An 82,379-nucleotide genomic window follows, 5' to 3' on the forward strand; every position below is an offset into this window, starting at 1 on the left:
GGCCGCGGTCGTCTGTGTGCGGGGCCGAATCCGCTACCGCCCGGCGCCCGCACCCGCGCGCACGACCTTCGTCCGCGCGCGTTCGATCGAGGCGTGCACGACCGGCTCGAACGCGGGCCCCAGCAACCTGGTGCCCAGGTCCATGACCTTCGCGTCGAGGCCGATGCACAGGCGGGTGCGACCCTTGCGCACGCCGGTGAGGATCACCCGCGCCGCGTCCTGGGCCGTGGTCTTGGACAACGAGTCGTGCACCGCGGCGACCTCGGCGCGGTCGGTTCCCTCCGCCGCCCGCGAGTTGTGCACGATCGAGGTCTTGATCCCGCCGGGATACGCGGTGGTCACCCCGATCGGGCTGCCCTCACGGCGCAGTTCGTTGCGCAGCGACTCGGAGAAGCCCCGGACGGCGTACTTCGTCGCCGAATAGGCGCTGCGCATGGGCATGCCGAACAGGCCGAACGAGGAGGAGACGTTGACGACGTGCGCCCCGTGGGCCGGATCGGCCCGGCGCAGGTGCGGCAGGAAGGCCTTGGTGCCGTGTGCCACGCCCCAGAAGTTGACGCCCATGATCCATTCGAAGTCGGCCCACTCCATCTCGTCCACGCTCGCGGTCAACGCCACTCCGGCGTTGTTGATCACCAGGTTGACCTGGCCGAAGCGCGCCGCGGTGGTGTCCGCCCAGTCCTGCACCATGGTGCGCTGCGCGACGTCGACCACGTCGGCGTGCACCTGTTCCGCACCCGCCTGCCGGGCCTGCTCCGCGGTCGCGGTCAGCCCCTCCGCGTCGACGTCGGACAGGGCCAACCGCGCGCCGTGTTCGGCCAGGGCCAACGCGAGTGCCCGGCCGATTCCGGAAGCGGCTCCCGTCACCGTGCACACGCGTCCTGCGTAGTCTCGAATCACGGATTCACTCCAAACACTCGACACACTCGACAACTTCGAACGACGGGCCCGGCCCCGCAACTCAGGAGAAGGCGCCGACGGTGGTGCGCAGATCGGTGGAGAGGTCCGTCAGCAGACTCGGCAACGCCTCGTGGACGTACAGGTGGCCGCCGGGGTAGGTGCGCAGTCGGATGGGCCGGGTGGTCTGCTCCTGCCAATTCGACAGGGATTCCACGGCGACCAGGGTGTCGTCGCGGGCACCGAAGACACTCAACGCACAATCCAACGGCGCCTCGTGGACGTATCGGTGCTGAAGGGCCAACAGCAGATCGGCCATCATCGGCGGCCCGAAGGCCGTCATCGCGCCCTGGTCCCGAAACACCTCGGGCGGCAGCAGGTCGGTGAGTCCCAATTGCCGCCAGGGCTGGTCGGACACCAGGATCGGTCGGCAGGCCCGCGCGAACGCGCCTCCCTGCGGCGGCGGAACGGCGGACACGGCCAGCAACGACGGCATCGGGTGGCCGCAACGGCGCAGCTCGCGCACGGTGTCGAAGGCGATCATCGCGCCGATGCTGTGGCCGAAGAAGACGTAGGGGCGGCCGTCGTCCGCTTCCAGGACGAGTTCCGCCACCATCGCGCTGAGTTGCGCGGGATCGGTGAGGGAGACCTCGCCCGTCCGGGCCCCACGACCGGGAAGTCGTACGGCCGTCAGTTCGACCGAATCCGGCAGGTAATCGACCCACGGCGCGAACATCATGGCGTCCGCGCCCGCATAGGGGATGGTGAACATCCGCATCGGGGCGAGCGGCCGGGTGGTGAAAGTGACAAGGTCCGGACGTGGAGAGCGAGTTCCGAGGGGGCGGCAGATGGATTCCACAGGCGATTCTCGATTCTCGATTCGTCGTACGGGAAAAGGCTTGGGGATCGGGCGTGTTCGGCGAAATCCCGCCGATCGCGCAGACTCTATGCCCTTGTGGGAGTCGAGTCGGAAACAATCCCCCGAACGGGGCAATGCCGCCGGCGTGAATTCGAAATACCGGAACAGCCTTGCGAATCCGGTGATTTGCCATTCGTGCCGGAGAACGCGACCGGCCGCTCAGGACTGCGGTCGGTCCGCCGTGTCGTGGCCGGCGTCCGCCGCCCGACCGACGAGTTCGGGTTGGGCCTCGGTGCGCGCGTCGGGCAGTTTCGGGCCCGCTTCGCGGGGGCGGCGTCGGGGCAACGACCAGGACGGCGCCCACCAGTTGGCCCGGCCGGTGAGTTGCATCAGGGCCGGGACCAGGACGCCGCGTACGACGGTGGCGTCCACGACCACCGCGACCGCGAGGCCGACCCCGACCGTCTTGAGCAGCGTGACGTGCGACATGGTCAGCGCGACCATGGAGGCGGCGACGATCAGGGCCGCGGCGGTGAACAACCGGCCGGTGTGCTCGATCCCGAAGACGATCGACCGGGTGTTGTCCCCGGTGCGCACGAACTCCTCCTTGATCCGGGCGAGCAGGAAGACCTCGTAGTCCACCGAGATGCCGAAGGCGACCGCCAGGGTGAGCAGCGGCATCGTCGTCTCCAAGGAGCCGCCGGTGACGAAGTCGCCCACCAGTCGGCGCAGATGACCGTCCTGGAAGACGTAGACGATGGCCCCCAGGCTCGCGGTCATGCTGAGCAGGCCCATCACGACCGCCTTGATCGGCACCAGGACGCTGCGGGTGAACAGGAAGAGCATCACCAGGGTGCCGACCAGCATGATCGCCGCGCCGTAGGGGAGTGCCTCGCGCAGCGTGTGTTTGGTGTCGGTCAGCTCCGCCGCCTTGCCCGCGACCAGGTGTGGCCCCGGAGCGGGCAGGGTGCGCAACCGGTGCACCAGTGCGACCGTTTCCGGTGCCTGGCTGTCGGCGGTGCCGACCACGCGCAACACGCTGCCCGGCACGGCGGGGCGGGCCGGGTCCGGTGGTACCACCGGACGCACGGCCACTCGGGTGCTGTCGTCGGGGGTGGGCTCGTTCGTCGTCGTGTCCGGCAACTCCGGGCCGGGCACCGGCAGTCCGGCGCGATAGTCGCCGGTGTCGGCGACCACGTGCGCGACATGGGGCAAAGCCGACAATCGTCGGGCGTACGCGTCGATCTCGGCTGCGTCGGTCACCGCGTTCGCCCGGGGCAGGATCACCGGGATGATCCGCTCGGGCGGGTCGGCGAAGTCGTCGCGCAACAGGTTTGCGGTGCGGTGTGGTTCGGAGGCGGTCGGCAGGATCTTCTCGTCGATGGTGGTGAATCGCGCGTGCAGGAAGGGCACGGCCAGGAGCAGCAGGAGCGCGGCGGCGGCGCCCCCGCACAGCACCGCCCGGCCGGTGGCCAGGGTGGCGATCCGACGCCAGAGGGGACTGCCGCCACCCACGCGGGCGGTCTTGCCGCGAAAGCGGCGGAACGGGTCCAGCCGATCCAGGCGTGGCCCCAATACGGCCAGCAGCGCGGGCAGTACGAGCAGCGAGGTCAGCGCCGAGATGATCACCACCAGGATCGACGCCCACGCCAACGAGCGCAGCAGTTCCAGCGGGAAGACGAACAGCGCGGACAGACACAGGGCCACGGTCGCGGCGGAGAACAGCACGGCACGACCGGCGGTGGCCATGCTGCGTGCGATGGCCCGGCTCGATGCGACGCCCTGGGAGAGTTCCTCGCGATAGCGGGTCACGATGAACAGGGCGTAGTCGACGGAGAGTGCGAAGCCCAGTGCCGCGCAGATGTTGATCGCGAACACGGTGATCGGCATGGTCAGCGTCAAGGTGGCCAGGACCGCCAGGGCGCCGGCCACCGAGACGGCGCCGACGGCGAGCGGGATCGCCGCCGCCGTCAGTGATCCGAAGGCCAACAGCAGGATGATCATGGTCAGCGGTGCCGCCAGCAATTCCCCGCGCTTGAGGTCGCGTTCGGATTCGTCGGTGGCCTGCGCGTTCAGCCACGCGGGCCCGGTGGCATCGACCCGCAGCCCGCCGGCGGCCTTGCGCACGGCGGGGACCAGGGCGCGCGAGGCGACGGCCGAGTCGCGTTCGGTGCCCGCCAGGTCGACCCGGATCAGTGCGCCCTTGCCGTCCCGGGAGCGCAACAGGGGGGAGCCGGTGCTCCAGTAGGACTGCGCCCGGGTCACGCCCGGTCGTCCCCCGACCAGTGCGGTGAGCCGGCGGCCCGTCTCGGCGACCTCGGCGTCGTCCACGGACGTGCCGGCGCGGACGTAGAAGACCAGGTCCGCGGCTTTCGCCCCGTAGCGGGCGGCGACCCGTTCGGCCTCGGCGGCCCGGGTCCCGGTCGCGGTGAATCCGCCGTTGGACCAGCGGTCCCGGGCGCCGGCGACCACCGTGGCGGCCAGTACCAGCACGATCATCGCGCCGACCAGGAGCAGTCGGCGATGTCGCACGCACAGCCCGGCGAGGCGGCTCAGCGGGTCGCCGGCCGGGTCCGGTGTCTCGTGCTCGGGAGGTGGTGCCGGGATGGTGTCGAGCATTGCGTGTCCTCCCAGGACGACGTCGTCTGTGCGATGGGCTGAGGACGTCCGTGAACCGGGATCGGGTGCGGACGTGGCGAACCCCCGGCCGCCATCGCATCGGGGCGGCCGGCGAGGGGCGAATCCTGGTGCCGATGATCCGCCGGGTCCACGGATATTCGGAGGAATTGTTCGTGCCGCAAACGAGGGTACCGCCCGCGCGGACCGCAACTCGTGATTGCCCACCCCGGCTGCCCGATACGAATAAATCGTATGTATAAGAATCGGATATACGCGTCCGATCGGCGGGATGGGGATGTGGATATTTGACCGTTATGCCGGTCTGGACAATGATGAATTATGCCCACCGGTCGGCATGCACGGAACTAGGCCATACCGGTGAATCTGACTTCCCGGGCCGTGGCCTGGACTATTGCACCGTCCCGCCATGGATAGGATCGACGCGCAATACCGGCCATCGGTTCCCCCGGAGAAGAGGAATGAGACCGTGCAGGTTACATTGACTGGCGGCACCGGTTTCCTGGGTCTGCGGCTCGTTCGTGAACTCGTGAATCGGAATTGCTCAGTCTCGCTGCTCTCGCGCCGCGGCAGTACGAGTGCGATCGACCGAATCTCCCAGGCCCTCGGGCGCCTGGGCGAGACGCCGGATTTCATTCAGAAATTTCGCCGCCGCGCCGACGAGGTGGACATCGATATCGAGCGCCCCCTGTTCGGCCTCCCGGACGACCGGGTGGAAAAGCTCGTCCGGCGGACCGACATGTTCCTCCACAGCGCCGGAAACATCGACCTCAATACGGGCGCCCGGGCGATCCGACCGGTGAACGTCAACGGAACGCAAAATTTCCTCGACATCGCCGCGCGCAGCCCGCACGGCGCGCCGTTCTGCCATGTCAGCACCGCGTTCGTGGCGGGCGCCCGCCGGTCGGGCACCGTCACCGAGGCCGACCTGATCGACACGTACGGCTTCGAGAACGAATACGAGCGGTCCAAGTGCGACGCCGAATCCCTGGTGCGCCAGTGGTCTCGGGAAAACGGAATGCCGGCGTTGATCATGAGGCCGAGCATTCTGCTGACCGACCGCGCGCCGGCCCCGGGACTCCCGGCCCACCCCTTTCAGACCATCAGCGCCCTGTTGCGCGCGTCGACGATCGAAAGAGGGATCGCCGGACTCTCCATTCCGCGCGGCCTGCGCCCGGTCATTCACATGCAGGGACGGGCCGACGCGCGGCTGAACTGCCTCCCCGTCGAGGACGCCGCGCGGGCCATCGTGAGCATCGCCGCGGAACGCCGGTCCAAGGATCCGGAGACATACCACATCGTGCACCCGGACGACGTGTCCGCCGCGACGCTCATCGATCTTTTCGAGAAATTTGCACCCATCCGCATCGTGCTCAAGCCCGAACTGCCCGAGAATCTCTCCCCGGCCGAGCAGCGCTTTCACAGCTACGCCGGGTTCGCCGCGTATTTCCGGCACACCAGGGTCTTCGACGACCGCAACGCGCGCCGTGTCCTGGGTGGGTCCTGTTCGCGGACGACCGTCGACATGGCCTATCTCCTGGCCGGGACGCACGGGATTCTTTGACGGGTCGACACAGGATTCTTTGACGGTCGGCGAAGTCCGACAACCTTTCCGAAAGGCCACAGGAGAAACCGTTCATGACCATCGGACTGCAGGCAGCACCCCGTCGTGACGTGTCGGATCCCACCGCCGACGGTCTCCTGGCCGTGCTTCGCCAACCGCGAAGCATGGCCACGATCGTTCGGCGCCTGTCCGACTCCGTGACCGGCGCCGTCCTGGGTGACGCGCCCGTCGACGGCTGCGAAGTCGTCGGCACCCTCTCTCCGTTGTATCCCGAATGGCTCGGCGATCGTTCCTTCACCACCGACCACGGCGTGCGATTCCCGTACGTGGCAGGTGAGATGGCGCAGGGAATCGCGGGCGTGGCGATGGTCAAGGCGATGGCCCGGGCCGACCTGCTGGGCATCTTCGGCGCGGCCGGACTGCCGATCGAGGCGGTTCGCCGCGCCATCGAGGAACTGCGCCGCGAACTGCCCGAACACGCCCCGTGGGGGGTGAACATCATCCACAACCCGCACTCGCCCGCCTGGGAGAACGAGGTGGCCGCCCTGGCCATCGCCCACGGCGTGCGCTGCGTGTCGGTGTCGGCCTTCAGCAACGTCACCCGCGCGCTCGTGCACTGTTGCGCCGCCGGGCTGCAGGTGCGCGCGGACGGTCGGGTGGTCCGCCCGCGGATGATGATGGCCAAGGTCTCGCGCCCCGAGGTCGCCGAACAGTTCCTCGCACCGGCGCCCCCCGAGCTGCTGCGCGAACTGGTCGCCGAGGGGCTGCTGACCGCCGACGAGGCGGCGCTGGCGGCCGGTGTGCCGATGGTCGACGACCTCACCGTGGAGTCCGACAGCGGCGGGCACACCGACGGCAGGCCGTTGTCCACCGCCCTCCCGCAGATCCTGGCCCTGCGGGACGCGGTCGCCCACCGGCACGGCATCGCACCGCGTACCAGGATCGGTGCGGCCGGCGGCCTGGGCACCCCGCACGCGGTTGCCGCCGCGTTCGCGATGGGCGCCGCGTACGTGGTGACCGGATCGGTCAACCAGCTCAGCCTGGAGGCCGACACCTCGGACCGGGCCCGCACCATGCTCCAGGCCGCGGACACCATGGACGTGGCCATGGCGCCGTCCGCGGACATGTTCGAGATGGGCTCGAAGGTACAAGTCCTCAGTCGCGGCACGATGTTCGCCGCCCGGGCCTCCAAGCTCTTCCAGCTCTACCGCGACCACGAGTCGCTGGAGGACATCCCGCCGGCCCAGATCGCCCGACTGGAACGCGAGATGTTCCGCCAGTCGGTCGACCAAGTGTGGGCACAGACCGAGGAGTTCTGGCGCACCAGGGAGCCGGCGCAGGCCGACCGGGCGGCGGTGGACGGCAAGCACCGGATGGCGCTGGTGTTCCGCTGGTACCTGGGCATGTCCAGCACCTGGGCGACCACCGGAGCCGCCGACCGCAGTGTGGACTACCAGATCTGGTGCGGCCCCGCGGTGGGCGCGTTCAACGACTGGCGCAGGGACGGCTTCCTCGCCGATCCGGCGAACCTGTCCGTCGTGCAGATCGCCCGCAACCTCATGGAGGGCGCGACGGTCCTGACCCGCGCCCAACAACTGCGCAGCCACGGTGTCGACCTGCCCGCCCAGGCGTTCACCTTCCCCGCCCACGAACTGCTCTGAATCGCACATCGCAAGGAGTCCCGTGCCCGAGAGCTCCCGTCCCTCCCAACCGCCCATCGCCGTCGTCGGTCTGAGCACCCTGCTGCCCGGTTCCTCGGACGTCGGCGGGTTCTGGCGCGACGTGGTCAACGCCCGTGACCTCATCCGAGACGTGCCGGAAACCCACTGGCTCGTGAGCGATCACTATTCGAGCGACCCCACCGCCCCCGACAAGACCTACGGCAAGCGCGGCGCGTTCATGTCGCCGGTGGCCTTCGACCCGCTGGCCTTCGGCACCCCGCCGTCCACCATCGACGCCACCGACACGGCGCAACTGCTGAGCCTGATCGCGGCCGAACACGTTCTCCGGGACGCCTGCGGCGACCAGGGCCCGTCCGAGACGCTGCGCGAACGCACCGGCATCATCCTGGGAGCCAGCCCCACCGAGCTGGCCTTTCGCATGTCGTTCCGGTCCCAACGGCCCACCTGGCGCCGGGTCATGCTCGCCCGCGGAGTGGCCGAGCCCAAGGCCGACGAGCTGTGCGACGCCATCGCCGCCTCGTATCCGGTGTGGAAGGAAAGCTCCTTCCCGGGCATGCTCACCAACGTCATCGCCGGCCGCGTGGCAAGGCACTTCGACCTGCACGGCAGCAACTACACCACCGACGCGGCCTGCGCCAGCTCGCTGTCCGCGATGAGCGCGGCCATCGACGAACTCACGCTCGGCCGCGCCGACATGATGATCACCGGTGGCGTGGACCCGCTGTGCGACGCGTTCGGCTTCACCTGCTTCAGCAAGACCCCGGCGCTGTCCCCGTCGGGCGAGTGCCGCCCCTTCTCCGCCGACGCCGACGGCACCCTCCTGGGTGAGGCGGTGGCCATGGTGATGCTCAAGCGCCTGGCCGACGCCGAGCGGGACGGCGACCGCATCTACGCGGTCATTCGCGGTGTCGGCACCTCCTCCGACGGACGCGGCTCCTCGATCTACGCCCCCGCCGTCGCCGGCCAGGTCCGCGCGTTGCGCCGGGCCTACGCCAGCGCGGGCTACAGCCACGCCACGGTGGAACTGATCGAGGCGCACGGCACCGGCACCAAGGCCGGCGACACCGCCGAAGTGACGGCCCTGCAAGAGGTGTTCGGCTCGGGCGACCCCGCCGACATCGCCCGCTGCGCGCTCGGTTCGGTGAAGTCGCAGATCGGCCACACCCGCACCGCCGCGGGCGCCGTCGGCCTGGCCAAGGCCGCCCTCGCCCTGCACCACAAGATCCTGCCGCCCACCCTCAAGGCGGACCGGACCGACCCCGCCCTGGAACTGGAAAAGGGTCCCTTCTACCTGAGCACCCGGACCCGGCCCTGGATCCGCGACACCGACCACCCGCGCCGGGCCTCGGTATCCAGCTTCGGGTTCGGCGGTACCAACTTCCACGTCACGCTGGAGGAGCACCGCACGGCCGAACCCGCCGCGGCGGGCCGGGAGTACACCCGCAGCGCGCCGAGCGAACTGGTGCTGTTGAGCGCCGAGTCCGGCCCCGCACTGGTCACCGCACTGGACGCGCTGAGCGCCGACACCGCGCCGCCGGCCGACCTGGCGCGCCGGACCCAACTCGCCTTCGACGCGGCGGCGGCCCACCGGTTGTGCCTGGTCGTGCGCGACGAGGACGACCTGCGGGCCCAGGCGGCCGACGCCCGGGAGCGGATCTCGGCCGAACCGCAGACCGCGTTCCACACGCCCACCGGCGTGCGCTACGCGTGCGGCCCCGCCGCGGCCGACAAGATCGCGCTGCTGTTCCCGGGACAGGGCAGCCAATACCCCGACATGGGGTCGGACGTCGTGCTGCACCAGCCGCACGCGCTCGCCGCGTGGGACCGGCTGGCCGGCTTCGAGGTCGACGGATACCCCCTGTACCGCACCGTCTTCCCGCCGCCGGTCGTGGACCAGGCGCAGGAACGCGCGCAGACCGAACGGCTCAAGGCCACCGAGTGCGCGCAACCGGCGCTCGCCGCCCACGCGTTGATGATCGGTTCGATCCTGGGAGCGGTCGGCTTCGAGCCCGACTGCGTGGCGGGCCACAGCTTCGGCGAACTCGCCGCGCTGCACGCGGCCGGCGTCTACGACGACGACACCCTGATGGCCCTGGCCCGCGCGCGCGGCGAACTCCTGCGCGACGCGAGCAAGGTGTCCGGTGCGATGCTCGCCGTCACCGCCACCGCCAAGGAAGCCGACGACCTGGTCCGCGGCATCCGCCGAGCCTGGGTCGCCAACTACAACTCCCCGACGCAACACGTCGTCTCGGGCGCGGAATCCGCGATCGTCAAGGTGGAGAAGCGCGCGGCCGAGCAACAGCTCACCACGCAACGGCTCGCCGTCTCCTGCGCCTTCCACAGCCCGCTGCTGCAGTCCGCGACCACCGGATGGCGCCCCACGCTGGAACAGCACGAGTTCGCGGCGCCGAAGCTGCCCGTGTACGGCAACGCGGATGCCAAGCCGTACCCCGGCACGGCGCCCGAGATCCGCACCGTGCTGCACGATCACGTCACCTCCTCCGTGCGGTTCGCCGAAATGATCCTGGCCATGTACCAGGACGGCGTCCGCACGTTCGTCGAGGCCGGACCGGGCACGGTACTCACCGGCCTGGTCGGCAGGATCCTCGCGGACCGGCCCCACGTCGCGCTGAGCGCCGACCACACCCGGGGCTCCGGACTCACCGCACTGCACCGCGTCCTGGGCGCGCTGGCCGTCGCCGGACGCCCCCTGGACTTCGCCCCGCTGTGGGCCTCGTTCACCTCGAGCACTCCTTCGCCATCATCGACAAGGACGGGTATGACCATCCCCATCTCCGGTCCGAACCCCGACGTGGGCCACCGCGAGAGCACCCCCGCCGCCCCCGCCATGCGCGAGCCGGGCACCGGGTTCGTGCCGGCCGCCCCGACCCCGCCGGTCGCCGCGGCGCTCCCGCCGGCACCGGCGCTCGCCGTGACCCAGGCGGCGCCGCCCGCCCGCGTCCAGGCCGCTCCGCCCGCGCCGGCCCCGGCCGCCGCGGTGGCACAGTTCGCCCAGCCCGCACCGGCACCCGCGCCCGTTCCCGCACCGATGGCCGCACCCGTGCCGGCGCCCGTTCCGGTACAGGCGGCCCCCGCCGTGCCGATGCGGACCCACGAGGCACCGGTCGCGCAGTCGCCGGCGCACGACGTCACCTCCTCCGGGTCCACCTGGACGCCGGTGACCGCGTCCGGCGCCTGGTTGCACGCCTTCCTGGAGGTGCAGCGACAGGCGGGCGACGCACACAACGCGTACCAGACCACCACCTCGGCCAGCCACGCGTCCTATCTGGACCTGGCCAAGACCTCGCTCGACGCGCTGATGGCCTGGCGGCCCGGAGCCGAGCCCCGAGCCGCGGCCGCGCCCGCTCCCGTCGAGATGCCGGTCGCCGGCGAGCCGACCGCGCAACTCGCGCCGAGCCCACGCGTGTTGGAGGGCCAGCCGCGAACCACCCGGGAGATCAGCCCCGCGCCGCCCGCGGTGACGCAATACCAACCGGCCCCGGTGACGCAGTATCAGCCGACCCCGGTCACCGAGTACCAGCCGGCCCCGGTCACGCAGTACCAGGCGACCCCGGTCGCCCAGGCCCGCCCGCCCATGCCCGCGGCGCCGCACAGCCTCCAGGCGTCGCCGACGCTCGCGCAGATCCCGGCACCGGCCGTGGCCCCCGCCCTCGCCGCCGCGCCGGCTCCCGTTTCGGTTCCGGCTCCCGCCCCGGCTCCGGCTCCCGCTGCGGCTCAGGAGAGCGGCGCCGAGGTGGCGTTGGCGATCGTGGCGGAGTTGACGGGTTATCCGGTGGAGATGCTCACGCCGGAGATGGACCTGGAGGTGGACCTGGGGGTCGACTCGATCAAGCGGGTGCAGATCCTGACCCGTCTGCGCGATCACTTCCCGGGTGAGGCCAATGTGGACCCGGCCGACCTGGCCCGGTTGCGCACCATCGCCGCCATCGCCGAGAAGATCACCTCGATGCGCACCCCCCAGGGCGCCCCCGCGCCGGCCCCGGCCGCCGCCCCCGCCGCGCCGGTGGTCCGGACGCAGGAGCAGATCCCCGCGCAGGCCAAGCACGTGGCACCGCAGTTCACGGTGCTGCGCACCGGCACCGCCCTGGTACCCGTCGAGCCCGCCACCGGCGCCCCGCTCAAGGGCCTGCGCGAACAACCGCTGCTGATCACCGACGACGGCACCGGCGTCGCCGAATGCCTCGCGGAGACCCTGCGCCGCGAAGGCATCAAGGCCACCGTCGCGGACCGGGTCACCGCCGACTCCACCGCCGTGATCGCCCTCGCCGGCCTGCGCGAGATCGACCCGGAGCAGGACCCGGACGCCCCCACCCGCGAGGTCTTCACGACCCTGCACACCATCGCCGAGGCGATGGACCGCCGAGGCGGCGTCCTGGTCGTCGTCCAGGACACCGGCGGCGCGTTCGGCACCTCCGGCAACCGCGGCCGGGAAGGCTGCGCGGGCATCGCCGCGCTCGCCCGCACCGCCGCGAACGAGTGGGCGCACGCCTCGATCAAGACGATCGACATCGACCGGGCCGCGCGCGCCCCGCAGGACATCGCCCAGGCCATCGCCACCGAGCTCCTGCACGGCGACGACACCACCGACGTCGCGCTCGCGGCGGACGGCTCGCGCGCACTCCTGCGCGGCACCACCGAACCGGTCGCGGCACCGCGAGCGCTCGACCTCGGGGCCGACCCCGTGGTCGTGGTCACCGGCGGGGCCCGCGGCATCACCGCGTCCTGCCTGCTGGCCCTGGCCCGCACCCACCGGCCCAAGTTCCTGCTCCTGGGCCGCACCCGCCCCGTGGACGAGGACGACGAGCTGCGCGGCGCCGCGGACGAGAGCGCCATCCGGCAGATCCTGGGCAGCCGTCGCGACGAGCGCACCGGCGCGACCCCGACCCTGGCCGAACTCGCCCACGCCTCCGGCCGAGTACTCGCCTCCCGCGAGATCCGCGGCACCCTGGAGCAGTTGGCCGTGGCCGGCGCGGAGACCCGATACGTCACCGCCGACGCGACCGACCGTGAGCGGGTCTTCGACGCGCTGGCCGAGGTACGCCGCGACTGGGGCCCGATCACCGGCATCATCCACGCCGCCGGGGTGATCGCCGACAGCAACATCTCGGCCAAGACCCAGGCCCAGTTCACCGCCGTCTACGACACGAAGGTGCGCGGATTCCGCACCCTGCTCGAACTGACCGCCGCCGACCCGGTGCGCCTGGTGTGCGCCTTCTCCTCGGTCAGCGCGCGACTGGGCACCGCAGGGCAATGCGACTACGCGGCGGCCAACCAGGCGATGGAGCAGATCACCGCGACCGAGGCGGCACACCGTCCCGGATCCATGGTCAAGGCCGTGGCCTGGGGCCCCTGGGCCGCCGGCATGGTTTCCCCCGCCCACGCCGAACACTTCCGCCGACTCGGCGTACCGCTCCTCGAAGAAACCGCCGGCGTCAAGGCGTTCATGACCGAACTCGAACAGCCGGGCCCGGCCTGCGTCTCGATCGCCGCCGGCACGGCCGGCCCCGCCGGCGACGCGGGCGACGCCACGAACGTCACGGACATCGTCGTCGGCGCCGACACCCACCCCTACCTGGTCGACCACACCATCGCCGGACGCCCCGTGGTGCCGGTGGCACTGGTCCTGGAATGGTTCGCCCGAGCGGCCCGGACCGCGCTGCCCGACCACGGTTCGGTCCTGGTGCGCGACCTGCGCGTGCTGCGCACCATCGCGCTGGACAGATTCGGGACGGAGGAGACCCGCCTCCGGGTGCATGTGCGCCCCGACGGCGGCCACGCCGACGCGCCGCTGCGCCTGGAACTCAAGAGCCTCGACGGCGCCCTGCACTACGCGGCCCTCGCGGGTCCGGGCGAGGGAGCGGTGCCGACCGCCCCGACCGCGGAACCCGCCGACGAGAGCTTCGAGGTACACCCGGGCAGCGCCGTCTACGACGGGGCGATGCTCTTCCACGGCCCGCGCTTTCACGCCATCCACACGATCACCGGGCTGAGTTCCACCGGAGCGGCCTCGGACCTGGTCGGAGTACGAAAGCTCGACTGGCCGCAGGACACCTGGCAGACCGACCCCGCGGTGATGGACGGCGCGCTCCAGATGGCCTGCCTGTGGGTGCTGTCCTCGGCCAGCGTGCAGTCGCTGCCGATGGGCATCCGTGAGGTGCTCGTGTTGTCGACCGGTGCCGTGGAGGGGCCGGTGAAGTGCACCGTGCACAGCGTTGTGCAGGGCACCGACAACGCGATGTGCGACATCTGGCTCACCGTCGAACAGGACGGCGCGGAGCGGGTCCTGGCCGTACTCCGCGGCGTCGAGATGGTCTACCGGCCGGACCTGTCCACCTCCAACCGAGCCGCCGCGCTGATCTCGACGGACGCGTGAGGGGCATGGACTTCCCCGCCATCGCCATCGTGGGACGCGGCTGCGTCCTGCCCGGGGCACACAATCCCGCCGAACTGTGGGACACCGTGGTCTCCGGCGCGGTCCGGCTGACCCCGTTCTCCATCGACCGCCCGACCGCCGGGCCGCAGTGGAGCGGGGCCGACCCCGCGAGCACCGTATTCGGCCACGTCACCGGGTTCGAGGAGCGCTTCGACCCGTCCGGCCTGGCCATCGACGCCGAGCAGCTCAACGGCCTCGACCCGACCGTGCGCTGGGTCGTGCACGCGACCCGGCAGGCGCTCGCCGAGGTCGATCGGCTCGGCCTGCACCGACGCACCGGCCTGGTGCTGGGCAACATCTCCTGTCCGACCACGTCGATGGTCGCCTACGCCGAGGACGTCTGGCTGCGCTCCCAGCCTGCCGAGGTCGGGGCCGGTTGGCCCCGGCACGGCCGGCACGCGCCGATCCCGATGAGCCGGTTCTGCTTCGGGCTCCCGGCACAACTCGTGGCCCGCGCCTTCGCCCTGGGCGCGGGCGCGGTGGTCCTGGAAGCGGCCTGCGCCTCGGTGTTGTACGCGATCGAACTCGCCTGCCGGAAGCTGCATTTCCGGCAGGCGGACCTGATGGTCGCCGGGGCGCTCAACGGCGGCGCGCCCGAGATCATCAGCCACGGCATGGGCCGGCTGGGGGCATTGAGCCCCAGCGCCCGCTCGCGGCCCTTCCACCGGGAGGCCGACGGCCTGGTCCCCGCCGAGGGGACCGCGATGGTCGCGCTGATGCGGTTGGAGGACGCGTTGAGCGCGGACGTGCCCGTACTGGGCGTGATCCGCGGCATCGGCGCCACCAACGACGGCGGCCGGGGCGGCATGCTCGTCCCGGACGGAGGTCAGCAACAACGCGCGATGAGCCTGGCCTACCAGGCCGCGGGGATCGACCCCAAGACGGTGTCCCTGCTGGAATGCCACGCCACCGGCACCGCCGTCGGGGACACCGTGGAACTGGGCTGCGCGGCCCGGATCTTCGGCGAACGCACGGATCTGCCGATCGGTTCGGTCAAGGGCAACCTGGGCCATCCGCTCACCGCCGCGTCCGGCGCCGCCCTGCTCAAGGTGCTGGGCGCGATGGAGCACGGCACGCTGCCGCCGACGGTGGGTGCCGACGAGGCCAACGAGGCGATGCGCGGCACACCGCTGCGGCCGCTGGCCCGGCCGGAGGAGTGGCGGGGGCTGCGGCGCGCCGCGGTCAGCGGCTTCGGCTTCGGCGGGGTCAACGCACACCTGGTCGTGGACGCCTGGAACACCGCCGACCGGGCGGCCACCTCCTTCCCCGGCGTGGCCGTGCCCGGCCCCGCCGGACGGCGGCGGCACCAGGTGGCGATCGTCGGCCTCGGCGCCCGCGTCGGCGACGGCGACACCACCGGCGACTTCGTCGAGGCCCTGCTGGGCGGTGAGCCCAGGTTGCGGCCACCGCGTACGGTCGAACTGCGGGTGGACGGCCTGCGGATGCCGCCCAACGACATGCTGCAGACCTCCGGCGAACACCTGTTGGTCCTGGAGGCCGCCCGCGATGCCGCCCGCGCGGTGACACTGCCCGACGAGCGCACCATGGTGCTCGTCGGCGTCGGCAGCGCGACCGTGCACGCCGAGTTCTCCGTCTGGCACAACCGCACCACGCTGGAGGCCCGCCGGTCGGCGGCGGCGGAGGCGTCCTCCGAGGACCGCGTCGCCGACCCGTTGAACTGCCCGCCGTGGTCCCTCGGGGGCCTGGGCAACATCGCCGCCAACCGGATCAGTGCGCAACTGCGGCTGACCGACGCCAGCGTCGCGGTCTGTGCGGAGGAGGCTTCCGGCATCCGCGCGCTCGACCTGGCGGTCGACGCGATCGGCAGCGGGGCGAGCGACGCGGCGCTGGTGGGCGCGGTCGACCTCGCCTCCACCGTGGTGCACCGAGCGGTGGTACGCGACCTCGGACTCCCCGGAGCCGAGGGCAACGCGGCCGTGGTGCTGGCGCTGAAGCGCCTCGACCACGCCCGCCGGGACGGCGATCCCATCCTCGCCCTGATCGACCCGCAGGCCGAGGACCGGGCCGCCGGCCCGGCGCCGACCGCCGTCGACCTGGTGGTCGGCGACCTCGAACCGTCGTCGTCGAACGCGCCGGCCGAACTGGATCCGGCCGGTCTGTTCGGTCGCCCGCACTGCGCCGCCGGCCTGCTCGGCGTCGCGTGTGCGACCGTGGCGCTGTACCACCGCAGCGTGCCGGTCGTGGGCGCCCGGGCACTGCCGCGGCCGGAGTTGGCCACGGCGAAGGTGACCGTCTCCCCGCTCGGGGCGTCGGCGGCCGAACTCCTGTTGACCGCGGGGGATACGGCTCCGGCCGCGACGGGCTCGGCGACCCTGGGCCGCCGGGCCGCCGGACAGACGCCCGCGCGGCGGTTGTCCAGCATCGCCTTCTTCGATCTCCGGACGGTGCTTCGGCTCCAGGACGCGCGACCGACGCGGGAACTCGTGGCGCTGCCCGCGGCCCGCGCGGTGCCGGCGGCCGAGATCGCGGTGCCCGCGCCGGTGGCGACCCGGGTGCCGGTCCCGGCTCCGGCTCCGGCTCCGGTGGCGGCGCCGGCCCCGATCGACGTGCCGGTACCGGTCGAGGACACCCTCGTACCGACCGCGCTCAGCGCCCACCAGCGAGTCGTGGGCAGATCGCACCTACAGTTCCTGAACACCCGGCATGAGAACCACCTGCTGTTCCTGGAGGTGCAGCGGCAGGCGACCCGGGCGTTGCTCGACGTCGCCGGCCTGTTCCAACAGCCGCAGCGGGCCGAGACGCACACGCTCGTGGCGGAGCCGGCGGGTCCGGCCGACACCGCGCCGGTGCCGAGCCCGCAGGTCGGGCAAGGCGGGCCGGGCGGCCCGATCCTGCCGGCGGCACCGGCCGCACCGGTCACCGAGGTCGTCGCGCCGATCCCGACGCCGCAACCCGGCCCGGCCGAGCACGAGTTCGTGGTCAGCCCGGACGGCGATCCGTGGGTGCTGGACCACTGTCCCACCTGGACGTTGCCGGTGTTGCCGATGATGTGCACTGTGGACCACCTGTTCCGGGCGGCCAGTACCTACACCGGTCTACAGGCCACCGGACTGCGGGAGTTGCGCCTCCAGCGCTGGATCCCGGTGGTCAGTCCGACCAAACTGCTCACCCGGGTCGAGCCGTTGCCCGATCGTGGTCGGGACGTGCACGTCAGCCTGCTGATGTGGCGGCCGGCCCGGAACGAGGCGTTGTCCCGGTTCGAACTCGTCGCCGAGGCGACGATCACGTTCGACCGACCCGACACGCCCGCTCCGTTGCCGCCGCTCACGGACGCCCGGCAGGCCGAACTGCCGTACCTGACCAACCGCCTGCCGCACGGCCCGGCCTTCCGCTACCTCACCGAGGTCGGCTACGGCAGCGCCGGCGCGGTCGGAATCCTGGACGCGCGACGGGGCTCCGTGCCCGGTACCTTCACCCATCCGGGGTTGCTCGACGCGGCGACGCACATCATCGCCGACCGGGTGTTCTGGCTGCCCTACCCCCAGGTCGGGCCCAACGTGGTGCCCTATCCACACGGCCTGGTCCGGATGGACCTCTTCGCCCCGTTCCCCACCGAGGGGCAACTGCGGGTGGAGGCGCGTCCGGCCGGAGCCGAGGGCGATCTGTTGTTCGTCGACTTCCAGGTCCTGGCGGGGGACCGGCTGTGTGCCGCGTTCCGCAACGTCAGCATGGTCTCGCCACCGAGCGTGCTGGAACTGCAATCCGGCGCGGATCGGCGGGCGTTCCTCCTGGAGCGCCGAGCCGCACCGAAGATGAGCCTGTCCCAGGTGGTCGGCGAGGCCAGCCGGCTGGACCGGGCCGTCCTGGAACAGGCCGACTGGCCGACCGGCGGGCTGGCCTACGTCTACGGCCTGCCGGCCGGGGCCCCGGCCCGGCTGCACGCGGAGGAGGTCGCGATGCGTGAGCACGTGGCCCGAGCCCACGGCGAACACCCGGCCCGGGTCGTGGTGGACGTGGCGAACCGGGTCGCCTGGTTGTCCGACCGTCCGGACACCCGGCACCAACTCGTGGTGCACTCGGACGGCGACGCGATCACGGTCGAGAATCGCCCGTAGCGGTACCCGGGCACGATCGACGGCGGTGGGCGGGATTCCCCAGGGATCCCGCCCACCGGCGTCCGGCTCGACGCGTGTTCGCCCGATCGCCCCGTCCTCGGCCACCCACCACGATCCGCCGTGACCGGTGCGACCTCGACGAACTCCGAATCGAGTGAAACTCCCGGCGATTTCGGAGCGAGGGCGTGTCAGCACGTCCGAACGGCTCGTTTGTCCTTGCGAAATGACCGCCTCAGCTTAGGAAAGCCATGACCTTCGGCACAGAAGAGCCGTCTTCCGTCCGGATCGACCGGCGCCGGGAAAACGGTACGGACAGCGACGGCCGCAGCGGTGTGCTGCCGGAGCAGGGCGGCGCGATCGGCGAGCATCGACCCCGGACCGACGGTCGCCCGGAGGAGGCGAGGCGGGCCGCCGCGGCGGAGTCGAGCGAGCGGAACCCGATCGAGGTGCTGCGTGCCCACGCCGACCATCCGAGCGCCTTCCTGGCGGTCAACACCCGGACGCGGCACTACTACGGGAGCGGCGTCCCGGGCCTGGTCGCCCATCTGCCGGGACGGCGGCAGCACATCCAGTTCGGCGGCCCCTTCGCGGCGCCCGGGCAACGAGGCGCCCTGCTGGACGAGTACCTGCACATGCTCGGCAGCGGCCCCGGCCGACGCAAGGCACTGACGGCGGTCCAGCTTCGGTCGCACGACATCGCGCTCTACGCCGATCGCGGCTTCGCGGTCAACCAGCTCGGGGTCTCCTACGGCGTCGACCTGTCCCGTTTCACACTGCGCGGCAAACCCCTCGCCAAGGTCCGGCAGAACGTCTCCCGGGCCCGACGCGAGGGCGTCACCGTCACGGAGGTGGGCGCCGAGGCGCTGCCCGATCGACGCACCCTGGAGCAGATCGACCGCGAGTGGCTCCGGGACAAGGGGCGCCTGGTACGGCAACTGTCCTTCATGGTCGGCGAACACGGCGGCATCGGCGGGCCGCTGCGCCGCACGTTCCTGGCCCGACACCGCGACGAGATCGTCGCCTACATCACCTACGCGCCGGCCTGGGGCAGTCGCCCCGGGTGGTTGTGCGACCTGTCCCGCCGCCGCCCGCAGGCCCCCGTCGGCACCCACGAACTGATCACCCTCACGGCGTTGAACCGCTTCACCGAGGAGGGCGCGGGCTGGCTGCATCTCGGCCTGGCGCCGTTCGTCGGGCTGGCCGACGAGCACGAGGTGCCCGGTGCGTCCGCGCTGCTCGGGTGGGCGATCCGACAGGGGACCAAGCGTGGGCTCTACCCGGCGCGCACGCAGGAGGCGTTCAAGCTCAAGTGGGCCCCACACGTGAGCGAACCCGAGTACCTGGCCTTCCAGGACCGGGTCCGGCCGGCAGCGGTATGGCGCCTGCTACGAGCCACCCGGGTGGTGTGACTCCCGGGCTCGCCACCTCCGCCGGAGCCGGCCGGCGCCGGGCCGGGCCACCGGTCCCGCTCGACCCCGTCGACGGAGGCGGGCAACCCGGCGGAAGGTGTCGGTGCACGGGAATGCCGTGTCCCCGCCAAAGGTTCGTCGATGGTGGTACGTGAAATCGGTGCATCGAGCGAGGAGAATCGGCATGCCGCACGCCCGGGTGAATGGCGCCGACCTGTACTACGAAGTCGAGGGCGACGGTGTGCCGCTCGTGCTGGTGCACGGCTCCTGGACCGACCACGACGGGTGGCGCCCGGTCGTTCCCGCGCTGGCCGAGTCCTACCGTGTGGTGACCTACGACCGCCGGGGCCACGGCCGCAGCACCGGCCCGGCCGGTCCGGGCTCGCGCGTCCAGGACGAGGACGACCTGGCGGCGCTGCTGGAGTGGCTCGACCCGGCGCCCGCGCACGTGGTCGGGAACTCCTTCGGCGCCTCCACGGCGCTGGGGTCGGCCGCCCGCCGGCCCGAGTTGTTCCGCAGTCTCGTCGCGCACGAGCCGCCGCTGCTCGACATCGTGGCGGGCGATCCGCAACTCGCACCGCTGATCCGCGAGACGCAGGGTCGGATCGACGCGGTGGCGGAGAGCCTGCGCGCGGGCGACGACCGAGGCGCGGCGTACCGGTTCGTCGAGGAGGTCGCGCTCGGACCCGGGATGTGGGAACGGTTGCCCGATCCGGTACGCGAGACCTTCATCGGCAACGCCGCCACGTTCCTGGACGAGCAGAACGATCCGCGCTGGGCCTCGATCGACCTCGCCGCGATCTCCGACCTCACCGCCCCGGTGCTGCTGAGTCACGGCACCGCGAGTCCGCCGTGGTTCCCCGGGATCATCGACAGGCTCGCCGACGCGATCGCCCACGCGCGGGTGGCCACGCTCACCGGAGCCGGGCACGTCCCGCACTCGACGCACCCCGAACAGTACGTCGCGACCGTGACCGGCTTCCTGGCCGACGTGTCCTGAGCGGAACGCGCGGTCGGCGGGCCGGTCGCGGTCGCGGCGATCACGCGTCGCGCTTCTCCAACAACAGCGTGCCCAGGAGCAGCAGGAGCAGGGTCTCGGCCACGAAGACCGCGAAGCCCGGCCACGGTTGCAACATCTTGTCCCCGGCCCGGACAGACATCACCTGACTGCCGGCGTTGGCGGGCATCAGCTTGGCGATCCAGTCGCCGGTCTTGCCGGGGATCAGGCCCACCACGCCGCCGACCACGAAGATCAGCGCGATGCCCAGGGTGATCGCGCCGGCGGTATGCCGCAGCAGCACGCCCAGCGCCATCCCGAACAGGCCCAGCACGGCCAGATACAGACCCGTGCCGATCAGCGCCCGAACCACGCCGGGATCGCCGATGTCGACCCCGATGTCCTTGGCCTCCAGCATCAGGTTGGCCAGGAAGTAGCAGCAGAACCCGGTGACCGCCCCGACCACGAACAGGACCAGGGCCAGGACCAACGCCTTGGCGGCGAGCATCGAGGCGCGCCAGGGCACCGCGGTCAGACTGGTGCGGATCATGCCGGTCGAGTACTCGGCCGTCATCGACATCACCCCGAGCACCAGCGCGGCGATCTGGCCGAACGCGACGCCCACGGTGAGCAGATCGGGGGCGTCGTTCTTCTTTCCCGCGGCCACGTCCTTGGCCACCTCGCCCGCCGCCAGGGCGGCGATGCCCCAACTGATCAGGACGCTCACCGCGAACAGGGCGAGCAGCGTCCACAGGGTCGAGCGCACGGTCGTGATCTTGGCCCACTCGGAGTCCAGGATCCGGCCGAAGGTCAGCCGCGGTGGGTGCTTGGCCGCGGTGGGCGCGGTGGGCACGGTCGTCGTCATGGCAGCCTCATCCGATCCGGTCGGCGGTGGTCGGCGGACCCCAACCCGGGACGGCCGGGTCGGCCTCCCGGGGCGCGCCGCCGGTGTGGTACTCGACGCTGTCGGCGGTGAGCCGCATGAACGCCTCCTCCAGCGAAGCCTCGACCTTCGCCAACTCGTGCAGGAACAGCCCGTTGTGCCCGGCCAGGTCACCGACCTGGTCGGTGCTCACGTCCTGGACCAGCAGCGCACCCGCCGGGTCCCGGGTCACCTCCCAGCCCGCGGCCCTCGCGAGCTCGGCGAGCCGGTCCGCCTGCGGCGAGCGCACCTTCACGTGGCTGATCGAGTTCTCCGTGATGAACTGCGCCACGCCCGTGTCGGCCAGGATCCGGCCGCGCCCGATGACCAGGAGATGGTCGGCGGTGACGGCCATCTCGTTCATCAGGTGCGAGGAGACGAAGACCGTGCGGCCCTCGCTCGCCAGGCGCTTCATCAGGTTCCGGATCCACAGGATCCCCTCGGGGTCGAGCCCGTTCACGGGCTCGTCGAAGAGCAGCACCCGGGGGTCGCCGAGCAGCGCGCCGGCGATGCCCAGGCGCTGACCCATGCCCAGGGAAAAGCCGCCGGAGCGTTTCCGGGCGACGGAGGCGAGGCCGACCGTGTCCAGCACCTCGTTCACGCGGGACAGCGGAATGCCATTCGACTTGGCCAGGACCACCAGGTGGTCCCGGGCGGTTCGGCCGCCGTGCAGGGCCTTGGCGTCGATCAGCGCCCCGACCTCCAGCATCGGCGCGACCAGGTGCCGGTAGGCCCGACCGTCCACCGTCACCCGGCCGGCGGTGGGCCGGTCCAGGCCCAGGATCATCCGCATGGTGGTGGACTTTCCCGCACCGTTGGGGCCGAGGAACCCGGTGACCCGTCCGGGGTGAACCTCGAAGCTGATGTCGTCCACAGCCGTCTTCGTGCCGTATTTCTTGGTGAGGTTTTCCGCAACAATCATGGATATATGCCGCCTTCTCCTCGGGCGGTCTTCATGATGGCCCGACCCGTCCCCGCCCGCATCCCCACCGGGGAGACGGGTGAACACGCCGACCGCGGGTGCGCCGTCGGTGGGAGACGCAGGTCACATTCGGCCGTGTCACAGGGGAACGGGTCGCCTCGTCTCAAGGGTGTGTAGGCAGCGAACGACCACGAGGGAGCACACCATGGACGCGCGACTGAACTTCTTCGCCGGGGCGACCGACAGCAAGGTCTTCAAGCACCTGATGACGGCGGGCAAGGCGATGAAGGACTCGGCGCTGCCGGCCGCGACACTGGAGTTGGTGTCGCTGCGGGTGAGCCAGATCAACGGCTGCGCCGTCTGCATCGACATGCACACCAAGGACGCCGCCGCGGCCGGGGAAACCGCGCTGCGGCTGAACCTGGTGGCGGCGTGGCGGGAGGCGACGGTGTTCACCGAGGCCGAGCGGGCCGCACTGGAGCTGGCCGAGGAGGGGACCCGGGTCGCGGACGCGGCCGGCGGTGTCGGCGACGACGTGTGGGCGAGCGCCGCCAAGCACTACGACGAGGAGCAGCTCGTCGCGCTGGTGTTGCTGATCTCGTTCATGAACCTGGCGAACCGGATGAACATCATCACCCGGCAGCCGGCCGGCGACTATCAGCCCGGACAGATGCACTGAAAGCGCGGGGCGGAGCACGAGTCCCGGGGCCGGGAGTGATGCCTCGGCCCCGGGCCGGGGGCGCTACCGTGACCTGCCGACGGCGCGGTCGATCATGGAAACCGCCCGCGTCGGCAGGTACGACGGGTCGCACGGCGGTGGGGAAGAAGAGGAGTCGGCGTGAGCAAGGTCGAGGACTTCGAGGAACTGCGTCCGCTGCTGTTCTCGATCGCCTACCGGATCCTGGGCAGCGTGGGTGAGGCCGAGGACGCGGTGCAGGAGACCTGGCTGCGCTTCGACGGTTCGGCGACCCGGCCCACGTCGACCAAGGCCTTCCTGTCGGCGGTGGTGACCCGGATCTCGATCGACGTGTTGCGCTCCGCGCGGGTGCGGCGGGAGGAGTACGTCGGCCCGTGGTTTCCCGAGCCGCTGCTGAACGATCCGTACCAGGACCCGGCGCGCTCGCTGGAGCTGGCCGACTCGGTGTCGATGGCGGCGTTGGTGTTGCTGGAACGGCTCAGTCCGCTGGAGCGGGCGGTGTTCGTCCTGCGGGAGGTCTTCGCCTTCGGGTTCGAGGACGTCGCCGCGGCGGTGGGGCGTTCCGAGGCGGCCTGTCGGCAACTGTTGGTGCGGGCCCGGCGGCACATGCAGGCCGGGCGGCCGCGGTTCGAGGCGGACCGCGGGGAACGGCGGGAGCTGGCGACGCGGTTCTTCGACGCGCTGAAGGACGGCGACGTGGGCGGGCTGCAGAATCTGCTGGCCGCGGATGTGCAACTGGTCGGGGACGGCGGCGGCAAGGCCCCGCAACTGGCCAGGATCGTGGTGGGGGCGGAGAAGGTGGCCCGGCTGCTGGGGCTGTTCGGTCCGTGGTTGCTTCGGGTCGACGTACGGTTCGAGCCGGCGGAGCTCAACGGCGAACCGGGCGTGATCATCCGGGACCGGGACGGCGGGATCCTGCAGACGATGGTCGTCGAGGTGGTCGACGGGCGGATCCGGACCATCCGCGGGGTGAGCAACCCCGACAAACTCGGCCACCTCGGCCCGCTCGGCGACGCCTGGGCGGTCCACCACGAGGTGCGGCAGGCCCGTCGCGCCACGACCTGAGCGCGGCCACCGACACCGCCGCCCGTGGGTGAGTCGTGGGGCGGCGGGGGAGTGAAAGGGCGCTCGGCGTGTGCGAGTTCGCCCTCGCGATCGGTGAAGGCGGCAGCTCCGGGCGGTAGTTCGCGCGGTGCGCCGGGAAGGGGCGTGAGGCAACGGTGGTGCGGTGCCTCGGCTCCGACCGGGAGCGTCACCGTGGCGCCGACGCAGAGGTTCGGCCCCGGCGCGCCACGATCTTCCCGGTCCGAGCCGACCGTTGCCGTTGCCAGGGGCGCGATGCCCTGCCGCCGCCTTCATCGGGCCGGGTGTGTCGACCGGGCCCGCTGGATCGGCGGTGGCCGATCGGCCGGAACGGGTCGGCATACGATGGGTCGCATGCCCCATTTTGTCCGCTTATGTCGATGGCTAGTCGACATCCGAGGCCGTGCCACCGGTATCGTCGCCGCCGTGACCGAAGCCGACCCGGCCCACCGCCGTCTGGCCCTGTTGGACGCCGCCACGACGCGGATCGGCAGCACCCTGGACATCGACACCACCTGCGCCGAACTGGCCGAGTTCGTGGTATCCGCGATGGCCGACCTGGCCATCGTCGACCTCGTCCCGCCCGATGCCGCCGGGCCCGCCGACGTGCTCCCGCCCGGCCGGGCACGGCTGCGTCGAGCCGCCCTGGCCTGCGTCCCGGGCCTGCGTACCCGGCTCCCCTCGCTCGCCCCGCCGGGCGCGTCCGTACGACACGGGGCGGAGTCCGCGGTCGGACAAAGCCTGCACACCCGCGTGCCGGTGACGACGCCCGGGCCCGCCGGCCCCGCGTCGAACGACCCTGCCGATACCGCGACCGCGCTGCGCGCCGCCGGCATCGACACCACCCTCGCCGTCCCGCTGATGGCGCACGGCCGCATCGTCGGCGTCCTGCTGCTCGCCCGAGCCCCGGATTCCGCCCACGACTTCACCGCCGAGGTGATCCGCCTCGTGCAGGACCTGGCCGCCCGCGCCGCGGTCGCCATCGACAACGCGCGCCGCTACACGCAGGCCCAGGGCATCGCGGTGGAGCTGCAGCGGGCACTCCTGACCGAACCCGGTGCACCCCACCCCAACCTCGACGTGGCCTTTTGCTATCTGCCGTCCGGAAGCACCTCGGTGGTCGGCGGCGACTGGTACGAGGTGGTACGGCTGTCCTTCGGCCGCACCCTCCTGGTGATGGGCGACGTGATGGGACACGGCATCGAGGCCGCCGTCGACATGAGCAACTACCGCTCCACGCTGCGCCAGGTCGCGGCGATGGACCTGCCCCCGCACCGGATCCTGCGCCGACTCGACGCACTGATCGACGAGAAGAAGTCGGCCCGCCCCGCCACGTGCCTGCTCGCGCTGGCCGACCCCGGGCGCCGGCGCTGGACGTTCTCCAGCGCCGGCCACCTGCCCCCGGCGCTGATCGCCGCCGGCCGGCCCGTCGAACTCGTCGAGATCCCCACCGGCCCGCCCCTGGGCACCGGTGTCGGCGGCTACGAACAGGCCACCCGTGCGCTGCTGCCCGACGAGACCCTGCTGCTGTACACCGATGGCCTGGTCGAGCGCCGGGACCGGGACATCGACGATTCGCTCGCCGGTCTCGCGGCCCTGCGCCCACCCACGGCCGGCGCTCTGGAGGACCTCCTCGACGCGGTCCTGCTCGGCTTGGCTCCCCAGACGGGCGAGGACGACATCGCGATGCTCGCCGCCCGCATGCGCCCCCGCTGACCCGGGACGCCCGCGGGCGCCCCGGGCGAGGGGACGTCACGCCGTGAGCGTGCGCCAGGTCCGGGAAGCGGCGTCGGCGGGTGTGCCGTCGAGGACGCGCGCGGTGCGGCCGGCGGGTTCGAGGACGACGGTGGCCAGCGTGGCCCAGCGTTGGCCGAGCGGCATGTCCGGGTCGGGGACGCAGGTCACGGGCGGTTCGCCGGCACCGGTGATCAGGTGGCCCACCAGTTCGTCGGGCGTGTTCGGCGCACCCCGCCGGGTGAGCCGGGCGCGGACGAAGTCGTGGCGTTCGATCGAGTCGGGTTGGTAGAGCCAGGTCTTCTCGTTCGCCGCGGGGATCGGGGTGAGGAAGTGGTTGGTGCGCAACAGCACGCCGTCGTCCGGTTCGATCGGGAAGACGCCGGCGGGACTCAGGTCCAGGAGCACCGCCCGGTCCGGGTCGAAGAGCGCGAACGATCCCGAGGAGGCGATCGGCGCGCTGCGGACGATCTCGCGTGCCTCGGCGACGTCGGCGGCCTCTTCGAGGACGATCGCCGCGAGTACGTGCATGGGGATGCCGCCGACGCCGTCGCGGACGTGCCCGAGGATGTTGAAGTGCAGGGCCAGGCCGGCGCTGTTGATGCCGATCTTGGCGAGGATGCCGTGTTCGGTCAGGCCGACCACGTGGTGCCTGCCGCCGCGCGAGGCGAACGTGTGCCAGTGGTCGGCGAGTTCGACGTGCCAGTCCCAGGTCTGGATGCCGAAGGTGCGGGCGGCGGGGGAGTCGGCGGAGCCCAACCGGCGCACCAGCGTGGTGCATTCGCCCGGGGGCACCGTCGTGCTGCGGGCGAGGATCTCGGTGCGTGCGTTCAGGGCCGCGACGCGCCACGGCGGCACGTGTGCGCCGTGCGCGACGCCCTCGATCTCGGCGCGAACGCCGGGGCGGAATGCGTCGATCGCGTCGAGGGCACGCTCGGCGTCGTCGCGCACCCGGGTGGCACCGATGCCGCCGAGGGCGAACAGCCGGTCGTAGATCTCGATCGCGCCGTGGATGCCCGCGCGCAGGGCCTGCCCGCGGGCGATACCGCGGTTGCGCGGGTCGGTGTCGGCGACGGTGACATGCGGGCGCGGTCCGGGGCGGGGGTCGGCTGCGACGGTCACGGGCGCTCCTCGGCGAGGTCGGTGTGCAGGAGTACGTCGCCGTCGACGACGGTGGCGAGTACGGGATTGTCGGCCTGGGCCTCGGGAGTGAGGTCGAGCGGGTTCGCGGCCAGCACGGTGAGGTCGGCGAGGTAACCCGGGGCGATCCGGCCGAGTCGATCGCGAGCGCCGCCGGCGTGGGCGGCGGCGAGCGTCATGCCGGTGTACGCCTCACGAGCGGTGAGCGCCTGCTCCGGCTGTACGGGCCTGGTCTCCGGTTCCTCGACCGGGCGGCGCAGTTGGCAGTCGGCCAGGCCCACCCGCGGGTCGCCCGGGCCGATCGGCCAGTCGGAGCCCAGTGCCACGACGGCGCGGTGGTCCACCAGGTCGCGGGTGCGCCAGCCGTGCGCGGCGCGGTTCGGGCCGATCCGCCGCGACCAGTTGTCGGTGCCGTCGCCGCGGGTGTGTCGGGTGCCGTGCGCGGGTTGCAGGCTTGCCACCACGTCGAGTTCGGCGAACCGGCCGAGCAGGTCGTCGGGGATGGACTCGACGTGTTCGATGCGGTGCGGGGCTCGGGGGACCGGTCCGATCTCCTCGATGACGTCCAGCGCGAAGCGCACCGCCCGGTCGCCGATCGCGTGGGTGGCGGTGGGGATGCCGTGCTCGACGAAGAACCGCATCGCGGCCCGGTAGGCGTCCACGTCGCGCCACAGCGGTTCGCAGTTCTCGCCGTGGGTGTCCGGGTGTTCGAACCAGGCCGTGCCGTTGTCCGCGGTTCCGTCGAGCATGAACTTCACCCCCTCGACATGCCAGCGCCGGCCGTGCAGGCCCTGCAGCCCGACCACATGTTGCCAGGCGTCCGGGCCGGAGTCGGCGGCCACCAAGGGGGAGCAGCGGATGCGTACCGGCAGGTCGCCGTGTTCTTCCAGGTGTCGATAGACGGCTTCCGAGGGGTCGGCGAAGTCCAGGGCGTGCAGGCCGGTGAGGCCGCCCCGGGCCAGGCGTTCGAGCTCGCGGCCGACGTACTCGGCGGCGGTGTCCACGGGCACGTCGGGGTAGTGCGCGAACACCAGGTCCATCGCCTGGAGTTCGACCACGTATCCGGTGGGGCGGCCGTCGGGGCCGACCTCGATCGAGGAGGCGTCGGTGAACGTCTCGTGGCCGGTGAGGCCGACGAGTTCCACGACGCGCGGGCTCACCACGAGCGCGTGCGCGTCGCGGGTCATCAGCGAGACGGCGCGGCCGGGGAGGCGTTCCCCGAGCACCGCGCCGTTCGGCTCGCCGGGGAAGGCGTTGACGTCGAGGTCGTATCCGGTGATCCACGCGTCGTGCGGTTGCATGGCGACGGCCGCGGCGAGGAGTTCGCAGACCCGGTCGAGGGTGTGGGCGCCGGACAGGTCGACACCGCCGCCGATCGAGATGGATCCCCACACGGGGTGGGCGTGCACGTCGACCAGGCCGGGCAGGATGGTGGCGTTCGGGAACTCGTGCACGACGGTGGCGGGGCCGCGCAGTGCGGCGACGGTGCCGGTGTCGCCGACGGCGAGGATGCGGCCGGCCCGGATCGCCACGGCGTTCGCGCGCGGGTCCGGGTCGGCGTCCGCCTTCGGATCGGCGTCGGTGCGGAGGTGTTCGACGTGTCGGGCGAGCACAATGACGTCGGCGTGCACGGGTCGGTTCCCTTTCTTGGTCGGGGTGTTCGCGGTTCGGTCGGCTGCGGAGCCGGCCCGGTTGCCCGGGGTGCGGTTCATCCGCGCGGGATCGATCCCTGGGCGCGGGCCACGCCCCGGTAGATGGCCGCGGCGCCGAGCATCCCGCCCGGAATGGCCAGGTCGAGATCGCCTGCGGCGGCGGCGAGGGGGCCGGTCCAGAAGGTCGTGGTCACGCTCGTCGCGGCGATGAGGCCGCCGCCGACGATGGCCAGGACGCCGGCGGGGTGCACGCCGCCGGTGTACCAGAACGGGCCGTCGCGTCGTTCGGCGAGCAGGGCGGCGCCGTCGTAGCGGTTGCGGCGCAGCAGCAGGTCGGTCACGGCCACCGCCATGGCCGGACCGGTGACCACCACCACGAGTTCGAGCATCGTGTTGACGCTGGTGAGGAAGTCGAAGACCAGGGTCGCGAAGAGCGTCATGGTGGTGCCCAGGACGCCGATGATCAGGACGGCCGGGACCCGGGCCAGGCGCACGCCGACGGACTGGATGGCCAGGCCGGCGCTGTACGCGGTCATGCCGTTGTTGGCCATGGTGTTGGCGACGACGGCGATGACGAACAGGGGGATGAACCAGCCCGGGAGGATGCTCTCCAGCGCGCGCTGGGGGTCGCTCATGTCCAGGGCGGTGGCGGCGAGGGCGCCGACGCTCGTGAAGACGACGCTGGGCAGGTACGCGCCCAGGGCGGTCCAGCCGGCGATGGCGACGGGGTTGGCATCGCGCGGGAGGTAGCGGGCCAGGTCCGGGCTGTTGCTGTAGGACAGGGGCGTGGAGGCCACGATGGTGAAGGCCGCGGTGAGGGTGCCGAACAGGGCGACGCCGTGCAGCGGTTCGGCGGGGGTGTAGGACCAGTCGGTGTGGGCCAGGACGTAGCCGGTCACCACGACGAAGACGACGGTGAGGAACGCGCTGAGAGCGGCGTACAGGCGCACGATCGTGGCGTGGCCGAAGATCGCGATGAGCAGGGTGCCGGCGGCGATCGTGCAGACGATCACCGCCTCGACGGTCGAGTTGTCGGGGAGGCCGACTCGCTTGGCGAGGCCGATGCCGGCGACGGACGCGGCCGACCAGTTCAGGGCCAGATACGCGGAGGCGATCAGCCATCCGGTGAGGACCAGGACGACCCGGTTGCCCACTACGCCGTATACGGCGCGCGAGACGACCGATCCGCTGGTACCGGCCGCCGGGCCGCTCACCGCGAGCACGCCCGTACAGATCCACAGCAGGTTGGCGACCAGCGTGACGCCGATGGCCTGGGGCAGCGAGAGCCCCATCAGGATCAGCGTCGCGCCGACGACGAAGCTCAGGTAGCTGACGTTCGGGGCGGCCCAGACGGCGAAGAGTTCGCGCGGTCGCCCGTGGCGCTCGGCCTCGGGGACCTGAGCGATGCCTCGGGTCTCGGGGCGGCCGACCTGATCGGTGGCGGATGCGTCGGGCGGCGGCGCTGGGAGTGCGTGGTTCATACGTCGAGACCTCTCGGGGGGCACACCTCTGGCAGCCACTGCTATTGGTCGCGTGGCCAATGGGGTATTGGCCACACATCCAATAGGGTGGTCGATATGACGTCAAGCCCCCCGCCGACGCGGATTCGCAAGCCTCCCGAGGAGCGGCGCGCCGAGATCGTGCGGATCGCCGCGCGCATCGCTCTCGAAGAGGGACTCGAACGCATCACCCTGCGTCGCGTCGCCGACGAGCTGGGCGTGCGCCCCGGGCTCATCGGCCACTACTTCCCGGCCGCCGACGACCTGGTGAGCGAGTCGTTCACGCACGCCGCGACCAAGGAGCGTGTGTCGCTGCTGCCGGGCGAGGAGGCCGGGCTCGCCCCGATCGACCGACTCGCCCGCTTCCTCACCCGCCTGACCGACGGCGACTATGCCGACCTCAGCCGCCTCTGGCTCAACGCACGCCACGTCAGTCGGTTCAAGACCGGCCTGCGGGCGGCCGTCCGGGCCCAGGAGGAACTCACCCGCGACGCCCTCGCCACCCTGATCGACGAGGGGGTACGCCGGGGCGAGTTCACCACCGAGGACCCACTCGGCGTGGCCCTGCACATCCTCGTCAACATCGACGGCCTGGGTGCCTACACCAACGACGACGTGCCGTTCGACCACCCCGCCCTGCGCGACATGACCATCACCACGGCCGAGCGCCTCCTGGACCTTCCCGTGGGCACGCTCCGCGCCCGGGGGTGACACGGGGCGGCCTCGGGGCTTCCGGGTGCCTCGGCCGACGGCAGTAGCCTTAAATCATGGCAAAAGGTGTATGTCGTCGCAGGCGCCGGTCGGGGTGGGCGGCGGGCGGCGTCGTGGCGACGCTCCTGGCTGCCCTGCTGACGGTCCTGTCGGCGCCGGTGTCGGCGCAGGCGGCGTCGGGCGGCGGGATCGGGGCGATCGCGGACGCGCTGCGGAGTGACCCCGTGTACACCGTTCCGGCGGCCGCGCAGGTGCTGCCCGGTGACACCGCCGACGCGTTGCGGGCCAGGATTCGGGCCTCCGGGAAGCCGGTGTTCGTGGTCGCGGTGCCGGCCGATTCGCCGCTCGCGGCGGCCGGTTCGCGGGCGGCGGTGTTGTCGGGTCTGCGTGAGCAGGTGGGGCGACCGGGTGTGTACGCGATCGCCGTGGGCCGTACCTTCGACGCCGCGGCCGACGCGTCGGTCCTGTCCCGGGCGCGGCTCGCCACGCTCAAGAGCGACGCGCAGGCCGCGCACCAGGGCGACGGGCCGGGTCTGTTCACCGCCTTCGTCGACGCAGCCGTGGCCGAAGCGGGGCAGGGCTCGGCGCCCGCACGCGAGGGGCGTGCCTCGGCGTGGTCGGGCCTCGCGGTGGTCGCGGTGGTGATCGCCGCCGGGGCCGGCACGATCCTGCTGGTGCGCAGGCGGGCGAACGCCCGTCGGGCGGAGCGGGCGCGGCGGGAACTGGAGCAGGTGCGGCCCGTGGTCGACGAGGACATCACCGCCTACGGCGAGACCCTGGAGCGGGCCGCCTTCGATCCGGGCGCGGCCGACTCCGACGACGCGATGCGGGCGGACTGGACGAGCGCCCTGGACGCCTACGAGCGGGCGAAGTCGGCGCTGGCGACGGCCCGCGAAGCGGGGGACGTGCGTGCGGTCGGCGAGGCCCTGGACGACGGACGATTCGCCCTCGCGGCCCTGGCGGCCCGACGCGAGGGTGCCCCGCTCCCGCAGCGCCGACCGCCGTGCTTCTTCGACCCGCGGCACGGGCCCTCGGTGCGGGACGTGCGCTGGGCCCCGGCCGACGGCGCCGAACGCGACGTACCGGTCTGCGCCGCCGACGCGGCGCGCCTGGACGACGGTCTCGATCCGGAGATTCGCGAGGTGCCGGGCCCCGGCGGTCGTCGCCCCTACTGGGAGGCCGGTCCCGCCTACGGTCCGTGGGCCGCCGGTTGGTACGGCGGCATGTTGTTGCCGGGCCTGCTGCCGGGGACCACGCTCGGCGCATCGATGAACATGGGCTACCCTGCCGACGCGGGCGCGTCGGAAATGGGCGACGGCGGCTTCGGCGGGTTCGGCAACGACGCCGGCGGCGGCTTCGGTGGATGGGGCGGAGACGCCGGAGGCGGCTGGGGCGGGGACGCCGGCGGCTCGTTCTGATCCCGCCGCCGATGGCCCACCCCGACCGGCCGGGGCCCGGTCGTCACTGGTCCACCCGCTCCCAGCCGCGGCGCGGGCGGGACGTGCCCGCCGGCCGGGGGTCGCGGGTGCGGTAGACGACGTAGGGGCGGAAGAGGTAGCCCACCGGCGCGCTGAAGGCGTGCACGAGGCGGGTGAACGGGAAGAGCGCGAACAACACCATCGCCAGCACGACGTGGACCTGGTAGGTGGTCGGTGCCGCGGCCATCGACTCGGTTTTCGGCCGAAGGTAGGACAGGCTGCGGAACCACGGGGCGATCGTCTCGCGGTAGTTGTGTTCGTGCGGGCCCACCGTGTTCCACACGGTGGCGGCGGTGCCCGCGAGGATGGTGCCGGCCAGGAAGAGGTACATCAGCTTGTCGTTGCGGGTGGTGGCCAGGAAGACCGGCCCGGTGCTGCGCCGGCGCCGGATCAGCAGCGCGATGCCGGCGATGGTCGCCAGGGCGGCGGCCAGGCCCAGCGCGGTGGCCGCGACGTGATAGGTGTGTTCGCCGATGCCGACCGCGTCCGTCCACGACTGCGGGATCAACAGACCCACCACGTGACCGGCGACCACGAACAGCAGGCCGTAGTGGAACAGCGGACTGCCGATCCGCAGCAGGCGCGACTCGTAGAGCTGGGACGAGCGGGTGGTCCAGCCGAACTTGTCGTAGCGATGGCGCCAGACGGTCCCGCCGACCAGGACCACCAGGGCCAGATACGGCAGTACCGCCCACAACATGGTGTTCATCGGCCGACTCCCGGGGCTCGATAGCTGTCCAGTCCCACGTCCTCGCGCGGCGGTCCGGTTCGGGCCAGGGCGCGGGCCTGGGCGCGGTCCCCGGGCGAGGCGCCGGGCAGCGTCGCACACACCGCTTCGAGCACGCCCGCGTACGGCGTGTCCGCGTCGAGCAGGGCGAAGCGCAACAACTCGATGCCGGGCCGGTGTTCGCACAGCAGCGCGGTGCCCGCCGCGGCGGCCGAGGGACCGCCGGTGGCGGCGAACTCCAGCACCGCGGGCAGGAAATCCGGAAGTTCCGAGCCGATGAACTCCAGACCGTGCTCGCGATAGACCTGCTTGAAGTTCACCAGCGCCGCACCGCGCCGCCGGGTGTCCCCCTCGCGCCACCAACTCAGGTACAGGCTGCGCCGGTTGCGCAGGTCGAAGACGGTCACGTAGTGCGCGGCCAACTCGGCCGGCGGCCGAGCGCACACGTCGTCCAGAAAGGCCGTCAGCCGGTCGGCCGCCGGACCCGGAACCCGGGCCAACGCGGCCCGCAGCAGCGGTACCCGGGCGTGAAAGCCCTCGTCGGGATAGTGCAGACACAACGCGGCGGCCTGACGGATCACCGCCGTGGTGTGCAGGTCGTCGGTTCGGGCCCGAATCCGGGCCTCGACCCGGGCCTGGCCCCGAGTTCGAATGCGGTCGCCGAGCGCCCTCATCGCGCGCCGTCCCCCGGCTCGCGGCCCCCCGGGTCGCCGTCCGCCCGGTCGCGTTCGGGAAACAGCCCCGCCGGCCGCCCGTTGCCGTCCCAGTTGAGCAGGTTGACGCGCCCGCCGCGGCCGGAGGTGTCGGCGGGTCGGTCGGCGGTGCCCCGGTCGCGCAGGGCGTGGAAATTCTCCACGCTCACCGGCACCGGGGCGCCGGACGCCTCGCCGAACGGGCCGGAGCCGCCCATGCCCGGCCCGCCCTCGAAGTCCAGGCTGCATCCCTCGGGCAGCGCGGATTCCTCCAGCCGTCGCGCGTCGCCGATCGCCGCGCTGGGAATCACGTACCGCTCGTCGTACTTGGCGATCGCCAACAGCCGGTACAGCTCCCGGATCTGCGTCCCGGTCAGGCCGGCCAGGGCGGCCACCGCCTCGTCCGGTTCCTCGTCGAGGTTGATCGCCCGCATGTAGGAGCGCATGGCCGCGAGTCGCTCCAGCGCGGCGCGTACCGGTGCGGTGTCGCCGGCGGTGAACAGTTCGGCGAGGTATTCGAGCGGGACCCGCAGGGTGTCGATCGCACCGAACAGGTTGCCGGCCTCCTCGCCGTCGAAGCCGGTCGAGGTCAGCGCGTCGACCACCGGGGACAGCGGTGGGATGTACCAGACCATCGGCATGGTGCGGAACTCCGGGTGCAGGGGCAGCGCGACCCGATACTTGGCGATCAGCGCGTGCACCGGCGAGCGGCGGGCCGCCTCGATCCACTCGTGGCTGATGCCGGCCTCCTCGGCCGCCCGCCGCACGGCCTGTTCCGCGGGGTCCAGGAAGACACCCAACTGGGCCCGGTACAGGTCCTTTTCGTCCGCGACGGAGGCGGCCGCGAGCACGGCGTCCGCGTCGTAGAGCAGCACGCCGAGGTAGCGCAACCGGCCCACGCACGTCTCCGAGCACACCGTCGGCAGACCCACCTCGATCCGCGGGTAACACATCGTGCACTTCTCGGCCTTGCCGGTCTTGTGGTTGAAGTAGACCTTCTTGTACGGGCAGGCCGTGACACACATGCGCCAGCCGCGGCAGTCGTCCTGGTCGACCAGCACGATGCCGTCCTCGGCGCGTTTGTACATCGCGCCCGAGGGACACGCGGACACACACGAGGGGTTGAGGCAGTGTTCGCAGATCCGGGGCAGATAGAACATGAAGGTCTGCTCGAACTCGAAGCGCACCTTGTCGGCGACCTTCTCCCGGGTCTTGACCACCATCGGGTCCAGGTGGCCGAGTTCGGCGGTGCCGCCCAGGTTGTCGTCCCAGTTGGAACTCCAGGTGATCTCCATCGGCTTGCCGCTGAGCAGCGAGCGGGGGCGGGCCACCGGGATGTCGTCGCCGAGCGGGGCATCGGTGAGGTTGCGGTAGTCGTAGGTCCACGGCTCGTAGTAGTCCGCGATGGTCGGCAGCCTGGGGTTGGCGAAGATCCGGGACAGTCGGTGCAGCCGTCCGCCGGAGACGAGTTGCAGCCGGCCGCGCCGGTTGAGCCGCCAGCCGCCCTGCCACGCCTTCTGGTCCTGCCACCGGCGCGGGTAGCCCTGGCCGGGGCGGGTCTCGACGTTGTTGAACCACACGTACTCGACGCCGCCGCGGTTGGTCCAGGTCTGTTTGCAGGTGACCGAACAGGTATGGCAGCCGATGCACTTGTCGAGGTTCATCACCATCGCGATCTGGGCCATCACGCGCATCTCAGTACTCCACGTCCTGCGAGCGGCGGCGGATCACGGTGACCTCGTCGCGTTGATTGCCGGTCGGGCCCAGGTAGTTGAAGGCCCAGCTCAATTGCGCGTAGCCGCCGATCAGATGGGTGGGTTTGAGCAGTACCCGGGTGAGCGTGTTGTGGATGCCGCCGCGTCTGCCGCTGCTCTGCGCCTTGGGTACACCCACGGTGCGGTCCTGGGCGTGGTGCATGTAGACGGTGCCGGTGGGCATCCGGTGCGAGACCACCGCGCGGGCGGTGACCACACCGTTGCGGTTGACCGCCTCGATCCAGTCGTTGTCGCGGACCCCGATCGCCTGCGCGTCGGCGGTGCTCAGCCAGATGCTCTGGCCGCCGCGGGACAGCGAGAGCATGAACAGGTTGTCCTGGTATTCGGAGTGGATCGACCACTTGTTGTGCGGGGTGAGGTAGCGCACGGTCACCTCGTGGTTGCCGTCCGGGCCCGGGCGGGGTTCGCCGAACAGCCGGTGCATGTCCAGCGGCGGCCGGTAGACCGGCAACGCCTCGCCCAGTTCGTGCATCCAGTCGTGGTCGAGGAAGAAGTGTTGGCGGCCGGTGAGGGTGTGCCAGGGCTTGAGCTGCTCGGTGTTGAGGGTGAACGCGGTGTAGCGCCGGCCGCCGGCCTCGCTGCCGGACCACTCCGGCGAGGTGATCACCGGCTCGGGCCGGGCCTGGGTGTCCGCGTAGCCGATGCGCTTGCCCTCGTGTTCGGCGGCCAGGTGCGCCATCGCCTGTCCGGTCCGCTTCTCCAGGGTGCGAAATCCCTGGACGGCCAGCCTGCCGTTGGTCGTTCCGGACAACGCGAGGATCGCGTCGCAGGCCCGCACCGCGGTGTCCAGGAGCGGGCGACCGTCGGCGACGCCACCTCGGGCGGTGCCGTTGAGCCGGCCCAGGTCCTCGACCTCGCGGGCGACGTCGAAGGTGATGCCCTTGACCGGCAGTCCCAGGGTGTCGGCGAGCGGCCCGAGCGTGGCCATCTTGGCCGCGACCGCCGGGTAGTCGCGTTCGACCACGGTCAGGTTCGGCATGGTCCGGCCCGGCACCGGCGGACACTGGCCGGCCCGCCAGTCCAGGGCGACCCCGCCGGGCTGGGCGATCTCGCCCGGCGTGTCGTGCTGGAGCGCGGTGGCCACCAGATCGCGCCGGGTGCCCAGGTGTTCGCGGGCCAGCTCGCCGAAACGCGCCGCGATCGCGTGGAACGTCTCGAAGTCGGTACGGGCCTGCCAGGGCGGGTCGATCGCGGGTGAGAACGCGTGCACGAACGGGTGCATGTCGGTCGAGGACAGGTCGTGCTTCTCGTACCAGGTCGCGGCCGGCAGCACCACGTCCGACAGCAGCGTCGTGGACGTCATCCGGAAGTCCAGCGAGAGCAGCAGGTCGAGCTTGCCCTCGGGGGCCTGCTCCCGCCAGCGCACGCCGCGCGGCCGGGAGCCGGCGGGCGCCTGCTCGGCGCGCAGCGAACTGTCGGTGCCCAACAGGTGTTTGGTGAAGTATTCGGCGCCCTTTGCGGACGAGCCGAGCAGGTTGGAGCGCCACACGGTGAGCACCCGCGGCCAGTTGCGCGGTGCGTCGGGGTCCTCGCACGCGAAGCCCAACTCGCCGCTGCGCAGGGCCTCGACGGTGTGCTCGACCGGGTCGACGCCGGCCCGGTCGGCCTCGTCGACCAGGTCCAGCGGGTTGCGGTCGAAGGTGGGGTACGAGGGCATCCAGCCCAGCCGGGCCGACGTCGCCAGGCAGTCCGCGGCGGTCATCCCGGACAGGTCGCCCGCGCCCAGCGGCGAGGCCAGCACGTCGGTGGTGAAGCCGTCGTAGCGCCACTGGTCGGTGTTGAGGTACCAGTACGCCGTGCCGATCATCTGCCGCGGCGGCCGGGACCAGTCGTTGGCGCTCGCCAGCGTGGCCCAGCCGGTGGACGGCCGACACTTCTCCTGACCCACGTAGTGCGCCCAGCCGCCGCCGTTGCGGCCCTGGCAGCCGGTGAGTTGCAGCAGCGCCAGGAAGGTGCGGTAGATCGTCTCGGAGTGGAACCAGTGGTTGGTGCCCGCGCCCATCAGGATCATGCAGCGGCCCTTGGAGCGCTCGGCGGTGTCGGCGAACTCGCGGGCGATCCGGACGGTGCGCGCGGCCGGCACCGAGGTGAGTGTCTCCTGCCACGCGGGGGTGCCCGGCTGGGTCGCGTCGTGGTAGTCGGCCGGCCAACTGCCCGGCAGCCCCGGCCTGGGCACGCCGTACTGGGCCAGCAGCAGGTCGAACACGGTGGTGACCAGGGGCCCGTCCGGGGTCAGTCGGCGAGCCGGCACGCCCCGGCGCAGCACCTCGCCGCAGCCCTGGCCGTGCTTGCCCCCGTCGGTGTCGAAGCGGGGCAGGAGCACCTCGACGCCGTGCGCGGCCGGGTCGTGGTGCAGGGTGAGGCGGGGGCGGACGCCGGCCAGGTCCAGGTTCCAGCGGCCCCGGCCGGATTCGGTCCAGCGGAAGCCGATCGAGCCGCCGGGGACGACCGGTCGATCGGTGTCGTCGTCGAGGAGCACGGTCTTCCAGTCGGCGCCGTCGTGGTCCGTGCCCGCCGTCCCCGGCTCGGCACCCGTCCCCGCCGCGGTCTCGGCGAGATCGGCTGCGCGCAGGAACTTGGCGGGGGTGTACGCGCCCGGTTCGTCGGCGCGTTCGGTCAGGGTGACCAGGAACGGCAGGTCGGTGAACTGCTTGACGTAGCCGTCGAAGAACTCGACCGTGCGGTCGACGAAACACTCCTTGAGGATCACGTGGCCCATCGCCATGGCCAGCGCGGCGTCGGTACCCGGGTGCGGGTGCAGCCACTCGTCGGCGAACTTCGCGTTGTCCGCGTAGTCCGGCGCGACCACCACCACCTTCTGCCCGCGATAGCGCGCCTCGGCCATCCAGTGCGCGTCGGGGGTGCGGGTGACGGGCACGTTGGAGCCCCACATGAACAGGTACGCCGCGTCCCACCAGTCGCCCGATTCGGGTACGTCGGTCTGGTCGCCGAACACCTGCGGCGAGGCCACCGGCAGGTCGGCGTACCAGTCGTAGAAGGACAACATCGGCGCGCCGATCAGGCTCATGAACCGGGCGCCGGCGGCGTGCGAGACCATGGACATGGCCGGGATCGGCGAGAACCCGGCGACCCGGTCGGGTCCGTACCGCCCGATCGTGTGCACGTGCGCGGCGGCGACCAGTTCGACCGCCTCCTCCCAGGTCGCCCGGACCAGCCCGCCCCGGCCCCGGGCGCGCTGGTAGCGGCGCCGGCGCTCGGGATCGTCGACCACGTCGGCCCAGGCCAGGACCGGGTCGTGCAGGCGTGCCTTGGCCTCGCGGTACATCTCCAGGAGCACCCCGCGCACATACGGGTAGCGCACCCGGGTGGGGGAGTAGGTGTACCAGGAGAACGCGGCTCCGCGCGGGCAGCCGCGGGGTTCGTATTCGGGGCGATCGGGTCCGACCGAGGGGTAGTCGGTGGCCTGGGTCTCCCAGGTGATCACGCCGTCCTTGACGTAGACCTTCCAACGGCAGGAGCCGGTGCAGTTGACGCCGTGGGTGGAGTCGACGACCTTGTCGTGGCTCCAGCGCTCGCGGTAGAAGACGTCGCCCTGTCGGCCGCCCCGGAGGTATTGGCTGCGCAGGTCCGGCGAGACCACCGCGTTGCGTCGGAAGAAGCGGCCGGTGCGCAGTAGCAGATCGCTCGCGGGGCCGTCCAGACCGGGAGCCGGCGGCGGATCGACGGGTGGCGGCCCGGCGACCGCCGGCTCCGCGGGCGGTGGGCCGGCCGGCGGGTCTGCGGGCAGGGGCGAACCGGTGTCCATGGTGACCCTTCGAGGCGACGACTCCATGTCCTGAATACGAGTCAATGTCCTATATGTAAAGGTTCGATGGTGGGATTTGGGTGCATAGCTCATCGTGTCCGTCCACCCGGGCGCAGAACACGCGAAGGGACCATCACACGTGGAGCAGACTCGGCCGGCGACTCGGACGACCGGTGCCCGGGTGCCCCGTGCCGCGTGGGTCAACCTCGCGGTCGCCACCTTCGGGATCCTGATCAACTTCTGGGCCTGGGGCCTGATCAGCCCGCTGGGTCCCTCCTACAAGGAAGACCTCGGGCTGAGTTCGTTCCAGCAGTCGTTCCTGGTGGCCGTGCCGGTCCTGGTCGGCGCGCTCGGGCGGATCCCGGCCGGCGCGCTGACCGACCGCTACGGCGCGCGGCTGATGGTGCCGACGATCAGCTTCCTGACCGTGTTGCCGGTGCTGGCGCTGAGCGTGTTCGACTCGTTCGCGATGTTGTTGGTGGTCGGGTTCGTGCTCGGTGTCGGCGGCAGCTTCTTCGCGGTCGGCGTGCCCTACGTCAACGCCTGGTTCCCGCCGGAACGACGCGGCACCGCGATCGGCATCTTCGGCATCGGCACCGGCGGTACGGCGGTCGCCGCGTTCTTCACGCCGCGGTTGTTGCGCTGGGTGGACGACCCGAACTTCCAGTTCTACCTGGTCGCCTGCGTGTTGGTCGGCTACGGCCTGATCGCCGCCGCGGTGGTGCGCGACGCGCCCGGGCGCACCGTGCCCGATCGGCTGTTCGGGCCACGCTTCACCGCCGCGCTCAAGCAGCCCTCGACGCTGCCGATGGCGCTGTTGTACGCGGTGTCCTTCGGCGGGTTCGTCGCGTTCGGCGTGTACCTGCCGACGTACCTGCGCGAGGTCTACGCGCTGAGCCAGGACTCGGCGTCCACCCGCGCGGCCGGGTTCACCGTGGTCGCGGTGTTGTGTCGGCCGATCGGCGGCGCGGTGTCCGACCGGATCGGTCCGGCGAAGGTGCTGATCGCGAGCTACGCGGTGCTCGGCGTGGCGGCCGTGTGGCAGGCGTTCGCCCCGGAGTTGATGCCGCAGGGCACGATCGCCTTCCTGGTGATGGCGGGCATGCTCGGCGCGGGCAGCGGCGCGGTGTTCGCGCTGGTCGCCAACCTCACGCCCAAGGACAAGGTCGGCACGGTCACCGGACTGGTCGGCGCGGCGGGCGGTCTGGGCGGCTTCGTCCCGCCGCTGATCATGGGTTCGGTCTACAGCGGCACCGGCTCCTACGCGATCGGCCTGATGTTGTTGTCCGACGCGGCGTTCGCGGCGATGGTCTACTGCGCGGCCCGGCTGCTCGGCCGGGATCGACGACCGGCGCAGTCGGACGAGTCGCCGGAGTGGCGGGCGGCCGCGGGCGCCGAGGCCGAGAGCCGGTAGGGCGTGCCGGCGGGTCGGTCGGGGCTTCCGCTTTTCCCCCTGACGATGGGTCAGGAAGGCGCATAGGATCCATGCCCATGTCACTCTGGGGACGATTCACCTCGGCGCGTTCGGCCGCGTCGGCACCGGTGCTCGTGTGGGACGCCGCGCTCGACGACGACGAGGTCCGCACGATCGCGCAAGGGCTGCCGCGCGACGGGGACTTCGCGCCCGCCGCCGCGTTGCTGGAGCGGGTGGGGCGGGACTGGGCCCGCCGGGTGGTCGCGGTGACCGCGCTGGGCGAGGTCGCGGCGCTGCACCCGGAGTGGTTGTGGACCTGGCGCGTCGAGCGGCCCGAATCGCCGGACCCGCTGGTGGTGATGGCCGCGGCGACGGTGCGCGCGGCCTGGAACGCCCGCGGCGCGAAGCAGGCGAGTCTCACCAGCGGGCGCGAATTCGCGGATTTCCACGAGCTGTTGGTCGAGGCGGACCGCGCGTGCCTGCTCGCGACCGAGGCCGCCGCGGACGATCCCACCCCGTGGGTCTCGTGGTTGCGGGTATGCCGCGGACTCGGCGTCTCGCGCGCCGTGTTCGACGCCCGGTGGGACGCGCTGTGCGAACGCGACCCGGCGCATCGTGCCGGTCACGACGCGGCGTTGCAGTATCTGTGCGAGAAGTGGCGCGGATCGCACGCCGACATGTACACGTTCGCGCGCCGGGCCGCGGCGGACGCGCCGGACGGCTCGCCGCTGGTGATCCTGCTGGTCGAGGCGCACATCGAGTACGCGCTGCGGATGAACTGGGACGGGGAAACCGACGACACCGACTTCTGGCGGGCCGCCGCCCGGCAGACGGACCTGGACACCGCCCTGGACCGCTATCCCGTCGACGCAGTGCCGCGACACCCCAGCGCCCTGTCCGATCACAGCGCGCTGGGCTACGCGTTGGCCAGGTCCCAGCGCTGGTCCGAACTCGCGGCGCGGTTCGAGGCGACCGACCACCGGGGCTTCCACCTTCCCTGGACCTACCCCGGCGGCCGGACCTTCTTCGAACAGGCCCACGCCGAGGCGACCCGAGGGCGCCCCCGCCGCTGAGTCGGCGGTCGGCGACGGTCGGCACGAGCGCCGACTCCGGGTACGACTCCACGCCGGTCGCCGCGATCCGCCGTGCCGCGTCCGCGGTCCGTTCAGGCGGCTCGGCCCCCGCGACCCGGGGTCGGGCCGCGGCAGGGCCGGGTGGCCTGGTCAGCGGACCTGGGCGGGGCCGAGTTCGTTCGGGTCGGCGGTCGCCGGCGGGGTGGGCGCGGGGGCGGCGCGGGTGTCGGTGCGGGTGACGGCGATGCCGGCGATCACCACGAAGACGACGCCGGCCGCGGGCATCGGACCGGGGACCTGGTCGAGCACGACCAGGCCCATCAGCAGCGCGATGGCCGGTTCCAGGCTCATCAGCGTCCCGAAGGCGGAGGCGCTGAGTCGGCGCAGCGCGAGGAATTCCAGGCTGAACGGCAACACGGCGCTCAGCACCGCCAGCCCCAGCATGATCAGCGACAGCGACCAGGTCACGTCGCCCAGCCCGGTGGGAGCGGCGACGAGCATGGCGACCAGCCCGGCCACGGGCATCGACACGGCCAGCCCGTTCAGGCCGGTGACCCGGTCGCCGACGTGTTGGGTCAGCAGGATGTACGCGGCCCAGCAGACCGCGGCCGCCAGCGCGAAGGCCAGGCCGACGGGGTCGGTGCCGGCATGCCACGGTTCGGTCAGCAGGACGACGCCCAGGGCGGCCAGGGCCGTCCAGCGCCGGCGTCCGGAGCCGGATCCGTACAGCGACACCGCCAGCGGGCCGAGGAACTCCAGCGCACTCGCGGTGCCCAGCGGCAGGCGTGCCACGGCGAGCATGAAGAACAACATCAGCCCCCCGCTCACCGCGCCCAACAGCGTGCACGCCCACAGGTCCCGACCGGTGAAGTCGCGGCGGCGCGGTCGGACCAGCAGCAGCAGGATCAGGCCCGCCCACGCCAGTCGCAGGCCGGCCGTGCCCAGTGCGCCGAGTCGGTCGATCAGCGGCACCGACAGCGCCAGGCCGAGCTGGACGGTGGACATCGCCGCGACCGCCATCAGGGCGCCGGTCGCGGCGTCCGGGAGGCCGGCTGCCGGCAGGCGCGGGCCAGGGAATTCGCGGCTGGTGGGTGGTGCCGACGGCGTGCTCATGTGTTCCAGTACATGACCTCGCCATCGTTCGTGTCCACGTGCCGATCCGAAACATATCGTTCGTGGATCGTGGACAATCGCACCATGGAGACCCGACGTTTACAGGTGCTGGTGGAACTGGCCCGACTGGGCTCGATGCACGCGGTCGCGGACGTGCTGGGCACCAGCACCTCGACCGTCTCGCAGCAGATCGCCGCGCTGGGCCGCGACATGGGAGCCACCCTGATCGAGCCGCACGGGCGTCGGGTGCGGCTCACCCCGGCCGGCCGCCGACTGGCGGAGCACGCGGTGACCATCCTCGCCGCCGTCGAGGAGGCGCATCACGACCTCGCGCCCGGCGCGGAGCCCAGCGGCACCGTGCGCATCGCCGGATTCGCCACCGCCATCCGCGCCCACCTGCTGCCCGTGGTCACCGACCTCGCCGCCGACCATCCGCGCATCCGGGTGCTGATCCGCGAGCACGAACCCGCCGAGGCGTTGCAACTCCTGGCCGAGGACGGCACCGACCTGGCCCTGACCTACGACTTCAACCTGGCGCCGGCGCCCGAGGACCCGACGGTGCGCGCCATACCGTTGTGGACCGCGCGATGGGGCCTGGGCGTGCCCGCGCACGTCGCCGACGGCGAGGGCGCGCCGGGGGTGAACGCGGCTCGTACGGCGGAGGTGTTCGCCCGTTTCGCCACCCACGACTGGATCGTCAACTCGCGCAACACCGCCGACGAGACGGTGATCCGTACCCTCGCCTCGCTCGTCGGCTTCACCCCGCACGTCACGCACCAGGCGGACAGCCTCGACCTGGTCCAGGGCATGATCGTCGCCGGCCTCGGCGTGGGTCTGCTGCCCGAGGGCATCGCCGTCCCACCCGGCGTGCGGCTGCTCCCGCTCACCTTTCCCCAGGTCGAGCTGCGCGCCTACGCGGTCACCCGGCACGGCCGCCTCAACTGGCCCCCACTGGCCCTGGTAACCGAACTCCTGCTGCGCCGAGCAGCCGAGGCAACGCCCCCGAACGACCCGGCCCGGGCCTGAGCAAACCACCACCCGGCCCTACATCTCCCAACGTCGGTCCGGTTGTTCGGCCCAGCCCCATTGGCGGTCGGGTTCGACCGTGATGCCGAAGTCGTAGCCGTGGATGCGATGGGTGTCCTGCCAGGCGAGCACGGCGTCGACTTCGTCCCACAGCCGCCTCGGTCCGCCCTGGACGGCCTTCCCGACGCCCGGTCGGTCGTCGACCAGTGCCCAGGAGCGAGCACCGTCGCACAGTCGCCACACCGTGCCGCCCCCGAACGTCTCCAAACGCACGTCGGGCAGCTTGAGGGCGACCGCGTGGGTGAAATTCCCGTCCCCGTGCAGTGAGCCCAACTCCCACTCCACCGCCGACTCGCCGGTGGCGGGTTCCGCCGCGCGGATCGCCTCGAAGGTGTCGTCGACGCGTTCGCCGCGCAGTTCCATGAACGCGACGCTGCGCACGAGTCTCCCCGACGCGGTGCCGTCGCCGTCGACGACCAGGCGCAGGAGCGCGCCCGCGCCGAAGCCGGGCGACCACGGGGCGACGACCACCGCGCCGGGGCGGGCCTGGGCGATCCAGGGGTAGGGCAGCCTGCGGGTGAACGCGGCGGTGGCGTGCACCCGGTCGAAGGTGCCCGCCTCGGGTACGCCCAGGGCGCCGTCGCGGGTCAGGATCGTCGGCGACAGCCCCATGCGCGCGTGGGCGGCGCGCGCGGCCCGGGCGATCGCCGGGTCGATCTCGACCGAGACGACCCGCTCGCCGCCCACCCGCCAGGCGAGCAGCGCGGCGGTCCAGCCCGGCCCGGTGCCGATCTCCAACACCCGGTCGCCGGGCCGCACATCGAGCTCGGTGAGGAAGGAGGCCACCGCGCGGTAGTCGCTCAGCGAGCTGCTCGCCAGAACCCCCACGCCCGCGCCGTCGTCGACCTGGGTCACCACCGGTCCCGCCCGCCGCACCACCGCTGCCCAACCCGTCGGGTCCGTTTGGCGATCCACCGGCGCATACCGCCCCGACCCCGCGTCGGCACACCACACCGGATCGGGCGCAAACGCCTCCCGGGGCACGGCGAGCATGGCCTCGCGCACCCACGCGACGGGGAAGGCGCCCTCGGCATCGAGGACGCCCACGATCGCGGCGTTGTCGCGCACTACGGCTTGTCCTTCTTGCGCCGGCCCGGCCCCGGTTGTCCGATGCCCGGCAACACACCGTCCTGCTTCTGCTTGGGATCGGGTTGCGGCGGATCGGGTTGCGGTGCCGGGGGTTTGTTGTGCGCACCCATGACGGGCCTCCGTGCCCTCGGAGGAAAGTGTGACACTCCGAGTGTGTTCGGACACGATCGGTTACCGCAAGACTCCGTGTTCGGCGGATCAGGGCCGTCTCGCGACGCGGCCCCGGCTGCGGGGCCGAACACCGCGCACGGGGGCGTGTGCCGGCAGGTGGATGCGCGGTGGTGAGGGATGTCGAGAAGGGTGCCCCGAGGGGGGTGGGGTTGGGGTTGGTGGTTCGGACGGAATCGAGGGTCGTTATTCGTGCAGGTGGACGATACGAGGGGTTCGGGCGCTGCCTACCGTGAGCGTCCTCTGCGGCACCTGCGCCGTTCTCCGAGGAGGTATCCAGCATGGGACGATCCGCTGCGGTCGGGTCCGCTGTCCGGACGGCGGGTCGGGACACCCGTACGCTGCCCCGCACCACGTCGAGGGTCGGCGGCGCGCGTGCGGCCGCGGCTGCGGTCGCGCTGGGGCTGCTCGCCACCGGGTGCGGCGGTACCGGCAGTTCGAGTGCGGGCGGAAGCGACACGCTCACCATCGGGATCACCGACGATCCCGGCAACCTGTCGCCGCTCACCTCGCTCTCCAAGATCACGTCGCTGCTGTCCCGGTTCTCCTACGACTCGCTGGTGAACGTCGCACCCGACGGCAGGATCGTCTCCGGCGTCGCCGAGAAGTGGACGGCCGACACCCTCTCCGCGACCTTCACCCTCAGGCGCGACGTGACCTGCGCCGACGGCAAACCGCTCACCGCGTCCGCCGTCGCGGCCCAGTACAACTACATCGTCGACCCGAAGAACACCTCGCCGCAGTACGGCCTGACGGTGGCCCCCGGAACCGTCGCCACCGCCGACGACGCCACCAACACGCTGACGCTGCGCACCCCCGAGGCCACCCCGTTCCTGCTGCGTGGCACCACGGGGTTGCCGCTGGTCTGCCCCTCGGGCCTGGCGACACCCGATTTGCTCACCCACGCCACCGACGGCACCGGGCCCTACCGACTCACCGAGGCCGCGACGGGCGACCATTTCACCTACACCAAACGACCCGACTACGTCTGGGGCCCGGACAACTCCCGCTCCACCGACCTGCCCGAGCGGTTGGTCTTCAAGGTCATCGCCAGCGAGTCCACCAGGGCCAATCTGCTCCTGGCCAAGCAACTCGACATCGCCCCCGTGAACGGTGCCGATCGCATCCGGTTGACGGCGGCCGGCCTCAAGCACGAGATCCAGCGCGACCCGTTCGGCATGCTCTTGATGAACGAGGCGTCCGGACACGTCACCGCCGATCCGCAGGTGCGGTGGGCACTGATCGCCGCGCTCGACCTCAAGCAGTTGGGGGCGGTGGCCACCGGCGGCAAGGGAGCGGCGCCGGCCAGGGTCGCCACCACCATGTTGCCGCCCTGTCAGGCCGACGCCGTCAGCGCGAACACCCCACCGCACGACCCGGCGCGCGCGGCGGAGACGCTGCGGGCCGCCGGCTGGAAGAAGTCGGGTGGCCACTGGAGCAAGGACGGCAAACAACTGTCGATCGTGCTGCCCCACCCCACCACCGCGGGTTCGCAACTCCTGTCCGCCATCGAGTTGGCGATCGAACAGTGGAAGTCCTTCGGAGTGAAGGTCACCCGCAAGCCGCTCACCAACGGCACGACGGGCGAGGTGCTGGCCTCCGGCCAGTGGGACATCTCCTGGACGCCGCTCACGCTCACCCAGCCCGACCAGCTCGTCCCCTTCTTCAGCGGTCCGGCGGCACCCGACGGGATCAACTTCGGCTCCATCGACAACCCGGAGTACAAGCGCCAGGTGGCCCTTGCGATGGCCAAGCCGGATGTCGCCGGTTGCGCCGAATGGACGGCGGCCGAGGCCGAGTTGGTCAAGCGCGTCGACGTGGTGACGTTCGCCGACTCGCTGTCTCCGTACTTCGTCACCCATGACGCCGGCTTCACGATCGACGGCGCCGGCATCGACCCGATGTCCCTGCGTCTCAACCGCAAGTGACACCGCCGGCCGCGCCTGCCCGGGGGCTCGCGACGTGGTAGGGGCAGGCGCCGGCCGGCGAGTACGAGCCGTCGGCCCGGCGGTGGGGCAGGATCGACGCGGTGACGGCCTCGGTGAGCCGAGGGCGTCCCGAGTGGTCGATCGCCTCGGCCGTCGGGCCGGCGAGAGCAGGCCGTGACCGCCGGCGTGCCGCCGGGCCCGGTGACGGCGCACCGTCCGGGGGCGGCGGCACGTGAGCGCGTGAGCACGTGAGCGCGCGGACTCGCGGACTCGCGGCGAGTGGGTGGAAGAGCCCGGAAAGACCTGGCGGCTTGGGCATTTGCCGAGTGGGTCGGATCGTGTGGTGGGTGCGGTTTTCGATTTCCCGCCGACGGATCGCCCCGGCCGCGTCACACATTCGGGTCGGCGTTCGTCTACATCGCATGGACAACGAACCCGGGCCGGTGCCCACGCCGCGCGTATCGTGGCCGGCCGATCAGTTCGAGGAGCTGCGCCCGCACCTGCGGTCCGTCGCGTACGGCATCCTCGGTTCGCGCACCGACGCCGACGACGCGATCCAGGAGACCTGGTTGCGGGTATCGCGCAACGAGCACGCGGACATCCGCGACCTGCGGGCCTGGCTGACCACGGTCGTCGGGCGGATCTGCCTCGACATGTTGCGCGCCCGACGGCTGCGCCGCGAGGAGTATCCGGGCACGTGGTTGCCGGAGCCGATCGTGCGCGCGGCCGATGCGCACGCGGACGACCCCGAAGGAAAGAGCATCGAGGCCGAAGCGATCGGTCTCGCGCTGCTGATCGTGCTGGAGACGCTCAACCCGGCCGAGCGCCTGGCCTTCGTGCTGCACGACGTGTTCGGCATGCCCTTCGACGAGGTCGGCCCGATCGTCGACCGCAGCCCGGCGGCGGCCCGGCAGTTGGCCAGCCGGGCGCGCCGGCGCGTGCAGTCCGCGCCCCAGCCGGAGGGCGACCTCAAGCGGCAACGCCGGATCGTGGACGCGTTCCTGGCCGCCGCGCAGCAGGGTGACTTCGACGCGCTGATGACCGCCCTGGATCCGGACGTCTCCTTCCGGATCGACCTGGGCGCGAGCCGGCACTCCGCCTCGTCCGCCCTGGTGGGCGCCGAAAAGGTGGCGCGGCACATGCTCGCGTCGGCCCCGTTCTTCCTGCCCTATTCGCGCCCGGTCGTGGTCAACGGCGGCCCGGGACGCCTGGTGGGCAACCCTCGGCAGCCCAGCGGCATCGCGGGCTTCACCGTGGCGGGCGGCCGAATCGTGCGGATCGACGTGATCGCCGACCCCGAGAAGCTCCGGGGCGCCGCGCTCGACGTCGTGGACGACGCCGATTCCGTCGACTACCCCGACTTCACCCGGATCCCGCACGGGGCGTCGGCCGACGACGACACCCACGGGCGCCCCGGGGACACCGAGGGCTGACCCACCGAATACGCCCACGTGCGGACGACCGCACCCAGCACCATCCGACCCCACCTCGGGCCGCGCCGGCCGGCGCCGCCCCATGCCCGCACGCCCGCATCTCTTCGGGAGCGACCATGTCCACCGGCACCTTCACCTCGACCGATCTGACCGATCCGACCGATCCGACCGACTCGCCGGAGCCGGCGCATCCGGCCGCCGATGCCTCGTTCCTGGCCACCCCACGGGGCAGGCTCACCCTCGTCCTGCTGTGTGCGGTGGCCTTCCTCGACTTCGTCGACGCGTCCATCGTCAACATCGCGCTGCCCAGCATCCAGCGCGACCTCGGCCTGAGCAACCAGGGTCTGCAATGGGTGCCGTCCGGCTACCTGATCACCTACGGCGGTCTGATGCTCCTCGGCGGGCGCGCCGCCGACCTGATCGGGCGCCGTCGGGTGTTGATCGCCGGCACCGTCGTGTTCGCCGTCGCCTCCCTGATCGGCGGACTGGCCCAGAGCTCGGCGGTGTTGATCGGTGCCCGGCTCGCCCAGGGCGTGGGCGCGTCGATGATGTTGCCCGCCGCGTTGTCGATCCTGACCACCTCGTTCGGCGCAGGCCCGGATCGCAACAAGGCGCTCGCCGCCTGGGCGGGCACCGGGGCATTCGCCTCCGCCGTCGGTGTGTTCCTGGGCGGGGTGCTCACCGAGGGGCCCGGTTGGCGCTGGGTCATGTTCGTCAATCTGCCGGTCTGCGCCCTGGTCCTGCCCGCCATCCCGCGACTGCTCCCGGACGACCGGCATCGGGTCTCGACGCGCGGCTTCGACTTCCTCGGCACCGTATTGGCCACCGGTGGGCTGGTGTTGCTGGTCCACGGCCTGGTGCAGGCGCCCGATCAGGGCTGGGGGTCCTCCCGCACGATCGTCGAACTGGGGGTCGCGGGCGGCCTGTTGCTGGCCTTCGTGGCCAACGAGGCGGTCGGCCGCAACCCGCTGATGCCGTTGGGCATCTTCCGGGTGAAGGGCCTCGCGGCGGCGAACGTGACGCAACTGGTGGCCATGTCCGGCTTCATCGGGATGTTCTTCTTCCTCACCCTGTACACCCAGGAGGTGCTGGGCTACTCCGAGATCAAGGCCGGATCCGCCTTCCTGCCGGTCACCGTCGGCGTGGGGATCGCCGCCGGACTGGCGCAGCCGCTGCTCGCCCGGGTCGGTACCCGGCCGCTGATCGTGGTCGGTGCGCTCATCGCGTCGCTCGGGATCGGGTTGCTCTCCCGGATCCCGGTGCACGGCTCGTACCTCACCGACCTGCTGCCCGGCCTGGTCGTGATGTCCTTCGGGCTCGGCTTCGTCTTCGTCGGCGTCGCCACCGCCGCCAATGCGGGGGTCCCCGCCGATCAGGCGGGCCTGGCGGCGGCTCTGATGAACACGGCGCAACAACTCGGCGGCGCATTCGGCCTGGCGATCCTGTCCGCCGTCGCGACGTCGGAGACCGGCCGGCGACTGGCGGGCGGCGACGCGGCGGCGGACGCCTACACCGAGGGCTTCCGGAAAGCACTCCTGGTCGGCGCGTTCCTGCTGGCCGGTGCGGCGGTGGTCGCTCTGTTCGTCGCCAACACCCGAGGCGAGGAGGCTCGACGTCCATGATATGAGATGGGAGTCTCATTATTCGACACGCGGGCGTACGGTGTCGGTACCGGATCGCGGCGTCGTGTCGCGGTGTCGGGCCATGCTCCAGGACGCGAAGGGGATGTCATGTCGAAGGAAAGCGCCGTCTATACGCATGGGCACCACGAGTCCGTGTTGCGTTCGCACACCTGGCGGACCGCGGCCAACTCGGCGGCCTATCTGCTCGATTCGCTCAAACCGCACATGCAGATCCTGGACATCGGCTGCGGGCCGGGCACGATCACCGCCGACCTGGCGTCGTTGGTCCCCGACGGCCGGGTCACCGGCGTTGACCACGCGCCGGGGATCCTGGTACAGGCGCGGGCCACGGCGGCCGAACGGGGCGTGGAAAACGTCGAGTTCGCCGTCGCGGACGTGCACGCGCTGGACTATCCGGACGACAGCTTCTGCGTCGTGCACGCGCACCAGGTGCTCCAGCACGTGGGCGACCCGGTCCAGGCGTTGCGCGAGATGTACCGGGTCACCAAGCCGGGCGGGATCATCGCCGCCCGTGACTCGGACTACCCCACGATGGCCTGGTTCCCGGCGACGCCCGGGATGGACGACTGGCTGGATCTGTATCTGCGGGTGGCCCGCGCCAACGGCGGTGCGCCGGATGCCGGGCGGCGGCTCAAGTCCTGGGCCCTGCAGGCCGGTTGCTCCGACATCACCGCGTCGTCGAGCACCTGGTGCTACGCCGACGCGGAGGAACGCGCCTGGTGGAGCGGCCTGTGGGCGGACCGCACGCTCGCCTCGTCGTACGCCGACCGCGCCACCGAGGGCGGCCACGCGACGGCCGAGCAATTGCACGCGGTGTCGCTGGCCTGGCGGGAGTGGGGGAGGCAGGAGGACGGGTGGTTCTCCGTCCCGCACGGCGAGATCCTCTGCCGCAAGCCGGTCTGATCCGACGCGGAACGGCCCGCATGCCCGATCGTCACCGGGATTTCACTCGTGCGCGCATTCCTCCGACGGTGCTTCGGTCCTAGCGTACCCATTGGTAACACGGGGGTCGCTTGCGGCGGTTCGGGCCGCCGCTGGGAAGGGAGTACGACATGGACCGGCGTACATTCCTGCGGGGCAGCGCCGTCGGCACGGGCGGACTGGTGCTCGGCGGCTCACTGTGGGCCTCCGCCGCGCACGCGGGGCCGGCGCAGCCGGGCACCGGGCCCTACGGCGCGCTGTCGGCGCCGGACGCCAACGGGGTGCGGTTGCCCGCCGGGTTCGCCTCGCGCGTGGTGGCGAAGAGCGGGCGGGTGGTCACGGGCACCACGCACCTGTGGCACGGCGCCCCCGACGGCGGTGCGTGTTTCCGCGAGGGGGACGGATGGATCTACGTCTCCAACTCCGAACTCCCGCTGGTCGGCGGGGTATCCGCACTGCGCTTCGCCGCGGACGGGAGCATCGGCGGCGCCTATTCCATCCTCGGCGGCTCGAACGTGAACTGCGCGGGCGGGGCCACGCCCTGGGGCACCTGGCTCTCGTGCGAGGAGATCGCGTTCGGGCGGGTGTGGGAAACCGATCCGTACGGCCGGACCGGGGCGGTCAAGCGCGACGCCATGGGGCGCTTCAAGCACGAGGCCGCCGCGGCCGACCCGGACCGGCGTGTGATCTACCTGACCGAGGACGAATCCGACGGCTGCTTCTACCGATTCACCCCCGACACATGGGGCGACCTCGCGCGCGGACGCCTCGACGTGCTGTGCGCCCCGGCCGCGCCGGTGACCGGGCCGGTGACGTGGCGCACCGTGCCCCGGCCCGGCGACTGGCTGACCGGTACGCGCAACCAGGTCGCGGAGGCGCGCCGGTTCAAGGGCGGCGAGGGCGCGCACTACCGGGACGGGCGGGTGTGGTTCACCACCAAGGGCGACAACCGCGTATGGGTGTACGACGCGGCGGCGGGCATCCTGGACATCGCCTACGACGACGACCTGGTGCCCACCGGGTCCGCGCCCCTGACCGGCGTGGACAACATCACCGGACGGCCCAACGGCGACCTGTTCGTGGCCGAGGACGGCGGCGACATGCAGATCTGCCTGATCACACCGGACGAGACCGTCGCGCCCTTCCTCCAGGTCACCGGCCACGACGGCTCCGAGATCACCGGCCCGGCATTCTCCCCCGACGGGCGACGACTGTACTTCTCCTCGCAACGCGGCACCTCCAACTCCCCGGCAGCCGGCGTGACCTTCGAGGTGGCGGGCCCCTTCCGCGACGCGACCTGACGTCACCGCGGCCCCGTCAGGTGGGTCCGGTGCCCGGCCCGACCCGGGTCAGACCCCGGCCCACCTGCGCAGCGCGGCGCTCGCCCGAGCGGCGTCCGTCGGGGCGAGGGCGGCTATCGTGACGCCGTGGCCCGCATGCGGGACCACCTGGATCTGCGTGTCACGGCTGCCCGGGCCCAGTCGGAACGGCTCGGCGCGGACCGGGTCGTTCTCGCCGTACACGAACAGAATCCTGCTGCTCCGCGACCGCACCCAGCGGTCGATGTCGCGCATCGCCCCCGGCTCGAACCGCAGCGGTATGTCCCGAGGCACGTAGCTGCGCACCTCCTGGATGCCCGGGTAGCGCAGCAGACCCGTCAGGTGCGGAGCCGCGACCTGCATGTAGCCGAGCTGGGTGCCCAGTTGGTAGAAGTAGGGCTGGAAGAACTCGACGCTGCTGTCCGTGTAGACCGCGAACCGGCTGACCCCGTCGATCCACCGGTACAACTCGTCGGAGGACGCGGCGGGCGTGGGCACGCCGGCGCACTTCGTCTCGCCCGCGTACATCCAGAACATCATCGGCAGGCGGAGCACCGCGAGCTCGAACGCCTTGTCGACGCTGCCCAGCGTCTCGAAGGTCTGCCCGTTAGCCTGCGCCCATTGCCCGTAGCGGGCCACCATCTCCTCCCGTCGCACCAGCGCTTCGCGCTGCGCCGCCTGCAACGCCGTACGGCACTCGGGCGTGCCCACTCCGGCCAGGAACGCGTCGTAGGCGGTGTCGTCGCGATCGTCGGTGTTGTTGGGCGCGGAGTAGACCACGCTGCCGTCCACGTCGTTCGGATAGAAACGCCGGTGGTAGACGGTGGTCATGCCGCCCTTGCTGCCGCCGGTGGAGATCCACGAACCCCGGTAGATCGGCTTGAGGGCCTGGATCAGCCGGTGGTGGTCGGCCGCCGCCTGACGGATGTTCAGGTGGGACAGGTCGGCGGGGTCGGGGCGGGAGGTGCCGAAGAAGCGCTGCTCGGTGTAGATCTGGTTGCCGTCGAGCATGACGGTCGGCTCGGAGCGGAAGCTCGGACCGGCGCCGAGGTCGTAACCACTGGTGTACAAAACCATCGGCCGTTGCGTGGAGACGTGCCGAAGGCTGAGTCGCTGTTCGAAGGAACCCCGTTCGGGGTGTTCATGGTCGGTGGGTTGACGGTAGGTCAGGTCGAAGTATCGGATGCCCGGCGCGACCGGCTTCTCGTCCAGCACCCGCATGCCCGGTATCGCCTCGATCCGGGCCCGGATGTCGGTCTCCTCGGCCTCGGCCGCCCGGGCGGTGGCCGCCGACTGCGCCTGGGCCGGGACCGCCGCGCTGCCACCGACGAGCCCGAGCCCGAGCACGACCGAGCACACGGAGTAGACGGCGAGTCTGCGCCCGCCGCGCCGCATTGCACGGTTGCGCCGGATCGACGGCGCTCCCCGGGGATTGCTTCGAGTCTGATCACCGGCTGCTTTTGTCATGCCTCAAGCAAAGCCGGAGGCCCGATACGAGCGGACCCCCGAAACGGGGGAATCATCTCCCCCGCCCGGGGGATGCCCGAGCTGCACGGTCGCGCCGCCCTCCCGGTCAGAAGACGATCGTCCAACCCTCGCGACGTGCCTGGTCCGCGGTGTACGTGACGCCGTGCACCTTGAGCCCGGCCGAGTCGAGCAGGGTGATCGCCCCACCCCGGTTGCCGAGTTGGAAGGACGCGTTGCCGGGCACGGTCAGGACGGCGCCGGGGGCCAGCGTCGTCGCCGGAAGCGGCAGCGCGACCTTGTTGCGGTCCAGCAGCCGCCACCCGTCCAGGGAGATCGCGGCGGGGGAGGCGTTGATCAGGGTGACGCTCTCCGCCTCGGGCGCCGGCCCGGGCGCGTTGACCAGCGCCCCGACGATCCGGATCGGCTCCTCGCCGGAACCGGGCAGGGGCGGCGCGGTGTCCAGCGCGTGGCCGGTGTTGTCGTCGGTGTGCCACGCCTGGGATTGGAAGGCCAGGAAGACCGCCACCCAGCGGCCGTCCGGCAGGTGGACGAGCAGGCCGCCGTCCTGCCAGACCCCGTCGTCGCCGCGGAACTCCGCGCTGTTGCCCTGATTCATGTGCACGTCGTGCACACCGTTGCCCGGCACGAAGCCGAACACCTTGTCCGGCTTGGTCGGTTCGGGGCCGAAGCGCTGGCCGAACACGTAGACCGCGGCCCCCGCGTCCCCGATCGCGCGCTGCACGTAGTGGTCGAGCAGATCGGCCAGGTCGTTGTCCGCGCCGGGCACGTCCGGGGGCAGCGGCCGGGCGGTGGTCGGGTCGAAGAGGTTGCCGCGAATGTAGTCGAGCGCGGCGCCGCCGGGCTGCGAGGCGAGCGCGGTCCACCCGCTGCCCGCGGCCGGCAGCGCGTCGGTCAGCGGGTGGCGGAAGTCCTCTACCACCACGAACAGCAGCTCGGACGGGGCCTCCTTGGACAGCACGTTGATCGCCGCACGGTACGCGGTGCCCGCGTCGTCGGCCAGATGGATCTGGTAGTGCGGCGTGCCGGCGGCGCCTTCTCGTACCCGCGCCACCGCCCGCGCGGCCAGCACTCCGTAGTCCCTGAGCGGCATGGGCATCCCCTTTGCGCCGGGCCCGGTTCCGCGCCGGGCGGCCCCGACCATCGTGACGGACGAACACCCCGAAATCGCCCGCGACACACCGGCGGCGGCGATCCGCCCCCGATTGCCGGCGCACCCGGCGCACCCGGCGCGGCCGGTGCTCCCGGCACGTCCATCGGGGTGATGCCGGACCCGAAGCCGCCGATCGCGCGCGAATTCGGGCAATCCGTCGTTCATAGTCGCTGTATGGAGCCGAACCCGACACCCGCGGAGCAGCCACCGCCGCAACCCTCCTTCGGCGGTTCCCGTCGAAGCGGGCGCATCCGGGCCCGGGCCCGGCGACGACACGAACGCGGGCAATGGGAACTGCGGGAAGGACTGCGTTCGCGCGTCATCGAGTTGGAGGCACTCCTCAAGAGCAAGACCGTGCCCGGCCCGCTCGCCCCGAGCGATCGGGTCCTGGCGGATCGGGCCCTCGCCTCGCTCGACGAGGCGAAGGAGGCGCTGGCGCACGAACACGGCCGACCGGCCGCGCACATCGCGGTGGCCCAGACGCAACTGGACCTCGCCTACGTCATCCTGCTGCGGCTCCTGACGTTGGCGGACATCACCGCACACCTGCCCGGCATCGTGGCCTTCATCAAGGAACACCTGCCACTCGGCGACGAACGCCGCGCCCACGTGGACGAGATCGCGCTGTCCGTGCGCGCGGGCGACACGCTGACCGAGAACCAGCGCGAGATCCTGGTCGACGCGTCGACCGTGGCCCACCAGGTGCACCTGAAGGAGAAGCTCAGGGTTCGCAGTTTCGCGCAGATCGTCTTCGGCGTCACCGCCGCGCTCGCGATCATCGCCACGCTGATCGCGCTCGCCGGCGCCGCCTCACCCGGGACGGTGCCGTTGTGCTTCAACCCGACCGGCGTCGGCATCGTCTGTGCCACCGCCACGGACACCGCCGGTGCCGAGGTGGGTCGCGGACAGGTCGCCGGGCAAAGCCTGGATCGCATGTACGCCGACGTCGCCTCCAAATGGGACTACCCGGTGGTCGAACTGGTCGGACTGGTCGCCGCCGCGGTGGCCGCCGCCGCGTCGCTGCGCCGGATCCACGGCACCTCGACGCCATACAACGTGCCGGTGGCGCTGGCCCTGCTGAAGCTCCCCACCGGCGCGCTCACCGCCCTGCTGGGCCTGTTGCTGATGCGCGGCGACTTCATTCCCGGGCTGAGCGCGCTCGACTCGTCCGCGCAGATCATCGCCTGGGCCGTCATCTTCGGCTACGCGCAACAGTTGTTCACCCGCTTCGTGGACAACCAGGCCCAGTTGGTGCTCAACGCCGTCGGCGGTCCGACGGCCAACCCCGCCCGACCGACCCGCAGTGCACCGACCCCACCGAGCTGAGCCGTCACGGGTGGTCGGGCGCCGGCGCGGGCAGGGCCACGGTGGGGTCGCCCAGCAGCACCAGGCTCTGTCGGTCGAGCGCCGACACCCGCAGTCTGGTCAACGTCTCGCGGACCGAGGTGTCGCCGCCCGCCAGCAGTTCCCGCAGCCGCGCCCAGCGGGTGTGCAACTCGCCCACGTCGGCCCGGTATTCGGCCAGGGTCAGGCCCAACGGCTCGCCCGCGAACAGGTGGGTGGACAGGGCCGAGACCAGGCGCCCGCCGAGTCCCTGGCCGGTGTCCTCGACCTGCAGGGTCCAACTGAAGGTGGGTTCGACGTGCCCGAGTACGGCCCGCACCGGGTCCTCCCGGCCGAGCAGTGCCAGCGCCGCGGGGGCCACCATCGTCCCCAGACCGGCGACGGCCTCGATCGTGGCGAGGGCCGAACTGCCGACCGGTAGCAGCCCGGCGTAGAAGCTCTCCCCGGCGGCGCCGGCTGAGCAGCACGCCTGGGCGTACCACACGCAGCCACCGGGGATGGCGTCGCACAGCGTGGTCAGTGGCACGGTGACATGTGTGCCGTCGACCGGAAGTCCGAGCGTGGCGCGCATCTCGGCGGGGTCGGCCGACGGTCCGGTCCGACCGTGGCTGGAGGTCGCGAGCAGTCCGGGGCGGATCTCGGCCAGGGCGGCCGGCAGCGCGGCGCCGGTGGCCTCGGCCGCCGTGATGTCGCGAAACCGTGCGAGTGGGGGCGGGGTGAGCCGAGCCGCCAGCGGTGCGGCGATCACCGCGCGCATCAACGCGGTGATGTCGGTGGGTCCGTGGTCGACCGTCCAGCTCAGCGCCCGGTCCGGGTGGGCCGGCGCGTCGCTCCAATCGGCCAGCAGGGCATGCACGTAGTGGGCGAGCGGCTCCCCGGACAGCGGGATGCGGCCGACCAGATGCCGGGTGCCCAGGGTGTACTGCACGGACCACGGGATCACCTCGGGGCCGCCGACGATCGCCACGTACTTCGGCAGCCGGCCGCGGCCGGTGCCGAACTCGGACAACCCGATGGCCGGTTCCTGGGGTGCGCCCTGCGCGAAGTATCGGCGCAGCAGGTGGTCGGGCAGGTCCGGGCTCCAGCGCAGCACCGCGGTGTCCGGCCGGGCCGCCAGCAGTTCGCGGATCGGTGCGGGGGCGTCCTCGCCGGCCGCCTTCGCGGCATCGGACAGATTCGCCTCCCGATCGTCCGGGAGCAGGATCCCGTAACCGACGTCGGCCGAACGCCAGTCGCGCGGATCGACCGGCGGACCGAACGGCAACACGGCCTGGGAACGCGGCATGCCGCCCCGACCGGCACCCCAGCGGGCCGCGTCCTCGTCCGTGGTGGCCCGCGCCACCTCGTCCCCGGTCCAGGCGTTGAGCTGTATCTCCGCGGGCAGGGTCATGGAGGGTCACCCGCCAATCGGGCCCGCAACTCGGCGATCAGCGCGTCGACCCGCTGCACCAGGGTCGGATCGGCGGTGCTCGGATCGAGCGTCGCCCGGAACCGTTCGAAGGTGTCCAGTTGCCCCTGGAGGTTCGCCGTGTCGGAGACCCCGAGCGCGGAACTCGAAAGGATCCGCAGCGGATCGTCCTGCACGTAGAGCACGGGATCCGACCACGCGTCGGTCGACGTCGGATCGGCCTGCGCCATCGCCTGGCGCGGCGCGGTGAAGGCCGAGGCCCAGTCGAGTTCGTGCTCGCCGGCGTCCTTGACGGCGATGCGGACGGCGGTGAGCACCTCCGGATACAGCGCGGCGCAGAACCGGTCCGTGTCGTTGAGGTCGATCAGCCTGCGCATGCCGGCGACGGCGGGCAGGCCCTGCGAGACCAGTTCGTGGGCGAGCGAGAGCGTGTCCGAGGTCTGTGCCGTCTGGCAGGCGCCGAGCACCACCAGCCACGGTGCGCACGGCAACAGCGCGACCACCAGGTCCGGCAGCTTGAGCTGCACCGAGCCGACCGGCTCGCCGGCGTCGAAGTCGGCGGTGTGCGCGAAGGCCAGAGTGCGGACACCACCGGCGGCCCCGCCGTGGCACAGCAGATGCACGATCTGCGGTCGGGCCGCGGTGATCCGCCTGGCCAGTTCCGGGGCGGTCGCGGGCATCGGCTCGGCGGTGACGTCGGCCGCCGGGTCGGCCGCGACGGCGTCCAGGACGGCCTGTTCGGCGCTGATCACATGCAGGTGCGTGCCCAGTGCCCGGGCGTCGGGCAGCGCGATCGCGGCCAGCAACGCCCGGAGTTGGGGCAGACCACTGCGCAGCGCCGCGGACAGCACGGCGACGATGGTCAACGGCGGGCCGAACGTGCGGCGATCGACGGGGCTGCGCACGGCGGCGATGCGGGCGATCGGCCAGCGCGCGTCGAGGGCGATGAACCCCTGTGAGGCGGAGCGCAGTTGCTCCCAGGGCAGTTGATCGGCCTGGTTCGAGATCAGGTGCAGGTACAGCGGCTTGGGTCCGCCGGCCGGCGACTGGGCCAGGACGTGGTCCAGCCCCCTGCTCACCACCGGATGCCGGCACAACCGCTCCAACAGCGCCTCGCCGCGGGCGGCGATCGGGCCGCCGGGGTCGGTGACGTCGGTGAGTTCGTTGTTGCCCAGCCCCGGGATGGTGTCGGGCGCCTCCCGCAGTTTGAGCACGGTGCGGTCGCCGCCGAACGGTTCGAAGCCCAGCACGGTGCGCATCACGACTCCCGGATGCGCCGGTCGACCAAGGCGCGCAGTTCGGCGATGGCCTGCCCGACCCCGAGGTCGTACGCCTGCTTCGCGGCCGGAGTCTCGCCCGGCACACCCGCCGTGCGGACCAGCGCGGCCACCTGGTTCTCGATGTATCGCGTGGACGAGGCCACCCACATCGGCACCGAATCGGCGTCCGCGTAGCGCGCGGTGATCGCGTCGCCGCCGGCCACGCCGAGCGCCATCGGCAGGATCGCGTCGCTGGTCTTCGAATCCCCGATCGGCGCCCGCCCGCTGAGCCAGACCTGGCCGGGCCGGTCCGGATCGGGCCACGGGTCGCACAGCGCGGCGCGCACGAACTCCGGCTGGAGGTAGGCGAACAGCGACGGGTCGCGCGGTATCGGCACCGCTCCCGGGGCACCGGCGACGAACGCGTGCGCCCGGGCCAGGGCGACTCCGGCGGGATCCAGCGGCAACGCGCTGTGGAACGTCGGCCCCGCCCGGCGAAATCCGACGTGGTCGGCGATGATCCGGGTGGCCGCGTCGTGCGGATTGTCCGGAGACGAGCCGAAGGACAACACGGACGCGCCGACCCGGTCGGCCAGGCGCCGCACCCGGTCCGCGCTCACGAACGCACGATCGGATCGCGGGGTGGGCGTCACCGGATCGGGGCTCACCGACAACACCGGGCGGTCCCCGTCGAACGCGCCGTCCGCGATGAGGTGCAGCGCCCGCACCGCCCGCCCGGCGAGCCCGGCGGCGATCCAATCCCCCCACGACACCCGCCCCGGCGCGGGGTGGGCGCCGTCGCCATCCGGCCGGTGCGACCCGGACGGGTCGAGCGCCACGGCGTCACGCGGGTCGTGCAGATGTACCCGCGCCTCGTCCGGCCCCTCGTGCAGGAGCGTGCGCAACGCCTGTTCGCCGCCGCGATCGATGAACACGTGCACATCCACCTCGCTCGGCACGCACGTACGCAGGGCGGAGACGAACGACGAGAGGTATCCCGCGACCCAGGGCGCGTTCGGCGCCACGGAAACGGCGATGGCCACGGTCCACACCCGTCCCGGGTCGGAGCCCGGCGGCAGCCGATCCGGGACCCGCACGAGCGGACGACCGGTGGCCGGGACCAGGGCGCGCTCCCACGGCACCGCGCCCAGGTGGCCGTACGGGGGAACCAGCCGCAACCACAGGGCGGTATCCGCCCCGAAGTCCGCGTCCAGGCAACGTGTGACGGCCTCGACCAGGTCGCCGGGCACGTCGAGGCGGGTCGGCGGCTCGGTGCCCTCGGCAAGCCCGAACCCGCCGGCGTCGAATTCGCCCCGCCAGTAGGTCGTGGCGCCCCGGGGCGGATACCCGACCAGTTCGGCCGCCACGATCGGCGACGACCGGGCCGGGTCGAGCCGCACCCGGAGCACCGCCAGGTGCCATCTCTCGATGGGGGCCTCGGCCATCACTGCTCCTCGCACTCGGGCCGTGCCGTCGGGCCGCGCGCCGGGGCCGCCGTCACCGGGGGCAGCGTGCGCGGACCGCGGCTCAGTCGGGCCGCACCAGGGCCTGCAGGGCCCACCAGGTCGCCGGATTGCTCACGTCGCCGTGTCCGCCGACGGCCGGCTTGCCGTCGATCGCGATGCCGCCGTCCACGGCGATCACCCGCAACCCGCCGCCCAGGTCGTAGCGTTCGCTGCCGGGCACGGCCGCAGGTCGACGGGCGGAGCTGCCCTTCACCCCGGCGGGGCCGAACCCGCCCAGCGCACCGTACAGTTCGGGATCGCCGATCGCGGCGATGCCCGGTTCGCCCAGTTGGCTTCCGCGCATCGCGAGATGGAAGAACTTGGTCAGCGGATCGTCGAACGCGGAGAACGTGGTCAGCAACGGCCGCTCCAGCAGGTCGAGTACGGAGCGGTAGCCACCGGGGTGTCCGGTGCCGGCCACATCCGCCGCGAAGCACCAGCGGTTGACGGCGGCCTGCAACAGCAACATCGACCGGGCGGGCCGGCTCGGGGCGGCGGACGCCAGCGCGGACAACACCACCTTCGCGCCGAAGGAATGGCCGACCAGATGCAGCCGGACCCCGCTTTCGCGCAGGATGTGCGTCACGAGCGGACCCACTCCCTTGCTGCCCACCTCACCCGCGCGAGCCTTCATCTTCCACACCGTGGCCGCGCGCAACAGGTCGCGCGGATCGAACCCGCCGCCCCCCGCGACGGCCAGACCCGGCGACGGGCCGCCCGCGACCCCGAAGTCGTCCGGATCGGCGGGTGCGACCGCGCCCCCGCCGGCGTCCAAGGCCGCCCAGAGGGTGAGGAATTCCTCGGCGCCGGGCGGCGCCGAATGGTCGTCCGGATCGGGCCCGGTCCGCAGCGCGCCGAGCACGATCCGCGCCGCACGCAGCGCCGCGTCGGCGTCGATCACCGAGCGGCCGTCCACCAATTCGACGAACTCCGCGTCCGCCTCGGCCCCCAGCGACGCGGTGACCAGGCCGAGCATCTCCTCCACCTGGCGGGCCTGTGACCCGTCCGGATCCGGATCGGCGGCGATCTTCGGACCCGCCTCCCACGGCATGACGAAACTCGTCGAGGGCCAGACGACGCCGATCAGCAGGGGTTTGTAGTCCGCCGGCACCGGAACGGCGAACTGTTGCCGCTGAGCGATGAACCCGCCGATGAAGTTGCGATACCGATCGAGGGCCTGCGCGAAGATGTTGTTCCAGCCGTGCGAGAACAGGAAGACGTCACCGACTCCGCCGAGCCGGTCCTTGATCTCCTGCTCGGCGAGCGGGCTGCGCAGCCCGCCGTCCTGGTCGTAGCGGAGCAGATACAAATCCGCGGTGGCGCCCCCGTCGAGCGGAAACTGCTGAAAAGGACCAGACATCGTCCGGCTCCCGGTCCGTGCGGTTGCGGCGATCCTCATTCCATGGTTCACCTCTTGGAGGACCGCGGCAAACGGGGCACGGCCTCGACGCCCACCCGGCGTCGCCCGGGCCCGACCCGATATGGACTCGGGTCGGGCCCGGGTTGCCGCGACCGGGAGCCGGGGAACCGGGTACCCGTCGCGGCCTTCGCGGCCTTCGCTCAGAAGGTGACCTTCCAGGAGTCGATCTTCCCGGTGTCGGCGGCGGCGACGTCCTGCACCTTCAATCGCCAGGTGCCGTTGGCGACTTCGCCGGAGACGTCGACGGTGTAGGTGGTGATGACGTTGTCGGCGGAGTCGTTGCCGCTCGCGTTCTTGAGTCGGTAGACGGAGTTGTCCGGGGCCACGAGGTCGACGGTCACGTCGCCGCGCCAGGTGTGCTTGATGTCGACGCCGACCTTGAGGGCGGCCGGCGCGTTGCCGGGTACGCCGGTGACGGCGATGTCGCTGAAGACGGCCGGGCCGTTGTCGGGGATGGCGACATCGTTGGTGTTCTCGAACGTCTTGCCGCCCGGATCCCCGCCGCAGGTCTTGCCGATCGCACGCGGGGGACAGTCCGCGTAGTCGAGCAGGTGCAGCACGGCGGCCTTGTTCCGCGATGTTTCCCGATCGATGACCTCGTCGGGCGGATAGAAGCCACCGTTGCCCGACGCGGGATACATCTCGAACGTGTAGGCGTAGATCCGCTGGTCGCCCCACAACCAGTCGTCGATCGAGCCGTCCGTGATGTAGAGGTCGGACGACTGCTCGGGGGTATAGCCGTTGGTCGCCGCCATGGCCCGGCCGATGGTGGAGAACGTGTTGTACTCGTCCGCGGTCATGCCGGGCACGACGTCGTTGTACGTCCAACCGAACGGCCACAACACCAGTTCGCTGTAGGTGTGGAAGTCGATCGCCGCGGTCAACTGCTGCTTGCCGCCGACGATCCGGCCGCGCACCCAGTCGGTCACGGCCCTGACCTCGGGCGCGGAGCCGGCACTTGGGCCGCGATACGTCTCGCTGCCAGTGCTGCCCGAGGAGCCGCCGCAGCAGCCCCACTTGTAGTCCCAGTTGCGGTTCAGGTCGGTACCGACGTTGCTCGAACCGGAGTTGGGCTGTCGGTTCTTGCGCCAGCTTCGATACGAACCGGTGGCGATGTCGAACTCGCCGCCATCCGGGTTGACATCGGGCATGATCCAGATCTCGCGACTGTCCACCAAAGCCTTGATCCTGGGATCGGTGGTGTAGCCGTCGCCGAGCAACTTGACCAGGTAGAGAGCCATTTCGACGGTGAGGTGCTCGCGGGCGTGTTGGTGGTGGCTGAACAACACCTCCGGTTCGTCCTCGTCGACGGCGACGTTGTCCGAGATCTTCAGCACGTACAGGTCCCGGCCCTCGTACGAGCGCCCGATCACCTGCTTGCTGATCAGCGTCGGGTGGTTGGCGACGGCCTTGTCGATCTCGGTGACCATCTCCGCGTAGTTGTGGTAGCCGGAGTCCGACGGCGGGAAGTCCCGGTTGATCAGGCCCCCCGGTGTGGGCGGGGCCTCCGCGTTCACGGTGAAGCCCAGCGCTCTGATCCGCCGGACCTCCTCCGGGGTCGCGGTGATCAACAGGCGGCCGTCCTCGACACCGTCGACGGCCGCGCCGGTCGCGGCGATGGCGGTGCGCTGTTGGGTCGTTCGCACGCCGACGACGCTGTATTGGGCCGACGTGGTGGCATCCGCGGAGGACGGTGCCTTCTCCCCGACGGCGGAGTCGGGGTTGACCGCGACCATCGCGAGGGCGACGGTGAAGGCGGCGGTCAGGACGGACAGGCGTTTACGTTTCACGGGTACCTCCTCGTGGCGGCAGCGGACTTCTCCGCTGCCGGAGGGATTGCGTGATCGATGGCGGGAACCGAGGGAAATGCTACCCCAGAGTAATCATTGAACTCCGGGGAGTGAAGGGGGGAGTCCTCGTCGTCCCGCCGGGCCGGGGAGCAGGCCCGTCGCGGTGCCGGCCGGCGCGGAGCGGCGAACGGCCCGCACGGCGTGTCTCCTTCGGCCGTGCGGGCGTTCGGGTCGGGGCCGGATCACGCCCAGGAATCCTTCGGGTTCCAGATCACGGGCGGGGCGTTCGAGAGAATGCGCCGGATGACGGCCATCATGTTGTTCACCTCCTTTCGGGTGCGTGCGATCGGGTGAGGAGCTCGGTGGTACGGCTCAGGGTGAACGCCCGCGGGGCGACGGCGTTGGTCACCATCGGACGGGTGTGCCCGCCCAGGACGGTCAGCCGGGTGTCGGCGGCGAGGGCGGCTACCGCGTCGGTGGCCATGGTCTGCGCGACGGCCGCGCCGGCGCAGATGAACGGGCCGGCGCTGAAGGGCAGATACGGGCCGCGTGCGCCCGGATCCGCCCAGCGTTCGGGATCGAAGGCATCGGGCCGGCGCCAGTGCCGTTCGTCGTGGTGCAGGAGGTAGGGACTGACCGACACGATCTCGCCGGGACGCAGTGCCACCCCGCCGAATTGCATCGGGTGCGGAACGGGGCGGCCGACCATCCAGACGAACGGACGATGGCGGGCGGCCTCGCGCACGATCCGGTCGGTGGGCCACGGCCACGGCGCCCCCGGTGTACTCGGCGCGTGGTGCAGACCGGCCAGCAGTACGGTCCAGGCCACGGCGTAGCCGACGTTTCCCACGATCGACCGGAAGAGCAGCACGTACAGTTCGGCCACGGCGTCGTCGGTCGTCTCCGGCGGGCACGCGTCGAGGATGGCGTCGAGCAGGTCGCACGGCCCGCTGGGGTCGACACCTTCGCCGCGGCGCTGCCCGATGTGCCGGATCAGCGCGGCCAGGAGCCGGACGCGCAGGATCTCCGCTCGGGCCCGCTCCCGGATCAGCGGCGAGCGGATCAGCAGGCCGGCGCGCACGGATCGGGCCAGCAGACGTCGCAGCTCCGGCGCCGCGGCCGGATGCAGCAGCAGGTCGGCCGTGCACTCGTACACCAGCGCGGTGCCGGTTTCCGGCCAACGCCCGGCGGCGGGCAGTCGGGGCACCGCTTCGGCGAGGTTGTCCCGATACTCGGGTAATCGTGCCCGGATGAGGTTCCGCACGCCGTGACCGACCTCGATCTGCGCCGCTCGCGAGGGCAGCAGGCTGCCGTAGAAGGTGGACAGGCCCGCGTTGAACTCCGGGGCGCGCAACACCGTCAGCGCCGCATCCGTGTCGCCCGCGCACCAACCGCCCCACGGGAGGGGGAAGACGTCGGTGGATCGACGGCGGGACAGGTCTTCCAGAAATCCCAACGGATCGCGGTGGAACCGACGCAGATCGCCCCTGGCCATCGAGTGCTCTCCCCTCCGACGCCGGTCGGGCATGGGAGCACGTGCCCCCACGGAACACGGACTGCAACCTCTCGTCAGTATCCGGTGACCCACGAGGCCCGTGCAAGGCATCGAAGCAGGCCAACCACCGGGCGGGGCAAGCGACTTGCCCGAGCCCGCCGACCTCCCGGGCGCAGGACCGGCCGGTGGTCACATCAGGTGCGCTCGGCAGGCCAGTTGTACCGCGAGGCGTTGTTGGGGGTCCTCCAGGTCCGCGCCGATCAGCTCGCCCACCTTGCGGACGCGCTTGGTGACCGCGTTGCGGTGCAGGTGCAGTTCGTCGGCCGCCCGGGCCGGGGAGCCCTGGTGATCGAGGTACGCCTGCAGGGTGCGCAGCAGCGGAACCGCGCGCTGTGGGCCCAACGCCAGTACCGGGGCCAGGAGTTCGCGCACCGCCTCGCGGGCCGCGTCGGAGGAGTACCAGTCCAGGAGCATGCGGTCCAGGCCCGCCGCGTCGTGTGCGGCGACCGGACCGAACCCGCCGGCCGAGCGGGACAGGGCGGTGTGCGCCTCGCGGGCGGAGGTGCGCAGACCCAGCACACCGCGATGGGCCGCGCCCACGCCGCAGCGCAGGTCCGCGTCGGGGCCGCGCTCGCGCAGCGCGGCCAGGAGCCGACCGGCGTCGGCCAGCGTGGCGCGCATGCCGTCGCGGCCCGGGTCGACGGGCTGCGAGCGGGTCAGGATCAGTGCCTCGTCGACGCGCGCGGCGTTCCAGGCGACCACACCGGCCGAGCGCAGCAGGCGCAGCGCGAGCGGTCCGGCGCTCTCCAGCAGGCGGTAGCGGTCGGTGCCGGTCAGCGCGACCGGCTCCACCCGCAGGACCAGATGCCAGTTGTCGACCGGGAGCCCCAGGGCCCGGCCGCGGCTGCCCAGACGCAGCGCCTGCGCCTCGGGCACGGCCAGCAGTTCGGCCAACAACTGGCCGCGCGAGCGCACCGGGACGTCGTCGGCCGGACCGGCCGCCGCGGCCAGGGCGCCCAGGGCGAGCACCGCCCGGACGGCCCGCCCGCTCGGCCCCGGCCGGTCGGGCGCGCTGAGCCAGGTCTCGCCGTCCGGCCCGCGCGCGGACGCGCCCGCCTCGCCAGGTTCCGGCGCGCGCAACTCGACCGGGACGCCCAGCGCCCGGGACGCGGCCAGCGCCACCCGCTCCGGGTCGCCCGCGACGGGCGGCACCTCGCGGGCGGCGGCCTCCACCCGGGCCAGGGCGTCGGCGGCGCCGCCGCGGACCGTGCGGTCGACGGCCAGGATCAGCGCGGCCAGGTCGCCGTCGGTGTGCAGGATCGCCACCCGGCCCCGATCGGCCAGTTCGAGCACGGTGGCCGGGACGGGCGCATCCGGCGGGATCGCGGTCAGCACCAGGCCCGCCGCGCCGGCCGCCGCGAGATCGCGCACCGCCACGTCGAGCCGGTAGCCGCTCAGCGGGGTGGCCAACACCACCAGACACCCGGCCGGCGCGTGGGCCAGCCGATCCGCGCGCGTCTCCAGTCGTACGCCGGTCAACGGCACGGCGTCGGTCGGCCCGGCCACCACGACGAGATCGTCGAGGCCCGGACCGCCGAGCAACTCGGCGAGTACCATCACGCCGCCAAGTGTGCCGGCCGCACATGTTGGACTCGATCGGGTGCGCGTGGCACACGTCCGATACGCCGCGTGTTCGTACCTTTGACCCATGGAACTCGACACCGGACTGCTTCCGGACTTCGCGCGGGGCTGCGCCGTCCTGGGTTCGGGCGGTGGCGGCGCCACGTCGGTCACCCTCGCGGGCGCCCGACAGGCGATCCTCGAACACGGGCCGGTGCGGGTCCTGCACCCCGGGGACCTGCCCGCGGACGCGACCGTGATGACGGTCGGCACCGTCGGTTCCTCCCCGGTGATGGGCGAGCGGGTGGGCGGCGTCGCCGAGGCGCGCCGGATGCGGGATCGGGTCGAGCAGGTCCGGGGCCGACCGCCGGTCGCCCTGTTGTCCAGCGAGATCGGCGGATCCAACGGCTGCGTCGCGGTCACCTGGGCGGCCCGACTGGGGCTGCCGCTGTTGGACGCGGACAGCATGGGCCGGGCCTTCCCCCGGATGGATCAGAACGTGCTCGAACTCGCCGGCATCCGGGCCACTCCCGCCGTCCTCGCCGACGAACGGGGTCGCACCGTGGTGGTCGACCACGCCGACGGCCCCTGGCTGGAGCGGGTGGTCCGGGCCGCGCTGGACGCCTTCGGCGGGCAGGCCGCGTGCTCGGACTACCCGGTGACGGCCGACCAGGTCGCCCGGCACGCGGTGCCCGGGTCGGTCCGCCGGGCCCTGGCCGTGGGTTCGGCGCTGGCCGCCGGTGTGCCCGAGGACCCCTTGCCGGTGGCCCGCCGGGTGGTCACCGGCAAGATCGCCGCGATCGAACGAGTCGCCGATCCGACCACCGCGATCCTGGTCGAGGGCCTGGGCCGAGACGCCGGCCGGCTGTTGCGGGTCGAGGCGCAGTCGGAGTATCTGGCCGTCCTGGAGCACGGCCGGCCCGTCGTGCTGACGCCGGACATCATCGCGCTGGTGGAGACCAGGACCGGCGAGGCCCTGCCGGTCGAGGTGCTGCGCTACGGGCTTCGGGTGACGCTCCTGGCACTGGACTGCGCGCCGGTCTGGCACACCGAGGCGGGCCTTCGACTCGGCGGCCCCGCGGCCTTCGGACTGGACCTGCCCGACCGGGCGGAGGTCGGCCGATGACCGACGCGCGCACGATCGGGGTGGACGTGGGCCCCACCAACACCGACGGCGCCCTGCTGGTGGGCGAGCTGCCGGCTGCCACGGTAAAGGTGCCCTCGGCCGAGCATCCCGTGGACAGCGTGCGCACCGCCGTCGCCGCCCTGTTGCGCGACGCACCGCGCACCCCGCGGGTGGCCCACGTGGCGATCGGGCTGCGCGGCGCCGCGCACGCGGTCACCCGGCGCGAGGGCCTGACCCGGGTCGGCGTGTTGCGGATCGGCGGGCCGGTCTCGGACGCGGTGCCGCCGCTCGCCCACTGGCCCGCCGACCTGCGCCTGGCCGTGCACGCCGGCAGCGCGATGGTCGAGGGCGGCGCCGGCCTGACCCCCGCCGATGCCACCGCGCTCGACCGGGACGCGGTGGCCCGCTTCGCGGCCGGCCTGGCCGGTCGGTGCGACGCGTTCGCCGTCACCGGGGTGTTCTCGCCGATCGACGACACGCAGGAGCACCGGGCCGCCGAGATCATCCGCCGCGAGGCGGGCACCGACGTGTTCGTGGGCCTGTCCGCCGGTTCGGGCGGGCTGGGCCTGATCGAACGGGAGAACAGCACCGTCCTGGACGCGGCGCTGTCGCGACACACCCGGGCCCTGGCCGACGCGTTGACCGCCGCGCTCGGCGCACTGGGTCTGTCGGGTGCGACGATCCTGGTCGCCCGCGGCGACGGCACGCTGACCTCGCTGGAGTACCTGCGGCTGCATCCGGGCCTGGCCCTGGGCAGCGGCCCGGCCGGCACGCTGCGCGGCGCCGGACTGCTGACCGGCCTGAGCGACGCGGTGGTGGCCGACGTGGGCGCCCGGCGGATCAGGGTGGGTCTGCTGGCGGGCGGCTTCCCGCAGGAGAGCCGGCCCGGACTGGTCATCGGCGGCGTGCCGGTGAGCTTCCCGATGCCCGACCTGATCCGGGTCCCGGCCGACGACCCGGACGCGTTCGAGGAGGCGGTGGACCGGATGCAGCCCGGCGCGGACCGGCTGCCGCTGGTCGTGGTCGGCGGCGGTTCGGCCGCGCTCGCCGCGACATCGGCGCCGGCTGCCCACGTGCTGCTGCCCGAACACGGCCTGGTGGCCGGGGCGTTCGGTGCCGCCCTCAGCCCGGTCGGCGGCGCGCACGAGCAACTGGTGCGGGCCGGCGAGGCGGCCGAGGCGGACGCGGTGGAGGAGGTACGCGAGGGCGCCCGACGCAGCGCGGTGCGCGCCGGGGCCGATCCGCGCCGGGTCGTGGTCCTCCCGGTCGAGCGGGTGCCCGTCCCGTACCTGCCCGGCCCCACGTTCAGCCTGCGCGCCCGAGCGGTGGGCCCACCCTCGCCCCTGTGACCGCTCCCCGAAACGTATCCGCGGCGCACCACCCCTGTCGGTGAACCGCGGCTCCCTCCCGACCGCACCGTGCTTCGCCCTGCCCGACGTCCCCTTCCGTCCCGGAATTCGAGCCGGCCCCAGGAATCCGAGGAAAGCGCATGACCACAGACAGCAGAACGCCCGCCGGCGCACCGGCCCCCGAGTCGGCCGCCGACCCGGCGGCACGCATGTCCTCCGTCCCCGGGGCGTCGGGTGTCGACGAGGACTACCCGCTGGAACGGGTGCCGCGGTCCGCGCGCTACTCGTGGTTCAACGTCGCCATCCAGCGCTTCGGCCAACTCTCCGACCTGACCCAGTTCCTGCTCGGCGCGACGCTGGGCGCCGGACTGAGCTTCTGGGGCGCGTTCTGGGCGTTCACGCTCGGCTCGGTGATCCTGGAGGTGGTGTGCATCTTCGTCGGCATCGCCGGGATGCGCGAGGGGCTGACCACCTCGGTGTTGGCCCGCTGGACCGGGTTCGGCCGCTACGGATCCACCCTGATCGGCCTGGTGATCGCGGTCAGCCTGTTCGGCTGGTTCGGCGTGCAGACCGCGGTGTTCGCCGCCGGCCTGCACTCGTTGACGCCGAGCGTGCCGCTGTGGGGCTGGTGTCTGATCACCGGCCTGGGCGTCACCGCCCTGGTACTGCGCGGGTTTCGGGCGATGGGCTGGACCGCCTTCGTCACCGTGCCCGCGTTCCTGGGCCTGGCCGGCTGGGCGATGACCGTGGAGATCTCCCGGCACAGCATGGGCGACCTGGTCGCCTCGCCGCCCTTCGGCGAGCACATATCGATCGCGACCGGCGCGACGATCGTGGCCGGTTCGTACATCGTCGGCGCGGTCACCACGCCCGACATGACCCGGTTCAACCGCTCCACGGGGGACGTGGTCAAGCAGACCCTGGTCGGCATCTCGCTGGGCGAGTACGTGCTGGGGCTGGCCGGCGTGTTGTTGGCCTACGCGGTCAAGTCGTCCGACGTGATCGCCATCATCACCGCCTCCTCCGGCGTGGCGGGCGTGCTGATCCTGGTGTCGGCCACCGTGAAGATCAACAACTGGAACCTGTACTCGGCCGCGCTCGGCCTGATCGGCGCCGTCGAGTCGACCGTCGGCGTACGCCTGAACCGCACCGCCGTGACGATCGTGATCGGCGTGCTCGGCAGCCTGGCCGCCGCCGCCGGCATCCTGGACCGGTTCACCGACTTCCTCACCGTGCTCGGCGTGGTGACCCCACCGATCGCCGGGATCATGGTCGCCGAGTACTTCGTGACCAAGCGCTGGCGCCCGCAACTGGACGCGTCCCGCGCGATCGGCCGACTCCCGGAAACCGAACCCTCGTGGGTGCCCGCCACGATCGTGTTGTGGAGCGCGGCCTCGGTGTTCGGCTGGTTGTGCGACCACTACCAGTGGGCCGGTGTGCCGGCGCTCAACTCGCTGCTCCTGGCCGGACTCGGATACATCCTGGCCGGTCGACTGAACCTGGTACACGGGCACCGCGAACTGCCGGTCGAACAGCCGGCCCACCCGGCGGCGGCCCGCGAGATCGCCGAGGCCGCGAAGGCCGCCGGCAACTCGGCCTGAACACCCCACCCCACCCTGCCGCTTCGGCCTTCGCCGTTCGGCATTCGGTATTCGGCATTCGGCAAGAGGAACCACCACATGCGCATCGGAATCGACGTCGGGGGCACCAACACCGACGCCGCCCTGCTCGGCGACGACAATCGTGTCCTCGCCGGCACCAAGTCACCCACCACCGCCGACGTCACCTCGGGAGTCGCCGCGGCCGTCGCCGCGCTGCTCGCGGCACCCGGCGCCGACGGCCGGCCCACCGACCCGGCCGCCGTGGACGCGGTGATGATCGGCACCACCCACTTCCTGAACGCGCTGATCGAGGGCGAACGGCTCGCCCGGGTCGCGGCGGTGCGCCTGGGCCTGCCCGCGACCGAGGCGCTGCCGCCGATGGTCGACTGGCCCGAGCGGCTGCGCGCGGTGGTCGGCGGCGGCACCTACCTGTGTCACGGCGGGCGCGAGTTCGACGGTCGGATGATCTCGCCGCTGGATCCCGCGGAACTGCGCCGGGTCGCGGCCGACATCTCGGCCCGGGGCCTGCGCTCGATCGCGATCAGCTCGGTGTTCTCGCCGGCCGCCGCCGAGGACGAGGTGCGCGCGGCGCAGATCCTGACCGCCGAACTGGGCGACGTGCACGTGTCGCTCTCGCACGAGATCGGCCGGGTCGGCCTGTTGGCGCGCGAGAACGCCACCATCGTCAACGCGTCGCTGCGGGACCTGGCCGAGCACATCGTGGACGCGTTCGGCGCGGCGCTGGCCGGGGCCGGGATCGGCGCGCCGTTCTTCATATCGCAAAACGACGGCACGCTGATGGACGTCGCCCACGCGCGCCGCTATCCGGTCGCCACGTTCGCGTCCGGGCCGACCAACTCGATGCGCGGCGCGGCCTTCCTGTCCGGGCTCACCGACTGCGCGGTGGTGGACGTGGGCGGGACCACGGCCGACGTGGGCATCCTGATCGGCGGTTTCCCGCGCGAGGCCGCGGGCGAGTCGGAGGCGGCCGGCGTACGCACCAACTTCCGCATCCCGGACGTGCTCTCCCTCGGCATCGGCGGCGGCTCGCTGGTCGCGGCGGACGGCGAGGTCGGGCCGCGCAGTGTGGGCTACCGGCTCACCGAACAGGCCCTGGTCTTCGGCGGCGACACGTTGACCGCCACCGACCTGGCCGTGGCCGCCGGCGCGGCCGAGATCGGCGACCCGGGCGCGGTGGCCGGCGTGGACCGTGCCTTCGCCGAGCGGGCCCTGGCCCGGATCGCCGAACGACTGGCCGAGACGGTGGACCGCATGCGCACCTCGGCCGCGCCGCTGCCCGTGGTCGCCGTCGGCGGCGGCAGCGTGCTGATCCCGGGCGGCCTGCCGGGCTTCCCCGACGTGCGCCGGCCGGCCCACTTCGACGTGGCCAACGCGGTCGGCGCGGCCATCGCGCAGGTCGGCGGCGAGGTCGACCGGGTCTTCAAGGTCCCCGAGGGCAAGCGCGACCAGGTGCTCGACACGGCCCGTGCCGAGGCGATCCGGCGCGCCGAGGAAGCCGGCGCCCGGGTGGGCACGGTCCGCATCGTCGACATCGAGGAGGTGCCACTGGCCTACCTGCCGGGCGGCGCCACCCGCATCCGGATCAAGGCCGTCGGCGATCTCGACCTGGACCGACTCGGCTCACCGACCCCCGTGTACGACGCGAAGAACGGAATCCCCACCCATGCGTGAGATCGGCATCGAAGAGCTGGCGGACATCGCGCGCGGCGCGGGCATCCTGGGCACCGGCGGCGGCGGCGACCCGTACGTCGGCATGCTGCTGGCCCGCGAGGCGATCCGGCGACACGGCCCGGTCACCGTGGTCGACATCGACGAGGTGCCGGCCGACGCGACGGTGGTACCGGTCTCGTCCATGGGCGCGCCCACGGTGTTGCTGGAGAAACTCCCCTCCGGGCGGGAGGAGATCAACGCGCTGCGCGCGCTGGAGGCGGTGCTCGGCCGCCGGGCCACCCACCTGGTGCCGATCGAGATCGGCGGCGTGAACTCGATGATCCCGCTGGCCGCGGCGGCGTGCACCGGGTTGCCGATCGTGGACGGCGACGCGATGGGCCGGGCCTTCCCCGAAGCGCAGATGGTGCTGCCCGGTCTGATCGGGGTGCGCAACTCGCCGATGGCACTGGCCGACGACAAGGGCAATACGATCGTCGTCCAGGCGGTGGACAACGTCGAGGCGGAGCGGATCGCCCGCGCGGTGTGCGTCGAGCGTGGTTGCCAGATCTCGTGCGCGGACACGGTGCTGCGCGGCGACCAACTCCGCGACGGCCTGGTCCCGGCCACCCTGACCCTGGCCGAGAACCTGGGCCGCGTGGTCCGCACGGCCCGCGCCGAACACCGCGACCCGGTCGCGGCTGCCCGCGAACTGCTGGGCGGCGTACACCTTTCGGCGGGCAAGGTGGTCGACGTCGAACGCCGCACCGAGGGCGGCTTCGCCCGCGGCCGGGCCCGCCTGGAGGGCGAGGGCGCGATCCTCGAACTCGACTTCCAGAACGAACACCTGCTCGCCCGCCGCGACGGCCGGGTGGTCGCCACGACCCCGGACCTGATCTGCGTCCTGGACACCGAGACCGGCGAGCCGGTCACCACCGAATCCCTGCGCTACGGCCTGCGCGTCACCGTCCTCGCCGCCCCCTGCGACCCCCGCTGGCTGACCCCGGCCGGCCTGACCCTCACCGGCCCCCGCTACTTCGGCTACGACCTGGACCACCACCCCCTGACCGACTGAACCCCCGGGACGCGGTGGCCCCGGCGGACCCGAACTCCGGGATCCACCGGGGCCGTTGCCACTACGGAACGGACGCCGGCAGGATGACGAACCCGTCGGCCCGCCACGCCCGCGCCGCGTCCTGGCGGCCCATCGGGCGGGCACCACCGAGGCACGCCGGGGCGGGCAACCGCCTTTGCTCCAGGTTCCGGGTGCCCGTCCGGGCGGCCACTGCGGAAAAAGTGGTTGGCCGGAGATTGTCGGGCCTGGATAATTCGCGTTTTCGGGCGAGGGGGATGCGTGGCCGTGTTCGCGTGTGCAGGGTGCGGAGCCGTGCTGACCGCACCCGTGTCGCGGGTCGCCCTCCCCGGCCATGCCCGGCAGAGCTACGGGCATGTACTGCTCCCCGCGCTGTTGGAATCCGGTACGTACGCCGTGGACCCGGCGCCTTCCGGGCCGCCATGGCGGCCGTGGGCCGAAGTGGAGGCCGACGAGGCCGCGGCCCAGGGCGTGTTCGCGCCGGTGTTCGCCGTGTCCTTCGGGGCACCGGGCGCGATCGCGATCGCGCCGGGGGACACCCGCGGCACGGCTCTGATCCCCGAGCGGTGCGACGGCTACTGCATGGGCCTGGACGGGCGGGCCGGCCCGAACCTGGCGTGCCTGCGATGCGGCCGGCCGGTGGCGACGCGCATCGACGACTGCACCTACTGGCAGGCGGTGTGGCTCGACCGGGACGCCGTGCGGCGCCTCCCCGTCGACGGGCCCGCCGACCGACCGATCGACTGGGCGACCCTGGCAGCGGAGCGGGCGGGCACGCCACCGGTCGACCCACGCGGGTGGTGGAGCCCGCAGTGGGAGGCCGCGGTCGCGGTCGCGTTGGCGCACCTGTCCGTGGCCTCGGCGGGCCGGCCCGTGGAGTTCCCCGACGGCCTCGTCGCGGACACGTTCGCCCGTGCGTGGGACATGCTGCTCCCACCCGGGCCGCCCGGGCTGGCGGCGAGGAAGGTGGCCTTGGCCGGCCCGCGTCTGCCGGACCCCGGCCCTGCCGCGGACATCGTCCTGGTGCCGATCCACCCGCAGACGGGACAGGCGTGGCAGCAGCCCTCCGGTACCGCGGCCGTCGTGCCACTGTCGGCCGAGGTATGGCTGCATCTGGCCTTCCCCCGCGACCGGTTGCTCGTTCCGGCGACCGGCGGGCTCCCCATCGGCGTCCTGCGCGACGACCTGCTGCCGCCGCACCCGCCGACGCCGTTCGGGCCCGATGCGGACATCTTCCTCGCCACCCTCGCCCGCCTGCCCGCCGTCCGGGAGCCCTGGCTGCGCGCGCTGTACGACCGCGGCCGGCATCGGGTTCCGCGCCTGTTTCGGTGAGGGGGTGTGGCGTGCGCGGCGTCGACGGATCATTCGTTTCAGCCGATATGTTCGGAGCCGTGCGCAGGAAGGGTTGGGGTTCGTCGATGTCCGGTGACGCCGAGCAGATTCGGGTTCTGGTCGAGCGGTGGGCGCGGGCGGTGCACCGTGGCGACCTCGACGCGGTGGTCGCCGATCATGCCGACGACATCGTGATGTTCGACGTGCCGCCGCCGGATGAAGGGGTGCGTGGCCTGGCCGCCTACCGGGAGGTATGGCCGCCGTTCTTCCAATGGCAGGCCCAGGGCGCGTCCTTCGAGATCGAGGAACTCGACGTCACGGCGGGTGCGGACGTCGCCTTCGCCTACGCCCTCCTGCGCTGCGGTACGCCCGCCGAATTCGACGCCCGGCCCGGCCTTCGGCTGCGGTTGACCCTGGGCCTGCGCAAGGAGGCCGGCCGCTGGACCGTCACGCACGAACACCATTCCTTCCCCGACCTCAGCGGCACCGACCCGGACGCCGCCTGACCCCCGGCCTCTCCGGGCCTCGACCTCATTCGTCGGTGGTGGGAACTCCGGCTGCCAGGAGGGTGCGGAGGCGGTCGTGGGGGAGTGCCGGGGTTCGGTGGCCGTTGTGGCCGGTGGTTTCGTGGGCGGTGACCAGGGCGTTGAGGACGGCTTCCTCGACGGCCTGGACGGTGGCCCGGTAGAACGGGTCGATCCGGCCCCACGGGATGTGCCGCAGCGTGTCGTAGTCCTGGTCGGTGGCTGGGGATTGCGGGAAGACGCTGGTCAGGGCCCCGGCGTTGGCGGTGGAGAAGGCCAGGAAGATGTCGCCGGAGAAGTGGCTGCCGGTCGTGCCGGTCCGGGCCAGGCCCATCGGGACCCGGCGGGCGAGCGCCTTGCACTGGCCGGGCAGCAGCGGAGCGTCCGTGCCGACGAGCACGATGACCGAGCCGGCCCCGCCGGGGGCGAACCAGTCGCTGTCCTCCATCGGGTTGTCCTGGGTCAACCGCTCCCCGACCGGTACGCCGGCGACGACCAGTTCGCGTCGTTCGCCGAAGTTGGCCTGGACGAAGGCGCCCACCGTGTAGCGGGCCGATCCGTATTCGACGACCCGGCTGGACGTCCCCGAACCGCCTTTGAAGCCATAGCAGTTCATGCCGGTCCCGCCGCCCACACAACCCTCCTCGATCGGGCCCGGGGCGGCCGAGTCGATCGCGGCGACGGCGTGTTCGGCGCGAACGTGCGGGCCGTTGATGTCGTTGAGGTAGCCGTCCCAGGTCTCGGCGACCACCGGCAGCAGCCACTGCCGCGCGAGTTCGGGCCGGTTGGCGACCGTCCAGTCCACCACGCCCCGATGCACGGGCCCCACCGCGTGCGTGTTGGTGATCAGCACCGGGCCGGCCAGGCTGCCGGTCTCTTCCAGCCAACTGCTGCCGGTCATCTCGCCGTTGCCGTTGAGCGAGTAGCGACCCGCGGCGCACGGCAGGCCCACCCCGGACCGACCCCGCGGCAACACGGCCGTGACACCGGTGCGGACCGACGACCCCTCGATCAGGGTGGTGTAGCCGATCTGCACCCCGGGGACGTCGGTGAGCGCGTTGGCGGGCCCGGGTGTGCCGTCGAGGCGGATGCCCAGGGCCCGAGCGCGGGGCCGACCCGACGGCGTGACGGCGAGCGGGGAAGCGGTGGGGGTGTTCACGCGGTGCCCTTCCGGGGGTTGTCGGGTGTGGCGACGTCGTGGCCGCCGGCGTCCCGGCCGCCGCCGTCGCCGGCCGTGCCCGGGCCGCCGCTGCCCCGGTCGGGCGCGTCCGGATCCGGGATCACTCGGTCCGGGCGCAACTCCGGGCAGCCGGTGGCCTGTCGGGCGTGCGCCAGGATCAGCGCCAGGGCCCGCGCCGGCGGCAGCGAGGAGTTGCGGCTCACGATGTGCAGGCCGTAGCCGTCCTCCAGGGTGACCAGATTCGCGGCCACGTCCCGGATCGGCTCGGTGAACCGGAAGTGGCCCTGGGCCTGCCCGATTTCCAGGATCGAGCCGTACATCGCCACCTGCCGGTCGTGCAAACTCTGTGCCGGCGTGGCGTATTCGCTCTCGTCCCGGGCAGCCGCGCTGAACTCGTAGAGTACCACCGCGAGTTCGTCCTGCGGCCCGGCCGGCAGACCGCGCCGCGCGCAGGCCACCAGCTTGTCCCGGGCGTCGGGCAACCCGGCGGCGGTGTCGGTGCGGGACGTGTAGAAGCGGTCCGCCGCCTGCCGGTAGACCTGCCGCAACAGGTCGCCCGGATCGCTGAAGTAGTAGCTGACCGACCCCCGGGCGACGCCCGCGACCTCGGCGATGTCGGCCACCCGCAACCGGGCCGGACCGTGCCGGCCGACCGCGGCGGTGGCCGCGTAGCCGGGCGGCCGACGCGGCGCCCTGCGGGTCCCGCCCCGAACCGGGATCCGCAGGGCGTGCGTCGTGCGCCGCCTCGGCAACGGCGCGGGCCTCAGTCGGTCAGCGTGGCCATCCACTCCTCGATGGCGTCCGCGCCGCGCGGCAGCGCCGACGACATGAGGCGGGCGCCGTCCTCGGTGATCACCAGGTCGTCCTCGACCCGGATGCCGATGCCGCGCAGTTCCACCGGCAACGTCTCGTCGTCGGGCTGGAGGTAAAGCCCCGGCTCGACGGTGAGCACGTGGCCGGCCTCCAGGACACCGTCCAGGTAGGTCTCCGCCCGCGCCTTCGCGCAGTCGTGCAGGTCCATGCCGAGCATGTGGCCGCTGCTGCACAGCGTGTAGCGCCGGTACAAACCGCTGTCCGGGCGCAGTGCCTCCTCGGGGGTGATCCGCAGCACCCCCCACTCGTGCAGGCCCTCGGCGATCACCCGCACCGCCGCGTTGTGGAAGTCGCGAAAGCGCGCGCCGGGGCGCAGCGCGTCGATGCCGGCCTGCTGCGCGGCCAGCACGAGTTCGTACGCCTCGCGCTGGGCGGGGGTGAATCGGCCGGACAGCGGCAGGGTGCGGGTGATGTCGGCGGTGTACAGGCTGTCCATTTCGACACCGGCGTCCAGCAACAGCAGTTGCCTCGGGTCCAGCGCACCGTCGTTGCGGGTCCAGTGCAGCACGCAGGCGTGCGCGCCGGCCGCGGCGATCGTGTCGTAGCCGGTGCCGTTGCCCTCGATCCGGGCCCGCATGTCGAACACGCCCTCGATCCAGCGCTCGCCGCGCGGGTGCCGCAGCGCCCGCGGCAGGGCACGGACCACGTCGGCGAAGCCGGTGGTGGTGTGGTCGACGGCCAGTTGCAACTGCTCGACCTCCCACGGGTCCTTGACCAACCGCATCTCGGAGAGATACGCGGCGAGTTCGGCGCCTCGGCCGGGGTCGGCGGGGGCGGCCAGTCGGTCCACCTCCGGGTCGACGCCGGCGAGCAGGCGGGTGGGCACGACGGGGCCGGTGAGCCGGGCGGGCAGGGTGTCCAGGTGCGCGCATTCGACGCCGAGCAGGGTCCTGGACTCGTCCAGAGTCGGCCGCCGCCCGGTCCAGAACTCGCCGTGGCGCCGGTCGCGGTAGAACTCGCCGGTGTCGCGCGGCGACCGCGGGCGCAGGTAGAGCACGGCCTCGTGCTCGTCGCCGACCGGCTCCAGCACCAGGACGCCGTCGGGCGTGTGGTCGCCGGTCAGGTAGGCGTACGCGGTGTGCGGCCGGAACCGGTAGTCGACGCTGTTGCTGCGCACCTTGAGGGTGCCGGCGGGGACGACCAGCCGCTCGCCGGGGTAGCGCGCGGACAGTCGCTCGCGGCGCTTCGCCGCCCAGGGGGCGACCGGCTCGGCGCCGAGGTCGGGCAGCGGTGCGGGCGCCCAGGCGGTGGCCATGAAGGCGTCGAGCGCGGGGGACACCGGCAGGTCGTGGGTGCCGGTGTGCGGTGCCGCGGTGGGGTCTTGGCGGGTCATGGGTGCCCTCTCCTTCGTTGGGTTCGGGGGTGTGCCGGACCGGGTCTCAGGCCGTCCGGCTCGGCTGCGCGGACGCCGCCGGGTGCTCGGCGGGCCGGGTCCCGAGCGGCTCGGGGAAGTGGCAGGCCACTTCGTGGCCGGGCCGGCCGTCGAGCGCGGTGAGCGGGGGTTCGGCCACCGCGCACACGTCCTGTGCCTTGTGGCAGCGGGTGCGGAAGCGGCAGCCCGAGGGCGGATCGATCGGACTGGGTACGTCCCCGCCGAGTCGGATGCGCTCCAGCCGGGTGCCGTCCGGGCCGGTCGCGCCGGGCACGGCGGACAACAGCGCCTGCGTGTACGGGTGATGGGCCCGTTCGTACAACGACCGGCGATCCGCGCTCTCCACCACGCGCCCGAGGTACATCACCACCACCCGGTCGCAGAAGTGCCGGACCACGGCCAGGTCGTGCGCGATGAACACGAAGGCGATGCCCAGGTCGCGACGCAGTTCCTCCAGCAGGTTGATCACCTGGGCCTGGATGGACACATCCAGCGCGGACACCGGCTCGTCGGCGACGATCAGGTCGGGACCGGCGGCGAGCGCCCGGGCGATGCCGACGCGCTGCCGCTGCCCGCCGGAGAACTCGTGCGGGAAACGGTTGCGGTGCTCGGGGTTGAGGCCGACGGTCTCCAGCAGTTCGCCGATCCGGCGGTCGCGTCCGCCGGGCGGGTCGATGTTGTTGACGTCCAGCGGGGCCCGCAGGATGGTGCCGATGGTCTGCCGCGGGTTCAGCGACGAGTACGGATCCTGGAAGATCATCTGGATCTGGGCGCGGATCGGCGCCAGTTCGCGACGCGAGGCGTGCGTGATGTCGCGTCCGCGATACTCGATGGTGCCCGCGCTGGGTTCGAGCAGTCGGGTGATCAGCCGCCCGGTCGTCGACTTGCCGCAGCCGGACTCGCCGACCAGGCCGATGCTCTGTCCGGCCCCGACGGTGAGGTCGATCCCGTCGACCGCGCGCACCGCCCCGGCCCGGCGGCGCAGCAGGCTTCGGCCGGTGGGGAAGTGTTTGGTCAGTCCGCTCACCCGAAGCAGCGGCGGCTCGGACGCGTCCGGCGACTTGGCGTTCACGGGGTGGCTCCTTGCAGATCCGTCGACGCCGCGGTGTCCGGCGCCGCCTCCAGGTGGCAGGCGGCGGCGTGCGCGCTGCCGGCCGAGTCCGCCTGTGCTCGTGTCAACAGCGGGAGCACCGTGCGGCACGGTGCTTCGGGGCCTTCGATCAGTTCCGCGCAGCGCGGGTGGAAGGCGCAGCCGGGCGGCGGGGCGACCAGGCTGGGCGGGCTGCCGGGCACCGGTCGCAGCGGCCGGTCCAGGGCATCGGACAGGCGCGGGACCGAGGCGAGCAGGCCCCGGGTGTACGGGTGCCGGGGGGCGTCCAGGACCTCGGTGACCGAGCCGAACTCGACCGCGCGGCCCGCGTACATCACGAGCACGTCGTCGGCGACGTCCGCGACCACCCCGAGGTCGTGGGTGACCAGGATGATCGCGGTGCCCAACTGCTCCTGCAACTCCGCGAGCAGGTCCAGGATCTGGGCCTGCACGGTGACGTCCAGCGCGGTGGTGGGCTCGTCGGCGATCAGCAGGTCGGGATCGCACACCAGGGCCATCGCGATCATCGCCCGCTGGCGCATGCCGCCGGAGAACTGGTGCGGATACTCGTCGGCCCGGCGCGCGGGTTGCGGGATGCCGACCCGGTCCAACATCTCGATCGCGCGTGCCTTGGCCTCGCGCCGGCCGACGCCGGTGTGCCGGCGGTAGGTCTCGACGATCTGCGCGCCGATGGTGAAGTAGGGCGACAGGGCGGTCAGCGGGTCCTGGAACACCATCGACACCCGCTGCCCGCGCAGGTCCCGCAGGGTGCGTTCGGGGGCGCCGACCAGCTCCGTGCCGTCCAGGATCGCGCTGCCCTCGATGGTGGTGCGGGCGGGATTGTGCAGACCGAGCAGGGTGAGGTTGGTGACGCTCTTGCCGGAACCGGACTCGCCGACGATGCCGAGCGTACGACCGCGTTCGACGTCGAAGGAGACGCCGTCGACGGCCTTGACCACGCCGCCCTCGGTGGCGAAGCGGACCCGCAGGTCGCGGACCGCGAGCAGGGGAGGGGTCATCACACACGCACCCGGGGGTCGATGACGGCGTACACGGCGTCCACCGCGACGTTGGCGAGCACCATCGCGGTGGCCGCGATCAGCACCACGCCGGTGATCATCGGCAGGTCGGAGTTGGCGACCGCGTTGACCGCGAGTTTGCCGATGCCGGGGATGTTGAAGGTGGTCTCGGTGACCACCGCGCCGCCGAGCAGCACGCCCAGTTCGATGCCGTAGACGGTCACCACCGGGGTGATCGCGCCGCGCCACGCGTGTCGGAGGTAGACCTGACGGGACGTCAATCCCTTGGCGCGCACGGTGCGGATGTGGTCCTCGCCGAGCGCGTCGATCATCGACGCCCGGGTCAGGCGCGCGTACACCGCGGCCTGGACACAGGCCAGCGTCAACCACGGCAACAACAACCCGCCCATCCATCCGCCGGGATCACCGGTGAACGGGAGGTACTCGGGTTTGGGCAACCACCGCAGTTCGTCGACCAGGACGTAGCGGGCGATCACGCCGAGGAACTGGATCGTCACCGAGGCGCCGATCAGCGAGAACGCCATGGTGGACTTGTCCAGCCAGGTACCGCGCCGCAGCGCCGCGAGCATGCCGATCAGGATGCCGACGCCGAGGAAGATCACCGAGGCGCCCAGGGCCAGCGACAGGGTGGCGGGGAAACGGTCGAGCAGGGTGTCCAGGACCGGCTCGTGGTTGACGAACGAATAGCCCAGGCACGGCGCGGAACAATGCGACGCGCCGAAGTCGCGGCCGGCGAAGACGCCGACGAGGTAGTGCCAGTACTGCATCGGCACCGATTCGTTCAGCCCCAGATCGTGTCGGATCAGGGCGAGCGTCTCGGGCGTGCAGGTCTTGCCGCAGGACAGGCGGGCCGGATCGTCCGGCATCGCGAAGAACAGGAAGAAGGTGACGGTGAAGACGACGAACAGGATCAGCGCCGCGCCGAGCAGTCGCTGCACCAGGAATCGGAACATGGGGCCCTCACTGGAGGTCGGACCGGGGGGTGGCGGGCGGCTCGGCACGAGCGGGCGCCGCGGGCGGGAAGGGGAGACCATACGCCCCCCCCACGCGGCCCCACGCGGGGGCGCCCCCCCCCGGGCATAATGTGACAAT

Annotated in this window: 57 protein-coding genes; 27 read left to right on the forward strand and 30 right to left on the reverse strand. The window is 72.2% G+C overall.

Annotated features, from left to right (window positions below; translation table 11 throughout):
- Window positions 1–33 precede the first annotated feature (33 nt).
- From ACFXMF_RS11900 to ACFXMF_RS11910, 3 genes are all read right to left on the reverse strand, one after another.
- Window positions 34–900, reverse strand: coding sequence for an SDR family NAD(P)-dependent oxidoreductase (locus tag ACFXMF_RS11900; protein ID WP_360316516.1), 867 nt, complete (start codon window positions 898–900; stop codon window positions 34–36).
- Between the two features lie 61 nt (window positions 901–961).
- The gene (locus tag ACFXMF_RS11905; RefSeq protein ID WP_360316518.1) at window positions 962–1,675 is read right to left on the reverse strand and encodes an alpha/beta fold hydrolase; all 714 of its coding nucleotides are present in this window, start codon (window positions 1,673–1,675) and stop codon (window positions 962–964) included.
- A 300-nt stretch (window positions 1,676–1,975) separates the two neighbouring features.
- Window positions 1,976–4,375 carry an MMPL family transporter gene (locus tag ACFXMF_RS11910; protein WP_360316521.1) on the reverse strand — a complete coding sequence of 800 codons (2,400 nt, stop codon included), beginning with the start codon at window positions 4,373–4,375 and terminating at the stop codon, window positions 1,976–1,978.
- A 427-nt stretch (window positions 4,376–4,802) separates the two neighbouring features.
- Between ACFXMF_RS11910 and ACFXMF_RS11915 the strand changes: the two genes are divergently transcribed.
- The 6 genes from ACFXMF_RS11915 to ACFXMF_RS11940 all read left to right on the forward strand — a co-directional run bounded on the left by ACFXMF_RS11915 (window position 4,803) and on the right by ACFXMF_RS11940 (window position 20,578).
- On the forward strand, window positions 4,803–5,957 hold the full coding sequence (locus ACFXMF_RS11915; RefSeq protein WP_360316524.1) for an SDR family oxidoreductase: 1,155 nt from the start codon (window positions 4,803–4,805) through the stop codon (window positions 5,955–5,957).
- 74 nt (window positions 5,958–6,031) lie between these two features.
- Window positions 6,032–7,618, forward strand: a complete 1,587-nt coding sequence (locus ACFXMF_RS11920) for a PfaD family polyunsaturated fatty acid/polyketide biosynthesis protein (protein WP_379990778.1) — start codon at window positions 6,032–6,034, stop codon at window positions 7,616–7,618.
- A 22-nt stretch (window positions 7,619–7,640) separates the two neighbouring features.
- On the forward strand, window positions 7,641–14,033 hold the full coding sequence (locus ACFXMF_RS11925; protein ID WP_380020621.1) for an SDR family NAD(P)-dependent oxidoreductase: 6,393 nt from the start codon (window positions 7,641–7,643) through the stop codon (window positions 14,031–14,033).
- A 5-nt stretch (window positions 14,034–14,038) separates the two neighbouring features.
- Window positions 14,039–18,169, forward strand: coding sequence for a beta-ketoacyl synthase N-terminal-like domain-containing protein (locus ACFXMF_RS11930; protein WP_379990780.1), 4,131 nt, complete (start codon window positions 14,039–14,041; stop codon window positions 18,167–18,169).
- 248 nt (window positions 18,170–18,417) lie between these two features.
- The gene (locus ACFXMF_RS11935; protein WP_379989376.1) at window positions 18,418–19,578 is read left to right on the forward strand and encodes a phosphatidylglycerol lysyltransferase domain-containing protein; all 1,161 of its coding nucleotides are present in this window, start codon (window positions 18,418–18,420) and stop codon (window positions 19,576–19,578) included.
- 184 nt (window positions 19,579–19,762) lie between these two features.
- The gene (locus ACFXMF_RS11940) at window positions 19,763–20,578 is read left to right on the forward strand and encodes an alpha/beta hydrolase (protein WP_360316540.1); all 816 of its coding nucleotides are present in this window, start codon (window positions 19,763–19,765) and stop codon (window positions 20,576–20,578) included.
- Window positions 20,579–20,618: 40 nt separating this feature from the next.
- Here the strand turns inward: ACFXMF_RS11940 and ACFXMF_RS11945 are convergent, their stop codons facing one another.
- Together ACFXMF_RS11945 and ACFXMF_RS11950 are read right to left on the reverse strand one after the other, a co-directional pair.
- Complete coding sequence (locus tag ACFXMF_RS11945; RefSeq protein ID WP_379989378.1) at window positions 20,619–21,440, reverse strand: ABC transporter permease subunit; 822 nt, start codon at window positions 21,438–21,440, stop codon at window positions 20,619–20,621.
- A gap of 7 nt (window positions 21,441–21,447) precedes the next feature.
- The gene (locus ACFXMF_RS11950; RefSeq protein WP_360316546.1) at window positions 21,448–22,419 is read right to left on the reverse strand and encodes an ATP-binding cassette domain-containing protein; all 972 of its coding nucleotides are present in this window, start codon (window positions 22,417–22,419) and stop codon (window positions 21,448–21,450) included.
- Between the two features lie 205 nt (window positions 22,420–22,624).
- Here ACFXMF_RS11950 and ACFXMF_RS11955 point away from each other — a divergent pair, with 205 nt between their 5' ends.
- From ACFXMF_RS11955 to ACFXMF_RS11965, 3 genes are all read left to right on the forward strand, one after another.
- Window positions 22,625–23,098: a carboxymuconolactone decarboxylase family protein gene (locus ACFXMF_RS11955; RefSeq protein WP_360316548.1), complete on the forward strand. Its 474-nt coding sequence runs from the start codon at window positions 22,625–22,627 to the stop codon at window positions 23,096–23,098.
- A 159-nt stretch (window positions 23,099–23,257) separates the two neighbouring features.
- Window positions 23,258–24,181, forward strand: a complete 924-nt coding sequence (locus tag ACFXMF_RS11960; RefSeq protein WP_360316551.1) for an RNA polymerase sigma-70 factor — start codon at window positions 23,258–23,260, stop codon at window positions 24,179–24,181.
- 444 nt (window positions 24,182–24,625) lie between these two features.
- On the forward strand, window positions 24,626–25,915 hold the full coding sequence (locus ACFXMF_RS11965; protein WP_360316553.1) for a GAF domain-containing SpoIIE family protein phosphatase: 1,290 nt from the start codon (window positions 24,626–24,628) through the stop codon (window positions 25,913–25,915).
- A 36-nt stretch (window positions 25,916–25,951) separates the two neighbouring features.
- Here the strand turns inward: ACFXMF_RS11965 and ACFXMF_RS11970 are convergent, their stop codons facing one another.
- Genes ACFXMF_RS11970 through ACFXMF_RS11980 form a run of 3 tightly spaced genes read right to left on the reverse strand, consistent with a single transcriptional unit; the run spans window position 25,952 to window position 30,206 of the window.
- A complete protein-coding gene (locus ACFXMF_RS11970) occupies window positions 25,952–27,055 on the reverse strand; it encodes a C45 family autoproteolytic acyltransferase/hydolase (RefSeq protein WP_379989379.1) in 1,104 nt (367 codons plus the stop codon).
- Window positions 27,052–28,785, reverse strand: coding sequence for an amidohydrolase (locus ACFXMF_RS11975; protein WP_379989380.1), 1,734 nt, complete (start codon window positions 28,783–28,785; stop codon window positions 27,052–27,054). Before ACFXMF_RS11975 ends, ACFXMF_RS11970 begins: the two co-directional genes overlap by 4 nt.
- Complete coding sequence (locus tag ACFXMF_RS11980; protein ID WP_360316559.1) at window positions 28,782–30,206, reverse strand: cytosine permease; 1,425 nt, start codon at window positions 30,204–30,206, stop codon at window positions 28,782–28,784. Before ACFXMF_RS11980 ends, ACFXMF_RS11975 begins: the two co-directional genes overlap by 4 nt.
- Window positions 30,207–30,302: 96 nt before the next feature.
- Between ACFXMF_RS11980 and ACFXMF_RS11985 the strand changes: the two genes are divergently transcribed.
- Window positions 30,303–30,935 (forward strand): TetR/AcrR family transcriptional regulator, encoded by a 633-nt coding sequence (locus ACFXMF_RS11985; protein WP_379989381.1) that lies wholly within the window; start codon window positions 30,303–30,305, stop codon window positions 30,933–30,935.
- A gap of 56 nt (window positions 30,936–30,991) precedes the next feature.
- Complete coding sequence (locus tag ACFXMF_RS11990; protein ID WP_379989383.1) at window positions 30,992–32,353, forward strand: hypothetical protein; 1,362 nt, start codon at window positions 30,992–30,994, stop codon at window positions 32,351–32,353.
- A gap of 43 nt (window positions 32,354–32,396) precedes the next feature.
- Here the strand turns inward: ACFXMF_RS11990 and narI are convergent, their stop codons facing one another.
- From narI to ACFXMF_RS12010, 4 genes are read right to left on the reverse strand one after another with little or no spacing between them, the layout of a single operon-like run.
- Entirely contained in the window at window positions 32,397–33,122 is a 726-nt protein-coding gene (gene narI, locus ACFXMF_RS11995) for a respiratory nitrate reductase subunit gamma (RefSeq protein ID WP_360316565.1), read from the reverse strand.
- The gene (gene narJ, locus ACFXMF_RS12000) at window positions 33,119–33,814 is read right to left on the reverse strand and encodes a nitrate reductase molybdenum cofactor assembly chaperone (RefSeq protein ID WP_360316567.1); all 696 of its coding nucleotides are present in this window, start codon (window positions 33,812–33,814) and stop codon (window positions 33,119–33,121) included. The genes narI and narJ overlap by 4 nt, the downstream gene beginning before the upstream one ends.
- Window positions 33,811–35,526 carry a nitrate reductase subunit beta gene (narH, locus tag ACFXMF_RS12005; RefSeq protein ID WP_379989384.1) on the reverse strand — a complete coding sequence of 572 codons (1,716 nt, stop codon included), beginning with the start codon at window positions 35,524–35,526 and terminating at the stop codon, window positions 33,811–33,813. Before narH ends, narJ begins: the two co-directional genes overlap by 4 nt.
- Before the next feature lies 1 nt (window position 35,527).
- Window positions 35,528–39,373, reverse strand: a complete 3,846-nt coding sequence (locus ACFXMF_RS12010; RefSeq protein WP_379989385.1) for a nitrate reductase subunit alpha — start codon at window positions 39,371–39,373, stop codon at window positions 35,528–35,530.
- A gap of 139 nt (window positions 39,374–39,512) precedes the next feature.
- Between ACFXMF_RS12010 and ACFXMF_RS12015 the strand changes: the two genes are divergently transcribed.
- Together ACFXMF_RS12015 and ACFXMF_RS12020 are read left to right on the forward strand one after the other, a co-directional pair.
- Window positions 39,513–40,787 carry an MFS transporter gene (locus ACFXMF_RS12015; RefSeq protein ID WP_360316573.1) on the forward strand — a complete coding sequence of 425 codons (1,275 nt, stop codon included), beginning with the start codon at window positions 39,513–39,515 and terminating at the stop codon, window positions 40,785–40,787.
- A gap of 71 nt (window positions 40,788–40,858) precedes the next feature.
- Window positions 40,859–41,860 carry a hypothetical protein gene (locus ACFXMF_RS12020; protein WP_360316575.1) on the forward strand — a complete coding sequence of 334 codons (1,002 nt, stop codon included), beginning with the start codon at window positions 40,859–40,861 and terminating at the stop codon, window positions 41,858–41,860.
- Between the two features lie 150 nt (window positions 41,861–42,010).
- Here ACFXMF_RS12020 and ACFXMF_RS12025 read toward each other — a convergent pair whose 3' ends face one another.
- Window positions 42,011–42,973 (reverse strand): EamA family transporter, encoded by a 963-nt coding sequence (locus ACFXMF_RS12025; RefSeq protein WP_360316577.1) that lies wholly within the window; start codon window positions 42,971–42,973, stop codon window positions 42,011–42,013.
- A 69-nt stretch (window positions 42,974–43,042) separates the two neighbouring features.
- Here ACFXMF_RS12025 and ACFXMF_RS12030 point away from each other — a divergent pair, with 69 nt between their 5' ends.
- Window positions 43,043–43,999 carry a LysR family transcriptional regulator gene (locus tag ACFXMF_RS12030; RefSeq protein WP_360316579.1) on the forward strand — a complete coding sequence of 319 codons (957 nt, stop codon included), beginning with the start codon at window positions 43,043–43,045 and terminating at the stop codon, window positions 43,997–43,999.
- 18 nt (window positions 44,000–44,017) lie between these two features.
- Here ACFXMF_RS12030 and ACFXMF_RS12035 read toward each other — a convergent pair whose 3' ends face one another.
- Window positions 44,018–45,127, reverse strand: a complete 1,110-nt coding sequence (locus ACFXMF_RS12035) for a methyltransferase domain-containing protein (RefSeq protein ID WP_360316581.1) — start codon at window positions 45,125–45,127, stop codon at window positions 44,018–44,020.
- Window positions 45,127–45,258: a hypothetical protein gene (locus tag ACFXMF_RS12040; RefSeq protein WP_379989387.1), complete on the reverse strand. Its 132-nt coding sequence runs from the start codon at window positions 45,256–45,258 to the stop codon at window positions 45,127–45,129. The genes ACFXMF_RS12035 and ACFXMF_RS12040 overlap by 1 nt, the downstream gene beginning before the upstream one ends.
- 339 nt (window positions 45,259–45,597) lie before the next feature.
- Between ACFXMF_RS12040 and ACFXMF_RS12045 the strand changes: the two genes are divergently transcribed.
- The 5 genes from ACFXMF_RS12045 (at window position 45,598) to ACFXMF_RS12065 (ending at window position 52,542) form a co-directional block, all read left to right on the forward strand.
- Window positions 45,598–47,244, forward strand: a complete 1,647-nt coding sequence (locus ACFXMF_RS12045) for an ABC transporter substrate-binding protein (protein WP_360316585.1) — start codon at window positions 45,598–45,600, stop codon at window positions 47,242–47,244.
- A gap of 422 nt (window positions 47,245–47,666) precedes the next feature.
- Entirely contained in the window at window positions 47,667–48,677 is a 1,011-nt protein-coding gene (gene sigJ / locus ACFXMF_RS12050) for an RNA polymerase sigma factor SigJ (protein ID WP_360316587.1), read from the forward strand.
- Window positions 48,678–48,793: 116 nt separating this feature from the next.
- Window positions 48,794–50,299 (forward strand): MFS transporter, encoded by a 1,506-nt coding sequence (locus ACFXMF_RS12055; protein WP_379991381.1) that lies wholly within the window; start codon window positions 48,794–48,796, stop codon window positions 50,297–50,299.
- 108 nt (window positions 50,300–50,407) lie between these two features.
- The gene (locus ACFXMF_RS12060; RefSeq protein ID WP_360316592.1) at window positions 50,408–51,223 is read left to right on the forward strand and encodes a class I SAM-dependent methyltransferase; all 816 of its coding nucleotides are present in this window, start codon (window positions 50,408–50,410) and stop codon (window positions 51,221–51,223) included.
- Between the two features lie 149 nt (window positions 51,224–51,372).
- Window positions 51,373–52,542, forward strand: a complete 1,170-nt coding sequence (locus tag ACFXMF_RS12065; protein ID WP_379991380.1) for an alkaline phosphatase PhoX — start codon at window positions 51,373–51,375, stop codon at window positions 52,540–52,542.
- A 48-nt stretch (window positions 52,543–52,590) separates the two neighbouring features.
- Here the strand turns inward: ACFXMF_RS12065 and ACFXMF_RS12070 are convergent, their stop codons facing one another.
- Together ACFXMF_RS12070 and ACFXMF_RS12075 are read right to left on the reverse strand one after the other, a co-directional pair.
- The gene (locus tag ACFXMF_RS12070; RefSeq protein ID WP_379991379.1) at window positions 52,591–54,027 is read right to left on the reverse strand and encodes a S28 family serine protease; all 1,437 of its coding nucleotides are present in this window, start codon (window positions 54,025–54,027) and stop codon (window positions 52,591–52,593) included.
- A 106-nt stretch (window positions 54,028–54,133) separates the two neighbouring features.
- Complete coding sequence (locus ACFXMF_RS12075) at window positions 54,134–55,138, reverse strand: DUF2278 family protein (RefSeq protein ID WP_379991378.1); 1,005 nt, start codon at window positions 55,136–55,138, stop codon at window positions 54,134–54,136.
- Between the two features lie 234 nt (window positions 55,139–55,372).
- Between ACFXMF_RS12075 and ACFXMF_RS12080 the strand changes: the two genes are divergently transcribed.
- Entirely contained in the window at window positions 55,373–56,524 is a 1,152-nt protein-coding gene (locus ACFXMF_RS12080) for a hypothetical protein (RefSeq protein WP_379991377.1), read from the forward strand.
- 4 nt (window positions 56,525–56,528) lie between these two features.
- Here the strand turns inward: ACFXMF_RS12080 and ACFXMF_RS12085 are convergent, their stop codons facing one another.
- From ACFXMF_RS12085 to ACFXMF_RS12115, 7 genes are all read right to left on the reverse strand, one after another.
- A complete protein-coding gene (locus ACFXMF_RS12085; protein WP_360316604.1) occupies window positions 56,529–57,932 on the reverse strand; it encodes a hypothetical protein in 1,404 nt (467 codons plus the stop codon).
- On the reverse strand, window positions 57,929–59,209 hold the full coding sequence (locus ACFXMF_RS12090) for a CHAT domain-containing protein (RefSeq protein ID WP_360316606.1): 1,281 nt from the start codon (window positions 59,207–59,209) through the stop codon (window positions 57,929–57,931). Before ACFXMF_RS12090 ends, ACFXMF_RS12085 begins: the two co-directional genes overlap by 4 nt.
- The gene (locus ACFXMF_RS12095) at window positions 59,209–60,654 is read right to left on the reverse strand and encodes a hypothetical protein (protein WP_379991376.1); all 1,446 of its coding nucleotides are present in this window, start codon (window positions 60,652–60,654) and stop codon (window positions 59,209–59,211) included. Before ACFXMF_RS12095 ends, ACFXMF_RS12090 begins: the two co-directional genes overlap by 1 nt.
- 82 nt (window positions 60,655–60,736) lie before the next feature.
- Window positions 60,737–62,074 carry a hypothetical protein gene (locus tag ACFXMF_RS12100; protein ID WP_380017946.1) on the reverse strand — a complete coding sequence of 446 codons (1,338 nt, stop codon included), beginning with the start codon at window positions 62,072–62,074 and terminating at the stop codon, window positions 60,737–60,739.
- 200 nt (window positions 62,075–62,274) lie between these two features.
- Window positions 62,275–63,924, reverse strand: a complete 1,650-nt coding sequence (locus tag ACFXMF_RS12105; protein WP_380020623.1) for a M14 family metallopeptidase — start codon at window positions 63,922–63,924, stop codon at window positions 62,275–62,277.
- Between the two features lie 322 nt (window positions 63,925–64,246).
- A complete protein-coding gene (locus ACFXMF_RS12110) occupies window positions 64,247–65,419 on the reverse strand; it encodes a cytochrome P450 (RefSeq protein WP_360316612.1) in 1,173 nt (390 codons plus the stop codon).
- Between the two features lie 189 nt (window positions 65,420–65,608).
- Window positions 65,609–67,036 (reverse strand): PucR family transcriptional regulator, encoded by a 1,428-nt coding sequence (locus ACFXMF_RS12115; RefSeq protein ID WP_380020626.1) that lies wholly within the window; start codon window positions 67,034–67,036, stop codon window positions 65,609–65,611.
- Between the two features lie 91 nt (window positions 67,037–67,127).
- Here ACFXMF_RS12115 and ACFXMF_RS12120 point away from each other — a divergent pair, with 91 nt between their 5' ends.
- From ACFXMF_RS12120 to ACFXMF_RS12150, 7 genes are all read left to right on the forward strand, one after another.
- Complete coding sequence (locus tag ACFXMF_RS12120; protein WP_379989149.1) at window positions 67,128–68,165, forward strand: DUF917 domain-containing protein; 1,038 nt, start codon at window positions 67,128–67,130, stop codon at window positions 68,163–68,165.
- Window positions 68,162–69,514 carry a hydantoinase/oxoprolinase N-terminal domain-containing protein gene (locus ACFXMF_RS12125; RefSeq protein WP_360316616.1) on the forward strand — a complete coding sequence of 451 codons (1,353 nt, stop codon included), beginning with the start codon at window positions 68,162–68,164 and terminating at the stop codon, window positions 69,512–69,514. Before ACFXMF_RS12120 ends, ACFXMF_RS12125 begins: the two co-directional genes overlap by 4 nt.
- A 140-nt stretch (window positions 69,515–69,654) precedes the next feature.
- Window positions 69,655–71,115 (forward strand): purine-cytosine permease family protein, encoded by a 1,461-nt coding sequence (locus ACFXMF_RS12130; protein WP_379989150.1) that lies wholly within the window; start codon window positions 69,655–69,657, stop codon window positions 71,113–71,115.
- Window positions 71,116–71,193: 78 nt separating this feature from the next.
- Window positions 71,194–72,807 carry a hydantoinase/oxoprolinase family protein gene (locus ACFXMF_RS12135; RefSeq protein ID WP_360316620.1) on the forward strand — a complete coding sequence of 538 codons (1,614 nt, stop codon included), beginning with the start codon at window positions 71,194–71,196 and terminating at the stop codon, window positions 72,805–72,807.
- Window positions 72,800–73,858, forward strand: coding sequence for a DUF917 domain-containing protein (locus ACFXMF_RS12140; protein ID WP_379989151.1), 1,059 nt, complete (start codon window positions 72,800–72,802; stop codon window positions 73,856–73,858). Before ACFXMF_RS12135 ends, ACFXMF_RS12140 begins: the two co-directional genes overlap by 8 nt.
- Window positions 73,859–74,137: 279 nt before the next feature.
- Window positions 74,138–75,208, forward strand: coding sequence for a hypothetical protein (locus ACFXMF_RS12145; RefSeq protein ID WP_379989152.1), 1,071 nt, complete (start codon window positions 74,138–74,140; stop codon window positions 75,206–75,208).
- A gap of 86 nt (window positions 75,209–75,294) precedes the next feature.
- On the forward strand, window positions 75,295–75,714 hold the full coding sequence (locus tag ACFXMF_RS12150) for a nuclear transport factor 2 family protein (protein WP_379989164.1): 420 nt from the start codon (window positions 75,295–75,297) through the stop codon (window positions 75,712–75,714).
- Between the two features lie 25 nt (window positions 75,715–75,739).
- Here ACFXMF_RS12150 and ACFXMF_RS12155 read toward each other — a convergent pair whose 3' ends face one another.
- From ACFXMF_RS12155 to ACFXMF_RS12180, 6 genes are read right to left on the reverse strand one after another with little or no spacing between them, the layout of a single operon-like run.
- Entirely contained in the window at window positions 75,740–76,891 is a 1,152-nt protein-coding gene (locus tag ACFXMF_RS12155) for a P1 family peptidase (protein ID WP_379989153.1), read from the reverse strand.
- A complete protein-coding gene (locus ACFXMF_RS12160) occupies window positions 76,888–77,700 on the reverse strand; it encodes a TetR/AcrR family transcriptional regulator (RefSeq protein ID WP_379989155.1) in 813 nt (270 codons plus the stop codon). The genes ACFXMF_RS12155 and ACFXMF_RS12160 overlap by 4 nt, the downstream gene beginning before the upstream one ends.
- Window positions 77,676–79,118: an aminopeptidase P family protein gene (locus ACFXMF_RS12165; RefSeq protein WP_379989156.1), complete on the reverse strand. Its 1,443-nt coding sequence runs from the start codon at window positions 79,116–79,118 to the stop codon at window positions 77,676–77,678. Before ACFXMF_RS12165 ends, ACFXMF_RS12160 begins: the two co-directional genes overlap by 25 nt.
- Before the next feature lie 46 nt (window positions 79,119–79,164).
- Window positions 79,165–80,229 (reverse strand): oligopeptide/dipeptide ABC transporter ATP-binding protein, encoded by a 1,065-nt coding sequence (locus ACFXMF_RS12170; RefSeq protein WP_360316643.1) that lies wholly within the window; start codon window positions 80,227–80,229, stop codon window positions 79,165–79,167.
- A complete protein-coding gene (locus ACFXMF_RS12175) occupies window positions 80,226–81,266 on the reverse strand; it encodes an ABC transporter ATP-binding protein (RefSeq protein WP_360316645.1) in 1,041 nt (346 codons plus the stop codon). The genes ACFXMF_RS12170 and ACFXMF_RS12175 overlap by 4 nt, the downstream gene beginning before the upstream one ends.
- On the reverse strand, window positions 81,266–82,240 hold the full coding sequence (locus tag ACFXMF_RS12180; RefSeq protein ID WP_360316648.1) for an ABC transporter permease: 975 nt from the start codon (window positions 82,238–82,240) through the stop codon (window positions 81,266–81,268). The genes ACFXMF_RS12175 and ACFXMF_RS12180 overlap by 1 nt, the downstream gene beginning before the upstream one ends.
- Between the last annotated feature and the right edge of the window lie 139 nt (window positions 82,241–82,379).

The organism is Embleya sp. NPDC059213 (assembly GCF_042754445.1).
Lineage (GTDB): Bacteria > Actinomycetota > Actinomycetes > Streptomycetales > Streptomycetaceae > Embleya.

Bases quoted from the DNA above. Each gene is read 5' to 3' on its own strand.
- ACFXMF_RS11905 (WP_360316518.1), bottom strand. From the start codon at position 1,675: ATGCGGATGTTCACCATCCCCTATGCGGGCGCGGACGCCATGATGTTC.
- ACFXMF_RS11910 (WP_360316521.1), bottom strand. From the start codon at position 4,375: ATGCTCGACACCATCCCGGCACCACCTCCCGAGCACGAGACACCGGAC.
- ACFXMF_RS11915 (WP_360316524.1), top strand. From the start codon at position 4,803: ATGGATAGGATCGACGCGCAATACCGGCCATCGGTTCCCCCGGAGAAG.
- ACFXMF_RS11920 (WP_379990778.1), top strand. From the start codon at position 6,032: ATGACCATCGGACTGCAGGCAGCACCCCGTCGTGACGTGTCGGATCCC.
- ACFXMF_RS11930 (WP_379990780.1), top strand. From the start codon at position 14,039: ATGGACTTCCCCGCCATCGCCATCGTGGGACGCGGCTGCGTCCTGCCC.
- ACFXMF_RS11935 (WP_379989376.1), top strand. From the start codon at position 18,418: ATGACCTTCGGCACAGAAGAGCCGTCTTCCGTCCGGATCGACCGGCGC.
- ACFXMF_RS11940 (WP_360316540.1), top strand. From the start codon at position 19,763: ATGCCGCACGCCCGGGTGAATGGCGCCGACCTGTACTACGAAGTCGAG.
- ACFXMF_RS11945 (WP_379989378.1), bottom strand. From the start codon at position 21,440: ATGACGACGACCGTGCCCACCGCGCCCACCGCGGCCAAGCACCCACCG.
- ACFXMF_RS11950 (WP_360316546.1), bottom strand. From the start codon at position 22,419: ATGATTGTTGCGGAAAACCTCACCAAGAAATACGGCACGAAGACGGCT.
- ACFXMF_RS11955 (WP_360316548.1), top strand. From the start codon at position 22,625: ATGGACGCGCGACTGAACTTCTTCGCCGGGGCGACCGACAGCAAGGTC.
- ACFXMF_RS11975 (WP_379989380.1), bottom strand. From the start codon at position 28,785: ATGAACCGCACCCCGGGCAACCGGGCCGGCTCCGCAGCCGACCGAACC.
- ACFXMF_RS11980 (WP_360316559.1), bottom strand. From the start codon at position 30,206: ATGAACCACGCACTCCCAGCGCCGCCGCCCGACGCATCCGCCACCGAT.
- ACFXMF_RS11985 (WP_379989381.1), top strand. From the start codon at position 30,303: ATGACGTCAAGCCCCCCGCCGACGCGGATTCGCAAGCCTCCCGAGGAG.
- ACFXMF_RS11990 (WP_379989383.1), top strand. From the start codon at position 30,992: ATGGCAAAAGGTGTATGTCGTCGCAGGCGCCGGTCGGGGTGGGCGGCG.
- narI (WP_360316565.1), bottom strand. From the start codon at position 33,122: ATGAACACCATGTTGTGGGCGGTACTGCCGTATCTGGCCCTGGTGGTC.
- narJ (WP_360316567.1), bottom strand. From the start codon at position 33,814: ATGAGGGCGCTCGGCGACCGCATTCGAACTCGGGGCCAGGCCCGGGTC.
- narH (WP_379989384.1), bottom strand. From the start codon at position 35,526: ATGCGCGTGATGGCCCAGATCGCGATGGTGATGAACCTCGACAAGTGC.
- ACFXMF_RS12010 (WP_379989385.1), bottom strand. From the start codon at position 39,373: ATGGACACCGGTTCGCCCCTGCCCGCAGACCCGCCGGCCGGCCCACCG.
- ACFXMF_RS12020 (WP_360316575.1), top strand. From the start codon at position 40,859: ATGCCCATGTCACTCTGGGGACGATTCACCTCGGCGCGTTCGGCCGCG.
- ACFXMF_RS12025 (WP_360316577.1), bottom strand. From the start codon at position 42,973: ATGAGCACGCCGTCGGCACCACCCACCAGCCGCGAATTCCCTGGCCCG.
- ACFXMF_RS12040 (WP_379989387.1), bottom strand. From the start codon at position 45,258: ATGGGTGCGCACAACAAACCCCCGGCACCGCAACCCGATCCGCCGCAA.
- ACFXMF_RS12045 (WP_360316585.1), top strand. From the start codon at position 45,598: ATGGGACGATCCGCTGCGGTCGGGTCCGCTGTCCGGACGGCGGGTCGG.
- sigJ (WP_360316587.1), top strand. From the start codon at position 47,667: ATGGACAACGAACCCGGGCCGGTGCCCACGCCGCGCGTATCGTGGCCG.
- ACFXMF_RS12055 (WP_379991381.1), top strand. From the start codon at position 48,794: ATGTCCACCGGCACCTTCACCTCGACCGATCTGACCGATCCGACCGAT.
- ACFXMF_RS12060 (WP_360316592.1), top strand. From the start codon at position 50,408: ATGTCGAAGGAAAGCGCCGTCTATACGCATGGGCACCACGAGTCCGTG.
- ACFXMF_RS12065 (WP_379991380.1), top strand. From the start codon at position 51,373: ATGGACCGGCGTACATTCCTGCGGGGCAGCGCCGTCGGCACGGGCGGA.
- ACFXMF_RS12070 (WP_379991379.1), bottom strand. From the start codon at position 54,027: ATGACAAAAGCAGCCGGTGATCAGACTCGAAGCAATCCCCGGGGAGCG.
- ACFXMF_RS12075 (WP_379991378.1), bottom strand. From the start codon at position 55,138: ATGCCGCTCAGGGACTACGGAGTGCTGGCCGCGCGGGCGGTGGCGCGG.
- ACFXMF_RS12080 (WP_379991377.1), top strand. From the start codon at position 55,373: ATGGAGCCGAACCCGACACCCGCGGAGCAGCCACCGCCGCAACCCTCC.
- ACFXMF_RS12085 (WP_360316604.1), bottom strand. From the start codon at position 57,932: ATGACCCTGCCCGCGGAGATACAGCTCAACGCCTGGACCGGGGACGAG.
- ACFXMF_RS12090 (WP_360316606.1), bottom strand. From the start codon at position 59,209: ATGCGCACCGTGCTGGGCTTCGAACCGTTCGGCGGCGACCGCACCGTG.
- ACFXMF_RS12095 (WP_379991376.1), bottom strand. From the start codon at position 60,654: ATGGCCGAGGCCCCCATCGAGAGATGGCACCTGGCGGTGCTCCGGGTG.
- ACFXMF_RS12100 (WP_380017946.1), bottom strand. From the start codon at position 62,074: ATGTCTGGTCCTTTTCAGCAGTTTCCGCTCGACGGGGGCGCCACCGCG.
- ACFXMF_RS12110 (WP_360316612.1), bottom strand. From the start codon at position 65,419: ATGGCCAGGGGCGATCTGCGTCGGTTCCACCGCGATCCGTTGGGATTT.
- ACFXMF_RS12115 (WP_380020626.1), bottom strand. From the start codon at position 67,036: ATGGTACTCGCCGAGTTGCTCGGCGGTCCGGGCCTCGACGATCTCGTC.
- ACFXMF_RS12120 (WP_379989149.1), top strand. From the start codon at position 67,128: ATGGAACTCGACACCGGACTGCTTCCGGACTTCGCGCGGGGCTGCGCC.
- ACFXMF_RS12125 (WP_360316616.1), top strand. From the start codon at position 68,162: ATGACCGACGCGCGCACGATCGGGGTGGACGTGGGCCCCACCAACACC.
- ACFXMF_RS12130 (WP_379989150.1), top strand. From the start codon at position 69,655: ATGACCACAGACAGCAGAACGCCCGCCGGCGCACCGGCCCCCGAGTCG.
- ACFXMF_RS12135 (WP_360316620.1), top strand. From the start codon at position 71,194: ATGCGCATCGGAATCGACGTCGGGGGCACCAACACCGACGCCGCCCTG.
- ACFXMF_RS12140 (WP_379989151.1), top strand. From the start codon at position 72,800: ATGCGTGAGATCGGCATCGAAGAGCTGGCGGACATCGCGCGCGGCGCG.
- ACFXMF_RS12150 (WP_379989164.1), top strand. From the start codon at position 75,295: ATGTCCGGTGACGCCGAGCAGATTCGGGTTCTGGTCGAGCGGTGGGCG.
- ACFXMF_RS12165 (WP_379989156.1), bottom strand. From the start codon at position 79,118: ATGACCCGCCAAGACCCCACCGCGGCACCGCACACCGGCACCCACGAC.
- ACFXMF_RS12175 (WP_360316645.1), bottom strand. From the start codon at position 81,266: ATGACCCCTCCCCTGCTCGCGGTCCGCGACCTGCGGGTCCGCTTCGCC.
- ACFXMF_RS12180 (WP_360316648.1), bottom strand. From the start codon at position 82,240: ATGTTCCGATTCCTGGTGCAGCGACTGCTCGGCGCGGCGCTGATCCTG.